This is a genomic window from Streptomyces sp. NPDC048473 (assembly GCF_043200155.1).
Classification (GTDB): Bacteria; Actinomycetota; Actinomycetes; order Streptomycetales; family Streptomycetaceae; genus Streptomyces.
The window spans coordinates 1-111,171 of sequence record NZ_JBICXE010000015.1; the positions used below are offsets into that span (position 1 = coordinate 1).

The following is a 111,171-nucleotide window of genomic DNA, read 5'->3' on the forward strand; positions in this document are numbered from 1 at the left end:
GTACTGCAGGGGGGACCCTGTGGGAGAGTAGGACGCCGCCGAACTCCTTTTACGGGAAAGCCCCGTGCCCTTGTGGCACGGGGCTTTTCTGCGTTTACCCCTCTTTGTTGTCAGGCGGCGGTGACCAGATGGGTGTCGTAGGCCAGGATGACTGCCTGGACGCGGTCCCGGGATCCCGTTTTGGCGAGGATGCGCGTGATGTGTCTTCACTGTCGATTCGGCGAGGTGGAGCCGTTCGGCGATCTCTGTGTTGGTCCAGCCCTGGCCGATGACCGTGAGGATTTCCCTTTCCCGCTCGGTGAGGGTCGCGATGCGTGCGTCGAGGGTGGCGGGGCCTCCCGGAACGGTCGGCAGGTGCTGTACATACGCGTCCAGAAGACGGCGGGTGAGGCTGGGGGCGACCACTGCGTCGCCGCTCGCCACGGCGCGGATACCGGAGAGGCGTTCCTCCGGCAGTGCGTCCTTGATGAGGAAGCCGCTGGCGCCGGCGCGGAGTCCGTCGTACTCGTATCGGTCGAGGTCGAACGTGAGCGGCATACGGATGTCCATCAGCGGACCGGGGGCGGGACCGGGGTACGACGCGGGGTGGCCGGGGTGCTCGGGGCCTTGAATGTTGTTTGCGCAGGTCGGGAGGGTGGGGCAGGATCTGCGGATGGAACATGCGATTCGAGCCGTACGCGCCGATGAATGGCCCCTGGTCAAGGAGTTGCGGCTGGCGGCCTTGCAGGACCCGGTGGCGCCGGTGGCCTTTCTGGAGTCGTACGAGCAGGGCGCGGCCCACTCCGACGAGTTCTGGCAGGACCGGGCGCTCGGCGGGTCCGAGGCCGGGAGCGGTGATGTGCGGCAGTTCGTCTCCGTCGCGCCCGACGGGCGGTGGGACGGCAGCGTCACGGTGTTGGTCGAGCGGCCGGACGCGGAGGTGCGGTTCGGGGAGGCGGCCGACGTCCACCAGGCGCATGTGGTCGGTGTGTTCGTACGGCCCGAGGCGCGGGGCGAGGGCCTGGCCGAGGAGTTGTTCCGGGCCGGGACGGACTGGGCGTGGTCGCTGGGGGAGCCGCGGATCGAGCGGGTGCGGCTGTATGTGCACGAGGACAATCCGCGGGCTGCGGCGTTTTATCGGCGGATCGGGTTTGTGGCTACCGGCGAGTCGGTGCCTGTGCCGGGCGACCCGTCCGCTCGGGAGCTGGAGTATGCGGTGGGGCGGCCTGTGTAGGTGTGTGGGTGGCGCCGAGTCCGCCCGGTCAGCGTGAGCCGGTGAGGTCTTGGGGCCAGCGGGCGCGGGCCTGTTCCTGGGAGCGGAGGAGGGCCAGGGTCGGCAGGCCCTGGGCCTGGCCGGTGGACAGCAGCTCCGGGAGCCGGGGCAGGGGCGCCACCGCGGCGACGTCGTCGAGTACGAGCGCCATTGGTGGGTCGAGCCGACCGTCGGTTGACCGTGCGGCCATGCGGCGGCCGTGCTCGACCACGTGCGAGGCGAGTGCCGTGAGCAGGGGCATTGCTCCGGGGCCCGACCGGGGATCCTCGATCGGTTCACCCACCACATAGAGGGTGCCCCCCTCACCCGCGAAAGATTCCAGCACGAGCGAATCGGACCGGTTCGGTGTGCAGGCCTCGCGGATGTGGACCGAGGAGAGCGCGGCGAAGGCCCGTACCGTCAACTCCTGGGCCATCTCCCGGCGTTCGGGGTGGGCGGTAAGTGCGGACTCCAGCACACCGGCGAGTCCGGAGGCCGCCTTGGGGTGGGTACGGAGCAGGCGCACCGGTTCGTGGGCGCTGCCGCCGAGGGCCCAGCGGTGGACCTGGCGGAAGGGGCGGCCATCGATGGCGGCGGCGTGCAACCAGCACTTCAGGAGCGTCTCCGCGGTGTCGGCCGTCGTCGCGTCGATACGGGCCTGCGGCCGGACCGGGGCGAGAAGCGCGGTGGAACGGGCGGCGGCTGTGTCGGGCTGTTCGCAGCCGGCCGTGGGGGACCAGTGGAGGCGGGCCGGGGTGTCGCAGAGGTGGCCCGGGTCGTAGACGAGGACCGGGCCGAGCTTGGCACGGGCGTCCTTCGTCTCGGCCCAGACGGTGGGGTCGGAGGTGATGACGAGCGCGGGCCCGTCGGCCTCCTGGATCGCCTGGACGACGGCGGGGCGGCGGGTGGCGGCCGGTCCGTAGACGACGAGGGGGGTGCGGGGGGAGGGGAGCGGGGAGGCGGGGAGGGCAGTGGCCTCGGACGGGGCGTGCTCCATGGGTACGGGTACTCGTACGGGCGCGGGTTCCGGGGAGTGGGCCGCCGGTTGCGGTTGCGGTTCCGGCGTCCGCTGCTGTGGGGTCTGGGTCTGAGTCTCGGGCCGGGGCTCCTGTTGCTGGGACCGTACGGGCTCGTCCTCGTCCCCGTACCGTTCGCTCCGCTGCCGTGCCCGTACCGCCCGCCAGCGGGCCACCACGCCCAGCACGAACACCGTCAGCACCAGCAGCACCATCAGTTCGCCTATGAACAGGCCCCAGAACAGCCCGTACCCGGAGAGCTCGCTCGCCGGGGTGTTCGGCCAGGCGGCCGGGAGGTCGTGCGGTGTGGTGACGAGCTGACGCATCGCCAGAGGGGTCTCGGCGAGGGTGACTCCCTCCGGCCAGGCTCCGTGCGCGAACAGTCCGGCCAGGCCGGTGGCCGTCCACGCCAGGAGCGTCAGCCCGAGCAGGAAGGCCAGGAGGCCGATCAGCAGGCCGTCCGGGATGCCTCCGCCGCCTCCGCTGCTGCCGTCGGTACGTACCTCGCCGCGCCCTGCCATGTCATGCCACCGTTGACTCGGACGACTCGTTCAGCCGTTGTTGGTGCTCGATCCGTGCCGCGCGCTGCTCCGCCTCCAGGTCGGCGGCGAGTACGTCCTCCGGGAGGAGTTCGGTCGCGGAGGACTCGGTCATCGCGCGGTCGGTGAAGACCAGGGGGCGTTCCGCCTCGGTGATCAGGTGTTTGACCACCTGGACGTTGCCGTTGACGTCCCAGACGGCGATGCCGGGGGTGAGGGTCGGGATGATCTCTACCGCCCATCGGGGCAGGCCGAGCACGCGTCCCGTCGCTCTGGCCTCGTCGGCCTTCTGGGCGTAGATCGTGCGGGTCGAGGCCATCTTGAGGATTGCCGCGGCCTCGCGGGCCGCCGCCCCGTCGACGACGTCGCTGAGGTGGTGGACGACGGCCACGAACGACAGGCCAAGACGCCGCCCGAACTTCAGCAGGCGCTGGAAGAGCTGGGCCACGAAGGGCGAGTTGATGATGTGCCAGGCCTCTTCGACCAGGAAGATGCGTTTCTTCCGGTCGGGCCTGATCCAGGTGTGCTCCAGCCAGACGCCGACGATGGCCATCAGGATCGGCATCGCGATCGAGTTCCGGTCGATGTGTGAGAGGTCGAAGACGATCAGCGGGGCGTCGAGGTCGATGTCGGCGCTCGTCGGTCCGTCGAACATGCCGCGCAGGTCACCGTCGACCAGGCGGTCCAGGACGAGGGCGACATCCAGGCCCCAGGCCCGTACGTCATCTATGTCGACGTTCATCGCCTCGGCGGACTCGGGCTCCGGGTGGCGCAGCTGGTCGACGATGTCGGTCAGGACCGGCTGCCGGTCGGTGATCGTCTCGTTGACGTAGGCGTGGGCGACCTTCAGCGCGAAGCCGGACCGCTCGTCCAGGCCGTGCCCCATCGCGACTTCGATGATCGTACGGAGCAGGGCGAGCTGGCCGGTCGTGGTGATCGCGGGGTCGAGCGGGTTGAGCCGGATGCCGCCGTTGAGCGCGGAGGTCGGGTCGAGGCGGATCGGGGTGAGGCCGAGCTCCTGCGCGATGAGGTTCCACTCGCCGACGCCGTCCTCGCCCTGGGCGTCCAGGACGACGACCTGGCGGTCGCGGAAGCGGAGCTGGCGGAGCACGTACGTCTTCTCCAGCGCGGACTTGCCGTTGCCGGACTCGCCGAGCACCAGCCAGTGCGGGGCGGGCAGCTGCTGTCCGTACAGCTGGAAGGGGTCGTAGATATAGCCCTTGCCGGAGTACACCTCGCGGCCGATGATCACGCCGGAGTCGCCGAGGCCGGGGGCCGCGGTGGGCAGATAGACGGCCTGGGCCTGTCCGGTCGACGTACGGACGGGCAGCCTCGTCGTCTCCACCTTCCCGAAGAGGAAGGCGGTGAAGGCGTCCGACAGCGCGGACAGCGGATCTCGCATGGCGTGACCGACCTCCCTCTCGTTTCTCTCGGTTCTCTCGGTTGTTTACGGCCGGCGGACCGGCGGACCGGCGGACCGGCGGGCTAGCGACGGATGCCGGTGGCGAACGGCAGGGTGTTCACGAAGGCGCGGTGGTGCTCGCGGTCGCACCACTCCAGCTTGAGATACGACTTTCCGGCCGAGGCCCGGATCGTCCGCTTGTCGCGGGCGAGGGATTCGGGTGAACGCGAAGACACGGTGATGTACCCCACCAGGTTCACTCCGGCCGCGCCGCTTGCGAGATCTTCACCCCGCTGGTCGAGCCGGCCGTACGCGGCGATGTCGCGTGGGTCGACGGTGCGGTTCATCTTGGCCTGACGGCTGGCTTCCGCCTCGTCGTTCGTCTTCTCGGTGAGCATCCGCTCGATGGCCACCTCGGTGGGTTCGAGGTCCATGCAGACCGCGACGGTACGGATCACATCGGGCGTGTGGACGAGGAGCGGGGCCAGGAAGTTGACGCCGACGGGCGTCATCGGCCACTCCTTCACCCAGGCCGTGGAGTGGCACCAGGGCGCGCGGGTGGCCGACTCGCGGGTCTTGGCCTGGAGGAACGCCGGCTCGACCGCGTCCAGTTCGGCCGGCCAGGCGTTGCGCTTGGTCATGGCCTGGATGTGGTCGATGGGGTGGTCGGGGTCGTACATGGAGTGCACGAGGGAGGCGAGCCGACTCTGGCCGAGCGGCTGGCGCACCCGGATGTCGGCCTCGGCGAGGCGGGCGCAGATGTCGGTGAGCTCACGTGCCATGACGACGGCGAGACCCGCGTCCCGGTCCAGCTTGCGGCCGGCCGTGGGGCGGGCGGCGCGGGCCATGGCGTTGGCTTCGGCGGCCAGCTCGCGGGTGTAGTGCATGCAGGCGACGAGGTAGGCGCGGTGCTGCTCGCTGGAGGTGGAGACCATGGACTGGAGCTGGTCGTACGACTCCTTCAGCCAGCCGGGAGACGTCTTGTCGCCGCGCTGGGCGACGTCCTTGGCGTGGGCATCGGGGTCGGCGGGAAGGGTGCGGGCCAGCATCTGAATGCGGGTCACGAAGCCGTCCCCGTTGGCGACATGCTTCAGCAGCGTGCCGAACCGGTCGACGAGGGCTTCCTGGTCCTCGCTGTCGCGCAGCCCGACGCCGGGGCCCTCGATCTCGATCGCGGCGGTGACGGTGCGGCGGTCGGCGTGCAGGAGTACGGCGATCTCGTCCGGGCCGAAGGGGGCGGCGAGCCAGTTGATCCGGCCGATGCCGGGGGGCGGCCCGATCTCGACCTCACGCCCGTCGGCGCCGACGCCCGCCTCCATGGCGGCGGAGCGGTAGGTCGTACCGCGGCGCAGGGAGCGCTTGTAGCTGCGGTTGATTTCGAACCATTTGTAGAAGGTGCGGTGCTTGTACGGGAGGTACACGATCGCGAGGGCGAGGAGGGGGAAGCCCACGAGCAGGATGATCCGCAGGCCCAGGTAGGGGACGGCCAGTCCGCTCACCATGCCGAGGAACGCGCCGACGATGATCAGCGCGATCTCGCCGGTCTCGCGGTTCTTGCCGACGATCGCGTTCGGCCGGGCCCGGCCGATGAGATACGTACGGCGGGGCGCGATCGTGTGGGACTGAGTCGTCAACGCCCTCCACCTCCCGTGCTGTTGTTACCTGAACTGCCTGATCCGCCACCTCGGGGGGAGCGGCTGCCGTGGGGGGTGCCGGAGGTCGGTCCCGATCCGCTGCGGGGCGGAGGTGCGGCGGAGGGGACAGATCCGCCGCCGGAGTTGCGGGAGCCGTGCGCGGCGACGCCGCCGCTGACCGGGTTGGCGGGCCGGGCTCCGCCGCTGCCGCTGTCGCCGCTGTTCTGGCCGCTGCGGCTGCTGTGGGTCTTGATGCCCTGGGAGACGAGAGCAGCGGGGGAGCTGATCATCGCGGCGGCCTGGGAGCCGTCGGTGGCCTGCTTGCGGTTGGTGCGGGCGCCCTGGATCTCGTCGCCGAAGCCGGGGACGAACCGGTAGATCATCGCGGAGGCGAAGATCGCGAGCAGGATGATGGCGAGACCGGACACGACGGCGGAGAACGCGTTCGGCCCGTCGTCCTCGGAGAGCGCGCCGGCCAGCCCGAGCACGACGACGATGACCGGCTTCACCATGATCACCGCGATCATGATGCCTGCCCAGCGGCGTACGTGGCCCCACATGTTCTTGTCGACGAGCCCCGCGTAGACGACGGTGCCGAGGAGGGCGCCGACGTAGAGCAGGGCGGCCCGGATGACGAGCTCCAGCCAGAGGATGCCCGCGGCGAGGATCGACACGAGCGAGACGACGATCAGCATGATCGGTCCGCCGCCGATGTCGGAGCCCTTCTTGAGCGCTTCGGCGAACGACCCGAAGAAGACGTCTGTCTGCCCGCCCGAGGACGTGGCGATGACTTCGGTGACGCCGTCGGTCGCGGAGACGATCGTGTAGAGGATCAGCGGAGTGAACGCCGAGGCGAGGACCGTCAGCCACAGGAACCCGATGGCCTCGGAGATCGCGGTGGTCAGCGGCACGCCACGGATCGCCCGCTTGGCCACGGCGAGCAGCCACAGGACGAGCGTCAGGACGGTGGAGGCGGCGAAGACGATCGCGTACTGCTGGAGGAACTTGGTGTTCGTGAAGTCGACGTTGGCGGTGCTCTTCACGGCCTCGCTGAGCTTGCCGACGATCCATGCGGCGGCGTCGGCGCAGCCGCGGGCGAGGGAGGAGAGGGGGTCCAGGGAGTTGTCGAGGGTGGAGGAGGGGCCGGTTTTGGGGGCGCCTGCGTCGCCGCTTTCGCAGTAGTCCTTGGCGGGGCCGCGGATCAGGTCGCACGCGTTGTTGCTTGCGCTGGGCGTCGGGCTCGGAGAGGGCTCAGCGAATGCGCGGCTGGCCAGCATGACGAGAGCGACCTGCAGGCTGGTTGCTGCCGCTGCGAGCGAAAGGGCTCGGCTAGGTCGTTTACCGGGCATACGTGAACCCTCCGAACTCTTCCACGGCGTTGGCCATCTCCTCGGCGGGGGAAGCAGCCTGGTCGCGGCCGACGGGGGTGGGGCCGTCCTTCTGCGTGAAGTCGGTGATCTTCCAGTCCCCGTCGATCCACGCCAGGTCGAAGGTGTTGGTGAACCAGCTCTCGGAGACGGGATTCTTGGAACCTTCACCGGCCAGCCCGAACAGGGCTGAGTACCAGACGGCGACGCTTGCGGTGTCGCCGTTGAACTTGACGATCTTGGTGCCGGCCGGGTTGGAGCGTGAGATGAAGGTCAGGCCGACAGGCGCAGTGCCGTCAGCGTTCAGCCCGATGCTCGTGAGGAAGTCCTGACCGGAGTACACCTTGTCGAGGTCACCCTGACGGGCAGCGGCGACCGCAGGGGCGTACACGGCGGTCACGATCGCGCGACGACGGTTCTTGTCGAACATGTCGGCTGAGCCGAGCGCTACGGAGTAGTTCGCCGCCGCGCTCTGCGCCCCCTGCTCGTCATGGGCGAACCCCGAGGGAATCGAACCGTTCTTCCCCGTCACCGGCTTCGTCCCCGTGGCCGCCGTAGGCGCCGCCCCCGCCTTGCTCCCCCCGCTCCCCGAGCCGCCGCCGCTGCCGTCTCCGCCGCCCCCACCCAGGTTCGCGAACGCGATAGCCGCGATCAGGAGGACGACCACGCCGACCACCGTGACGAGGGAGCGGGAGCTGCGGGCGGGGCGGCGGGGGGTGCCGTCGCCGCCTTCGCCGTCGGGGAGGCGGGTACGGGTCTGGCGCGTACCGCCGATGGTGCTGTATCCATCGTCCGTACGACCTGAACCGCTGCCGTAGCCGTTCTCGTCCCCGAGACTCATGCCGCGTACGCCCCCTCAACCGTTTCCTGGACCGGGTAGTACGACGGTAGCCCTGCGGGTTTCCGCGCGGGCGCGGTGTGGTGACTCGACATCAGGGAAACGCAACCTCTGCCGGTGGGCACGACGGACGGATGGTGTGGGGGTGGGCGGGACTGCCCCTGGCACGGGATGACAGCCGGTCAGACAGCCATCCCGTAGACGATGGTGAACAAGGTGCCCAGCGATCCAATGATGAACACACCGGTCAGACCGGCAACGATCAGCCCCTTGCCCTGCTCCGCACTGAACGTGTCGCGCAGTGCCGTGGCGCCGATGCGCTGCTTTGCCGCACCCCAGACCGCGATGCCGAGGCAGAGCAGGATGGCAATGGCCATCACGACCTCGATCATTACGCGAGCCTCGTTGCCCAAGGTCCCGAACGGCCCCCAGTTCGGGGCGATTCCGCCGATGATGGTGGTGATGTCGCCCTTTTCAGCTGCCAGGATCATGTAAGTCACCGCCCCTGTTGGGTAGTTCATTGCCCCTGTCACACGACACGGGTCGCTCTCTATCTTCGCTGATGAAACTGCTCTCGTACGACGGCTTGACGGCTCTCTTTACCCGGATCTCGCACGTTTGACCGGTCCGACCGCCCTGACCTGCGGATCGAATCGGTGTATGACCGAATACGTATGGTTACTCTGTGTATCACGGGGGGTGACCCCGGGCAATGACTGCCATCCCGCCACCCTGGCCGAGACTTTTGCGCAGGGCTGGTCAGCGCAGTACCTGGTCAGAGGAGGGGGTGGCGCGGGACGGGCGGCCGGGGTGGTGTCGTCCAGGTCGGCGGCGGCCGGAAATCGCACCAGGTGCCGTCGAAGGGAAACGTTCCGGCCTCGGCGAGCCGTGCGACCGAGGTGCCCTCGTTCCGGATGGCTGACGCTTCGTCGGCCGACCAGTAGGCCGGGTCACCGGTCTTCTCGGCGAAGGACTGCTCGTCCTTCCACTGCCAGCTCCGGTCCGGCGCCACATTGATGTCGAGTTCGTGGTCGGCGATGTCGATGTCGTCGCCGTGGTGGACCCGGCGCTCCAGATTTACGTACCAGCCACGGAACTTCTGTCTGCGGCCGAAGAGCCAGAGAACGGAGTGCGCGGCACCGGTCGGCTGGTAGAAGAGCGCGCTGCCCATCGGCCACCGGTCGGCGACCACCGGAAACCCGCCGACCGGGCGCTCGTGCGGGGCGATGTCCCGCAGATGCGCCCCGCGCGGAAGCTCCGTACGCCACATCGGCGTGCCGGTCTCCATCCACATCAGCTGGCCCGCCCCGGTGCGCTGGACGAGGCGTACGGGCACCGAGGCGCTCAGGTGTCCGCCGATGAAGAAGTTCCAGCGGAGTATCCGGCCCGGGTCGTCGTTCATGCCGTTGATCCTGCCCGCGGTGGAGTGGGCGGACACGTGGCCGTCGGCGGGAGCCCTCCGGGGTCGGCGCGAAGGCCGGTGAACCCCGGCTGCCGCGCCCGTCGGTGGTGTCAGACTGGATGCCGGTGTGACCGGTCGCGTGCGGCCGGGTGACGACGAGTCGTATGGGGCGAACGACGGGGGCGAGTATGACCGGGGTCGAACTGGTGGTGGCGGCGCTGGCGGCAGGTGCGTCGGCCGGGCTCACGGACACTGCGAGCAGCGCGGTCCGCGACACGTACACCGGTCTGCGCGAGGCGGTGCGCCGCCGCCTTTTCGCTCGCGGCGAGGACAGCGCGCAGGTCCTGGAGGCGAGCGACGCGCAGGTCCTGGAGGCGAGCGAGGACGAGCCCGGGGTGTGGCAGGCCCGGCTGGGCGAGCTGCTGTCGGCGTCCGGAGCTGATGAGGACCCGGAGATCCTGGCTGCCGCGCGCTCGCTGCTGCGGGAGCTGGGTGTGTCCGGTCGGCATGACCCGACCCATGTCGTGGATGCCCGGGAGGCCAGGGGCGTGCAGGTCGGTGACCACAACACGCAGACCAATACCTTCAACTGAGACGGGACCGGCAGGTGGGATCGGACGAAGCCGGGGACGGGGTCGACGCCCGCGGGGTCAGAGGACTGCAGGTCGGCGCGGGAAACGTCCAGTTCAATGTGTTCTCGCCCGCCCACCCGGTTGCCCGGTCCGCCTACCTCCACCAGGTACGGGCGATCGCCCCCGAGGCGCTCGCGGGCCGGGAGGACGAGCTGGCCGTACTCGCGGACTTCTGCACCCTGCAGGACGCCGGTGACTACCTGTGCTGGCGCGCCAGGGCGTGGGCGGGCAAGACCGCTCTGATGTCGTGGTTCGTCCTGAACCCACCGCCGGATACCCGTATCGTCTCGTTCTTCGTCACCGCCCGTCTCGCCGCCCAGAACGATCGCGAGGCATTCCTGGACGTGGCCATCGAGCAGCTGGCCACCCTCCTCGGCGAGCCCGTACCGCCGTACCTCACCGCTGCCACCCGTGCCTCGCACCTGTGGCAGATGCTCGACGCCGCGGCCGCGGCCTGCGAGCGGCAAGGACGCCGCCTCGTCCTGGTCGTGGACGGCCTCGACGAGGACAGCGGAGCCGCTGCGCACAGCATCGCCGCACTGCTCCCGCCCCGTCCTCCAGCGGGCATGCGCATCGTGACGGCGGGGCGCCACGATCCGCCGATCCCGGCCGATGTGCCCGGTGGACATCCCCTGCACGATCCGGCAGCCGTACGAATCCTGGAGCCGTCCCCGCATGCGCAGGTCGTTCGGCACGATGCCGAGCAGGAGTTGAAGCGGCTGCTGCGCGGCACCGAGGCGGAGCAGGACCTGCTGGGTCTGGTCACGGCGGCCGGGGGCGGTCTCGCGGGCGAGGACCTGGCGGAGTTGACGGGGCGCCAGGTGTGGGAGATCGAGGAGTCCCTTCATACGGTGGCCGGGCGGACGTTCGCCCGCCGGCCCTCCTCGGGACTGCCCGGGCCGGTGGCGGCGCGCGAGGTCTATGTGCTCGGCCACGAGGAGCTCCAGCAGACCGCCGCACACTTCCTGAGCGGTGCGCGTCTGGAGACGTACCGGCAGCGTCTGCACGGATGGGCGGAGCGGTACCGCGGCAAGGGCTGGCCCGCCCGGACGCCCGAGTACCTGCTGCGCGGCTACTTCCGGATGCTGTATGCCGATGGGGATCTGCCCAGGATGACCGAGTGCGCCCTGGACGGGGCCCGTCATGACCGGATGCTCGACGTGAGCGGGGGCGATGCCGCCGCGCTCGCCGAGATCGCCACCGCCCAGGACGCGATCCTCGAACGAGACTCTCCGGACCTGCGGTCCATGACCCTCCTGGCCGTTCACCGCGACGATCTCGCACTGCGCAACACCCACATCCCCACCGGCCTGCCCGCCGTATGGGCCCTGTTGGGGCATCCCCTGCGCGCCGAAGCCCTGGCCAGGTCCATCCCCGGCTCGCACGGACGGGTCCGGGCCCTGGGTGCCTTGAGCGAGGCGCTGGCCGAGTGGGCCGCCCGCGACCCGGCTCGGCCCATGGCCGACGAGGCCCGCTCCCACGCAGCAGAGCTCGCGCATGAGGCCGAGGCCGTGGCCCGGACCATCACCCACGCGTATGAGCACGCGTTGGCGTTGTTGCATGCGGCGGGGGCCATGGCGCGGGTGGCGGAAACGGACCACGCCGCGTCTCTCGTCGAGGACGCCGTGGAAGTGGCCTGGACTCTCTTGGACGCGGAGCTGCTGGCTTCGGCGTTGGGCTGTGCGGCCGAGGCGATGGCGAGGTCGGGGGACACGTCCGGCGCGGTGGACCTCGCCAGGGAGGCCGAGGACGCGGCCCGGTCCATCACCGATCCGTGGGCGCAGGCGTTGGCGTTGTCGTACCTGGCAGTGGCTGCGGCTCGGGCGGTGGACACGATCCTCGCCCTCGACCTCGCGGACGAGGCCGAGAGCGCAGCCCGGACCATCACGGACCCGGAGACGCAGGCGGCGGCATTGTCGTATGCGGCAGCGGGCATGGCCCGTGCGGGCGACGCGGACCGCGCCTTGGCCGTGGCCCGGTCCATCACTGACCCGCACGAGCGGGCGCGGGCGTTGGTGGAGGTGGCAGCGGGCATGGCCCGTGCGGGCGCGGTGGAACGTGCCTTGGCCGTGGCCCGGTCCATCACTGACCCGCACGAGCGGGCGCGGGCGTTGGTGGAGGTGGCGGGGGCCATGGCGCGTGCCGGGGACATGGGCCGTGCCGAGAGTCTCGCCCGCGAGGCCGAGACCATGGTTCGCAGCGGCACGCGATGGCCCAGGGAGAGCCACGTGGGGGTGCTGGCCGAAGCGATGGCCAGGGCGGGGGACGTGGACCGTGCCGAGGCCGTGGCCGGGATCATCACCGACCCGTACGAGCGGGCGGAGGCGTTGGTGCAGGTGGCGGGGGCCATGGCGCGTGAGGGCGCGGTGGACCGCGCCCTGGCTGTTGCCGGGTCGCTCACCGACCCGTACGAGCGATCCCAGGCACAGGTATTGGTGAAGGTGGCGGGGGTCACAGTTCGTACCGGGGACGTGGACCGTGCCGAGGATCTGGGGTGTGCGGCCGAGACCGCGGCCTGGGCCATCGGGTTCCTGGGCACCGGGGCGTTGCAGTTGAAGGCGTTGCTGGAGGCGGGGGAGGTGGATCCGGCCGAGGACCTTGTCGACGCGGCCGAGACCGAGGCCCGTTCCTCCCGCAGCCGGTATGGGCTTGTGCTGGACTTGGCGGCTTTGGCGCGCGGGGTGGCCTGGGCGGGGGACGTCGAGCGCGCTGTGCGTCTCGTCCAGGAGGCGGAGGACCTGGCCTGGACGTTCGACGACCCGTATGAACACGCGCGGTCGTTGTGGGAGGTGGCAGGGGCAATGGTCTTTGCTGGGGAGACGGACCTCGCCGAAGACCTCTTCCATGAGGCCGAGGCCGCGGCCCGGACCATCGCCGAGCTGGACCGCCGGGCCTCGGCATTGGCGGAGATGGTGGAGGTGATGGCGCTTGCGGGCGTTGTGGACCGCGCCGAGGCCGTGGCCCGGACCATCGATTTCTTCCCGGTGCGGCAGGCGGAGGCGCTGGTGAGCGTGGCCGGCCGGGTCGGGGCGGATCGCGCGGGTCCGCTGATCGCGCAGGCACTGCGCCTGGACGCCTGGCACACGGCAGCCCCCGCCCTGGCCGTGCACCGGCCCGATGTCCTGACGCTCCTCGCGGACGGGCTGCTTCGCGGCCGGTCGGGGGCCTTGGCGCGCTGATCCGTGGTCCCGGTCTCACCGCCCGCTTCGACGAGTCACCGCTGAAGGAGCGGTGTCGGCCTTCCGATGCGCTCCGTCGCGGTGGCCCAGAGCAGTACCGCGCGCAGGAACGCCGCCCCGGCGAACACCAGCGGGCGCGCAAGGGCGTCTTCCCGTGCGCCGGTCAGCAGCGCGCCGACCGCGGCGGGACAAGGGCCGGGGCCGGCAGTGCGCGGCGGCGCGGCGCGACATCCGGCGCGACACTCGGTGCTGCGCCCGGCACGGCATCCGGTCTCCGACGGGTGTGGGCGACCGGGCCCTTTGCTGCCTCGCCGTCGAGTTCGGCGAATCGAACGCGCCAGCCATGACGCCCTTGGTGAAGGCGTCCCATTTGGCCTGGGCGGTCGTGACCGGCTCACCGTCGGGAACCAACAACTGCGCACCCGGCTCAGCCCTCCAGACACCCGTGTCCGCCTGCTGCCCAGCCAACCCCGCCCGCCTCTACCCCGCTGAACGACCACCCGGCCTGGCCCGTTCAATGGCGGCGGCCGGATACGGTGTCCGCTTGCTCACAGTAAGCAGGCGGTGGTGGAACCCGTCCACCACAACGGCAGCCCGGGCGTGCCAGTCGATGATCGCGGCGATCGCGGGCGGGACCTCATCGGACCTTTCACCCGCGATCCAGTTGTGCAGAAACGCCTCGTGCTCCACCTTTCCGCGCATGCCGTCGGGTAGATGGTGGCGAAGCAGATGGTTCGCGATGTAGCAGCCGTCGTACGCGAGATGGTCGGCGAGGAAATCGGCCTCGTCCTGGGCGAGTTCGAACCCGAAGCTCAGGGCGAGACCGAAGTCCGCGAAGTAGATCAACCGGCCGTCGGTCAAGACGTTGTTGAAGTGGGCATCGAAGTGGACGAGCCCGCGGGAGCTCATGAAGGCGGCTCCGCGCGTCAGGAGTTCCTCCGCCCACGCGTACGTCTGACCGTCTTGGCCTTCCGGAGCGGCCCTCCGTTGGCCGCCCAGCCACACGGCAAGTGTGTGCGGGACGTGTTCCAGGAAGAGCACAAGACTGAAGGAGGACCGGCCGATGGCCTCCAGCCGCTCACGCACGGCTGACGAGCCCTCCCAGTGCGCGACCGCCCCGTCGATGCCCCCGAACTCGTCGACGAATCCCTGGGGAGGGGAGTCCGGCAGGACTCGCCAGTGGTACATCAGCGGAAAGCCCTCGTACTCGTTCCCGAGGACCCAATGGGTGGTCATCGTGTGCACGGCCAGCTCGCGCCAGGCCCCGAAGCCGGCTGAGCCCACCCCGTACTGGTAGAACATCGGCAGCCCGAAGAGGTTCGCCGTCGACCGTACGTTCTCCGGCCGCATCTCGATGTCCGTCAGAGGGACTCGTTTGACGAAGACTCGGGTCCCACCGACCTTGAGCTCCGCCGACCTGCCCCCGATGCCGGACCCGAGAGGGGTGGCTGCGGCCACGACTTCGCCAAGTCGATGGTCGCTCAGCAGCGACAAGTGCGTGGAAACGGATCCGTACGTGGCCAGGCGTACGACGTACTGCGGGTCCGGGTGGTTGTCAGCCATGGAGGAGTTGCCATCCTTCGACAGGAGGGGTGCTCGGGTTCCGGGTCTCGGGTCTCGGCTCTCGGGGATCGAGCGTCGGCAGTGGTTGGTTCACTCGTTAGTGGGTACGGGGGCCGGGCTGCGGCCCGAGTCTTGAGCTTCGGGATTCGGGTGTCGGGATGCGAGGTCCGGGAGTCGAGCGCTTTCAGTAACCGGTAGGGAAATAAAGGGGTTTGGGTAAACCTCCCCTCCCTCCCCGCCCCGTCACGGCCAGCAAGTACGACTAATCGTGACCAACTTGCGGCGCGCTGTCGCGGCTGCTTACGGTGCCCACAACGAAACGACCCCGACGCGGTGTTAGCAGCACCGGGCCGGGGTCTCACCCCAAGATCGACGGAGACCGATCCTGTGGCTACCGAGAACCTTAGCCCTGCCCTGCGTGCGCCCGCATTCTCGCGCCCGTATGCGAAGGCCAAGCCCGGTTACGGGAAACGATGCGCGCCGGACCAGCGCCCGCCCCGCAACGACGACTTCGCGCTCCTGCCGGAGCGGGAACGGCATATCGCCGGGTACGTCGACCATCTGCCCGACGGTGCGGCCATGGACATCAAGTCGCTGGCCAAGAACCTTCCCCTGTACGGGCAGATGGCCGTCGCCAGCGCGCTGAAGGCCCTGGGAGTGGCCGGTCACCTGCGGTACGTACGGTGCCTGGCCGACGAGGGTCACCAAGTCCGCTGGGTCACCCGCACCTTCTGGTCCCGCACCGCTCACGACAACGAGTGGTGGGACGCCTTCCTCACCGCCGAGGGCAGCTGCACCGCCACGGAGGCGGTGGCCCTTGCATCGTCGCCGCCGCCCTGGGTCCCTATGGAGCCGTCCGCCCCGTTGGCGGATGCGGAAACCCCGGCCGCGGCCCCCGCCCCGGGCGCGGTCCCGGGCGAGATCGCCCCCGTGCTCGCCGTACCGGAGCAGCGGACCCCCGCGACAGCCGAACCGCAGCAGCGGCCCCCCGCATCAGCGCCCGCATCAGCCCACGCATCGGCCCCGGGCTACCCCTCGCCCGCGTACCTCGCCCTGGCTCAACTCGGCCGCAGCGAACCACGCCTGGCACTCTCCGCTGCCGACTGCACCGTGCTCGAAGAGCTGGCCTGTGCATGGCTTGCACGCGGCGTGAACACCGACTACCTCACCCACGCCCTCACCTCCGGACTCCCCGACCGGGTCGGCTCACCCGTCGGATTCGTCAGGCGCCGACTCCTCGACAAGATCCCGCCCCACTTGCCCGCCACCCCAACCCCGCCCGCACCCGGCACCCCCGTCCGCCGCCTCATGGTGGAATGCACCGAATGCGGCGCACCCGGCCGACCCGAAGCACTCCCCGACGGCCTCTGCCTCCCCTGCCACGCACCCGCCCCGGACCCAATCCCCACACCCACCACCGACCCACCCGCCGAACGCGACATCCACGCACTCGTCGGGAACCTCCGCGACATGCTCAGGGTGCCCTGACAGCCCCGCCCGGGCTCCGGCGCGCTGGCGAGGTGGCGCAGGACGTCGCCAACAGGGGGTCTCTCGGCGGGGTTCCCGGACCGGCATGCCCCGACCAGGGCAGCGAGCTCGGACGGTTCCTCGGTCGGACGGGGCTCTTCGTGTGATGTCAGAGTTCGGCGAAGTGGTCGAACTCGCCGGCCAGGACGCCCTTGGTGAAGGCGTCCCATTTGGCCTGGGTGGTCGTGACGATGTTGGTGGGGTCGCCGGTCTCGCGGAGGTGGACGAGCTTGTCCGGGCCGAAGGCGATCTCGATCCAGGGGCCGGGGCCGTCCTCGCCCTCGGGGGCGGCGCGGATCCAGGTCAGGTCGGTGGGGATGTCAGCCATGGGGACGGCTCTCCTTGAGGGTGCGTACGAGGGCTGCCCACGCGGTGGGTGTGGTGTGGAGTATCGCTCCGGTGGGATCGCCGCTCTCGGTGAGTTCCATTGCTCCGGACCGGGCCGCGGCTACGTGCACGCAGGCTTCGCCCTGGGCACAGTAGGACGACTTCTGCCAGCTGGAGGGGCTGGCTGGGATGTCAGTCATCGGAGTGGTTCTCCTTGAGGGTGCGGACGAGGGCTGCCCAGGCGGTGGGTGTGGTGTGGAGTATCGCTCCGGTGGGATCGCCGCTCTCGGTGAGGCAGACCGTGCCGCGGGCGGGCGTGGATATGTGTACGCAGGACTCGCCCTCGCCGCAGTACGAGGACTTCTGCCACATGTGATTCGGCAATTCGGATCCCTTCATAGGTTCTGGGCGATGGCGTGTATCAGGTCGCGCGACTCGGCAACGCCCAGGGCGAGGAATTCCAGGCGGGCCAAGACTTGGCGGTATTTGTGGAGTTGGGCTTCGGCGTCCAGGAGGACGATGCCGTGTGCCTGATCCAGCTGAACGGTGTCCAGCTGCGGTACGGAGCCGTGGACGTAGTAGATGGGCTGGCCCGCCCCCGGGTACCCACCCGCCTTGAACGGGATCACTTGAATCGTGATGTGCTCACGCTCGCTCATGGTCAGCAGGTGAACCAACTGTTGTTTGGACACGCCTGGCCCGCCGAATCCCATGTGCAGGGCGGCCTCGTGGATGACCGCTCCGTAAGGGGCCGGGCTTTCCCGGAAGATGACGTTCTGACGCTTGATACGGAAAGACAGACGGTGCTCGATCTCCGGAGGCGGAAGGGCGGGAACAACCTGGCGGAAAACCTCGCGTGCGTGGTCCGTGGTCTGGAGCAGGCCGGGCAGCCCGGCTGTATGCGAGGTGCGCAGCGCGGTCCCGTGATGCTCCAGTTCCGCCAGGTCCAGCAGGCCGGTGGAGAGCATCTCCCGATACTCCTCCCACCAGCCGCGCTTCCGGCCGCCGGTCATGGCAGCCAGAGCGTTGACCAACTCGTGGTCTGCGCAGTCGTAATGGCAGGACAGAGTGCGCACCCGCTCGGCGCTGACGCCATAACGGCCGGCTTCGATATTGCTGATGCGAGCCTGGTTGCCGCCGAGAAGCTTGGCGGCCTCGGTTGCGGTGATCCCAGCACGCTCGCGCAACTTGCGGAGTTCTGCCCCCAGCCGTTGGCGGCGGGCTGTTGGTGTGGCGCTGGATGACATCACTCGCTCCCCGGCTCGGTCACCCACACGAGGGTATCTGTCAGGTAATTCATGAATCTCATGGAATGCATTCCATGCTGCGTTCTAGTGTGTGACTCAGGCCACCCGCCCGGAAGTACCCCGCTCGACGGAGCGGCCTCGTCACTGGGCAACTGGAAACCCATGATCCAACTTCCCTCCGTGAACGGAGACTTCCATGGTCAGTGCCACGGTATCGCCGCCCTGGACATACACCCTTCAACTCCCGCAGGATCCCCGCGCCCCCGGCGTGGCCCGTGCAACCCTCCGCACCATCCTGCGCGCACACGGCATGCGCGAACTCACGGAAATCGCCGAACTGTTGGCGAGCGAGCTGGTCACCAACGCCTACCTGCACTCCTCGGGGCCGTACTCCCTGCGCCTGCGCGACGCCGGGCGCAGTCGTATCCGGCTGAGCGTCTGGGACACCAACCCGCACATCCCCGCCCCGTTCCAATGGAGCGCCGAGGCCCCGGCGGAGCTGGCCGAACGAGGGCGGGGGCTGTACCTCGTCACGCTCTACGCGGAGTGCTGGGGCGCGTACCCGATGCGTGGCGGGCTGCCGGGGCAGGGCGGGAAGCTGCTCTGGGTGGAGTGCGCGGCCAAGGGGGAGGACGAGGGGGAGTCCGGGCCGGACGACAGATGCACAGGCTGGGCATAGCCTCGTTGCATGGTGCGGAGCGAGGCGAAGGACGTGGCCGGGTATCTGGCCGAGCTGCCCGAGGAGCGCAGGGACGCCCTGGCGAGACTGCGGAGCTTGTGCCGGGCGGAGCTGGCCGGGTTCGACGAGGTCATGGCGTACGGGATGCCCGCGTACGAGCGGGACGGCACGGCGGAGATCGCGTTCGCCGCGCAGAAGCAGTACATCTCCTTCTACCTGATGCGCAGCGATGTGCGTGAGGCGTTCGCGAAGCGGCTGGCCGGACAGGACATGGGCAAGGGCTGCCTGCGCTTCCGTAAGACGGAGGCCATCGACTACGACCTGGTGCGGGATCTGCTCCGGGCCACGGCGGCGGGGCCGGGCCCGGTCTGCTGAGCGGGCTCGGCGCTGCCCTGACCGGCGGAAATTCGCTGGCGATGGGCTGGGTGGCCGCGTAGGAAGGGGGCCATGAGCACCTCCACCCCCATACCCCCGGTCGCTGCCCAGAACCCCGCCGACCGGCGGACCTTCGTCCGTACGACGCTCGACCTGGGGGACGTACTGCTGCGCCCTTGGGACCGGGAGGCCGCCGAGCCGGAGGTGATGCTGGACGGCCTGGTCGCTGCCGCGGCGGATCCACTGATCGCCCGCTGGAACCCCTTCCCGGCAGCCGACCGCAGCGCGGCCATGGCGTGGCTGGAGTCTCGCGAGGGCGGCTGGGACCGTGGTGACGCCGCCTCCTTCGCCGTGCTGGGAGCCGCCGACGGCGCACTCCTGGGTGCCGTCGGCCTGCGCTGGGTCGACCGCGCGGACGGCCTCGCGATGATCGGCTACTGGACGCTGCCGGCCGCCCGTGGACGGAGCGTGGCCACCAGAGCGACCAGCGCGGTGACCAGCTGGGCCTTCCGGACGGCCGATGCCCGCCGGATCGAGATCGCCCACGCCGCCGGCAACGAGGCGTCCTGCCGGGTGGCTCATCGCTGCGGCTACCTTCCCGAGGGCACGCTGCGCGACTCCCACCGCTACGGCGACGGGGAGTACCACGACGAGCACCTGCACGCCCGCCTGGCCGCCGACCCGGAACCGACCGAGCTCGTGGGCGGGCCGACGGCCTGAGGCAACCCGGCCGCCTTCCCGCGATCAGCCCGGTGGCTCGGATGTGGTGAGCGAACGGGCCATGGCGTCCAGCCAGGCCGCGAACGAGGGGGAGTCCGGGGCCGAAGCGGCCAGGTCCTCGGGGAACTGCTCCGGGCCACGGCGGCAGGGCCCGGGGCGGTGCTGAGGGGACTCGGCAGATCCTCTTACGCACCGCGGGCGTGGCCCGGCTGAACCAACTCCACGCGGCTCGGACATCGCGCTGGCAGTCTTGGGCCGTGATGATCTCCGGATATGACGACGACCCGCTGGTGGCGGGGGAGGATCTCCTCTCCCGGCCGGGCTTCTGGGCCGCGTACCTGATGTGGATGGGCGAGACGGACGACGAGGACGGTGAGCCGGTCACGGGGTGGTTCGGTGCGGACGAGGCCGATCTCGACGCGGCGTACGAGGAACTGGTGGACCAGGAACGGTGGCCGGTCTTCCGTATCCCGTTCGGCGGTGGTCACAGCGTGGTGGTGGTGAACCGCAACTTTCCCGATGACCAGGGGACGGAGTACTTCGTCTCCCATCCCGACTGGGGGCGTCGGCACGGCCATCTCGCCACCCTGGACGGGCATCAGGCCGGGCCGGGGCTGTCCTGGCAGGAGCTGAGCCATATAGCGAACACGACTTCCGACCCGAACTCGCCCGGAGTCCACGACCCGTACGCCCGGCTGCTGCTCCTGTTGCCCGCGCTCGGTGACGAGGATCTGCCGGGCGACGCGGAGGAAGCGGTGAGCGCGGCGCTGGTCCGGGCGGCCGGTACGCCGGTGGCCGAGGCCGCGCGTGTTGCGGCTCGGCTTCTGCTGGACCATCCCCTGTGGGAGCCGGCCCGCTGGGAGATACCCGGACCGTCGCCGCTCAGCGGTGGTGAGCCGTCGTTCGACGGCATCCTTCAGTGCGACGGTTCGATGAGTCCGCGGTGTGGACTGCGCCTCGCCCGGGGGATCACCGTGGAGCAGAGCGAACGGCTTGCGCGGGCGCTGGGGACGTGGCCTGCCCGATGAGCTCCTTGGCCCGTCACCACGAGGTCGCGCTCCAGATGCTGTCGTGGAACCCCGCCGCGCCCGGCAGCGTGCTGCTGCGGCTGCTCGGCTGCGACGACCGGTACGTCAGAAGCAACGTCGCCCAGCGCAAGGACCTGCCGCCCGAGGTGGTCGACGCGATCCTCACTCACCCGGAACCGGATGTCAGGAAGGCCTTCGCCGAGAGCTGGAACGCCGACCCGGTCCAGCGCGCCCGCCTTCTCGACGATCCGTCCGCGAAGATCAGCCTCATCCTGGCCATGGGGCCGAATCCGTACCGGATGCCGGTGGAGCCGTTGCCGGACTGGGCGTACGAGCGGCTGCTCACCCATCCACGGGACTCCGTCCGCTACGAGACGGCCGCTTCCGCCAGTGTGCCGGTCCATGTGCTGGCCAGGATGGCGGACCATCCGGAGCCGTTCTTCAGGCGTATGGCTTGTCGCGTGTGGGACCAACTCAGCTATTCCGTACGGGAGTCGTTGCTCAACGATGAGGACTCGGAGGTCCGGCAGGCCGCCGCGCTGTGCGTGTGCCGCGACGACGAGGAGCGGACCGCGTGGCTCGTCGAAGCCCTCGCGGAGTCGTGGCAGCTCCAACGGCTGCTCGCGGTGGGCCGGCTCAGCCGCGAGCTCGCCGAGCGGCTGATGGCCGAGGGCGACCGGCTGTCGTCGCTCGCCGCGAACCCTTCGCTGCCCCCGGACCTGGTCGCACGACTCGCCGTCAGCCCGGACCCGCACGTACGGCTCGTCGTCTCCGCACGTCCCGAACTGACCGAGGACGAACGGGCCGCCATCGACTACACCGTCGGTTCCGAGGACCGGTTGCACCCCCTGGCGTGGGTGCGGGAGGCCCGTGAAGACATGGATGTGCTGCGGCGGTGCGCGACGTCCGCGCATCTGTGGCTGCGGCGGAGCGCCGCCGCCTGCCCCGGGCTGCCGCAGGATCTGGTGGAACTCCTGGCCAGGGACGAGGATTTCGCCGTACGGCTGCTGCTGTGCGAATGCCATCCGGAACCGCCGCCGGAGCTGATGCTCGACCTGTTCCTGAATGGGGAGCACCGCGCTGTGATGATGCTCGCCTCCAAACCCCGCTTCCCTTCGGAAGGACTCGCGGCCCGGTTCGCCGACTCCTCCGACCCGAAGCGGCGGCGGCTGGCCCTGCGTGATCCGGGGCTGGGAGCGGATGCCCTGGACAGACTCAGCCGTGATCCGGAGACGCGGGGGGCGGCAGCTCGGGATCCGCGTCTTGCGCTGTCACGGATCCGAGAGCTGCTGGCCGATACGGACACGGTCGGCTCCGTCGCGGGAAACCCTGCCCTCCCCGTGAAGGACATGCACGAACTCCTCGACCTGGCCGCTGTGCCGATGTCCGGCTAGGAGGCATGCCCCCGGGTGAAGTACGCGCACGTCGTTGCCGAAGGCGACCACGAGGTGGCCGTCGGCGTTCACCGGGGTCTCGTGTGCGGTGATGGGTTCGCCGATGGGTCGGCCGGTTGTTTGCCCATGCCGTGCGCACCTACAACTCGCGTCACTCCGGGCCCCATTCTCCGTGTGCCTGCCAACTCACGCCAGAAATACGTGACATGGGGCGATCGCTCCTGTTGGCAGGATCCGGTCGACCGGCTCAGGCGCGACATGGCGGCAGCCCGTTCGGGTGAACTGCGGGGCCTGGTGTGCCGGGCCTGCGGGGGCTTTACGCCTTGAAGCGCGTGTGGGCGCGGCGTGTCGCCCGCACGGGATTTGGCACAGTGCCGCTCCACGATCAAGTCCACGATCAGGGACGGAGCGGGGTGGCCGGAGTGGCAGTGGTGGGACAGCCGGGGGGCCGGCAGCGGCTGAGCGATCTGGCGGGCGAGGCGGGTGGCGGCGGGGACGTACTGAAGCACAGCGACGGGGTCTGGCTACGGGCCGCCGGTGGTGCGGAAGGGATGGGTACGCACCTGGGCCCGGTGAAGTCGGAACTGGAGACCGCGCACGAGGGTCTGCTCGCGGGGACCGGAGGTCTGACCGCGCTGGCGGAGCTGGGTTCGGTACGGGAGTCGTGGGTGCGACGGTTCGAGGTCGCGCGGGGGGAGTGCGGGGCGCTGGCCGGGAAGCTGAGGGCCGTCGCCCGGGCCCAGGGCGAGACGAACGAGACAGTAAAGGCGTCGTTCGCGACGGTGGCGTCGTCGGGTCGGGGTGAGGTGCGATGACCCTCACCTGGGCGCAGTTACGCGACGTGAAGTGCGGCGAACTGGAGGGCGCGGCCGACGGGTGGGGCAAGGCGAGCAACCGGGCCGACGCGGGCCGGGACCGCATCGAGACGCAACTCCTGACCGGATTGCGCGGTACGCAGCGGGGCGCGGCGGCGGACGCGGCGGTCGGTCGGCTGCAGCAGATGAGCCGGAACCTGCAATACGTCTACACGGAGTGCGGTCTGCTCCGTACGACGCTGAACAGCCTGGCCCATGAGCTGCGCGCCCAGCAACGGGCGTTGCAGGAGGCGCTGGACGATGCGGAGTCCCTGAAGTTCACCGTGCACGCGGATGGTTCGGTGACGTATCCGGAGGCGGGCGATGGCCTGATCGACGGAAAGCCGCTGCCGGGCGGGAAGGCGTCGGTGGATGCGATGCCGGGCCTCCTGCCGCCTTCGGGCCTGGTCGCGCCCAACCCGAACGTGGCGAAGGCGCAGGACATCGCGGACCGGGTGGCGAAGGCGGTGCGGACGGCGGCCGAGATCGACTGGCGGTACGCCCGCATCCTGCGCAAGCTGAGGGCCGAGGAGGGCCTGAAGGTCCCCGACGCCACATGGACCGACGCGGCGGGCGACGCGGCCGCGGTACGGGGCGCGGCACGCGGCTACCTGAAAGACGGCATCCCCCACGACGCCTCACCGGCCGAGCGGAAGGCATGGTGGGCCGGCCTGACGGACGAACAGCGCGAGGAGTACCTGGCGGTGTACCCGGACCAGATCGGCAACTTGGACGGCATTCCGGCTCTGGTGAGGGACGCGGCGAACCGGGACAACCTGCAGCTGCTGATGGGGAAGCTGGAGGGGCGGGACGACGCGAAGTCGGAGACGCAGTTGGCGGGGTTGCGGGAGATCGACCGGCAGTTGCGGGAGGGGCGGCAGCCTCCGATGTTTCTGCTCGGCATTGGGGATCAGGGGAATGGGAGGGCGATTGTCTCGTTCGGGAATCCGGACACGGCTAGGAACGTTTCTGCGTATGTGCCGGGGTTGAACACTTCCTTGGATGAGGAGTTTGCGAAGAGCGACTTGAAACGGGCAAGGGATACGGCCATCGGGGCGAAGGAAATGAACCCTGGATCCCCGAGTGCCTCGATCGTGTGGCTGGGATATGAGGCGCCGCAAACGTCAGTCAGCGATCCCTTCGGGAACTTGGACGTAATGGGGGAAGGGAATGCCAGGGCTGGTGCTGTCGCATACAACCGATTCATGGCTGGAATTTCTACGACCAATCGGTACGGGGATCCGCACGTCACGGCCATTGGTCACTCGTATGGATCCCTGACAGTCGGCCTGGCTGCCCAGGAGCGAGATGGTATTCCAGGGGCTGATGACATCATTCTGGTAGGAAGTCCGGGAACAGGGGCGCGAGACGCAGACGAGCTTGGTGTTGGAAAGGATCACGTTTTCGTGGGGGCGGCTGAAAATGATCCAGTTACCAAACTGCCCAATAGCAAGGAAGCGAGCGGCATCGGAACTGGTGTTGCTGGCGGGGCGTCGACGGGCTTTGTATTGGGAGCGAGTATGGGCCCAGCAGGTGCTGTTATCGGTGGTGCAGCGGGAGGCATCGCTGGTGGACTTGCCGGCTACTCGGCGCAGGATGCACAGACCGCTGAAAGTGAAGCCTGGTTCGGAACCGACCCGGCGCACCGAGAATTCGGGGCAAATAGGTTCGCGGTGAGTGACGGTCCACGCCCATTTGAGCGAGGTCATGATCTAGTGGAGGCACATTCCAATTATTTCAACCCATCCAAGGATCAGATGTCGGCAGACAATATTGCAAGAATCGTTTCAGGAAAGTCGGAAGACATTCAACGGGAGCGTCCTAGGTGAAAGTGCGTGCCGCTCTTCTGGTCTCGGCGTTTTTCTTGCTGTTGGGGTGTGAATCCGTGGATGACACGTCGAGTCCAGGTAATGGTAGAGGTGATGTGCATATGAATATGCAAGAAGCTGCGAATAGGGCAGATGAGATCCTCGACGATACGTTTGCAAGAATTGAGCCACCAGTTCACTGGGTTCATGGAGAATCCACGGAAGGAAGCTGCGACGTGTCTCGGCGGCGCGCGGTCTTGACCGTAATTTCTGTAGCGCGAAGAGGGAGCTTCCTTGGAATTGTGGAGCGAGGGTGGAAGGATTCTGGCTACCGTCAACTCGGGGTGAATGCCAACTCGGCGAGTCCTGCAACCTATTTTGAGACGCCGGATGGATTCCGAGTGCGGCTCCTCATCGGAGGAGGCGGCCAGGCGTTCTTCGAAGTGGCGACGCCGTGCGTTGACGAGTCCAGGGTTGCACCACCAACCCTGGCCCCTGGCGAGGAGGGGCATGTGGGGGAACCGGTGCCAGCCCCCAACGTCCGCTCCGCCTTCTGGTCCGCCGGGGCGCCCTGACGTCACGTCATCAGCCTCAACGACCCAATGACCCATAACAAGCCAGTCGGTGCGGGTAAGAGACGGGCTGTCCACCTGGGACTTTGAGTCTTGCATTGGGCCCTGGGGCCCATGCCGCGCCCGGTGTTGTTGTGGTCGCATACAGAGACCGATTGAACTGTCGCTGCGCCCACTCACAACGCTGGGAGACTCGTCGTGTCTGGCATACGAGAATTAGCGGTTCCGGGTGGCGCCGACATAAGCGCTGCCGAGGCCCGTCCGGGCAGGCAGTCGTTGTCGCGCCCTCTGCAGGCGGTGCTGATTCTCGTCCGACTGCTCTTCGCCGCCACCGTCGTGGGTGCGATCGACGCGCTGGCCGTGGCCTCATCCGTCGATGCGGTGGACGGTCACCTCCTGGGCATGGTGCTGTACGCCGCACTGCCCGGCGTCACCGGATTCGTACTGTCGCTGTACATGCGGACCGGCGGCGTCTGGATCTGGCGCGGGCTCCTCGCCGTGCACGCCTGGCTCATCCTCGGCGCCCTGGCGGCACTGAGTGAGGACACCGGCGGGCAAGGTGTGACGCAACTGGTGATGCCGGTTGTCGTCGTCGTCCTGCTGTTCCGGACCGGATCGCGCGAATGGTTCGGGCTCAGTCCTGAACAGCGCGCCGAGCACCGGCCGTTCAGCATCGCGCGGATGATCAAGTGGCGTCGGGACGCCGGTCAGACCGCGATGGAGTACCTGGGCATGATCCTCGTGGTCGTGGCCCTCATCGGCGGGCTCGTGGCGACGGGCATCGGCGGGCAGCTGACCGGGGAGATCCGGAACGCCATCTGCCAGCTGACCGGAAGTGCCTGCCCGGCACCCGATGTCGATGTGGTCGCCGGCAAGGGCGGTAACAGCGGCGGCACTTCGACCGGGGGCGGATCCGATTCCGCCGGCGGTGCGGGCTCCGAGGGCTCGACCGTGACCGGGGGCACGGGGTCCGGCGGCTCGGACACATCCGGTGGGTCCACCGCATCCGGAGGATCTGACACCTCCGGTGGGTCCACCGCATCCGGTGGCTCCGCCTCATCCGGTGGCTCCGGTGGCGCAGACAGCACCGGCGGCACCGGCGGCACCGGCGGCGCCGACAGTACCGGCGGCACGGACAGCACCGGCGGCTCCGACGCCTCCGGCGGTTCCTCCGGCTCGACCAACGGCGATTCTTCTACGCAGGTCGACGCGGGTAGACAAAGCCCGGACACCAACTCCTCCCACCCCTCGGACGGCAACTTCTTCACCGGTGTCGTCGGCGACGACGGCCTGTGGGGCGACGTCAGCGGTGTCGTCGACACGGTCGTCCACCCCGGCGACACCGCCAAGGGCATCGCCGACCAGTACGCCCAGGCCGCACGGGGCGCCGGCGACAAGTGGAGCAAGGGCGACCATGCAGGCGCCGCCTGGGACATGACCAAGGCGTCCGGCGGAGGCGGCGGCGCGGTTGCCGGGCTGCCCGGCTCCGGTACGCGTGTCGAGGAGGCGGTACGGGACGCGGAGCGCGGCTACCTCAACGACCGCATCCCGCGCAATGCCACCGCAGCCCAGCGCAAGGACTGGTGGAACGGGCTGACGCAGCAACAGCGCGATCAGTACCTCGACCTTTCCCCGGACCAGATCGGCAATCTGGACGGCATCCCGGTGGCGGACAGGGACGCGGCCAACCGGAAGAACCTCCCGGACCTGATCTCGAAACTGGAGGGGAAGACCGACTCCACGTCGAAGGACCAGCTGGCGGGGTTGAAGGAAATCGACCGGCAGCTGAAGGAGGGGAGCCAGCCGCCGATGTACCTGATCGGTATCGGCGACGAGGGGAACGGGCGGGCCATCGTCTCCTACGGGAATCCCGATACTTCGAAGAATGTGTCGGCCTATGTGCCGGGGCTGAATACGTCCCTCGACGAGGAATTCGCCAAGAACGACCTCAAGCGTGCCCGTGACACGGCCATCGGCTCCCAGGGGTACGACCAGTCCACCGCGTCGATCGTCTGGCTCGGATACGACGCACCGCAGACGCCGGACGGGCTGCACAGCCTGGCGGTCGCGGGCACCGGCCGGGCGGAGAAGGGCGGCGTGGCCTACAGCGACTTCATGGGCGGCATCGTGGCCACCAACCAGAACAAGGACCCGCACATCACAGCCATCGGGCACTCCTACGGTTCACGCACCGTGGGGGCCGCGACGCAGCGCGACGGGGGTATTCCGGGGGTGGACGACATCATCCTGGTCGGCAGTCCGGGGGTGGGCGTGGACCGTGCCGTGGACCTCGGCGTCGGCAGCGGGCACGTCTTCGTCGGCGCCGCGGCCAATGACCCGGTGACCAAGCTCCCGTCCAAGACACAGGTTGTCGTGGGCGCGGTGGGGATGCTTCTGGGAGGGCCCGCCGGTGCATACTTCGGCGGAGACCTGGCCGACCCGGGGGACGACGACCTCTGGTTCGGCAAGGACCCGGCGAGCAAGGCCTTCGGGGCCAGTCGATTCCCGGTGGCCCCCGGCCAGCCTCTGATCAGCACGGACGGCGTGAGCTTCGACGCGCACTCCAACTACTTCGATCCGGTACGAGACGCTATGTCGGCGGACAGCATCGCTCTGATCGTGTCGGGACACTCCGACAGGCTCAAGATGGAGGAACAGCGATGAAGCGAAGGTTCCAGATCGTTGCGGTGGCGCTGGCTTTCGGCTTCGCACTGTCCGGCTGCGGCAACGACAACGGGCAGTCGAGCGGCAGCGAGAGCGTCGGCAGCAGCAAGAGCACCAAGGGCAGCAGGAGCACCGAGGAGAGCGGCATGAACATGCAGGAGGCCGCCGAGCGGTCCGACGGCATGCTCGACGCCGTGCTCAAGGAGATCGACCCCGAGGTGCAGTGGGCGCACGGCCCGACGACGACGGGCAGCTGCGATGTGACGCGCAGGCGCACCGTGATGACCATCGTGTCGGCGGAGCGCCGGCAGAGCTTCCTGGACCAGGTCGAGAAGTTCTGGCGCACGAGCGACTACCGCATCAAGGCGAAGAACAACGACAAGGAGTTCCCGGCGGTCTACGCGCAGACGAAGGCCGGCTTCGGCATCAGTGTGAGTTTCCGCGGCAAGGGGCAGGCGTTCTTCGAAGCGGACAGCCCGTGTGTGAAGGAGTCGAAGGTCGCCGACTCCGCCTCCAAGCCGAACGGACCTGCCTACGAAGGGGTCTACCCCCTCCCGCGGCCCAATGTGCACTCCGACTACTGGTCCACCGGAGCATCCTGATGGCCGGTCAGCGTGCCGGAGTGGCCGGTCAACGACCCCGATGACCCGGATGATTCGTACACAGCCGCGAAATCGCTCATGAACCCTCCCCCGATGGGGGATGGTTGAGGGGTGCGGAAATTCTGGGTGGTCGGTGGCATCGGCGTCGGCATGGCCATGTGCTTCGTGGCGCTGCTCGTCGTCGGTACGTACTCCGCCGCTGCCGGACTCGTCAGCTCCGGCAGCAGCGGAGCCGTCGGGCTGGCGAAGGGGGCCGTGCCCGCGAAGTTCCAGCCCCTGGTGCAGAAGTGGGGCAACCTCTGCCCCGCCATCAACCCGGCCCTGCTGGCCGCTCAGCTGTACCAGGAGAGCGGGTGGAACCCCCGGGCCGAGAGTCCCGCCGCCGCCCAGGGCATCGCCCAGTTCATCCCGGGCACCTGGGCCGGACACGGGATCGACGGGGACAAGGACGGCGATCGGGACGTATGGGATCCGGCCGACGCGATTCCGTCCGCCGCCTCGTACGACTGCGAGCTGGCCGGGTACGTGAAGAAGGTGCCGGGCGATCCGACGGACAACATGCTGGCCGCGTACAACGCCGGTGCGTACCGGGTGATCCGGTCGGGCGGGGTTCCGGACATTGCGGAGACGCAGAACTACGTCACCATCATCCGGTCCCTGGAGAAGAGCTTCGCCCGGCCCGTCGGACGGGTGCAGCCCTCGCAGCAGGCGGCCGGGGCGATCTACTTCGCGCAGAAGAAGCTCGGTACGAAGTACCTGTGGGGCGGCAACGGCACGGCCGAGCAGGGCGGGCGGTTCGACTGTTCGGGGCTGACCCAGGCCGCGTACCGCACCGTGGACATCGAGCTGCCCAGGGTGGCGAACGATCAGTACAACGCCGGGCCGCACCCCTCGCGGGACGAGCTGCTCCCCGGTGACCTGGTGTTCTTCTCGGACGATCTGGCCAACTCGCGGGCCATCCACCACGTGGGGCTGTACGTCGGGGGCGGGTACATGATCAACGCTCCGTACACCGGGGCCGTGATCCGGTTCGACAAGATCGATACGCCCGACTACTTCGGCGCGACGCGTGTGACCAAGGACGGGGCCGCGGCCCTTCCGACCACCCTTCCCGCCGACCGCCCGGCGGCATGATGCAGGGACGGCGGTGGCCGGAACTCTCCGTGAAGCCTGGGCCCTGAGCTGCGACGATGAGTCACTCTTCGATAACGTCATGGTGATCATTCGGTGGAGAGTGGAACGTACGCACGGGGGGCGTCGTTCCCTGGGGGGACTGACAGTGGTGCACTGACCATGCGGCGCTGATCGGGGAAGTCCTCACGGACAGAGCAGCGACGCAGTACCGATCCACGCAGTGATCGAACCGACACGGGGGTTCGTCAAAGCGGTGCACATGGGTGTGGACCGCGGCAGCAGACAAGGCAAGGGGCCGCAGCAGATGGCTGGACTCGCACTGGATGGGTCGAACCCCGACGTCAGCCTGCTCTACGACATCAACGGACTCGCGAAGTCCGCTCCCACCTGGTTCGACCGGGTCATGGAGTTCGTCGGCGAGTACGGGATCATGCTCGGCATGGTCCTGGTGGTCCTGTGGTGCTGGTGGAGCGTGCGCCGGCGCGGCACGGCCGATGATTCGGTGACGGCGGTCGCCGGGATCGTCTGGGCGCCCCTCGCCGCCGGGATCGCGCTGCTCATCAACATCCCGATCCGCGGATTCGTGGAGCGGCCGCGCCCGTTCCGGGACCACCAGGGACTGGATGTCCTGGTGGACGGGAAGAACGACTTCTCCTTCGTGAGCGACCACGCCACGATGGCGATGGCTCTGGCCGTCGGGCTCTTCGTGGCCAACCGGAAGTTCGGCATCGCCGCGATCGCTCTCGCCCTGCTGGAAGGCTTCTGCCGGATCTATATGGGTGTCCACTACCCGACCGATGTCATCGGCGGCTTCGCGCTCGGCACGGCAGCCGCTCTGCTGCTCGCCCCGCTGGCGATGATGCTGCTGACCCCGTTGGTGGCGGCCGTCTCCCGTTCGGACCGGCTCGGGTGGCTCGTGCGCTCGCGCCGGCCGGTGCCGTCGGCAACGGCCGACGGGCGCGCCGGGGCGTTCGGGATTCCCGAGCCGCGGCCGGGGACGGGCGGCGGGGACGGCGAGAAGGACCTCGCCGCGTAGCAGGCGCGCAGAGACAGGACCCATCTGTGGCGCGGTGACCGTGAGCGTGACCGCGCGTCAGAGAGCCTGCGGGAAAGCGAAGAGGCGGCCGGGGTCGTACTGCTTCTTCAGCTGGGTGAGACGGTCGGTCGCCGTGCCGTAGTAGGCGCGGCGCCAGCCGGTCAGCGTCGGGTCGGTGTAGTTCTGGTACGCCGCTCCGGACGCGTACCGGCGCATCGCCGCGTGGGTGTTTTTCAGCCAGTCCTGTTGGGCGCTGCCCGCCGTGCGGGGGCTCCAGGCACCGATGTACTGGGCGAGTACGCGTGAGCGGCGGTGGACGAACGCCGTCGCCTGAGGGGAGACCCGGTTGATCGCCCCGCCGAGTGCGGTGAGCGCGATGGAGCCGCCGCCTCCGCCCTGTGCCACGGGGATCCGGGTGAACGCCTCGGCCCGGTCGAGCAGGGCCCTCACGCCTACCGGGGACAGGGAGCGGTCGTAGAAGTCGGACGCGGCGGCGTACGTCTCGCGCCGGAGCGTGCCCTGTGGGGTGCGGCCGGGCGTCGTACCCGGCAGATGGCACTGGGCGTCGGTGATGCCCGAGCAGCCCGCGTACACGAGCATCGACTGCTGGTAGCTGCGGCGGCGCAGCGAGACGGAGGAGGCCGGGGCGCCGATCCGGTCGGCGAGGCGGTCGACGGCGTTCTGCAGGTCGCCGTATGTACCGAGGCTGAACGCGGCCACCGAAACGGTCGGGTGGCCGCCGCCGGGGCCCGCGTCGAGATGCGCGGAGGACCAGATCTCGTCGGGCTGGGACGGCCCCCACTCCTGCCAGGCCGTGATGACGGCCCGGGCGCGCGACCACGGCCAGGACATGTACGCGGTGACGGTCTGCGGGGCCGGGCGGGTACGGAACGTCAGCTCGGTGACCACGCCGAAGTTGCCGTTGCCCGCGCCGCGCAGCGCCCAGAAGAGGTCCGGGTGGTGCTTGGCGTCCGCGGTGAGGGTCTTGCCGTCGGCCGTGACGACGGTCGCCGAGGTGAGACTGTCGCAGGTCAGGCCGTACGCGCGGGACGCGACGCCGTGGCCGCCGCCGAGGGTGAGGCCGGAGATGCCGACCGTGGGGCAGGAGCCGCCGGGGATCGTCAGACCGTGACGGGCGAGGCCCTGGTAGACGTCGATGAGCTTGGCGCCCGCACCGATCGTGCCGTTCCTCTCGACGCGGGACAGTGACGAGACGTCAAGGACGAGGCGCCCGTTGCCGCTCGACCAGCCGGCGTAGGAGTGGCCGCCGCTGCGGATGGACACGGGGGTGGCGGTGCGGCGGGCGAAGGCCAGGCACTCGCGGATGTCCGCCTCGTGCTTGACGTAGGCGACCGCGGCGGGCTTCAGGCCGTCGAAGCGGGTGTTGTAGAGCTGACGGGCGGTCGGGTAGGCCGCGTCCTGGGGGCGTACGAGGGTGCCGTCGAGGCTCTTGGCCAGGGCGGACCAGTTCGCTGGGCCGGAGGGGGAGGGCTTCGACGCGACCGATGAGGCCGGTGAGGCGGGAGTGGTGCCGCCCGTGGTGCCCGAGGTACCGGAAGAGTTGCCGCCGGAGCGGGAGCCGGAGCTTGAATCGGAGCCGGACGCGGTGCTGCAGGCGGTCGAGGTGATGCCGGTGAGTGCTGCTGCGGCGCCCGCGGTGAGCAGGGCGCGCCGGTCGGGCAGGGTCGGCAGGTTCATCGGACCTCCAGGTCATGGCGCTCAGGGCCGGTCGGTGGGGAGAGGTCAGGGGGGAGAGGTCAGGAGGGTGGGAGAGGGCTCAGGGCACCGCGCTGTGTTCCGCGGCGTCCGTGCGGGCCCGGTCCCGGGAGCGGCGGGCCGGCCCGGACCAGCCGCAGCTGCAGCGGGCGGTGCAGAACGAGCCGCGTTCCACGGTTGTGGGTTCGTGCCCGGAGGACTTGGGGGTGGGGGGAGTCTGCGGGACCTCTTCAGTGTGTCGGACATACACCCGTCCACGGTACTGGGCACGGCCACCCGGCGGTGTGGCGCACGGGAGCGGCGTGACGGGGGACACGGGCTGTCGTTATGCGAAACGGATGGGGGGCTCGGGCAAGCGGTACGTCGTTGGGGGTTGGCAGGCGATGGTGGTGCAGCAGCACAGGTCCGGAGGCGGGGCGCGCGCTGTCTGCGCCCTTGCCGTGGTGGGCGTGATGGCGGCGACCGCCGGATGCGCGGGCGGTGGCGGCGGCGGCCGTGCCATGGCCGATGAACGGGGCGGGGCCGACTCCCTCGACGCGGTCCACCGCGCGGCGGCGGTGCTCGCGGGGACGGCGAGCGGGACGGGAACGGGGACGGTGACCGGAACCGGGGCCACCCCGAGTGCCGGAGCCCGGTCCGTGGCCGGAAGCGCCGAGGTGCGTACGTCGATGGAGACCGCGGCGGGTGGGACGCGGGTGACGATCAGGGGCCGGGGGACGTACGACTTCCGCAACCAGGTGGGCCGGCTCAAGGTCGTGCTGCCCAAGGACGCCGCCGGCGAGGACGAGCACCGTCCCATCACCGAACTGCTGGCCCCCGGCGCGCTCTACATGATGAACCGCGGCGCCGGAGTGCCCGCGGACAAGTGGGTCAGGATCGACACGACGACCCTGGAGGACGGCAATCTGGTCACCGGCGGGGTGACCGATCCGATGGCCGCCGCCGAACTGCTGCGTGGGGCGCTGCAGGTGACGTACGTAGGAAGGACGGAGCTCGCCGGGGTGGCCGTGCGGCACTACCGGGGGACCTCGGACATCGGCCGGGCGGCGCGCGAGGCCTCGCCGAAATCGCGTGGGGCGCTGGCCGCGGCGGCGAAAGGGTTCCACACGGACACGGTGCCGTTCGACGCGTATCTGGACGAACAGGGGCGGCTGCGCAAGGTGCGCCACCGGTTCAGCTTCGCCAATGAGGGGCCGGTGGTGGAGGTGGTGTCGACGACACTGCTGTACGGATTCGGGGTGCCGGTCACGGTACGGCTGCCGGACGATCGCGACATCTACACCGGGAAGATCCAACAGAGATAGCCGGGCGGCACATGGGCGTGGGCACGGACGAAGGCGGGGGCGTAGGCATGCCGGCGGGCGCGAAATGGTCCGTCCGTGCCATGCGCGGCGTGTGGTCCGCTCCCTACGCTAGGAAGTCGGCGACGGCAGTGAGAGGTGAGTGACGTGGTGACGCTCAGCACGCGGACCGTATCTGACCATGTGGCCCTCGCCGAGATCGAGCTCTGTGGTGAGCTGATGATCGCCGCGTCGGCCGCTATCGGGGAACGGCTCAGTGCGGACCGTATCGACGAGGTGCTGAACGTCCGGGTGATCGCCGAACGAACCGCCGTCCCCCGGCAGGCCGACCACCGGGGGTGACCGCTTGGCCCCGCATCAGGTACGGAGCAGACGGGCGATGGCCTTCGTGGCCTCCTCGACCTTCGCGTCGATCTCCTCGCCTCCCTTGACCGCCGCGTCGGCGACGCAGTGCCGCAGGTGCTCCTCCAGCAGCTGGAGCGCGAAGGACTGGAGTGCCTTCGTGGACGCCGAGACCTGGGTGAGTATGTCGATGCAGTAGACGTCCTCGTCGACCATGCGCTGCAGACCGCGGATCTGGCCCTCGATCCGGCGCAGCCGCTTGAGGTGCTCGGCCTTCTGGTGGTGATAGCCGTGTATACCCCGGTCGTGGTCGGTGACGACCGGTTCCGTCTCCGCTTCCGTCTCCGCGGTGGCGGTGGTGGTCCCGGTGGCCTCGGTGGTGGTCATTACTGCCTCCCGTTTTCCCTTTACCCTGCCGTCTATATACCCCTGGTGGGTATATCCTAACGAATTCTGCCGAAACGTGACCGGGGGCCCGTGCTGATCACCGTGCCCGATGCGCGACACTGAAGAATGCCGGTTAGCCGTGGCCGGATGATGCGCCTAGCATCAGCCTGACCGAATCCAAAGCATCCCGAGGACCCCACGTGCGCTTTCGTCTGACCCCCAGGGAGACGAGCTTCTATGACATGTTCTCCGCATCCGCGGACAACATCGTCACGGGCTCGAAACTCCTGATGGAACTGCTCGGGGCGGACTCTGCCTCCCGAGTCGAGATCGCGGAGCGCATGCGGGCAGCGGAGCACGCGGGGGACGATGCCACCCACGCGATCTTCCACCAGCTGAACTCCTCTTTCATCACGCCGTTCGACCGCGAGGACATTTACAACCTCGCATCGTCGCTCGACGACATCATGGACTTCATGGAGGAGGCCGTCGACCTGGTCGTGCTGTACCAGGTCGAGGAACTCCCCAAGGGTGTCGCGCAGCAGATCGAGGTGCTGGCCCGGGCTGCCGAGCTGACCGCCGAGGCGATGCCGGGTCTGCGGACGATGGACAACCTCACCGAGTACTGGATCGAGGTCAACCGTCTGGAGAACCAGGCCGACCAGATCCACCGCAAGCTGCTGGCCCACCTCTTCAATGGCAAGTACGACGCCATGGAGGTGCTGAAGCTCAAGCAGATCGTGGATGTGCTGGAAGAGGCCGCCGACGCGTTCGAGCATGTTGCCAACACGGTGGAGACCATCGCGGTCAAGGAGTCCTGAACCACGTGGACACCTTTGCGCTGATCGTGACCATCGGTGTCGCGCTCGGCTTCACGTATACGAACGGCTTCCACGACTCGGCGAATGCCATCGCCACGTCCGTCTCCACCCGTGCACTGACACCACGTGCGGCGCTGGCGATGGCCGCGGTGATGAACCTTGCCGGTGCATTCCTCGGCAGCGGTGTCGCCAAGACCGTCAGTGAGGGTCTGATCGCGACCCCCGAGGGGGACAAGGGGATGGGAATCCTCTTCGCCGCGCTCGTCGGTGCGATCATCTGGAACCTCGTCACCTGGTACTTCGGGCTGCCGTCCTCGTCCTCGCACGCGCTGTTCGGCGGCATGGTCGGTGCGGCGCTCGCCGGCGGGACGCTGGTGCACTGGGACGGGGTGCTCGACAAGGTCGTCATCCCGATGTTCCTCTCGCCGGTCATCGGCCTGGTCGTCGGCTATCTGGTGATGGTCGCGATCATGTGGATGTTCCGGAAGTCCAACCCGCACAAGGCCAAGCGCGGCTTCCGGATCGCCCAGACGGTCTCGGCCGCGGGCATGGCGCTCGGCCACGGTCTGCAGGACGCGCAGAAGACGATGGGTGTCGTCGTGATGGCCCTGGTCATCGCCGATGTCGAGAGCCCGAGCGACCCGATTCCGGTCTGGGTGAAGCTCGTCTGCGCACTGATGCTCTCGCTGGGTACGTACGCGGGTGGCTGGCGCATCATGCGGACGCTCGGCCGGAAGATCATCGAGCTGGACCCGCCGCAGGGGTTCGCCGCGGAGACGACGGGGGCGTCGATCATGTTCGGCTCGGCGTTCCTGTTTCACGCGCCGATCTCCACGACGCATGTGATCACCTCGGCGATCATGGGTGTGGGCGCCACGAAGCGGGTGAACGCGGTGCGGTGGGGTGTTGCCAAGAACATCATCCTGGGGTGGTTCATCACGATGCCGGCCGCGGGGCTTGTCGCTGCCGCGAGTTACGGGATTGTCGTGCTGCTGTTCGGGTGACGGGCGGTGGGGCTACCGGGTCGTCCGGTGGCCGCTTTGTCCTCAATCGCCGGACGGGCTTGATTGTGGCCGGCCGTCCTTGATTTTGCTTGTGTTGTGCGGAAATGGGGTCGCCCCCACTCCCTCTGCGGGGAGTGGGGGCGACCCCTTCGCCTTGGGGTGGCACCGCCATGCAGCACCTCAAGGCCATCCTGGGGGTTATCCGAAGCGGCCCGAGATGTAGTCCTCGGTTGCCTGGACGGACGGGTTGGAGAAGATGCGTTCCGTCTCGTCGATCTCCACGAGCTTGCCGGGCTTGCCGACCGCCGCGAGGTTGAAGAACGCCGTGCGGTCCGAGACGCGCGCCGCCTGCTGCATGTTGTGCGTCACGATGACGATCGTGAAGCGCTCCTTCAGCTCGCCGATCAGGTCCTCGATGGCGAGGGTGGAGATCGGGTCCAGTGCGGAGCACGGCTCGTCCATCAGCAGTACGTCCGGCTCGACCGCGATCGCGCGGGCGATGCACAGGCGCTGCTGCTGGCCGCCGGAGAGACCTGAGCCGGGCTTGTTCAGCCGGTCCTTGACCTCGTTCCAGAGGTTGGCGCCGCGCAGGGACTTCTCGACGACGTCCGACAGCCGGCTCTTCTTGTACGAGCCGTTCAGCTTGAGGCCCGCCGCGACATTGTCGAAGATCGACATGGTCGGGAACGGGTTCGGACGCTGGAAGACCATGCCGACCGTGCGGCGCACGGTGACCGGGTCGACGTTCGCCCCGTACAGATTCTCGTCGTCCAGCAGCACCTTGCCCTCGACGCGGCCACCGGGGGTGACCTCGTGCATGCGGTTCAGGGTGCGCAGGAAGGTGGACTTGCCGCAGCCGGACGGGCCGATGAAGGCGGTCACGGAGCGGGGCTCCACGGTCATCGAGATGTCCTCGATGGCGAGGTGGGAGCCGTAGTAGGCGGACAGGCCGCTGACGTCGATGCGCTTGGCCATCTGAATCACTGCTTCTTTCGTGCCGCGGTCAGCGGCCGGTCTTCGGGGCCTTCCAGCGGGCGATGCCGCGGGCCACCAGGTTGAGGATCATGACGAAGGCGATCAGGACCAGAGCGGCGGCCCAGGCACGGTCGTACGACGGCTCGCTGCCGATCTTGTACTGCTCCCAGATGTAGAAGGGGAGCGAGGACTGTGCACCTTGGAAGGGATTGGAGTTGATCAGCTGGCTGCCGAAGACCAGCAGCATGATCGGCGCGGTCTCGCCGGCGATCCGGGCGATCGCGAGCATCACACCGGTGGTGATGCCGCCGATCGCGGTGGGGATGACCACCTTCAGGATGGTGCGCCACTTCGGGATGCCGAGGGCGAGCGATGCCTCGCGGAGCTCGTTCGGGACGAGCTTGAGCATCTCCTCGGTGGAGCGGACCACGACCGGGATCATCAGGATCGACAGGGCCAGCGAACCCATCACGCCGGACGGCTGGAGCTGCGTCATCAGCATGATCGACAGGATGAAGAGACCGGCGACGATGGACGGGATACCTGTCATCACATCGACGAAGAACGTGACGGCCTTGGCGAGCGCGCCCTTGCCGTACTCCACCAGATAGACGGCGGTCAGCAGTCCGATCGGGGCGGAAATCAGGGTGGCGAGGCCGACCTGCTCCAGAGTGCCGATCAGCGCGTGGTAGACGCCGCCGCCCGGCTCGATGCCGGGGACACCGGCCATGGAGTGGGTCAGGAAGTAACCGTCGAGGACCTTGGCGCCACGGCTGACCGTGGTCCAGATCAGCGAGAACAGCGGGACGACGGCAAGGAGGAAGCACACCCAGACGATGCTGGTGGCGAGGCGGTCCTTGGCCTGGCGCTGGTTCTCGACGACCGTCGTCGTGACGTACGAGATGACGAGGAAGAGCAGGGCGGAGAACAGTCCCCACTGGGTGTGGCTGCGCCAGCCCGCCGCCGCGCCGGTGCCCACGCCCAGTGCGATCGCGATGGCCGCGAAGGCGAGGGGGGCCCAGCGGGGCAGGGCTCGGCTGCTGAGGCTGGTCCTGCGTGCGGGCGCCATCGGGGTGGGGCGTTCCTGGATGCCGGTGTTGGCTGCCTGGCTCATGCGTTGGCCCCCGAGTATTCCTTGCGGCGGGCGATGATCAGCCGGGCCGCGCCGTTGACCAGCAGGGTGAGGATGAAGAGCACGAGGCCGGAGGCGATCAGGGCGTCGCGCCCGAGCTCATTGGCTTCGTCGAACTTCGCGGCGATGTTCTGGGCGAAGGTTCCGCCACCCGGATTGAGCAGATGCCCGGAGATGATGAAGCTCGGCGACAGGACCGTGGCGACGGCCATCGTCTCGCCGAGCGCACGGCCCAGGCCCAGCATCGAGGCGGAGATCACGCCGGAGCGGCCGAAGGGGAGCACCGAGAGGCGGATGACTTCCCAGCGGGTGGCGCCGAGGGCGAGGGCGGCTTCCTCGTTCATCTTCGGGACCTGGAGGAAGACTTCGCGGCTGATGCTGGTCACGATCGGCAGGATCATGATCGCGAGCAGAATGCCGACGGTGAAGAGCGACCGGGCGACGCCGACCTCGGTCTTCTCGAAGAGGTACGTCCAGCTGAAGAACTGGTCGAGCCAGAGGTTCAGGCCCTCCAGGTACGGGACCAGGACGAGGGCGCCCCAGATGCCGTACACGATGCTCGGCACTGCGGCGAGCAGGTCGACGACGTACGCGAGGGGCGCGGCCAGCTTGCGCGGCGCGTAGTGCGAGATGAACAGGGCGATACCGACAGCGACCGGGACGGCGATGGCCATCGCGATGACCGAGCTGACGATCGTGCCGAAGAGGAGGACCGCGATGCCGAAGACCGGCGGGTCACCGGCCGGGTTCCAGTCGAAGGTGGTGAAGAAGTTGCCTTCGTCCTTGGACACGGCGAGCGCGGCGCGGTAGGTGAGGAACACGGCGATCGACGCCATGATCACGAGCAGCAGGATGCCCGAGCCCCTGGAGAGGCCCAGGAAGACCTTGTCGCCCGCGCGCCCGGTCTTGGGCCTGGCGCGCTTGCGCGCCACCGGCGGTGCCGGCGGCGTGTCTATCGGTGTGGTGGAAGCCATGGTCTTTCCGGTCTGTGTGGGGGAGCGGTGGGCTCCCCTGGCGGCGGTGCACCGGATGGGTGGTGGCGGGCCGGTCCGGAAGGGTGCACCGGACCGGCCTTGCCGGGTGTTGCTGGTGTTGCTGACGGTGTTACTGGTGGTGCTTGCGCGCCTCGGCTTGCGTGCTTTCGGCCGCGTGCCTCGGCTTGCGTGCCTCGGTTACGAGAGGGAGGCGATGGTCTCGCGGACCTTCGCGTTGATCTCGGTCGGGATCGGCGCGTAACCGGCGTCGGTGAGGAGCTTCTGGCCGTCGTCACCGGCGGTGTAGTTCAGGAAGGACTTGACCGTGGACAGGGTCTCGGCCTTGTTGCCCTTGTCGCAGACGACCTCGTACGTCACCAGGACGATCGGGTACGCACCCTCGGCCTTGGTGGTGTAGTCGAGGTCGAGCGCCAGGTCCTTGCCGGTGCCCTTGATCTTGGCGGCGGCGATGGCCTTGGAGGCGTTCTCCGGGGTCGCCTTGACCGGGGCGGAGCCACCGGTGTTGATGTCGACGGTGGAGATCGACTGCGAGGTGGCGTAGCTGAGCTCGAAGTAGCCGATCGCGCCGTCGACCTGCTTCACCTGGGCGGCGACACCGGCCGAGCCGGACGCGGCCTGGCCACCGGGGGCCGGCCACTTCTTCTCGGCCTCGTACTTCCAGTCGCTCGGGGCGGTTGCGCCCAGGTACTTGCCGAGGTTCTGGGTGGTGCCGGAGTCCTCGGTGCGGTGGAAGGCCTGGATGGCCTTGTCCGGGAGCTTCGCGCCGCTGTTGAGCTTGGCGATCGCCGGGTCGTTCCACTTCTTGATCTTGCCGTCGAAGATCTTGGCGAGGGTGGGGGCGTCCAGCGTGAGGCTGTCGACACCCTCCAGGTGGAAGCCGATGGCGATCGGGCCGCCGACCATCGGGAGGTTGATGCCCTGGCCGCCCTTGCAGATCTTCTTCGAGTCGGCCACCTCTTCGGGCTTCAGCGCCGAGTCGGAACCGGCGAAGCCGACCGTGCCCTGGTTGAAGGCGATGATGCCGTCACCGGAGGAGGACCCCTTGTAGTTGACCTCGACGCCCGAGCAGCCGGCCATGTAGTTCTTGACCCAGAGGTCCATGGCGTTCTTCTGCGCACTGGAGCCGGAGGCGAGCAGCTGGCCCTTGGCGTCGTCGCACTTGATGTTCGACGCGGCGTTCGTCTTGCCGCCGTTGCCGCCGGTGGACCCGTCGCTGTTGTTGTCCGAACCGCACGCCGTGAGGACCAGGGCGCCGGAGACGGCGAGGGCACCGAGCGCGGTGGCACGAAGCCGGTTCTTGCGCTGAAGCTTCACTTTTCGGGTGTTCCTTCCAGGAGCCGCCGAGGTCTTTTTCGTTCTACGACGGCGTGCGATGTGGTGGGTGCTGCGGCGTTGCGCCGCGCACCGTGCACAGCCGAAGTTAGGCAGAACAGGTGAAGCGGTTTACGGGAGAGAGTGAACGGGAGGTGAACCGTGTCGGACGGTGCGGTTCTGGGGCCCGGTCAGGTGCTCGGCAGGCCGGCGAGCAAGGCGTCCAGCACATCCCGGTCGTGGGGCTGGGTGAGGCGGGTCCGGGCCGCCGCCGGGGAGAGCCAGCTCACCCGGTCGACCTCTGCGTTCGGTACGAAGGAGCCGCCGGTCGCCTCGGCCGCCCAGTAGGTGACCTCCTTGGGGCGCCCGTTCACGGCGTACCGGACCGTGGGCAGCGGGGCACCCGGTGCGCAGTGGTGGCCCGTCTCCTCCAGGACCTCGCGCCGGGCGGCGTCCAGCGCGGACTCGCCGCGCTTCAGCTTGCCCTTCGGATGCGACCAGTCGTCGTAACGAGGTCTGTGGACCAGGCAGACCTCCAGCTCGCCCGAGCGCTCCGGCCGGCGCCACAGCACGCACCCCGCGGCGAGCACGGGCTCGCTCACGGCGCGTTTGCCACCGCGGTCGCGTACCGGCCCGCTCACGGTGCGATCACCACCGCGGTCGCGTACCGGCCCGCTCACGGTGCGATCACCACCGCGGTCGCGTACCGGCCCGCTCACGGTGCGATCACCGCCGCGGTCGCGTACGGCCAGCTCTCCCGGAACACGCTGCGCGCCGCCTCCACCTCGTGCCGCTGATCGGCGTGGAGCACCCCCAGGGCGTACGCGGTCGCGGGCGCGATCCGGGGCGTGCGGGCCGCCGATGCCGCCGCCGCGGCCGCCTCCGCCGCATCCCGGTGCAGATCGAGCGCGAGCCCCGGCGCGGCCAGGACCGGGTCGGGGGCGCCCCGTACCACCTCGTGGGCGTACCGGTGCAGCCGCAGCAGCAGCCGGGTCCGGTGCCAGGGCGCGTCCTGCGCCTCGTTGTACGGCTCGACCGCCTCGTCCGACGGGAGCGCGGCCACCGCACCGAGCAGCTGCTGTTCGGCCCGGTCGGCGGGCCCGTGCAGCATCTCCTCGGCCGGAGCCGTGGCCGCCGCGGCGAGCGGCACCTCGGAGGCGAGCAGCGCGACGGCGTCGGCCACCGCGTGGAAGCGGGAGGAGCCGAGCGCCTGGAGCGCCGCGGAGTGGGCGCGGGTCCGGGCGAGGGTCAGCTGCCGTTCGAGCAGCGCCCCGGCCCGGGCCGCGCCGACGCCGAGGGCGGCGCGCTCCTTGGCACCGGCGGCATCGGAGCCGGAGCCCGTACGGGCGGCGGGCAGCGAGGTGCCGGACAGGGCGTGCAGCGCTTCGAGGAGCCGGTTCAGCCGGGTCGCGTAGGCGTGCTCCCGGGCCAGGGTGCCCGACAGCCAGGCCAGTTCCGTACGGAGCTGCTCGGCCCAGGCCGCGTCCAGCGCCGCCCGGAAGGTGTGCAGCGTGCCGCCGATCCGGCGGGAAGAGCGGCGCAGCGCACCGGAGGCTTCCTCGGCGGCGTGGGTTCCGGCGTCCGTGGGGGCGCTGTTCTCGCGGTGCAGGCGCAGGCTGCGCAGGAATTCGGCGGCCTGCTCCTGCAGGTAGGGCGCGAGCACCGCCCCTGCCGTAAGGTCCGCCTGCGTCGTCTGGTGGTCATGGCGTCGCACGCCGGCGCCTCCGGGCGTCAATGAGCATTTCCTGTACGTGCCGCAGCGGCTGGCCGTCCGCGTCCGTGGCGTGCCGGGTCCAGTTCCCGTCGGAACCGAGGTGCCAGGAGGAGGTGGTGTCGGCCATGCCGGTCTCCAGGAGCCGGCTGAGCGCGGCGCGGTGGGCGGGGTCGGTGACCCGGACCAGTGCTTCGATCCGGCGGTCGAGGTTGCGGTGCATCATGTCGGCGCTGCCGAACCACACTTCGGGTTCGCCGCCGTTGCCGAACGAGAAGACCCGGGAGTGTTCGAGGAAGCGGCCCAGTATCGAGCGGACCCGGATGTTCTCGGAGAGGCCGGCGACGCCGGGGCGGATCGCGCAGATGCCGCGTACCCAGATGTCCACCGGTACGCCCGCCATCGCGGCCCGGTAGCAGGCATCGATGATCGCCTCGTCGACCATCGAGTTGACCTTGATGCGGACGTAGGCGCTGCGCCCGGCCCGATGGTGCGTGATCTCCTTGTTTATACGGGCGATCAGCCCGTCGCGCAGAGACTTCGGGGCGACCAGGAGGCGGCGGTAGGTCTCGCGGCGGGAGTAGCCGGAGAGCCGGTTGAAGAGGTCGGAGAGGTCCGCGCCGACCTGCGGGTCGGCGGTCAGCAGGCCGAGGTCCTCGTACAGCCTGGCTGTCTTGGGGTGGTAGTTGCCGGTGCCGACGTGCGAGTAGCGGCGCAGTGTGTCGCCCTCCTGGCGGACGACGAGCGAGAGCTTGCAGTGGGTCTTGAGGCCGACGAGCCCGTAGACCACATGGCAGCCGGACTCCTCCAGCTTGCGCGCCCACTTGATGTTGGCCTGCTCGTCGAAGCGGGCCTTGATCTCGACGAGTACGAGGACCTGCTTGCCGGATTCGGCGGCGTCGATGAGGGCGTCCACTATCGGTGAGTCGCCCGAAGTCCGGTACAGGGTCTGCTTGATGGCGAGGACGTCGGGGTCGCTCGCGGCCTGCTCCAGGAACGCCTGGACGGAGGTGGAGAACGAGTCGTACGGGTGGTGCAGGAGTACGTCGCGCTCGCGCAGGGCGCCGAAGATGTCGGGCGCGGAGGCGGACTCGACCTCGGCGAGATCGCGGTGGGTGCCCGCGATGAACTTGGGGAACTTCAGCTCGGGCCGGTCCAGGGACGCTATGCCGAAGAGTCCGGTGAGGTCGAGCGGTCCGGGCAGCGGGTAGACCTCGGCGTCGGACACCTTCAGCTCGCGTACCAGCAGGTCCAGCACGTACGGGTCGATGGACTCCTCGACCTCCAGGCGGACCGGCGGGCCGAAGCGGCGCCGCATGAGCTCCTTCTCCAGGGCCTTGAGGAGGTTCTCGGCGTCGTCCTCCTCGACCTCCAGGTCCTCGTTCCTGGTGACCCGGAACATGTGGTGGGCGAGGACCTCCATGCCCGGGAAGAGCTCTTCGAGGTGGGCGGCGATGACGTCCTCTATGGGCACGTACCGCTGCGGCGACGCCTCCAGGAAGCGGGTCAGCAGCGGCGGCACCTTGACCCGGGCGAAGTGGCGGTGGCCGCTGACCGGGTTGCGTACGACGACGGCGAGGTTGAGCGAGAGACCCGAGATGTAGGGGAAGGGGTGCGCCGGGTCGACGGCCAGTGGCGTCAGCACGGGGAAGACGCGCTGCCGGAAGAAGGTGAACAGGCGGGCCTGTTCCTTCTCGGTCAGCTCGGGCCAGCGGATCAGCTGAATGCCCTCGTCGGACAGGGCGGGGGCGATGTCCTGCTGGTAGCAGGCGGCGTGCCGGGCCATGAGTTCGCGCGAGCGGGTCCAGATCTGGTCGAGGACCTCGCGGGGCTGGAGTCCGGAGGCGGAGCGGGTGGCGACGCCGGTGGCGATACGGCGCTTCAGCCCGGCCACCCGGACCATGACGAACTCGTCCAGGTTGGAGGCGAAGATGGCGAGGAAATTAGCCCGTTCGAGGAGGGGCGTCGCCGGGTCCTCGGCCAGTTCGAGCACCCGTTCGTTGAACGCGAGCCAACTGCGTTCGCGGTCCAGGAAACGGCCGTGGGGCAGCTCGTTGCCGTCGACATCGGGTTCGTACGCGTCGACGTCGGCGTCGATGTCGGGATCGAGGTCGGCGCGGGTCGACAGCGTGGCGCCGTTGGACGCCGACGAGGCGACGGCGTGCGGCCGGTGCGCGGCGAGCGAGCCGACCGACGGCTGCACGGTGGGCTGGACCGGGACCTCGGAGCTGGGCTGCTGGCTCATGGCCCCATTCTTCCGCGTCGGGGGCTCCGAGGGCGCGCCGGAGGGTGCGGAGATCGCGGGGAACTCACGGTTTGTGTGGTTCGCACGGTCTCCGCCGGGATTTCTCCCGTTGCGGGGGGTCGGCACAGCTGGCTGCATCCTGAGAGGGTCGCAAGCCTCTCTGAATGGCCGGTAACGGCGACATGACGTGCAGGAAGCGGTGTGCGGGTGCGCGGATACGCCGCACGAACCGTTCCGGGCCCCGCGCAGGGGCCCGGAACGGAACCTGGAGCGGGTTTCAGCCGTGACGGCGGCGCAGCACCCGGAAGGCGACGGCGACGGCGAGCGCGGCCAGGGCGAGCAGGATGCCGGTCTCGACGAGCTGGAGCGGCCAGAAGTGCGAGGCGGGGTGGTAGTCGACGTAGGCGCGGGTGATGCCGTGGTCGACCAGGCACTTGTCGAGGTCGGCGGGCGAGTTCAGGCACACATCGGAGGGGGCGGGCAGCCTTTTGCCGCCGCTGGTCAGCCAGCCCCGTCCGGCTTCTGCGGCCCCGTCGGGGAGGGGGCCGACGCTCCCTGCCGGGAACGTGCGCGTCAGGGCCGGCCACAGATCGTCGCGCACGGTGTTCAGGGCGGGCATCAGCGCGCCGTATCCGATCACGGTCGCGACCATCGCGGCGACGGTGCGCCGTAGCACCAGCCCGGCGAGCGCGCCGAGAGCCAGCATGCACAGTGCGTATCCGACGGGGACGGTGCCCATCGAGCCGTACACCGTACGGTCGTACCGCTCCAGCGGGTGGTGTATCGCGTTCTCCCGTGTCCCGGCCCAGGCGCAGGCGGCCGACAGCACGGAGACGGAGGCCAGTGTCACGACGGCGGGCACGGCGAGCTTGGCGGCGAGCCAGCGGGCGGGTGCCACGGACTGGGACAGCGCCAGCCTGTACGTGCCGCTCTCCATCTCGCGGCCGATCACCGGGCCCGCCACGAAGATCCCGATGAACGCGGGGAGAACCATCATCAGCAGGCCGGACCAGTTGAGGACCTCTCTCATCCACGACTGGCGGTCGAGGAAGTCGTTCACCGTGTCACCGCAGCTGGGCACGGTGTGCTGGACCGAGCAGCCCGTCGCGGCGAAGGCGTCCGCGACATGGTCGGTCCACAGCCAGGCGCCGACCAGAGCGACGACGACCAGGACGGGGAGTGCGCCCAGGAGCTGAAGGGCCCGCCGGTGCTGGGCGAGGACGACGCGGGCCGGGCCGCGCAAGGCGATCGTGCTCATACGGCCGCCACCTCCCTGCCGGCCTCGGCACTCGGCGTCAGCAGAGCGGGCGCTTGCGGCGACCGCAGATGCGCCAGCAGCAGCTCCTCCAGCGAGGGCTCCGCGGCCTCCCAGACGGTGGCGTCCACGGGGCCCTGCCTCCGTACCAGTGCGGTCTGCAGACGCCCCGCCGTGCGGGACTCGACGACGGTGTGCGGGGCGGTGTCCCGTACAGGGCCCGTGAGCAGGGTGTGCGCGGCGAGGAGGTCGTCCGTCTCGCCGCCGAGGCGGACCCGGCCGCCGTCGACGAGCAGGAGGTAGTCGCAGGCGCCCTCCAGCTCGGTGAGGATGTGGGAGGACATCACGATGGTGGTGGAGCGCTCGGCGGCCTCGGCCATCAGCGCGCCCATCAGCTGGTGGCGGGCGAGGGGGTCGAGGTCGGCCATCGGTTCGTCCAGCAGGAGCAGTTCGGGCCGCTTGCCGAGGGCGAGGGCCAGTGCGAGCCGGGTGCGCTGGCCGCCGGAGAGGCTGCGGACCGCGGCGTCGCGCGGGAGCTCCCCGGCGATGCGCTCGGCGGTGTCCTGGTCCCAGGTGGCGGGATTCAGCTCGGCGCCCGCCCAGAGCGTCGCGGCGACCGTCAACTGCGGGTACAGCGGCTTGTCCTGGGCCACGAAGGCCATCCGGGCCCGCGCCTGGCCGGGCGCCCCGCCCAGCACCCGTACCGTGCCCTCCGCCGGCCGCAGGAAGCCCGCCGCGAGGGCGAGCAGAGTGGACTTGCCCGCACCGTTGGGGCCGACGAGGGCGCACACGCGCCCGGTGGGCAGCCGGAACGAACAGTCGCGCAGCGCCCAGCCCCCGCCCCTGCTCCGGTACTTCATGCCGAGGCCGATGGCCTCGATCGCAGCGCCTGTCATCCGGCCTGATCCCCCTCGAAAGTCTTGTCCAGTACGGCGGTGAAGAGCGCGCTCACGTCGTCCTTCTCCAGTCCGGCCGCGCGGGCCCGGCGGGCCCAGTCGGCGAGCTCGGCGCGCAGCGGCGCGTCGTCGGCGGCGGCAGCGCCGCCGAGGGTCCGTGTGACGAAGGTGCCGAGCCCGCGCCGGGCCTCGACGAGGCCCTCGCGCTCCAGCTCCCGGTAGGCCTTGAGCACGGTGTTCGGGTTGATGGCGGTGGCCTCGACGACCTCGCGTGCGGTGGGCAGCCGGTCACCGGGCTCCAGCAGGCCGAGGCGCAGGGCCTGTTTGGTCTGCTGGACGATCTGGAGGTACGTGGCGACGCCGCTGCGCCGGTCGATGCGGTATTCGACCGCTGCGGACTCTGCCATGTTCACCCCTTTCACTAATGAAGTAGTGGAAGGGTGGCGTAAAGAAGGGGCGGCGTCAAGCGACACCGCCCCCGGGTGAGCCGCGTGCCTGCTCAGGACTCCGTGCGGTACATCAGGTCCACCTCGTGCGTGGCGAAGCCCATCCGCTCGTAGACGGTCAGGGCCGCCTTGTTGTCCGCGTCGACGTAGAGCATCGCGGTCGGCAGCCCCTCGGCGGCCAGGTGGCGCAGCCCGATCGCGGTGAGCGCCTTGCCGAGCCCGCCGCCCTGCGCGTCGGGCCGGATGCCGACGACGTACACCTCGCCGAGGTGCTCATCGGCGTGCACCTTCGTCCAGTGGAAGCCGATCAGCTCGCCGTCGCGCTCGGCCAGGAAGAACCCCTTCGGGTCGAACCAGGGCTCCGCCTTGCGGTCGTCCAGGTCGCGCTGGGTCAGCGAACCCTGTTCGGGGTGGTGGGCGAAGGCGGCACGGTTCACCACGAGCCAGGCGGCGTCGTCCTCGCCGGGCACGAACGTGCGGACGGTGACGCCGGGCGGCAGTACCGGCTCCGCGATGTCCAGCGGGCTCAACGGGCGCCGCAGCTGCCGCAGTTCGCGGAAGAGGGAGAGGCCGAGGACCTGCGCGAGATGCCGGGCCGCGGACTTCCCGCCGTGCGCCCACACCCGCAGCCGCTTCCCGGTCACGGCGAGCAGCGCCGCACCCAGCGCCCGCCCGTGCCCCTGCCCGCGGTGCGCCGGATGCACGACCAGCTCGGCGGCCGGCGCCTCGACGGGGTCGGTGTCCTCCAGCTGCGCATACCCGACCAGGGTCGGCCCACTGGTGAGCAGCAGATGCCGCACTCCCTCACGCCGCCCGCCCCGCAACTGCAGCCGCCCCTGCTCGGACACGGCCTGCCTGCCGTCGGACCGGCCCGCCTCGGCGAGCAGATCGGATACGGCTCCGGCCTGTTCGGGGGAGAGCGCGTCGAGCGTCTGGATCTCGCGTCCGGGGGCGGGGAGAGGTACGTCAGTCGTCATGTGTACGAGCGTACGGGGGGTGAGGGGTGTTGTGGGGGCGCCCGATTGTCCAACGGCCCGCTGGACAATCGGGCAACAAGCTGTCGCCCCATTTGTTCGAGCGGCGTTCGGACCGCGCTCAGTCGCTACCCGGGGTGGGGTGGAGCGCCTCGCGGGCAATGCGGGACAGGTCGTCCGAGCTGGGCATCAGCTCCCGTACCCCCGATGGAAGGGCCGCGTAGGTGCTGACCGCGAGTGGCTGGTTCTGCAGCTGAAGGGCGAACTCGACGGTCGTCTCGTCCCGGCTCTCCGCGATGAGATTGCCAAGAGTCCGGGCATCACGCTCCGGGTCGCGAAGGAAGCGATCCACCGTACCGACACAGAAGCCGAGCTGTCCGAGGTGTGAGGGGTGAGCCTCGGTGGTCTTCAGCTCGATCACCACGAAGCGGTGCAGTTTGAAGTGGTGGAAGAGCAGGTCGATACGGAACTTCTTCGTTCCCACGGTGATGGGGTACTGGCGGCCGACGAAGGCGAACCCGAAGCCGAGCCCGGTGAGCACGCTTCCGGCAGCCATGCATGCCGTGACGTTCCTGCCTGCATATGTACTCCATGCGGGTGATGTATGGGAGTTGGCCCCGATACCGACCGCATGGCAACCAGTTCGTAACCCCGAACACCTGTCGCGCTACGCGCGTTGACTCTAGGCTGCCGCACGAAGTCTCCAGACTCGCCACCACTCTCAGACCTCCCGCTGAACTCACAAGGGGACCGATGTCAGCGACACCGCAGAAGAACCGTGCGTCCCGGCGGATGCTCGCCACCGCGGCCGGGCTGGCCACCGTCGGCGCGCTCGTCGCCGCGATGCCGGCAGACGCCCATGACCGCGGCCATGGGCACGGGCACGGCCACCACAAGCCGGCCCGTACCGTCGACGTACAGCTGCTGTCCTTCAACGACCTGCACGGGAACCTGGAGCCGCCGGCCGGCTCGGCGGGCACGGTCACCGAGACGCAGGCCGACGGCACGACCAAGGCGATTCCGGCCGGTGGTGTCGAGTACCTCGCGTCCTCGCTGCGTACCGCGCGCAAGGGCCACCCGTACTCGATCACCGCGGCCGGTGGCGACATGGTGGGCGCGAGCCCGCTGCTGTCCGGTCTCTTCCACGACGAGCCGACCATCGAGGCGCTCAACAAGATCGACCTCGATGTGACGGCCGTCGGCAACCACGAGTTCGACGAGGGCGCCACCGAGCTGGCCCGCCTCCAGAACGGCGGCTGCCACCCGGTCGAGGGGTGCTACGAGAAGGACAAGAAGTTCGAGGGCGCCGACTTCCCCTACCTCGCCGCCAATGTGACGAGCGAGAAGACCGGCAAGCCGATCCTCAAGCCGTACACGGTGTGGAAGAAGAACGGCGTCAAGATCGGCTTCATCGGGGTGACCCTGGAGGGCACGCCGAACATCGTCACGGCCAACGGCGTCAAGGGCCTGAAGTTCCACGACGAGATCGAGACGGTCAACAAGTACGCCAAGGAGCTGGACCGGCAGGGCGTCAAGTCCATCGTCGCGCTGATCCACGAGGGCGGGGTGCCGGCCTCCGGCTCGTACAACTACGACTGCGACAGCCCCGGCGCCGGTGACGGCATCTCCGGGCCGATCGTCGACATCGCCAAGGGCATCACTCCGAAGGTCGACGCGCTGGTCACGGGCCACACCCACCAGGCGTACGTGTGCACGATCCCGGACCCGGCGGGCAACCCGCGCATGGTCACCTCGGCGGCGTCGTTCGGCAAGCTCTACACCGACACGACCCTCACGTACGACCGCCGCACCAAGGACATCGTCCGTACGTCGGTGAAGTCGGCCGGTGCTTCGAACCCGAAGTCGGCGAACCACATCGTCAGCCGGGACCAGCCCAAGGCCACCGACATGACGGCCCTGATCGCCCGCTGGAACACCCTCGCGGCACCCATCTCGAACAAGCCGCAGGGCTACATCACCGCCGACATCAACGGCCGCGGCTCCACGGCCCCGGAGAAGCCGCTCGGCAACCTGATCGCGGACGCCCAGCTGGAGGGCCTGGCCCCGGCGGACAAGGGCGGGGCGGTCGTCGCCTTCATGAACCCGGGCGGTATCCGCGCGGACCTGGTGTACAAGACGACCGGCAGTGAGGGCGACGGGGTCGTGACGTACGGGGAGTCGTTCACCGTGCAGCCCTTCACCAACATGATGAACGTCGTCGACCTGACCGGCGCCCAGCTGGTCACCGCGCTCCAGCAGCAGGTCAGCGGCTCCAACGAGGCCAGCCCGAAGATCCTTCAGGTGTCCAAGGGCCTCACGTACACCCTGGACATGACGAAGACGGGCGCGGGCCGCGTGGTCACCGACACCATCGAGCTGAACGGTGCGGCGATCGACCCGGCGAAGACCTACCGCGTCGCGATGAACGAGTTCCTGGCAGGCGGCGGCGACGGCTTCGCGGCGCTCGGCCAGGGCACCAACAAGCTGGTCGGCGCGTCCGACCTGGACCTCTTCAACGCCTACCTGGCGGCCCACTCGACGGCCGCCGCGCCGCTGGCCCCGCCGGCGACGGACCGGATCACGGTCATCCAGTAACTCCCGTACGCGGGTGAGCGAGTGGGGCGGTGGGCCGGCGGGCCCACCGCCCCACTCGCGTTTCCGCCGGCCCGCGAGTGCCCCTACCGAACCGCGGCGACCCGCTCCAGGACCTGTTCGAGCTCCTGGCCCGGGGCCGGCCGGGAATTCCACATCGGGTGCAGGTCGTCGCCGTGCCGGCGCGGCACCACATGGGCGTGGAAGTGGAAGACCTCCTGCGAGGCGGCCGCACCGGTGGAGTGGACTATGTTCACGCCGTCGGGGGCGAGTGCCGTGTTCAGCAGAGCGGCGACTCGGTGCACCATGCGGGCGACATGCCCGTGCGTGGCCTCGGAGATCTCCCAGATGTCCCGGGCGTGCTCGCGCGGGACGACCAGGGTGTGGCCCGGAGAGGCCGGCGCGATGTCGAGGAACGCCACGGTGTGATCGTCCTCCAGGACACGGTGGGAGGGCAGTCGGCCGGAAACGATCTGGCAGAAGACGCAGGTTCTCATCCGGCCGATGATCGCACCGGCCCACCTCCGAAGCTGTCCTTTTCCCGTTCTGCCGCCCTGTTCCGGTAGTGACGTGCACCCGTCATAATCCCAGGGCTGACCCCCCACGGCAGACGGAGGCACTCCCGCATGAGCCCGTACACCGCTACCCGCCGGAACTTCCTCACCGGCGCCCTCGCCGCCACCGCCACCATCCTCGTCGGTGCGGCGCCCGCCACCGCCGTGTCCCGCCAAGTCCTCACCACCCAGGACTGGATGGGCGCCATTCCCGACGCCACCGCGCTGCAACGCCTCACGATCCCCGGATCGCACGACTCCGGCGCCCGCTACGGCGGCCCCTGGACCGAGTGCCAGAACACCACCATCGCCGAGCAGCTGAACAGCGGGCTGCGCTTCCTCGACGTACGGTGCCGGGTCACCGGTGACTCGTTCGCCATCCACCACGGGGCCTCGTACCAGAACCTGATGTTCGGCGATGTGCTCGGCGCCTGTTGGGACTTCCTGGCCGAGCGGCCCACCGAGACCGTGCTGATGCGGGTCAAGCAGGAGTACTCCGAGGAGAGCGACGCCGAGTTCCGGCGGATCTTCGACCTCTACCTCGACAGCAAGGGGTGGCGGCCGCTGTTCCGCATCGATTCGGCGCTGCCCTCGCTGGGCGAGGCGCGGGGCAAGGTCGTGCTGCTCGCCGACAACGGCGGGCTGCCCGGCGTCCGGTACGCCGACTCCGCGCTCTTCGACATCCAGGACGACTACATGGCGGAGCCGTTCGCCAAGTACCCCAAGATCGAGGCCCAGTTCCGCAAGGCCGCCCAGCAGCCCGGGAAGCTGTACATGAACTACGTCAGCACCGCGGCCCTGATGCCGCCGCGCTGGAACGCGGACCGCCTCAACCCGCAGGTGCAGTCGTTCCTGGACGGATCCGAGGCGGCCGGCTGGACCGGGCTCGGCATCGTCCCGCTGGACTTCCCCGCCACCCGGTCAGGCCTGGTGGAGTCGCTGATCCGGCACAACCCCGGGGCCTGAGCGCCCCTGGCTCACAGCCCCGGCGGCGGCTGCGGCGCCCCCGGCAGTCTGATCGACGCCACGGTGCCGTCGCCCTCCGCCGGGCGCAGGGTGACCTCGCCGCCCGACTGCTGGACCGTGCGGGCGACGATCGACAGGCCCAGGCCCGAGCCGGGGAGCTGGCGGGCGGACGGAGAGCGCCAGAAGCGTTCGAAGACGTGGGGGAGTTCCTCGGCGGGGATGCCGGGTCCGTGGTCCCGTACCGTCAGTTCGCCGTCGCGCAGTGCGACCTCGATCGTGCCGCGGGACGGGCTGAACTTGACCGCGTTGTCCAGGACGTTGACCACCGCCCGTTCCAGCGCGGCCGGCTCGGCCCGTACGTACCAGGGCGTCAGGTCCGCCCTGATCGTCAGCTCGGGGCCGCGCAGACGGGCGCGTTCCAGGGCCGTGTCCGCGATGTCGTGCAGGGCGACGACCTGGAGCGGGCCGGGGTCCGCCGCGTCGGGGCGGGCCAGTTCCTGGAGGTCGCCGATGAGCGAGGCCAGCTCGGTCATCTGTGCCTTGACCGACTTCATCAGGGCCCTGCGGTCGTCCGGCGGGATGGCCCGGCCGGTGTCGTCGCTGCGGGCGAGGAGTTCGATGTTGGTACGGAGTGAGGTGAGGGGCGTTCGCAGTTCGTGGCCCGCGTCCGCGATCAGCTGGGCCTGGCGGTCGCGGGAGCTGGCGAGGGAAGCGGTCATCGAGTTGAAGGAGCGGGAAAGCCGGGCGATCTCGTCCTCGCCCTCGACCGGGATGCGTACGGTGAGGTCCTCGGTGCGGGCGACATGCTCCACCGCCTCGGTGAGCTCGTCGACGGGGCGCAGACCGGTGCGGGCGACCCAGAGACCGGCCGCGCCCGCACCGACGACACCGACGCCGGAGACGGCCAGGAGGACCCAGGCGAGGGTGGAGAGCGGGGCGTCGATCTCGCTCATCGGGCGGGCGAGGGAGACGGCGATGTTGCCCGTCGTCCCACCGGGAGCAGGGGCACTCTGCAGCAGCGGCGAGGTGTAGACGCGCACCTTCTTCCCGTCGTCGGTCCTCGTCGAGTGCAGGGCGTAGGGCTGGTGCCCTTCGGCCACCGCGATATCGGCGGGGCTTACGGAGAGCGCCTCCGCTTTGGGGGAGATGCACACCGTGCCCTGGGAGTCGACGAGCTGGACGGTGTACCCGGTGAAAGACGGGGGTGGCAGCGGGTTGGTGCCCCGGCAGTAGGCGTACAGGGACGTCAGGTACTTTCCGTCGACCTTGGAACTGCGCAGCGAGGCGTCCAGCTGATGCTCCAGCTGCGCCCGCGTCACGATCCAGCAGGCCGCCGCGACCGCCGCCACCGCGACCGCCACCGCCGTCGCCACCAGCAGCGCGAGCCGGGTCCGCAGCGGCAGGGCGCGGAGCCGGTGCAGGGTCTCGGTCATCCGTCACCGCCGCCGGAGCGGAGTGCGTAACCGACCCCCCGCACCGTGTGCACGAGGCGCGGTTCGCCGTCCGCCTCCGTCTTACGGCGCAGGTACATCACGTACACGTCCAGGGAGTTGGAGCTCGGTTCGAAGTCGAAGCCCCACACCGCCTTGAGGATCTGTTCACGGGTCAGCACCTGGCGCGGGTGTGCCAGGAACATTTCCAGCAGGGTGAACTCGGTACGGGTCAGCTCGACCCGGCGCGTGCCCCGGGTGACCTCGCGGGTGGCCAGGTTCATCCGCAGATCGGCGAAGGCCAGCACATTGTCGTCGGGGACGCCGCCACCCGCCGCGGCCGCGTACGAGCTGCGGCGCAGCAGGGCCCGGATGCGGGCGAAGAGCTCGTCCAGTTCGAAGGGCTTGACCAGGTAGTCGTCGGCGCCCGCGTCGAGGCCGGTGACCCGGTCGCCGACGGTGTCGCGGGCGGTGAGCATCAGGATGGGTGTGGTGGTGCCCGCGGAGCGGAGCCGGCGGGCCGCCGTCAGCCCGTCCATCCGCGGCATCTGGATGTCGAGGACGATGAGGTCGGGGGCGTACGACTCGGCCCTGGCGAGGGCGTCGAGGCCGTCGACGGCGACCTCGGTGCCGTACCCCTCGAACGCGAGGCTGCGCTGCAGGGCCTCACGCACGGCGGGCTCGTCGTCGACGATCAGGATGCGCTGCGGATCGTCTTCGCCGGGGCTCATCGCTCGTTGTCCTCTTCTCGTTCCGGGCGTTTCGGGCTGCTCTCAGCCTCGCACGGCCGCGGCACGTCGTCGCGCGGCCCGGCGCTTGCGGCTTGCGGCGGTACGCACCTCCGGGGCGCGGGGCGGCTCGGCAGTTCCGCGCGCAGCCAGTTCCGTTACGACGGCGAGGGGCAGGGCCAGGTCGGCCGGGCCGGTGGGCGTGTGTGTGGGGTGGTGCATGGCTGTCTCCTCAGGAGCTGTTGCCGGCCCGCAGGGTGTCGAGGTCGGCCTTGAGTGTGTTCACCGGGATCGCGAAGCCGAGGCCCACGCTGCCCGCGCCGGCGCTGCTGGATCCGTCGGACGAACTCGCCGAGTACATAGCGGAGTTGATACCGATGATCTCGCCGTTCATATTGATGAGCGCGCCACCGGAGTTACCGGGGTTGAGCGAGGCGTCGGTCTGGATGGCCTTGTACGTGGTGGTCGAGTTGCCGGTGTCGCCGTTGAACTGCTGACCGCCGAACTCGAACGGCCACTGCTCGCCGCCGCCCTGCCCGCCCTGTCCTTGGCCCTGTCCCTGGTCCTGGCCGCTGCCGTCCTCCTTGGCGACCGTGACATCGCGGTCGAGGGCGGAGACGATGCCGCTGGTGACGGTGCCGGTGAGGCCCTCCGGCGAGCCGATCGCGACGACCTGGTCGCCGACCGCGACCGCCGAGGAGTCGCCCAGCGTGGCCGTCTTCAGCCCGCTCGCACCCTGGAGCTTGATGAGCGCGAGGTCCTTGTCGGCGTCGGTGCCGACAACCTTCGCGGTGTACGTCCTGCCCGTGCTGAGCGTCACCTTGACCGACGAGGCGCCGGAGATGACGTGGTTGTTGGTGACGACCTCGCCGTCGGACGTGATGACCACGCCGGAGCCGGTGGACTCGCCCGCGGTCGAGGTCGCGTTGATCTCGACGATCATCGGCGAGACGGCCTGGGCGACACCGGCGACGGTGCCCTTGCTGCTCTGCGAGACAGTGGTGCCGGGGACGACGCCGCTGCCCGTGCTGTTCGCATCGTTGCCGGTGAGCTGGCTGATGAAGGTGGCGGTGCCGCCGCCGACGACCGCTGCCGCGATCGCCACAGCCGCCAGCAGGGCGACCGGCCGCCCGGCCCGGCGCCGGGGCGCGGCCGGCTCGGGGGCGGGCTGCGGGAGGCCGGAGCCGTGGCCGCCGTCCCCGCCGCCGTGTCCGTCGGCGCCGCCCTGGCCGGGCCACACGGTGGTTCCGGGGCCCGTCGCGATCGGCTGCGCGGGCTGGTAGGACGGCGGCGGCGGGTAGGACGCGTCACCGTTGCCGTACGAGGGGTACATCGGGTACTCGCCGCTCGGGCGCTGGCTCTCTGTCATGCCTAAGAGCGTGTCCGGCGAAGATGAGAGAAGCCTGAGCACGCGCTGAGAAGCCCGGCAGAACCTCGTATGCCCGATATAAGGGAGTACAGCCCGCCGGGTGAGGGAGTACGGCCCGCCGGGGAGTACGCGGCTACGGCCCGCCTCGGATCACGGGGCCTGGCGCACCCCGGCCGTGGGCTCCCCGCAACCGCACGACCGCCGCACCACCAGCGCCGACGGGAACTGCTTCAGCCGCTCCCGCCGCGACCCCGAAACCCGCAACGAGTCGTCGAGCACCAGGTCCACGGCCGCCCGTGCCATCGCCGGGCGGTCCGAGAAGACCGTCGTCAGCGGCGGATCGGTCAGACCGGCTTCCTTCACGTCGTCGAAGCCCGCCACCGCGAGCTCCCCGGGCACATCGATCCTCAACTCGCGCGCGGCCCGCAGCACACCGATGGCCTGGTCGTCCGTCGAGCAGAAGATCGCCGGCGGCCTGTCCGGCCCCGCGAGCAGCTTCAGCGCCACCTGATAGGCGTCGTAGCGGTTGTACGGGGCCTGGAAGAGCCGGCCCTCCGTCGAGCGCCCCGACTCGTGCATCGCGCGCCGCCAGCCCTCGACATGGTCGGCGACCGGGTCGCCGACCGCGGGGGTCGACTCCATGCCGCCGAGGCACGCCACGTACTCGTTGCCGTGCTCCAGCAGGTGCCGGGTGGCGAGCTGGGCGCCGCCGATGTCGTCCGTGACGACCGCGACGTCGTCGATCGCCTCGGGCCGCTCGTGCAGCAGCACGACCCGCGCGTCCCATGCCTCCACCTCGGCCGCCGCCCGCTCGCTGGGGCCCTGGCTGACCAGGATCAGCCCGGAGACCCGCATGCCGAGGAAGGCCCGCAGATAGTGGACCTCACGCTCGTCGCGGTAGTCGGAGTTGCCGACGAGCACCATTTTTCCGCGCTCGGCGGCGGCCTGTTCGACCGCGTGCGCCATCTCCGCGAAGAACGGCTGCCGGGCGTCCGGCACGATCATCCCTATGAGGTCGGTCCGCCGCGAGGCCATCGCCTGGGCAACCCGGTCGGGCCGGTAGCCCAGCTCCTTGATCGCGGCGAGTACCCGCTCGCGCGTGGCCGGGGCGACCGGCCTGGGTCCGTTGTTGATGACGTAGCTGACGACCGCGGTCGACGTACCCGCCAGTCTCGCCACATCGTCCCGCGTCACCTTGGCCACGCGCGGCAGTCTACGCGGATGGACCAAGCGGGTGACAGGTGGACCGGGCCGGGCTCGCGGAGCCCGGCACGCACATCTGCGGCGTTGTCGTCACTCACCAACTCCTCCAAGGCCTCAAGGGCCAGGGGCCCCTCGCGTTGCCTCGATCCTCCGCCGTGCAGCTGCACGCACCAGACCCCGCTCCCTGATCCGGCCTGATCCACCTGTCACTGCTACCGGTTGGCAGGCCGGACCGGGGCTTCTTCCCTGACCTCGGCCACGGCCCCCTGCTCCGAACGGGTTACGGGTTCGGCGGCCGCCTTCGCCGAGGCCTGCGCCTTGGCCTCCTCGGCGGCACGCTCCACCTTCTCCGGTGCGACGAAGCGGTAGCCGACGTTGCGGACCGTACCGATCAGCGACTCGTGTTCGGGGCCGAGCTTGGCGCGCAGCCGCCGCACATGGACGTCGACCGTCCGCGTACCGCCGAAGTAGTCGTAACCCCAGACCTCCTGGAGCAGCTGGGCGCGGGTGAAGACCCGGCCCGGGTGCTGCGCCAGATATTTGAGCAGTTCGAACTCCTTGAAGGTCAGGTCCAGGACCCGGCCCTTCAGCTTCGCGCTGTACGTCGCCTCGTCGACCGACAGATCGCCGTTGCGGATCTCCATGGGGGAGTCGTCGGAGCTGATCTGCTGCCGGCCGGTGGCCAGCCGCAGCCGGGCCTCGACCTCGGCCGGTCCCGCCGTGTCCAGCAGTACGTCGTCGATGCCCCAGTCGGCGGTGACGGCCGCGAGACCGCCCTCTGTCACGACGAGGATCAGCGGACAGCCCGGTCCGGTGGACCGCAGCAGCTGGCACAGCGACCGCACCTGCGGCAGATCGCGGCGGCCGTCGATCAGGATGACGTCGGCACCGGGGGTGTCGACGAGTGCAGGGCCTTCGGCCGGTGCCACCCGCACGCTGTGCAGCAGGAGACCGAGGGCCGGAAGCACCTCCGTCGACGGTTGAAGGGCATTCGTCAGGAGCAGCAGTGAACTCATCGCCGCCCACCTGCCTGGGTCGTCGGTCGATGATCGTGCACGGTTCGCTCGCCCATTACGTCGGTCCTCCTCGTTCCCTGCGAGAGGGGCACTCCCGGGCTTGGGCCCGGGGGAGTATGCGGCACTTCTTCGTACGTTTCGTGCTGGCTTTCGCACTGTTTGCCGTACGACATCTGTCATACGGGTTTTACGGGTGCGATCCCGCGCCCTGGGACCGCTGAGCTTGTGGAAACGTCGTCGTAACAACGCCTGGAAAGCACAAAAGGACCCGGGGGCTGCTTTGCCCGGATCCTCTTCCCAGCAGAATAGCCCACATGAGTTCAGTGTCCGAGGGGCGATTTCCGAGTTCTTCTGTTCCCTTGATCACGCCCGGTCCCCTGCGCACCACATTGCGGACCGATGACGGGGTCCGTATCGAGGCGGTGTACGAGCCGTGTACGGCAGATGCCGGGGCCGCTGCGGAAACATCCTTCGACGGTACTGCGATCGTGGTCGCGCACGGATTCACCGGATCGGTGGACCGGCCCGCGGTGCGGCGTGCTGCCAGGGTGTTCGCCCAGCGTGCGGCCGTGATCACGTTCTCCTTCCGGGGGCACGGCGGGTCCGGCGGGCGGTCGACGGTGGGGGACCGCGAGGTGCTGGATCTGGCGGCTGCGGTGGAGTGGGCGCGGGCGCTCGGACACCGTCGGGTCGTGACCGTCGGGTTTTCGATGGGCGGTTCCGTGGTGCTGCGGCACGGGGCGCTGTATACGGGACGATCAACGGCCGGCGCGGAAGCCGGTGGCGTTGCAGAGCGCGTGGGGCGCATCGAGGCGCACACAGGGGCGCACGCGGATGCGGTGGTGGCCGTGAGCGCCCCCGCCCGCTGGTACTACCGGGGCACGGCTCCGATGCGCCGACTGCACTGGCTGGTCACCCGGCCCGCCGGCCGGCTGGTCGGGCGCTACGGATTCCGCACCCGGATCGATCGCAACGACTGGAATCCGGTGCCGCTCCCGCCGGTCGAGGCGGCCGGGCTGATCGCCCCGGCCCCGCTGCTGATCGTGCACGGCGACCAGGACCCGTACTTCCCGCTGGACCATCCCCGGATGCTGGCGGACGCGGCGGGCGACGGCGGCGAGCTGTGGCTGGAGCGCGGCATGGGTCATGCCGAGAACGCCGCGGACGAGAGCTTGCTCACCCGCATCGGCGACTGGTCGGTGGCGTCGTGATTCATGATGGACAGCTGATGCGAGACGAGAGGAGCGCCGCCATGCCTGCGGGAACGATCCGCTACTGGGCCGCCGCCAAGGCCGCCGCCGGGACCGCGGAGGAGCCGTACACAGCTGCGACCCTCGCCGAGGCGCTCGACGCGGTGCGCCAACGGCACCCCGGTGAGCTCACCCGAGTGCTGCAAAGGTGCTCGTTCCTCATCGATGGTGACCCCGTGGGAACCCGGAGTCATGAGACCGTACGCCTTGCCGAGGGCGGCACGGTCGAGGTGCTCCCGCCGTTCGCAGGAGGGTGAACCGCAGAACATGAGCAGCAACGATCAGCAGCATCCGTACGGACAGGACCCGGGCTACGGGTACGGCCCCGGGTGCGACCCGCTGAACGGCCAGGAGCCGCAGCCCGCGCAGCCGTACGGACAGCAGCAGCCCTCGCAGCCGTACGGGGAGCAGGCGTACGGCGACCAGCCCTACGGCGCGCAGTCGTACGGAGAGCAGTCCTACGGTCAGCAGTCGTACGGGGGCGAGTCCTACGGCGCGCAGTCGTACGGGCAGCAGGCCCCGTACGGAGCCCAGCAGCAGGCGCACGGCCCGTACGACCCGAACCAGGCCCCCCGGACGCCCCAGGCGAACCCCGGGCCCGTGTGGCCGGCCGAAGGACACACGCAGGGGCCCGCCGCACCTGCGGCACACGGCCCGCAGGATCCCGGTGTCGCACAGACCTGGGAGGGCCAGACCTGGGACACCCAGTACCAGCCGACCATCCAGCCTGCCCAGCCCGTGCAGCAGCCCGTCCCGGCCGCCGCCGAGACCGCTTATCTGCCGCCCCATCCGCAGCCGCAGGGCGCCTCCGGCTCCTACCCGCTGCCTCCCGAGGCCCCGGCCGCGCCCGTCGCCGCAGAGCCGGCCCGGGCGGCCGTACCCGCCGACGCGGCTCCGGGCGCCACCGCATCCGCGCACGACGCCACCGGGTACAGCGCACCCACCACCCTGGGCAACAGCCGCATCACCGACGCCCAGCGCGCCCGCGCCGAGGGCCGCTCGCCGATCATCGCGCCGGGCATGCAGCCCGCCGGGATCACCGCGGGACTCGGGCTGCTGCTCGCCCTCGGTGCCGCGATCGGGCCGTACGCCCTGGCCGTACCGCTGGTGCTGCTCCAGGCCGTGACCGCGGCCGGCTGGTTCCGGCTCAACGGCATGTGGCCGGCCCGGCAGGGCATCGCGCTCGCGTTCGCCGGTGGCTTCGTCGCCGACATCGCGCTGCTCGCCGCGGGCCGCGAGAACGGACCGGCCGCCATCCTCGGCACCCTCGGCATCTGGGTGCTGCTCACCGTGGTCCTCCAGCTGCGCAGCCACGCGAGCGCCGACGAGCGGATGCAAGGGCTGATGGCCACTGTCGCGTCGGCAGCCCTCTCCGTCCTGGCCGCCGGACACCTCGCGGCGGTCCCGGACGCGGTGACGGTGGGCGGGGTGGCCGTCGCGGTCGCCGTGCTCGTCCGCGCGCTGCCGCTGCCCGGACCTGTCTCGGTCGTGGTGGCGCTGCTCGCCGCCGCGGGCGCCGGTGCGGCGGCGGGGGCGTTCACCGACTTCGGTACGAAGGGTGCGCTGCTCGGCCTCGCGGCAGGCGGTTGCGCACTGATCGGGCTGCGGGTGGCGAGCTACGACTACCCGTCACGGTTCGTCCACATGACGGCCGGTGTGGCACTGCCGCTCACCGCCGCGGCCCCCGCCGTCTATCTGATCGGCCGCGCGATCTCGTAGCGCGGACCGGTATCGCCCCCCGGGAACCGAAGGGGGGTTCCCGCTCGTCGATCACCTCGGGCGTGCTGTGCATCCGGAGTGGACGCACGGGCGCCAGGGGTCCGGCCGGATGCAGGGTGGGGGAAGAGCGGGCATGCGTGCACTGCGAATACTGCTGGTCATAGTGGTGGTTCTGGGCGGGATCTTCGTCGCCGTCGACCGGGTGGCGGTGTACTTCGCCGAGTCCGAGGTCGAGGGGCGGGTCCAGGTCACCGGCGCCACGATCGGCTCGACGGACGTCTCCATCAAGGGATTTCCCTTCCTGACGCAGGTCGCCGGGTCACAGCTCGACGAGGTCGACGTCAAGATCACCGGCATCGAGACCGACGCCAACGGCCGCCGGCTCCGGATCAGCCGGATGAACGCCGCGCTGCACGAGGTGAAGCTGGCCGACGGCTACTCCAGCGCCACCGCAGCCCGGGCCACCGGCACCGCCGTCATCTCGTACGAGGACCTGACCAGGGCCGCCAGCGACGGCGTCGTCGTCGAGTACGGCGGCGACGGCAAGGTGAAGGTGACCGGCACGGTCGACGTACTCGGCAACCCGCTCTCGCGCAGTGTCCTGTCCACCGTCACCCTGGTCGACGGGCACACCCTCAAGGTGCACGCGGACAAGGTGCCGGGTGAGGGCATCCCCGGACTGGAGGGTCTGGTGCGCAAGAAGACCGACTTCGAGCGGGAGGTCGGCGGTCTGCCCAGCGGTCTGAAGCTGCAGAAGATCCAGCCGACCGCCGACGGCCTGGAGATCTCGGTCGTGGGCACGGACGTACGGCTCGCCGGATAAGTCCCGCCGAGCCGGGGTAGGTGCTTCAACCACCCGGTGCGCCACATATTGAGACGGACGCGTCCGATCCGCAGATGACCGACGGGCGCCGACGGCGGGGGACCGGCGCGAGGGCACCGTAACGCCACTCGTGTCTCACATCACGGACGATCGTGTCTCAGGATACGACACGGCGGTGACATGCCCGCCCGTACCTCCCTACGATCGGTCCCATGCAGTGCTCTATTGGCGGTCTCCCACAGCGGGGACGGGCGGATCTCACGAAGCGGCGGGCAGTGGACCTGTGCCGCGTCGCCGCCATGCTCTGTCGCACTGTCTGAGCGGGAGCCTTCGGCACCCCGCACTCCCCCGGCCCTTCGACCGATGTCGGGGCCCATCCCGCTCGCCTGTGCACGTGCGCCGCATCCTGCGCCGCCGCACATCCGCATCACGCACCGTCTCGCACCATCTCGCCGCAGACTGCCCCGGAGGAGAACAGAATGAGCCGCAGTGACGTCCTGGTAGACGCCGACTGGGTCGAGGCCCACATCGACGACCCGAAGATCGCTCTCGTCGAGGTCGACGAGGACACCTCGGCGTACGAGAAGAACCACATCAAGAACGCGATCCGGATCGACTGGACCAAGGACCTCCAGGACCCGGTCCGCCGTGACTTCATCGACCAGGCCGGCTTCGAGAAGCTGCTGTCCGAGAAGGGCATCGGCAACGACACCACGGTCGTCCTGTACGGCGGCAACAACAACTGGTTCGCGTCCTACGCGTTCTGGTACTTCAAGCTCTACGGTCACCAGGACGTCCGCCTGCTCGACGGCGGCCGCAAGAAGTGGGAGCTCGACTCCCGCGACCTGGTCGACGGCGACCAGATCCCGTCCCGCCCGGCCACCGAGTACAAGGCCAAGGCGCAGGACGAGTCGATCCGCGCCTACCGCGACGACGTCGTGAAGGCGATCGGCAGCCAGAACCTGGTCGACGTGCGTTCGCCCGACGAGTTCAGCGGCAAGCTGCTCGCCCCGGCGCACCTCCCGCAGGAGCAGTCCCAGCGCCCCGGCCACGTGCCGAGCGCCCGCAACATCCCGTGGTCGAAGAACGCCAACGACGACGGCACCTTCAAGTCGGACGACGAGCTCAAGGCCCTCTACGAGGACGAGCAGGTCGACCTGGCGAAGGACACCATCGCGTACTGCCGTATCGGCGAGCGCTCCGCGCTCACCTGGTTCGTGCTGCACGAGCTGCTCGGCCAGGAGAACGTCAAGAACTACGACGGTTCGTGGACCGAGTACGGCTCCCTCGTGGGTGTGCCGATCGAGCTCGGCGCCAACAAGTAACTCCGCACGACCCGGACCGGCACGACCCCCGACCCAGAAGGACAGAACACCATGTGTGGAGCAAAGGCCGGCGGCCCCGACGCTTCGACCATCAAGCCCGGTGAGACCACCATCCAGGGCAGCGTGACCCGCGACGGCGAGCCCGTCACCGGTTACGTGCGCCTGCTGGACTCGACGGGCGAGTTCACCGCGGAGGTCCCGACCTCGGCGACCGGACAGTTCCGCTTCTACGCGGCCGAGGGCACGTGGACGCTGCGCGCCCTCGTTCCGGGCGGCAGCGCCGACCGCACGGTCGTGGCGCAGACCGGTGGCCTCTCCGAGGTCGCGATCGCCGTCTAGTTCCGAACGCGGGACTCCGCCGGCCGGACCGGCCCGGAGCGCTCGCGACGCATTGCCGGCCGGAGGGCCGTACCCCGGGGGTTGGACGCCTTCTGAAGCGGGGTACGGCCCTTCGCGCCGTTCGCGTGGGCGGGAACGGGCCTACGCTTGAGTCATGTACGCCCGACGCCGTCGCGGCTATTTCCTCATGATGGGCGGCTGCATCGTCCTCTTCGTATCGGCCTGGGCCTTTGTCAGGCTGTGGTCGATGCCCGCCGCGATAGCGATGTGTGTTGTCGCCATGGTCATCCCGCCCATCGCGGCCATGGTCGCCAACCGCCGGGGCCCGGAGGACCGCTGGTGGGACGATCCGTCGGGCGACCCGAAGTCGGACGAGTGGTGGGACGAGCTCGACGGCAAGAAGCGGCGGTAGCGGGTACGGCGCGGGCGCGTCAGTAGACGAGGGCCTGGACGTCGTCGGCCATGATCTCGCTGACGAAGACCTGGGCGCCCGCGATCCGTACGCCCTCCAGGACGTCCTGCTCGGTGATGTCGCGACGGGCCGCGCACTGCGTGCACAGGGTGATCTGTCCACCCGCCTGGATCGACTCGATCAGATCCGGCAGCGGCGCGGCATGCGGCAGTTCGAACTCCGCGGCGCGCCCCGGCAGAGCGAACCATGAGGATTCCCCGGTCAGCCAGAGCGAGACCTCCACGCCGCTGGCGACGGCGACCGCGGCCACCGTGAACGCCTGCGAGCAGCGCTCGGCTGAGTCGGCACCGGCAGTCACCTTGATCACGAGCTTCTTCGGCATATGCCGAACTGTAATCGTCGGGCGGGCAACCTCATCTCTTCGGTGGCAGTCAGGTGTGTGCGCGGATAACGGAATTCGCGCCTCAGGTCTCGTGGGGGGACCTTTTTTGGAACCGAAAGACACCATTCCTGACGGGCAGGCCGCGCCGCTCGCCGGGGAAGAGGCGCCGGCCGGCGCCGCCGAGCCACCCGCGCCGGTGGCAGCGCCCGCGGCCGAGTCCGGGCCGGTGGTGGAGTCCGGGCCGGCCGTCGCGCCCGAGTCCGCGCCAGCGCTGGAGTCCGCGCCGGCGTTCCGTTCCACCAGACGCTGATCCTGCAGAACCAGCTGCTGGGCTGACCTGCCCCTCGGCAGCCCCCGGGCAAACCCCGAACCGGCGGGCCGGACCCCAACCCATTAGGCTGGGGCCCGGCCCCGTACTGCTGCCATACCGCTCGTTCCAAGGAGTTCCCGTGCTTGAGGCATTCTTCTCCGCCCTGCTGGTCCTGGTCTGCGTCGGCGTTATCGCCTTCGCCGGCGTGACCGTGAAGAAGCTGTACCAGGGTCAGCGCTGACCCTCCCCGCCCTTGCCTCCGTCCGCGCGGGTACCCCCGTCACGACAGCGTGACACTCACGCCCGATGTGTCACGTTCGCAGTCACCCCCACCTCACAGATCGTCTGAGCCGCTCATGATCGAGATCCCGTCCGACCTCCACCCGGACCTCGTCCCGCTGGCCTTCCTCCTCGGCAACTGGACAGGCGCGGGTGTCTCCGACTTCCCCGGCGCCGACCAGTGCAACTTCGGCCAGGAAGTCTCCTTCAGCCACGACGGCCGGGACTTCCTGGAGTACGTCTCGCACACCTGGGTGCTCGACTCCGAGGGCGAGAAGGTCAGGCCGCTGGAGTCCGAGTCCGGCTTCTGGCGCATCGACAAGCACCGCAAGGTCGAGGTCGTCATGGTCCGCGACCAGGGCGTCATCGAGATCTGGTACGGCGAGCTGGCCGACCAGAAGCCGCAGATCGACCTGGTCACCGACGCGGTGGCCCGGACCGCGGCCTCCGGCCCGTACAACGGTGGCAAGCGTCTGTACGGCTATGTGAAGAGCGACCTGATGTGGGTCGGCGAGAAGGCCACCCCCGAGGTCGAGCTGCGTCCGTACATGTCGGCGCATCTGAAGAAGGTCGTCACCCCGGAAGAGGTCGAGGCGATGGCGAAGGGCCTCGGCGACCTGCCGGACGACGGCATCGCCTTCTTCAAGTAACCCGGCCCGTTCACGGGGTCCTCTCGCACAAAGCTGCGGACAGGTGCTCACCCGGTCCTACACTGGGCCTGTGGTGAGCACCGACTGGAAGACCGATCTCCGGCAGCGCGGCTATCGGCTGACGCCGCAGCGGCAGCTTGTCCTGGAAGCCGTCGACACGCTGGAACACGCGACACCCGACGACATCCTCTCCGAGGTGCGCAGGACCGCGTCCGGCGTGAACATCTCCACCGTCTACCGGACGCTGGAGCTCCTGGAGGAGCTGGAGCTGGTCAGCCACGCCCATCTGGGGCACGGGGCACCGACGTACCATCTGGCCGACCGCCACCACCACATCCATCTGGTCTGCCGCGACTGTACGAACGTCATCGAGGCCGATGTCGATGTCGTCGCCGAGTTCACCGCGAAGCTGCAGGGCAGTTTCGGTTTCGAGACGGACATGAAGCACTTCGCGATCTTCGGCCGCTGTGCCGACTGCACGGCGAAGGCAGCGTCCAAGGGTGCGGCCCGGACGGCCGACGCGGCCGACCCCAAGTCTTAGGCCGACCGGCAGCTGGAGAGCGGCGTCGCAGGGGCCGGCACGCGCATCTACGCGTTGTCGTCCATCGCCATGGCTCCTTCCCCAAGCTCTCGGCTGCGCTCGAGCAGGGGAGACCCCATCTGTCTCAGTCCTCCGCCTTGCAGCTGCGCGTGCCGGCCCCCGCTCCTTCTCCCACCCTCCAACTGCCGGTCGGTCTTAAATCGCGTCGTACGCTGGTCGCATGAAGAGCCCCTTGCTGTCCCTGCCCGGCGCCGTCCCCGCCGAAGGCCGCGACGAAGGCGTCGCCGCGCACTACGGCGACCTGTTCCGTGAGCAGCGCGCCCTCGCCGAGGGCTCCGGCCTCGTCGACCTCTCGCACCGCGCCGTCGTCACCGTCACCGGCAGCGACCGGCTGGCCTGGCTGCATCTCCTGCTCACCCAACATGTCAGCGAACTCGCCCCGGGACAGGCCACCGAGGCCCTGATCCTCACCGCGAACGGGCACATCGAGCACGCCCTCTATCTCGTCGACGACGGCGAGACCGTGTGGATGCATGCCGAACCGGGCACGCAGGGCGACCTCATCGCCTATCTGGAGTCCATGAAGTTCTTCTACCGGGTCGAAGTCGCCGACCGGACCGAGGACTTCGCCGTGGTGCATCTGCCGGCCGGCTCCATCGCGGAGGTCCCGGACGGCGTGACGGTACGGGAGACGGCGTACGGCCGCGATCTGTTCCTGCCCCGCGCCGACCTGGAGAAGTACGCGGCCGGGCACGGACCCGTGGCCGGCATCCTGGCGTACGAGGCGCTGCGCGTCGAGGCACACCGCCCGCGCCTCGGCTTCGAGACCGACCACCGCACCATCCCGCACGAGCTGGGCTGGATCGGCACCGCCGTCCACCTCCAGAAGGGCTGCTACCGCGGTCAGGAGACCGTGGCCCGGGTGCAGAACCTGGGCAAGCCGCCGCGGCGGCTGGTCTTCCTGCACCTCGACGGCAGCGAGGTGCTCCTGCCCGGACACGGCACACCGGTGCGGCTCGCCGCGGACGGCGCCGAGGGCCGGCAGCTGGGCTTCATCACGACGTCCGCCCGCCACCACGAGCTGGGGCCGATCGCACTGGCCCTGGTCAAGCGGAACGTCGCGGTGGACGCGGAGCTGCTCGCGGGGGACACGGCCGCCGCCCAGGAAACGGTCGTGGAGCCGTAGCTCTGCGCAGATTCTCTACGCGCGACCGTCTGCACCGGCTGCTCGACCTGACTCAGACCTGACTCAGACCTGACTCAGGTCGGGCTCGGGTCCTCGGACCCGGCCCGGACCCGGCTCAGACCTCGACGATGACGGTGAACGGGCCGTGATTCGTGAGCGAGACACGCATGTCCGCCCCGAACCGGCCCGTCTCCACCTGCGCCCCCAGCGCCCGCAGCTGTGCCACCACCTCGTCGACCAGCGGTTCGGCGATCTCGCCGGGCGCCGCGGCGTTCCAGGTGGGCCTGCGCCCCTTCCGGGCGTCCCCGTAGAGAGTGAACTGCGAAATCACCAGAAGCGGTGCATTCACGTCGGAGCAGGACTTCTCGCCCTCCAGAATGCGGACCGACCAGAGCTTGCGGGCGAGCTGTGCCGCCTTCTCCGCGGTGTCCCCGTGGGTGACTCCCACCAGCACACACAGCCCTTCGCCGACGATTTCGCCGACCACCTCGGGCCCGCCCGACGCGCCCGCGCCGTCGGCCACCGTGACGCTCGCACCGTCCACCCTCTGCACCACTGCACGCATACGGACCAACCTATCTTGGCCAACCCATCTTGGGCTGAACGGGTACAGAGCATCCACACAGGCCCCATGGGAGTGGCACCATGCTCGGAAGGCGGTGTGCCGACGCACCGGTCGAGGGGATGGACACAGGCATGAGTACCTATGGAACCGGGCAGTCCCCCGGCGCCGTGCCGGGCACGTGCACCGGTACCAGTACCAGCACCAGCACCATGCGCCCACCCGTGCAGCGAACCGGTCACAGTCCCGTGGACGGGCCGTCCGCAGGACCGCAGCCCGAGCTGGACGGCCTGCGACTGCCGGAGCTGCGCACATTGCGCCGCGACTCGCAGCGCGACGAGGCCGACCTCAGCTATGTGCGGCGGCTGGTCCAGGGGCGGATCGACATCCTGCGGGCCGAGCTGGCCCGGCGACGGGACCCCGAGTCGCCGGTGGTGGACCGGCTCTCGGAGATCCTCGCCGACACCCCGTCCCAGCACCGCTCCTCCGCCAGACATGTCACGCTCACCACACCGCGCAGCGACGAGTACCGCCGGCTGGCGGCGGAGACGCTCGCCGAGGTCGAACTCTCCGACCTCGACGCCCGTACGGACGAAGAGCTGCACGCCGCGATGGGGCGCCTGGTCCGCTACGAACAGCAGGTCTCCCGGCGCCGTCACCAGCTGCAACGCACTGCTGACGATTGCAGTGCGGAGATTGCCCGCAGGTACCGTGAAGGGGAAGCACAAGTAGACGACCTGCTCGCCTGAAGCGACCCTTCCGGGGGGCGGGTCCGTCCGTCCCCCGGAAGGCCACCATGACCTCCAGCGCCGCCCCCGCTGCCCCCTCCGCCATATCCCCCGCCCACCCCGTCCTGGCCGAGGTCGTACGGTCCGGTTTCGTGGAGGGCCGGCACCGGGGCTCGCTGGTCGTCCTGGCCGCCGACGGCAGCGTGGAGCGGGTCCTGGGCGACCCGGCGGCACCGGTCTTCCCGCGCTCCTCCAACAAGCCGATGCAGGCTGCGGCCGTGCTGCGGGCCGGGCTCGATCTGTCCGGGGAGCGGCTGGCACTGGCCGCCGCGAGCCACTCGGGCGAGGGCTTCCACCTCGAACTCGTACGCACGATGCTCGCCGAGCACGGACTGACGCCCGGCGATCTGCAGACCCCGCCCGATCTGCCGCTGGACCCGGCGGAGGCGGAGGCGTATCTCGCCGCGGGCCACGTGCGGGACCGGGTCACCATGAACTGCTCCGGCAAGCACGCGGCGATGCTCGCGGTGTGCGCGCTGAACGGCTGGGACCGGGCGTCCTACCTCGACCCGGCGCACCCGCTCCAGCACCTGGTGCACCAGGTGGTCGAGGAGGCGGCCGGCGAGCCGGTCGCGGCGGTCGGTACGGACGGGTGCGGGGCGCCGCTGATGGCGATCAGCCTGGTGGGTCTGGCGCGGGCCTTCCGTTCGTTCGTGCTGGCGGAGCCGGGGACGGCGGAGCGCCGGGTCGGGGACGCGATGCGGGCCCATCCCGAGTACGTCGCCGGAACGCGTCGCCCCGACACCTGGCTGATGCGGGAGGTGCCGGGCACGCTCTCCAAGATGGGCGCGGAGGCGGTGCAGGCGGTGGCGCTGGCGGACGGCCGGGCACTGGCCTTCAAGATCGACGACGGTGCGACGCGGGCACTCGGCCCGGTGCTGGCACAGTCGCTGCGCCTGCTCGGCATCGACGCCCCGGTGGTCGCCCGGATCGGACGCGCGCCTCTGCCGGGCGGCAGCGGTGAGGTCGGCGAGATCCGGGCAGCGTTCTGACCGGATTCTGCGCCCGCATTCCGGCGGCGGAAAACCGCGCGACATTCCGTGAACCGGTTGCCTAGCGTGGGGTGCATGCGCCCTGATGTCCGTACGATCACCGAATCCGATTTCCCCGGCTGGCTGCAGGCCCTGAACACCGGCTTTCTGCGCCCGCCGGTGGTGACGGAAAGGGAGGTCGCCTCCCGCCTCCCGCACACCGAACTGACCCGTACGCAGGGTGCGTTCGACGGCGGGCGGTGCGTGGCCACGTTCCGTTCGTTCGCGCAGGAGCTCACGGTCGTCGGCGGCGCCACGGTGCCGGCCGACGCGGTCTCCAACGTCACGGTGTCGCCCACGCACCGCCGTCGCGGGCTGCTCAGCCGGATGATGGCCACGGACCTGGCGGCGGCGAAGGAGCGCGGCGACGTGGTCGCCACACTGATCGCCGCCGAGTACCCGATCTACGGGCGGTACGGCTTCGGCCCGGCGGCGTGGACCACCGAGTGGGAGATCGACGTACCGAGGACGGGCCTCGACCCGCGCTGGTCGGGCCCCTCCTCGCAGGACGGCGGCCGGATCGACCTGGTGAGCGGCGCGGACGTACGCAAACTGGGCCCGGCCCTCCATGACCGGCTGCGGGCCCGGCAGCACGGCGTGGTCAGCCGCGACGCCCGCTGGTGGGAACTGAACACCGGCGAGAACCTGCCCGGCCCCGGGACCTGGACGGAGCCCTTCTACGCGGTCTACAGCAATGCGGGCGGCGAGCCCGACGGCCTGATCGTCTACCGCGCCGACGACAACTGGGGCGACGCCAAGCAGCCGCTGAACCGGGCCATGGTGCTCGGCCAGATCGCCGTCACCCCCGCCGCGGAGCGCGCGCTGTGGCATTTCGTCTGCTCGATCGACTGGATCGCCACGGTCCGCACCGGTCACCGCGCCCCCGACGACCTGCTGCCCCTCCTCCTGCCGGACCCGCGCGCGGCCCGCATCGTGACCCAGGCGGACTGGCTGTGGGTACGCGTCCTGGACGTCGTACGCGCCCTGGAGGCCCGCACCTACGCGGTACCCGGCGCACTGACCCTGGACATCCACGACACCACAGGTCTGACCACCGGCCGCTACCACCTCGACGCCTCCCCGTCCGGCGCGACCTGCACCCCCACCACGGCCGCCGCGGATCTCGCCCTGGACGTACGGGAGTTGGGAACGCTCTACCTGGGTGACGAGTCCCCGGCCCGACTGGCGGCCCTGGGCCGCATCGAGGAACTCGCGCCGGGTGCGGTGACGCTGGCGGAGGGGATGTTCAGGGAGGCGCGGCGGGCTTGGTGCCCGGATGTGTTCTGAGGCGAACCGGGCCGATGAGCTGCTGAAGGCCTACCTGGACGAGGCTTCCTGGACCGGCAGCTCTCTCTGTGGGGCGATCCCGTCCATGACCTGGCCGATCACGTACACAGGATGGGCTGCACCCCTGAGGACGAACAACGTTGCGTCAGGGGCTGGTCGAGCGTGGCTCCCGAAGACTGCCGGCGGTGCTGGAGGGAGGATCTGAAGTCCTGTCCCGTCCCTGCGCGTTATTGCGTAAGTGGTACGCATAACTAGGATGGGTGCCAGGGAAGGTGGGGTTTCAGGTGACTGAAGAGAAGGGCTCGTCGGGCGGTACGGGCCTGCCGGCCAGCATTGAGGCCGCCTGGGGGTTGCGGGAGCGTCCGGTCAAGGGGCCGAAGCCCGGGCTGAGCCTGGCCCGCATTGTGGACGCCGCGGTGGCGGTGGCGGCGTCCGAGGGGCTGGGCGGGGTGTCGATGGGGCGGGTCGCCAAGGATCTGGGTGCCTCGACGATGTCGCTGTACCGGTATGTGTCCGCCAAGGGCGAGCTCTACGTCCTGATGCAGGAGGCGGCGATGGGTCCGCCGCCCCCGCTGCCCGCACTGGAGAGCGGCGCCGGCTGGCGGGAGGCGCTCGCGCAGTGGGCGTGGGCGCAGCGTCGGGTGTTCCACCGCAATCTGTGGATGCTCCGCGTCCCGATCTCGGGCCCGCCCGCCAGCCCGAACTCCGTCGCCTGGTGGGAGCAGGGTCTCCAGGCTCTCGAAGGCGCCGGCCTGAGTCCGGGCGAGGAGGTCTCCGTCATCCTCCTGGTCAGCGGGTTCGTACGGAACGAGGCGCTGCTGACGGGTGATCTCGCCGCCGCCGTGGAGGCGCGCGGCATCCCGGCGCAGGAGGTGATGGACGGGTACGCCCGCACCTTGAACCGGCTCGTCGACCCGGGGCGGCATCCGTCGCTCTCCCGTCTGCTGGAGTCGGGGGTTCTGGGGGCGCAGGGCGAGCCCGGCCATGAGTTCAGGTTCGGGCTCGAACGGGTGCTGGACGGGGTCGAGGCCCTGGTGGAGGCGCGGGAGCGGGCTTGAGGGGGCGCGGGCGAGGTCCTGCGCGCCCCGGCGTCAGGCTTCCGCGCTGAGCAGCACCTTGCCGACCGGGCTGCGCGCCTCGATCGCCGTATGTGCCTGCGCGGCCTGCGTCGGCGGGTACACGTGGCCGATCGCAGCCGCCCGGCCGCCGCCTCGGCCAGTGCCTGCCCGGCCGGTCGTACGTGTTCCGTGTCCGTCAGCTGGACGTCCGCGATGCCGGACAGCGAGATGGAACGCCGTGCCGCCCCCTGCGGGTCCGAACGGATCCGGGTCTCCACGAAGCCGATGTCAACGTGGCTCACCCCGATCACCACCTCACCCGGACCCGCCACCGGTTCGGGCAGCTCCGCCGCCACCGGCACCTGCGGACCGTCCACCTCCCCGACCAGCACCGCACGCATGCGGACCACACCCTTTTGACTGTCGGCGGTCGGCTCGTCCGGCGCCCGTGCGACCACGCTCGGACGTCAAGTCCGGTTGAGGTCAAGGCGTACGCTTCATGGTCATGAGTGGAGAGAAACCCGGGCCCGGGACGGCGGAGCGTGCGGCTCCCGCAGCCACTGCGGGCCCCGCGGCCCCTGCGTCGATGAGCCTGCGTGAGCGGAAGAAGCAGCTGACGTACCAGGCGGTCTCCGATGCCGCGATCGCGATGTTTCTGGAGCGGGGCTTCGACAAGGTCTCGGTGGCGGAGGTGGCGGCCGCCGCAGACATCTCCAAGCCGACACTGTTCCGGTACTTCCCGGCCAAGGAGGACCTGGCCCTGCACCGGTTCGCCGACCACGAGGACGAGGCGGCCCGCGTCGTCGCCGCCCGCGCGGAGACCGAATCCCCCCTGGACGCCCTGCGCCGCCACTTCCTGGACGGCCTGGAGCGACGCGACCCGGTGACCGGGCTCTGCGATACGCCGGAAGTGCTGGCGTTCATGCGGCTGCTGTACGGGACGCCATCCCTGGTGGCCCGCATGTACGCCTACCAGGGCCGCTCGGAGGCGGCGCTCGCCCGTGCGCTGGGCGACCGCGTACGGGACAAGCTGGCCGCGGGCCAGATCATCGCCGTACAGCGCATCCTGGCCCTGGAGAACTTGCGGCGGATCGACGCGGGGGAGAGCGCGGACCAGGCGTACAAAAGCGCGGTCGAGGCCGCCGAACTCGCCTTCGTACAGCTGCGGTCGGGGCTCGGGGAGGAGTAGCGGTGTCCGGGCCGGTGTACGGGCCTGTTCGGCCGGGCGCACCTGGAGGTGGCGCTCAGGCATGGACGTCCTCGGCCGGCACGTCCAGTGCCGTTCCGTACAGCCTGGCGACCCGGAGCCGGATCACCACGCGCCGGTCCGCGACGACCTGCTTCAGGAACGCCGTCTCTTCCGCGGGGGTCTCGAAGCCGGGGGTCAGGGAGAGCAGTTCGCGGCCGGTCGCGTCGCCGGGCACGGTGGTCGGCTCCGACACCTCCGCCTCTCCCTCGGCGACCGCGAACGACCAGACGTCCGGGCCCTGTACGTGCAGGGCGGCGTGCGGGTCGCTGCGCAGCTGACGCACCTTGAGCCGGTCGGCGGTGGTGGAGACGCGTACGACGCGTTCCTCGGCGTTCCAGTCGTACAGGACGGTCGACAGATGCGGGTGACCGGTGCGCCGCACGCTCGCGAGGATCCCGAACTGCTGCTCCCGGAGCAGCCGCGACAGCTCTTGGTCGGTGAGTACGCGGGGAGCGGGGCCGGTGCCGGGCTGCTGCTCGGTGGTGTTCTGCGCGTTCATGGTTCGGCCTTTCAGAGGATGGTTCGTGCGGGTGGGGCGTACGGATGGTTCGTACAGGCGAGGCGTACGGGGTGGGCTCAGGCAGCGGGCTTGTGCTCGGGGCGTCGCAGCACCGCGAACGCGACGAGGAACGCGGCCACGAGAAGCCCCGTACCGACGGCGAAGGCCAGGTGGTAGCCCCCGGTCAGCGCCTCGGCGCGGCCGAGGCCGTCCGCGAGCAGGGTGTCGGTACGGGCGGCCGCCAGCGTGGACAGCACCGCGACGCCGATGGCCATGCCGATCTGCTGCGTGGTGTTGAACAGTCCGGAGGCGAGCCCGGCATCGCCGTCCCCCGCCCCCGACATGCCGAGCGCGGTCAGTGCGGGAAGGGCGAGCCCGAAGCCCGCGGCGAGCAGCATCACGGGGAGCAGATCGGTGACGTAGTGCGCATGTACGGGTACGCGGGTGAGCAGGCCGAGGACCCCGATCAGCAGGACGAGCCCGGCCAGCAGCACGTTCCGGTCGCCGAACCGTGCGCTCAGCCGGGCCGAGACGCCCAGTGACACGGCCCCGATGACGGCCGCCGCCGGGAGCATGGCGAGACCGGTCGCGGCGGCACCGTAACCGAGCACGTTCTGGAGGTAGAGGGCGACCAGGATCTGGAACGAGAACAGCGCGGCCACCATGAGGACCTGGACCAGGTTGGCGCCCCGGACGCTGCGCGAGCGGAGGATCCGCAGCGGCATGAGCGGGGTGCGGGCGGTGGCCTGGCGGGCGACGAACGCGGTGAGCAGTACGAGGGTGAGCGCGCCGAGTCCGAGCGTGGGCGCAGACAGCCAGCCGTACTCCTCGACCCGGACGACGGTGTAGATGCCGAGCATCAGCCCGGCGGTTACGAGGAGCGCGCCGATGACGTCCGCTCCGGCGGCCCGGCCGAGGCCGCGGTCGGCGGGCAGCACACGCAGGGCGACGACGAGGGCCGCGAGCCCGATCGGCAGGTTGATGAAGAAGATCCAGTGCCAGTCGAGGGCGTCGGTGAGAACCCCGCCGAGCACCTGCCCGATCGACGCCCCTGCCGCACCCGTGAAGCTGAACACGGCGATGGCTCTGGCGCGTTCACCGGGCTCGGTGAACAGGGTGACGAGGATGCCGAGGCCCACGGCGGAGGCCATGGCACTGCCGACGCCCTGCAGGAAGCGGGCGGCGATCAGGACGCCGGGGGAGGCGGCGACGCCGGCGAGGAGCGAGGCCGCGGTGAAGACGACGGTGCCCGCCACGAACATGCGCTTGCGGCCGATGAGATCGCCGAGCCGGCCGGCGAGCAGCAGCAGGCTGCCGAACGCGATCAGGTACGCGTTGACGACCCAGCTGAGGCCGGCGGGCGAGAAGCCCAGGTCGTCCTGGATGGCGGGCATCGCCACCGTCACGATCGAGCCGTCGAGGACGGTCATCAGCAGGCCGGTGGCGATGACGCCGAGGGCGAGCCGGCGTGCGGCGTGCGGGGCGGGGGCGGAAACGGGTGCGGAATCTGGTGCGGGAGGGGCGGACGTAGCAGAGGCAGACATCGGGCTCTCCTGTCGGATGGGTCGACAAGAGAGAATGTAGCAGATGGTTTTGTTGCAGACTATTTATTTCGGATCTGGTTGCTGTGGACTACTTCTTGCTCTGGCGTGCGCGGCGGACGGTCCCGGGGCTCTGTGCCGGGGTGGCCAGGTGGTCGCCGACCAGCTGATTCAGGACCCGCAGGAGAGCTTCCCGGTCGCCGGAGGGGAGGGTCTGCAGCGCGTCCCTGTGCACCCGGTCGACGATCTGCTGGCTCCGTTCGGCGAGTTGGGCGCCCTTCTCGGTGACCGCGATGATCCGGGCCCGCCGGTCCCGCCCGGACGGCCGGCGTTCGGCGAGGCCCGCGCTCTCCAGGGCGTCCACGGTCACCACCATCGTGGTCTTGTCCATGTCGCCGATCTCGGCGAGCTGGATCTGGGTGCGCTCCTCCTCCAGGGCGTGGACCAGTACGCAGTGCATGCGTGCGGTGAGTCCGATCTCGGCGAGCGCCGCCGCCATCTGGGTCCGCAGGACGTGGCTCGTGTGGTCCAGGAGGTAAGAGAGGTCCGGTGCGGTGCGGGTGGGTGCCATGGCGGTCATGTGTACCAGCGTAACAATTCGGACTGTGGTGGATAGTCCGCAAGCGGATGTTCCGGCCTCGGCCCGTATGGCGGGAACGCGCCGGCGCCCCGGCCCACGCCCGGGCCGGGGTCGGGGCCAGGGCGGGGCAGGGGGTCGGGGCCGGGTGGCCCTTCCCGATGCGCCTACTCGCGGCGCCCGAGCAGTGCCATGTCATCCTCGTCGAGAGCCAGTCGGCCGGCGGCCATGTTCTCCTCAAGGTGGGCGAGCGAAGCGGTGCCGGGGATCTGCACGATGGAGGGCGAGCGGGCCAGCCCCCATGCGATGGCGACCTGGTACTCCGTCGCACCGTGCCGTTCCGCGACCTTCCGGAGGTTCTCGCCGCCGAGCTCGGTGTGCCCGCCGCCGAGCGCGAAGAACGGCATGTACGCGATACCGGCGTCCGCGCACTCGTCGACGAGCGCGGCGTCCGCCTGGTCGAGCACACCGAACCGGTTCTGTACGGCGGCGACGGGCGCGATCGACCGGGCCTCCGCGAGCTGCCCGGCCGTCACATTGCTGACGCCGAGCTGCCGGATCAGCCCTTCCTCGCGCAGCGCGGCCAACACGGCGAACCGCTCGCCGAGCGACTCGGCGACCCCCGAACCCAGCCGCCCCACGCGCAGATGCACCAGATCGAGGACATCGACCCCGAGGTCCTCCAGATTCCGCTCCACCTCCCCGCGCAGCTGATCGGGACGTGCCTCGGCATACATCTCACCGGTCTCGTTCCGCAGGGGGCCGATCTTGGTGGCGATGGTGACGTCCGCGGGGTACGGGTACAGGGCCTCGCGCAGGAGGTCGTTGGCGCGGTGGGTGGCGGAGAAGTAGAAGGCGGCGGTGTCGATGTGCCGCGCCCCGAGCTCGACGGCGCGCCGCGCCACGGCCACGGCGGTCGCGGTGTCACCGGCGGGCCCGCTCCACCGCCCCGGCAACTGCATCGCGCCGAAGCCGAGCCGCGGGACAGTGACGGTGCCGCCCAGCTCGAAGGTGCCGGGGACAGGGGCGGAGTCTGAGGCTGAATCGATCGGTGTGGAGGTCATGGGGGGCAGCATGGCTGCCGGAGGACCGGATCACCACATTCATTATTTCCGGCCACGGCCACGGCATCCTGAGACCGGCCGGCCTGGCTACCGTGGCGTGATGACCTCCGAACCGCCCTCCGGAACGAGAGCCTTCCCGCCCCACCCGCTCCGCGGCGTCCAGGCGTCGTACGTCCGTCAGACCAGCTGCCCCTCCGACTACGCGCACGTCGTCGCGGACTTCGAACCCTGGGAGGAAGGGGTCGCGTTCGAGGCCGCCGACACCGCGTCGGTCAGGGGCTGGCCGGCGGACGAACTCGCTTCGTTCCACGAGGGTTTCATCCAGGGCGTGCACGAGGAGTTGGCCGGCCTTGCCGACCGCGAGCCCAAAACCCTCGTCGCGGTGGCGGTCGTCCTGCAGCGCATCAGGGTGCACGAAGCCGACTCCCACCCGGGGGCGTTCCGGGCGGCCGGACGCGTTGCCGTGCGCAACGCCCTCGTACAGGCGTACGGCCCGCCGCCCAGGCCCAAGCGCCGCCGCGGATGAGGCCGGGGCGTGGTAAGCCCCGGTCCGGGACTCAGGATTCCGCGGCCGACCGGTGCAGGATCCCTGCCGGCACCGGGTGGGTGCCGTGCCCGGCCGTACGCAGCTCCGGCACCACCTCGTCCCACGCCCACGATCCGAGCCACGCACCCGCCACCCATACGAATTCAGCTGTGGTCGCAACCCAGCGCGGCGGGGCGCATCCGGGGCCGTGTCAGCCGAGCGGGGACGCGTGGCCCGGCCTGCACCCGGAAGGGACGCTGTTGCCGCTGATGTCGAAGTCCCCACAGGTGAGAAAGACATCGTTGAACTTGCCGAGAGCGAAGGCGAGTCCGCCGACGACCGCGACGACGCCGATGACCGTCCTTCGCTGGCGTACGGAGAGCTCCGATTCCCCGAACAGCAGGAGTTGCAGGAGCACCCAGGTCAGCAGCGGGGTGCCGATGATGCTGATGACACCGCCCACCAGGAAGAGCGCCTCGCCCTGCCAGTTGCCACTGCGCGGCACGATGGCGGCGAGGCCGAGCCACACGCTGGGCAGGGCCAGGCAGGCCCAGTACACCCAGCCGTGCCGCGGCCCGCGTTCGCGCATCAGCAGGCCGGCCAGCAGTACGGCCGTCGACACTGCCCAGAGGGTGAGCATCTGGTAGTAGAAGATGACGCTGTAGGCGCCGAGCGTGAAAGCGGGCTCCCAGACCGCCAGCGCTCCGCCGCCCGCGATCACGGCGGTCCTCGGTACCACGGAGGCCCCGCGGCCGCCGCGCGTGCGGCTGGGGGCGGGGGCTGTGCCGTCGCCGTCGCCATCGTCTGCGCTTGCGTCTGCGGCGCGGGCGCCGTCGTCATCAGCCATGGGGATCAGTCTCCGGCATGGGGATATTTCCGCATACATTACCCAGAGTTGAGATCCTGCCGGGCCGTCCGTGGGAGCGCGAGGGCCGCCCCCGGGCCGACCCACCTCCCGCCACCCCATGACGCACAGTCAGCTGAAGCCGGCACGCCGAGCAAGCAACGCCCTCCGGCGTACTCGTCAGCTCACCCGCTCCGCCAGGAAGTCCTCCCAGGTCCGCTCGCCCACAGCGGCACCCTCCAGCGTCAGGTTCTCGCCGGCCCGGTACGCGCGACCGGCCTTTCCCGGCATCCGGACCGGCATCATCAGCCGGCGCCTGCCGCGCGCCTCCAGGTATCCGTGGGCCAGATCGGCCATCCCGTACACCTTCGGCCCGGCCAGGTCGGGCACCAGCCCGGCCGGCTCGGCGAGCGTGAGTTCCACGAGCCGGGCCGCCACCTCGCGCGAATCGACCGGCTGGAACCGGAGTCCGCCCGGCACCGGTACGACCGGCAGCTTGGCCATCTTCTCCACCGCGGTCAGGACCAGCTCATGGAACTGGGCGGCACGCAGCGTCGTCCACGGCACGCCGGAGCCGGCCACGGCCTGCTCCGCGCCCAGCTTGGAGTTGAACCAGCCCAGCGGCACCCTGCCCGTCCCGATGACGGATATGTACACCAGATGCCGTACCCCGGCTCGCGACGCGGCCCGCACCAGGTTGCGGGTCGCCTCGTCATCGCCCTTGGGGCCGCCCGCGAGATGCAGGACGGTCTCGACCCCGTCCATCGCCGCCTCGATCCCCTCGTCCCCGAGCAGGTCGCAGGTCACGTACTCGATGCCGTCGTCCGCGGACTCGTGGTTGTGCCGGCTGAGCACCCGGACGCTGCGACCGGCGTCCCGGAGGAGCGGTACGACGAGACGCCCGAGCGTGCCCGTGCCGCCGGTGACCAGAATGGGTGACGTCATGGCTTCTCCAAATATTCGGTCCGGGAGTCGGTCGCCCGGACCCTTCGGTTAGGTTTCGTTGGCCTACTGCTTTGACCCCCGGTGGGGAAGGAATGTGACACGGTGGACGAGCGCGCATCGCCGGCCGGGCGTTTCGAGGAGCACCGGACTCGTCTGCGAGCGGTGGCCTACCGGATGCTCGGGTCGGTGAGCGAGGCCGATGACGCCGTTCAGGAGGCATGGCTGCGACTGAGCCGTGCGGACGCCGGCAGCGTGGAGAACCTCGGTGCGTGGCTGACGACGGTGGTGGCGCGCCTGTGTCTGAACATGCTGCGCTCGCGCGAGTACCGGCGCGAGGAACCGCTCGACGTGCTCATGCCCGACCCGGTGATCAGCCACGAGAACGGGGTCGAGCCCGAGCAGGAAGCGTTGCTGGCCGACTCGGTCGGGCTGGCGCTGCTGGTGGTGCTGGAGACGCTGACACCGGCCGAGCGGCTCGCGTTCGTACTGCACGACATGTTTGCCGTGCCGTTCGACGAGATCGCCCCGATGATCGAGCGGACCCCGGCCGCGACGAGGCAGCTCGCAAGCCGTGCGCGCCGCCGGGTGCAGGGGCAGGCGCCGGTTCCCGACCCCGACCTCACTCGCCAACGCAAGGCCGTGGACGCGTTCTTCGCCGCCGCTCGCGACGGAGAGTTCGATGCGCTCGTCGCCGTACTCGACCCCGATGTCGTGCTGCGGTCCGACGGTGGCGTCGCACGTGCCCGCCATACGGCCGTGATCTCCGGCGCCCGGACCGTGGCCGGACAGGCGCTCACGTTCGGACGGCTCTCGCCGTTCGCGCGGCCGGCGCTGATCAACGGGACCGCGGGGGTCGTCGTCGTTGCGAACGGTCAGCCGTTGTCCGTCATGGCCTTCACCGTCACGGACGGGAAGATCGTCGCCATCGACGTACTGGCCGACCCGGGGCGGCTGAAGCGGCTCGACCTGACGGCCCTCGACCACTGAGGGACGCCGCGCATCCAAGTCGACGCGTACCGCACCGCGCCGCATCGCACCGAGGGGCCGAGTTGATCACGGAGTATCAACAGCAGCTGCGGGAGCGTCTGTTACGGCGATTCGGGTTTGCGGGCCAGGAGGTAGGCGTGCGGTCTCTTCACCGGTGGCTCGGGAATCTGCTCCAACCGTGCGGTGACGACGAGACCTGCTCGGCCCAGTAGCTCGGCGATGCGGTCCAGGGGCAGGAAGTACGAAGCGTAGGACACCGGGTGGCCGTACGCCTGTGCCGGCCGCCGGTGCTCGTCCCCGACGTACCCGCCCAGCAACAGATGACCGCCGGGCGCGAGCGTGCGATGGAACTCGGCGAACACCGTCGGCAGCCACTCCGGCGGTGTGTGATGCGTGGAGTACCAGGCGAGAATGCCGCCGAGCGCGCCGTCCCCGAAGCCCATCGCAGTCATGGAGCCCACGGCGAACGGCAGGGCGGGAGAGGCGTGCTGTGCCAGCTCGGTCATCTTCGGTGACAGATCGACGCCGATCATGGACAGCCCCAGTCCGGCCATGTACGCCGTCACCAGGCCGGGTCCACACCCCAGATCCGCTGTCCGGTCCGTGGCCGGCAGCGCCTACGACGGCCACCACGTGGACCTCGGAATGCCGGCCTTCACGCAGATCGCCGGCCGGAATTCGAGGGCAGCAGGCCCGGATGCGGTTTCGTAAGGGCATCCGCCGGACGGGCGGACAGCCGCGGGCTGATCGTCGGCCGCCGGTGGCTCGTGAAGAGGATGAAGAACTTCTCGTTCCGCGGCTGCATCCGTAGGCCCATGGGAGGTCCTCCTGGACCGCCGGCATCGCCGTACGCGGCGCGTCACCGCTTCGGGAGGAGGTTGTCCGTCCACAGCGGACGATAAAGAGGAAAGGGGAGTACCCACTCCTTTCCACTCTCAACATATAGCGCATGGGGGGCCTTGCGGCAAGACCCGGGTCGTGCCGCAGAATCGTCGGCCGAGGCCAGAACCTGCGGAAATGGGAGAGTCGCGAAGTGCGTGTGTTGTTGTCGACGTATGGGTCGCGCGGGGACGTCGAACCGATGGCGGGACTCGCGGTGCAGTTGCGGGCACTCGGCGCGGAGGTGCGGGTGTGCGCGCCGCCGGACGAGGAGTTCGCGGAGCTGCCGGCCGGTGTCGGCGTGCCGCCGGTGCAGGCCGGCCGGCCGGTGCGCGCGATGGTGACCGGGGCGACGCCGCCGCCGGTTGCGGGCCTGCCCCGGCGTGCGGCCGAGATGATCGCCGCGTACTTCGACACGCTCGCCGCGGTGGCCGAGGGATGTGATGCGCTGGTGGCGACCGGCCTGTTTCCGTCCGCGGCCGGCGCGCGGTCGGTGGCCGAGAAACTGGAACATCCGCTACGTGTACGCGAGCCTCCAGCCGACCACCCTGCCGTCGCCGCACCACTCGTCGCGTGCGTACCCGGCCCGGCCATTGCCGCCGGACGTGACCGACAACCGGGTGCTGTGGGACCTGAACGCCCGGAGCATGAACGCGCTGTTCGGCGCGGCGTTCAACACCCACCGGGCGTCGACTGGCCTGCCACCGGTGGACAACGTCCGCGACCATGTCTTCACCGACCACCCGCGGCCGGCGACGGACCCGACCCTGACAGGCGGAGCGCTGCTCGTCATGGCCACCTGGTTCGTCACGCCGGTCCGGACGCCTTGCTGCGCGCAAGGGTTGCAAGCTGCCTCAGATCGGAGCTGATGACGTGAACCCGCTGACTACCAGCGCGTTCGACCTTCCCGACCGCCTCTCTCCCAAGGCCGACCCGACGCTGATCGCCGGCGATGAACAGCACCTCGCGGCCATCGCGGAGTGCCTCGAGCAGTCGATCGCCGAGCTGTCCGAGCGCCTCGATGCCGAGCTCAAGGCGCCCGGCGGCGTAGGCCGGCAGGCGATGGACCGGGACAGGGAGATCCACCGGCTGACCGCTCGCCTGCGCGTACTGCGTCGCTTCGGTCTGGACCTGTGCCTCGGACGCATGGTCGGCGCAGACGACTCCGAGCCTGTGTACGTCGGACGACTTGGCCTCACCGACAGCGCGGGTCGTCGGCTGCTGCTCGACTGGCGTTCCCCCGCGGCTGAGCCGTTCTTCGGAGCCACCCACGCCAACCCGATGGGTCTGGCAAGCCGCCGCAGGTATCGCTGGACCCGCGGCCGGGTCAGCGACTACTGGGACGAGGTGTTCACCTCGGACGGGTTTGTCGGGCACGCCGCGCTCGACGACCAGTCCGCTTTCATCGCCGGCCTGGGCAGCAACCGGTCGCCCCGGATGCGAGACGTGCTCGGCACCATCCAGGCCGACCAGGATGCCATCATCCGCGCGGGATCCCGCGGCGCTCTCGTCGTCGACGGCGGTCCGGGTACGGGGAAGACCGTCGTCGCTCTGCACCGCTCCGCCTACCTCCTCCACTCCGACCCTCGCCTCGGTCACCGCCGGGGCGGCGTGCTGTTCGTCGGTCCGCACCAGCCCTACCTGGGCTACGTCGCCGACGTCCTGCCCAGCCTCGGAGAGGAGGGCGTGCAGACCTGCACCCTGCGGGACCTCGTCGCCGAGGGAGCCGCAGCAGCGATCGAGGCCGACCCGAACGTGGCCCTCCTGAAGTCGTCCGCGAACCTGGTGAAGGCGATCGAGACGGCCGTCAGGTTCTACGAGGAGCCGCCCACCAAGGGGATGACGGTCACGACCCACTGGTCCGACATCTGGCTGAGCGCCGACGATTGGGCCGTGGCGTTCGAAGCAGCAGGACCCGGTACTCCGCACAACGAGGCGCGCGACCAGATCTGGGAGGAACTGCTCACGATCCTGGTGGACAAGCACGACGGCGACGCCTCGGCCCACCTGCTCCGCAAGTCGCTGCTGCAGAACAGGGAGCTGTTCACGACCTTCGACCGCGCGTGGCCGCTGCTCGAAGCGGCTGACCTCGTCGCAGATCTGTGGTCGGTACCCGCCTACCTGCGCAAGTGCGCTCCCTGGCTCAGCCCCGATGACGTCCAGCAGCTGCGGCGCGGGGACGCCCGGGCCTGGACGGTGTCCGACCTGCCGCTCCTGGACGCAGCACGGCAGCGGCTCGGCGACCCGGAGGCATCGCGACGTAAGCGTCGGCACGACGCCGCTGTCGCCGCCGAACGCACGCGCAGGGTCGACGTCATCGACGGCCTGCTGCAGAACATCCTGATCGACGAGAGCGAAGGCGCTGTGGGGATGCTGCGCGGACGGGACCTGCAGGACACCCTGGTCGACGAGACCGCACTGCCCAGCGTCGAACCGGACCTGCTCGCCGGCCCGTTCGCGCACATCGTCGTGGACGAGGCTCAGGAACTGACCGACGCGCAGTGGCAGATGTTGCTGCTCCGGTGCCCGTCCCGGAGCTTCACCATCGTCGGGGACCGTGCCCAGGCCAGGCACGGGTTCACGGAGTCGTGGCAGGAACGGCTGAAACGGATCGGGCTCGACCGGATCAACCTGGCCTCCCTGAGCATCAACTACCGGACGCCGGAAGAAATCATGACGGAAGCCGAGCCGGTCATCCGGGCCGTGCTCCCGGACGCCAACGTGCCGACCTCCATCCGCAGCAGCGACGTCCCCGTCGTACACGGATCTGCTTCGGATCTGAGCTCGATCCTCGACACCTGGCTCGCCGCACATGCCGACGGGATCGCCTGCGTCATCGGCGATCCCACATTCCGGACGACGTCCCGCGTCCGGTCGCTGACCCCGGAGCTGTCGAAGGGGCTCGAGTTCGACCTGGTCGTCCTCATCGACCCGGAGGCGTTCGGCGAGGGCGTCGAAGGAGCGGTCGACCGCTACGTCGCGATGACCCGGGCGACCCAGCAACTCGTCATCCTCACGAGCTCCTGACGTCGGCCGGACGAACGCCCGCTCCCGGCCGAGCCGGTGGCGTTCCTGGACGCCGGCGCACCACCGGTGTACGTGGGCTTCGGCAGCGGGCGCGTCCCGAAGGACGTCGCGCGGGTAGGCATCGAGGCGATCCGCGCGCAGGGCCGCCGCGCACTCGTCTCCCACGGCTGGGCCGACCTGGCCCTGATCGACGACCGGTTCAGCGCTTCAGCCGGCCCCGCTGAGCATCGTGGTCGGTCCGGCCCGGTGGGGCGGCACTCAGCGGGAGGTACGGCACCGGACCGCGCCGAACTCGGCCGGAGGCAGGTCCCATCCTTTCGAACCGCAACCGCGTGCTCAGCTGACGGCAGCGCCGAACCACTTGGGCAGCCGGCTGAGCAGATCCTGCTGATTTTCACCGACCCACGCCACGTGGCCGTCCGGCCGCAGCAGCGCCGCGGGCGCGTCCAGTTCCTCGCTGACGTCGACGACGTGGTCGACCCGGTCCGCCCAGCCCGCCACCGAGAGCCGGCCGGTCCGGTCGAGCAGCAGCCCGCGGCCGCCGTGCATCAGCTCGTAGAGGCGCCCCCGCTTCAGCCCCACGTCCCGCATCCGCCGGCCGAGCCGTGGCGGCCACGAGACGGGCGATGACCGGGACGGTGTTGCCGCCCGCAGAGGCCAGCAGGATCATCGCCCGCCGGTAGCGCACGCTGTTCGTGCTGCCCCGCCGGACGATCTGCTGCAGCTTCTTCCCCTCGTAGTCGGCGATCCTGCGGACTTGAACCCGTGGTGTCACCACGCCTCCTGACGCTGGATCGGGTCGATCGATCCCACCCGATCGCTCCGGCAGCCAGACAGGACACCCGTGAACCGGTGAACCTTCCCGGTCGCAGCACAATCGTGTTGACCGCCCCCGGCAGGCAGTGCTTGAGTCGGCGCGTGGACAGCATTTCTGCCAACCGGCGGTTCTGGAATCAGATCAGCAGCGCCTACCAGCACGAGCATGACCCGCAGATCGGCGCAACGCCCCGGCTGTGGGGCACGTACGCCATCCCCGACGCGCACCTGCACGCCCTGGGCGACGTCACCGGCAAGCGCGTCCTCGAACTCGGCTGCGGCGCCGGCCAGTGGTCCAGGGCGCTCGCCGCTGAGGGCGCCACCGTGGTCGGGCTCGACCTGTCCGAAGCCCAGCTCGCCGCGGCAGCTCGCGCGATGGGAGCGGCCCGCTACCCGCTGGTGCAAGGCTCCGCCGAACACCTCCCGTTCGCCGCCGACAGCTTCGACCTGGTGTTCTGTGACTACGGCGGGCTTAGCTGGGCGCCCCCGCACCTGGCCGTCCCGCAGGCCGCACGCATCCTGCGCCGCGGTGGGCGCCTGGTGTTCAACGTCGCCAGCCCATGGTTCGAAGCCTGCTACGACGAAGCCGCCAGCCGCGTAACCACGACGCTGCACCAGGACTACTTCGGGCTGGACGCCATCGCCGAAGGCCAGGGCGCGGTCAGCTATCAGCTCACCTACGGCGACTGGATCAAGGTCCTGCGTGGCGCAGGTCTCGTCATCGACGACCTCATCGAGCCGCGGCCCGAACCCGGAACAGCCAACGGCTACAACCAAACCGACCCGCCTGACTGGGCATACCGCTGGCCGGCAGAAATGCTCTGGGTAACCCACAAACCGTAAGCACCGCCGCACCGGGACGTGAAGGTATCCCCTCCCCGGTTGGCCCTAGAAGGTCCTGTCCCACGTGCCATCCGCCGACCAGCGCTGGTGCCGCTCATACACGGTCTTCCACGGACCGAAACGCGCAGGCAGATCCCGCCAGGGCACACCCGTGCGCTGCCGGTACAGGATCCCGTTGATGATCCTGCGATGACTGGCCCACCGGCCGCCGCGCAGCCCTGACTTCGGCAGGTGCGGCTTCAGCCGGACCCACTCCTCATTCGCGAGAGGGCGTTTAGCTCCTATTAATGGTTGTTTCGGCTGATATCTACGTCAGAAAGAGAGGGGCAGCTGAGGTCAAGGGGACTCTTGGTGGCTAGGTCATGCTTTCGTGGGCGTCTTGGCCTTGCTGCTCCTGTTTCATCCCAACACGTCGTGTTGTGCGCCGTGCGCTTCGGGCGCTGGTCTGCGCGCCCGGGGACGCCGGGTAGCCCCAGAGGGTGTCTGAACGTCGGCGTTATCCGAGCGATCTGTCCGATGCCCGGTGGGAGTTGGTCGAGCCGGTCCTGACGGCCTGGCGGGCCGAGCGCCGCGGCCGCGGACTGGACATCGGGAGGCCGCCTGACCACGACCTGCGCGCCCTGCCGGACGCGGTCCTCTGCGTGAACCGGACCGGGATCCCGCGGCGGTATCTTCCGCACGACTGCCCGCACTGGAACACTGTCTACGCCTACTTCGCCCGCTGGCAGGAAGAAGGCGTCTTCGACCAGCTCAACAGTCTCCTCCGCCGTCAAGTCCGCAGGCAGGAAGGCCGCGAGGAAGAACCGACCGCCTGCGTTATCGACTCCCAGAGCATCAAGACCTCCACCAACGTCCCCGCCACCGGGCAGGGCATCGACGCCGGCAAAAGGATCGTCGGACGCAAACGGAGCATCGTCATCGACACCGTCGGACTCCTCCTCGGAGTGCTGGTCACCGCGGCGAGCGTGCAGGACTCCATCGCCGGCCAGACCTTGATCGAGAAGATCGCGGCCGAACATCCGAGCATCCGCAAAACCTGGGTCGACGGCGGATACCGCCAGCACCTCGTCGAGCACGCCGCCGCCCTCGGCATCGACATGCACATCGTCCGACGCGACCCCGCCACCAGGGGATTCACCGTCCTGCCCCGACGTTGGACCGTCGAGAGAACACTCGGCTGGCTCATGAACCACCGCCGTCTGGCCCGCGACTACGAAGCCAAACCCCACCGCTCCGAAGCCGTGATCCACCTCGCAATGATCAACCTCATGCCCCGCAGAATCACCGCCGAATCCACCCCGACTCGGCGTGGCCTATGAATCACACTCAACCCGGCAATCCGGGATGAAACAACAGGAGGAAACGCCCCCTCTGAGCGGGCCTGCCGCGCTCAGGCCGCTGATCCCGGTGGTCCACGAGCCCGTTCCAGGGCCGCGCGTCCGGAATCCGGCCTCGGTGGCCTTGCGCTGCCCGTACGCCCAGTCCGAGGCCGAGCATCCAGTTCAGCGCGAGCCTCGCGGTCTGCAGGAGGAACAGCACCAGGTGTCCCTCCCCTAACCCCTAGGGGCCGGGAGACCCGCGCGCTGGTCCGACAAAGCCGTAAGACAGGAAGGCCGCGCCGAGTGGGCCGACGGGCCGGACCGGTCCGCCACTGTCGCTCCCGAGGAGCTCGCCGCCGACAAGAACTTGGCCACCGGTCGGGCGCTCGACCCGCGCCGGTCCACCCGCACCGCCGCCCGCGACACGGCCGAATCGATGCAGGCGATCTGGGTCGATCGCACCGGAGCGCTGCTGTCTGCGGGTGGGTGCGGACGGTGGCGAGGTGTCAACTGATCGACACTGCATTGTTGTTGGCCTCCGTCCGTCGGTTTGCGTGGCTGCGAAGAACGGCAGCCCGGTCGGGTCGGTGCGCAACGAGGTCGGCGTCGTCACCCACCCCGGCGGGTGCCGGTACACGGCAACCGTGTTGAGCCGTTCCCGCCCGGGCGTCGACGACACGGCGATGGGCCGCGCCGTCGGCGCTGCGGCCTCCCGTGCCGTCGCAGCGCTGCGGGTCGGGGTGTCGATGGCACGACTGTCGGCAGACGGCCGATCGGCCGCCCACCCTGATTGATGAACGACACGGAGCAGGACTCCAGCAGGACGTCGGTGTGCCGTCCTACACCGCTAGTTGGATCACGAGTCCATCCCCGCGTCGTACGAGGTACGAGTGGGGCGGAACAGAGACTGGAGGCAATTCGAGACACTGATTCTGCACAGAGGACTGGCATGGCTCTACGAGGCGCCCGAACGATTTCCGTGCTCACGGTCGGCACGGTGACGACGGTGATGGCAGCGCTCACCCCCGTGACGGCGTTCGGGGCGGGGGATCCGCTCCAGCAGTACGCGCAGCAGGAACTCCGTTGGGAGCGCTGCGATCCGGGCCGTCCGGCGACGTTCGAGTGCGCGAAGGTCAAGGTGCCGCTGGACTACAGCGACCCCGGGGGCCGGAAGATCGACCTCGCGATATCGCGGGTAAAGGCGAGCGGTGCGAAGGAGCGGCACGGCGTGCTGCTGATGAATCCCGGGGGACCGGGCGTTCCGGGGCTGACCATGCCCGTGGAGATGGAGTCGCTGCTGTCGGCGGAGGTGCGAGAGCGGTTCGACCTGGTCGGCTTCGACCCGCGCGGGGTCGGGCAGAGCGCGCCGATCAGCTGCGGTCTGACGGCCGACGAACAGGCCGTCCAGCACCCCTACACCGCACGGACGTTCGCGAAGGACGTGGCCCTGGCCCGGACGGTGGCCGACAAGTGCTGGGCCAAGGCGGGCGACATGCTGCCGCACCTCACCACCCGCAACACGGCACGGGACATGGACGTCGTCCGGGCGGCACTGGGGGAAAAGAAGATCTCCTACTTCGGGTACTCGTACGGCACCTACCTGGGCGCCGTCTACACGCAGATGTTCCCCCGGCGCTCGGACCGGTTCGTGCTCGACAGCGCCCTCGATCCGACGCTCGCGTGGCGAGGGACGTTCCGGGGGTGGTCGGCGGGGGCCGAACTCGCCTTCACCCGCTGGACCGAGTGGGCCGCCGCCCGCAACGCCACCTACGGTCTGGGTCCGACTCCGGCGAAGGTCCGGAAGACGTACTGGGAGCTCATCGCCCGCGCCGACCGCACACCCGTCCCGACGAACGGCGGGGCGCTCAGCGGCGGCGCCATCCGTTCCCAGTACGGTGCGTTCGTCGGCGTCAAGACCGTCACCCCGTGGATCGTCGCGTTGAAGGCTTCGGCCGCAGGCGGACCGCCCGCGCCGGCCACGCCGACCGCGTCGGCGGTGACGGCAGCGTCGGCCGAACCGGCTGTCCCCGGCTCCGCCCCGGTCCGGTCCGCCGACGCGGGGGCGTTCGGTGCGGACGTTCCTGCCGACAACCAGTCCGCCGTCACCTGGGCCGCCTTCTGCGGCGACACCCGCAGCTGGCCGCGCAACCCCGAGCAGTACCGCCGGGACGTGATCCGAGACCGGGCCAAGTACCCGCTGGCCGGAGACCTGGGGGCCACCATTCAGCCGTGCGCGTTCTGGAAGTCGGCGGCAAGGGAGCCGGCCACCGTGGTGAGCAACGACGTCAACGCGCTGATCGTGCAGAACCAGTGGGACCCGCAGGCGACGCTCCCCATGGCGCAGGGCATGCGGCGGGCGCTGCACGGTGCGCGGATGGTCACCGTGGCCGGCGGTGAGGGCCACGGCGTGGTGGTGGCCGGACCGTCCTGCGCGGACGCCGGCGTCACGCGGTACCTGACCACGGGCCGACTGCCCGCGAAGGACCTGACCTGCGGTGGCCAGTGACCTGAGTCGGAGACTCATGGGCGGTTCGCCCGGCTCCCCGAACTCGGCCGGGAGGCCGGCCGGCGCGCCGCAACGGGCGGAATCATTTTCGGAAATGCGTTGGCAAGGGAAAGGTAAAGCAATGGCTGTGCAAAGAACCTTGAGGTTGCTGATGTGATGCGCGTGGACATGGCGCGACCTGCAACGACCGTCGTCGTTCTGCCATGTCGGAGACGCTGGCGGCGGTGACCAGGACGGTCAGCAGCAGGCCCAGGGTGTCGCAGCCGAGGTGGCGTTTGCGGCCGATGATGCGTTTGCCGGCGTCGGTGCCCTGGTCCGCAAGGTGCACGTCGGCGGAGGTTTTGATGGTCTGGGAGTCCAGGGCGCAGGCCGACGGTTCGTTGCCGCGGCCGTCGCTCTGGCGGACCAGCGTCCGCAGCAGTCCGGTGAGCTGCTCGAACACGGCGTCCTGTTGCCAGTGGGGGGAGCGGGAAAGTTCCACCACTTCCACGCCCTGGCCAGCCCATCTGTCGACGCCAAGGCCTACGTCGCGGCGACCGCCATCGCCCACCAGATCTTGAAGGGGACCGACAGCGGCGCCTTGATGGCGCTCGCCCCGGCCCATGCACACCTACAGGAAGTCCAAGGGCCCATGAAGACCACGGGCGACAGGATGCGTAACTTTCCGAGGAACTCCCCGCCGCTGAGATTTCTCCTCACCCACAGGACTCCCATCACGATCGAGGGAATCCGCCAGTACGCGACAGCGCGCGACCGCGAGTGGCGACCTGCACCGTGAGCTGGGACGCGATAGTCGACGCTGAATCGCTACTTGATCAAGTGGAAGTCGGGATGTCGCAGCCGGGCTTCCAGAAACTCCACGTCTCCGACATGTCGAAGCCACCGGCCTCCACCGCCGGTGTCATAGGAGACCTCCGCGAGCCTTCCCGGGAGGGGTCTGACGCCAGTGCTCTCGCCCGGGCCAGGACTGCCTCGTTGCTCGTGTCGTCTCCCGTGGTGGGGTGACCACTCAGGAGGCCGTCGAAATCGACCAGAGCATCGAGACGGCGGGCGAGAGCGAGCGTCAGGTGGCCGAGCAGCACGTGGTTCACCGACCCCGAGCAGCCGGCGCCGACTATCAGCCCCTGCACTGGTGGTCGCGAGAAAGCCGAGTAGTCCTCGTCTTCGGCAGGGATCTCCTCGTCCTCCGACAGGAAGAACACGCCGACGTCGGCCGGGTCGAAGGCCTGCAGGCCCAGGGGCGAACCGTCTCGCACCCAGAAATCCACGTCACCGCTGGCCTTGGCCTCCACCGGCTCGCAGAAGGTCTCCAACCACGGGACCACATCGGCCAGGATGTCCGCGAACCCGCGTGGTTCGAAGAGCCACAGTCCAATTGCGGGTCCCGGCATACCGCCCCCAGAGCCTCGTGGCCCAAGCGCCACCGGGACCCGGTTCTACCAGGTCCCGGCGCCAGACGTCTGAATCATTGTGGGCCACAGCCCAAGCTCAAGATCGATTCCAGTGCTGGAGCGCTCCGGTGATGAGGATCTCGGAAAACGGCCAAGGCTACTCGTCGCCTCATTTGGTCCGGAGTTCAACGGAGTGGGGTAGCTTCAGCCAGCGTCGCGCGTGTTGTCGGCTGGGGTCGCCCGCTCGTGGAGCGTGCGGGCCGAGTCGGCCGGCGCAGGCCTGAGCAGCATTCGATCGGTCAGTGGCGTCGGCGTCGGGGCTTGCCTTCGTTCACAAGGACTCGCCTCGGTCGGAAGTCTCGGCAAGCGCGACCACAGTCAGTACCTGGTCGAGCACATGTCTGATCGCGGCGGCCTGGGCTGGCGGAGCTTCTAGGATCTGCGGGCATGGCAACACGACTCGTGCAGATCAACATGAAGGCCCATGACGACGCCGCGCTCGGCCGGTTCTGGGCGGAGGCACTCGGTTGGGGTGTCGACAGCGAGGGACCCGGCGTGACCAACCTCGAACCCGTGGGCTTCGCCTACCCCGACCCCGTGGCCGTTTGCATCGACATCGTCGCCCGCCCGGAACCCAAAACGGTCAAGAACCGCGTGCACCTTGATCTGGCCACCACCTCGACTGTCCATCAAGCGGAGTTGGTCGCGCGCTTGAAGGATCTCGGCGCGACGCTCGCCGACGTGGGGCAGGGCGACGTCCCCTGGACGGTCATGGCCGACCCGGAAGGCAACGAGTTCTGCGTCCTGGAGCCCCGTCCGATCCACCAGGACACCGGGCCGATCGCCGCGGTGGTGGTCGACTGCACCGACCCACGAGGGATGGCCCGGTTCTGGGGCGAGGCGATGGACTGGACGCTGCACGAGGTCACTGACGACCATGCGACCATGCGCTCCGCCAAAGGCGTCGGGCCCTACCTGGAGTTCCTCCGCGCTCCCGGCGCCAAGAGCGTGTGGAACCGCGTCCACCTCGACGTCTGCCCCTACCCCGGTGACGACCTGGCCGCAGAGGCAGCCCGACTGCGCGCCCTGGGCGCCACCGACCCTGATATTGATCAGTCCGCAATCTCCTGGACGGTTCTGGCCGACCCGGAAGGCAACGAGTTCTGCCTCCTCACGCCTCGCTGACCTTGAGCAACGACTCCGGCTGGTTCCGGGGCAGCGGCGAAGACCGCGTGGCCATCACCGGTTCCAGCAAGCGTGACCAGGTTCCAGCTGGCCCGTCACGGCTCACCGCTCGACGGCTACGGACGGCTGGTGACAGAAACCCCTGCGAGTGACAGTTGTCCGGTCTCGCTCAAGGTGAGGCAGCTTGAGGTCCTGACCTGGGGTGCCTCAGCTTGAGCGAGACGGGGGCGGGCTGGACAGTCTCGCTCAATCCGAGGCGTCACGCTGAGTGCCCGAGGTCATCCGCATTGGGGCAGCGGCGATTAGCAGTGCAGCGAACATGATGGGGGCGGCTGTCTGATACCCCATCCAGACTTCACCCCCGGCGCTGCTGCGCTGCCGCGCCATCAGGAGGCCGGTCAGAGCAGCCAGCACCCAGCCACTGTCGTAGGCAATCATCAGCTGCGTGTAGGTGCGCATCGACCGGCTGCGCGTGTATCTGATCTCGATGCCGCCGCTGATCAGCAGGGCCACGCCCGAGACGACCATCAGCCAGGCCGGGGTGCCGAGTAACCGGCCGAGCGGGGCGGCGCCGGCGATGTAGAGAGTGGCGAGTAACACCTTGAAAGCGCCATCGGCGATGGCGCCCACCGTCTGGCGGGTCACCCGCGGTGCCACGACCTGGGCCATGTGCGTCCTCCTTGAAGCTCGTCTTGATTGGTTCCGTAACGAGATTACGGTAATAATCAAACTATGAGAATGACGAGAGCAGAGGCCAAGGAACGCAACCGCCGTGCCTTGCTGGACGCCGCGTTCCAGGTCGTGTCCCGGGATGGATACCGGGCCAAACTCGATGAGATCGCCGAACGCGCCGACCTGACCACCGGCGCCATCTACTCACTGTTCGGGAGCAAGAACGGCCTGGTGGTCGCCCTGGTCGCCGACTACCTGCGGCCGCACTACGAGGAGATCGAGCAGGCGGTTCCCGCTGGACTTGATCTGCTGGAAGCGGTCGACGCCTTTGCCCGGTACTGCCGGCGCAGTTGTGACGCCCCGGACGCGCTGTCTGGCCTGTCGCTCCAGATCACCTTGCTGGACATGGCCCTGCATGACCCAGAACTGGGGTCCCAGCTCGCCGCGTCCATCCGGTCGCAGGAGGACCACCTGGTTGCGCTGTTCACTGGAAGGTCGCACAACGGAAGCGTCGTGACGTCGCACCAGGCGCAACGCCTGACCACCGCGCTCAGGGCAGTTTTCGTCGGCCTCGGCCAGGGCGTCCCCCTCGGTCTTGCCCCTGGTGCCGACGAGCAGTACTTCGCCGACGTTGCCCGCGCTCTGGCATCCGGGATGTCCCTCATCGATCACGATGCGGATGCTTCGTGATGGTCAGTCAAGTTGAGGGGTCTTCGGGTTCACCGTCGTGAGTCAGATCTGCGACGACTTCCACCAAGCCGACAAGGCCGTTGCGGAGCCAGGGGAGCGTTATGCCTCGGGGGCGGTGGTCCAGGTGGAAGGCTTGCTCGAACTCGAACTGGGTGGTGCCGGAGAGGTGTCCGACTCTGCGTTCGATCTCCGGCCGCTGTGCCAGGGAAATGATCAGCTTCGTGAACCTGGCGGCTTGGGGATAGTTGGCGGCTCGTTTGAGCCGTGGTGTTCGATGGACGGCGAAGCGGTCCGGGAGAGCCCCGTTGCTGGGTCGGTAGATGCGCTGGAGCACGGCGTCTCTGTCTCGGTGCACCAGTGCCCGATTGTCTACTTCCGTCCAGAACTTTTCGCACCGGCGGTAACACTCAAAGAGAACGGAGGCGCCGTGCCGACGTTCGAGCTGGTCCAGAAGAATCTGGGCCTGAACGATTTCGGGAGCCTGGGACAGGTCGATCTGCTTGGATTCGTTCACGTGTCCGTAGCTCAGCCAGCGCTGATGGCGGATGCAGACGTTGTCGTGGAACCCTCGGATGTAGACCTGGATGGGCTGGCCATTGCTGCCGGAGCGCCAGGCGCAGAGGTCGCAGGCGGGCCGGTGGTTGACGATGAAGGTCTCGGGTGGCGGGACGATGTCGGGTGCGTGGTGCCGCAGTTCTGGCAGTGCCCAGAGCAGGGTCGTGCGGGGCTGGCCGCTGATGAGTTCCAGCCGTTCCAGTTCGTTGAGCGGGCACTGGAGCCAGTGTGACGGGTTGCGCATGGTGCGGAACTCGGTCTGGTTCGCGGCAGCGAGGCGTCGGCGGTAGGAGTTGAGCGTCTCGTTCGCGAACGGGGTGACCGTATGTGGCAGCGGACGGAGCAGGACGGGAGTGAACGGCAGTGAGGTGACGGGAGCAGGGCCTCTCTGGCGGCCGTTCATCCGGCGTCCCTGCCGCGTCGGGCTTCGCCCCGGAAGGCCCTTTCACTGGCGTGGTCGACGTGGATGCTGTCGAGCCGGCGGCGGGTGATGCGTTCGCTGCCGTCGAGGATTGCGGAGATCGCGGCGGCCCGGATCAGATGGGAGAGACTTCCGATCATGCCTCCGGTGCGCTGGTGGAGGTAGGGGTGCAGGCCGGCGAGGATGTCGGCCGTGTGGTGGTGGAGCCGGAGCGTGGCCTCCATCGTCACCACTAGCGCTTCCCATTGGGAGTTGAGCGGGAAGGGTGCGGTGTGCAGGAGTGTGCAGCGGCCCGCGATCTGGTCGCCGCGGATGCCGGTGAACAGTCCGGAGTGCTCGACGTCGATGCCCGCATAGACGAAGGTCGCGGGCAGGTGCTCCGTGAAGTACTTCAGGTGGTCGGACAGTTCTTCACCGGCGGTGGTCGCCAGGTTCATCAGGTGGATCTCGTCGACCAGGACCAGGTCGGTGCGGGCCTCGATGAGGACCTGGCAGACGGCGCTGGTGATATCGACGGTGTTGTGCCGGGGAGAGATCGCAGGCAGCCCGAGGAACCGGGCGAACTCGATGGCGAGTTTGCGGGGTGACCCCTTGGGCGGGGCGGTGACGTAGACGACCGGGACCCGCCTGCTGTCCGGGTAGCGCTGCCGGGTTCGCAACTCGTGCAGTCTGCCGAGCTGCCGCAGAGCGGTGGTCTTCCCGGTGGTGCGTTCACCCGAGATGATCAGGCCCCTCCGGGCACCGTGCTCCCGGCGGTTGAGCAGGGTCAGCAGTCTTCCCTGGTGGGCGACTTCGTTGACCGTGGACGTCCGCACGACTTGCAGTTCGGAGTGGTAGTCGATGCGCCGCTCGTTGTAGGAGTTGCGGACCCGGTCGTCCATCACCTCCCAGCTTCGGGCGGAGGCGAGTTGGAAGGTGGCCGCGTCCCTGTCGATGAAGTGCCGCCACCCGGCCAGTGTCGTCGGCGGCTCGATGCGCTCCTCGTCTGTGGGTGTCATGCCGTCGTCGGAAGGGTTCACCACCATCGCTTCGCCTCCTCGCGTGCGTCGAAGATGCCCAGCGGCAATACCTTGGCCAACTTCTCGGTCTCCTCGGCTTCTTCGGAATCGCGGACCGTTTCGTCCGGCGGCGGCTCCTCGCGTCCGGACGGTTCGGGCCGGGGCCAGGCAGCGGTGCTGGTTGCCCGGGTGCGGGCTGCCGCTTTGCGGTCGCGCCGCTCGTCCGCTCGGGTTTTCCCCTTCTGCCGCCGGACGGGATGGTCGTCGGGGCCGTCGGTTGCCCGGTTCAGCAGCTCGACCGCGGCGCGGGCGACGGCTTCCTCGTCCGGCCTGCGCTGTTCACGTTCGGCCAGTATCTGGTGGGCCCGGTCGAAGATCAGCTCTCCCATGGGGACGGGCGAGGTGCGCAGGTGGCGCCAGGTCGCGGTGATCCAGCCGTCTTCGCGGTGGTTGCGTACCCAGACACGGGAGATGTCGTAGGGGTCGTAGTGGACCTCCCAGAGCCTGCCGTCCGGACCGGCCCCCGAGGACTGGCGCCGGTAGGGGCCGAGTGCGCGGGCGTCGTAGGTGCGGTTGTTGATCCGCACCCCGCCAGGTCCGATGACCCGCCGCTCGCGGGGCATGAGCTGGATGTACTCCTCCTGAGCCAGGGCGACCGGCACGTATCCGGCCGCCGCAACCAGCGCGGTGTACTTCTCGTTCGGGCTCAGCGGACGGTCCGGCATCAGCGGGTCCCGCAGACCGTCGTGCGGTCTCGTCTGCCAGACGGCGACGGCCCACTCCTGTAAGAGGTCCTGGAGTTCGTGGATGGACCAGGCCGCTTGCGCGGCAGGGTCCTTGCCGCGCATCTCGGCGCTGCGGCCGGTGTAACCGGCCACGTACTGGGCGAACATCGTTGAAACCGAGCCCAGCGTCCGCTCGATGTGCGGCTTGTCGGTCGGGGTATCGGGGTGCGCGGGCTGGAACGAGATCCCCAGGTGACGGCAGGCGTTGCGGAAGTTGTCCGAGATGTATGCTTTCCCGCGGTCGCTCACCACTGTCTCCGGGACGATCACCGGCTTCGCGGCGGCCTTGGCGAGCCGCTCGTCCAGCGGCAGCAGCGAGGCGTAGGGCAGCACCGACCTGGACATGCGCAGTGCGTCCGACCAGCCTGGCCGCACCGGTTCCGGTGTCATCGCCCGTGCCAGCAGCAGCGCGGCGTCGACCGCTTTCGTGGACGGTCGCAGCACCACTGCCGCGAGGGTTCTCGTCGCCAGGTCCACGAGCCCGGTCAGTTCGCAGCGGTCCACCGTCCCGTCGTCATGGACGACCAGCACGTCCAGCGGTGTGGAGTCGATCTCCATCACCTCGCCCGGCCGCGCTGCCGCCAGCTGCCCGAACATCCGCTTCGGCTGCTTGCCCAGCGAGCGGCGGGTGCGGGCCGAGCCCAGCAGATGCCGTCCCGTCGAGACCGCCTGAAGCAGCCGGTAGAACGCGGCTCGCGACGGCATCGTCACCGCCCCGACGCCGTGCTCGTCCGCCAGGAGTCGTTCGACCTGGCGCCGCAGCACCTGCGCGGACACGGTCGCCTCGTCGGTCCGGCTGTTCACGACCTTCTCGATCGCCGCCACCACCCGCGGATCGGCTCGGCCCGTCCCCGTGGAGGGCTTGACCAGCCGCCGGTCCACAAGCCCCGCCACCCCCTCGCGCTCGAAACGGGCGCGCAGTCGCTGGAGCGTGCTCAAGGCCACCTCCTCGCCGGTCTCCCGGAGTTCGGCGACTTTGGCCAGCTCCCGCTGGCGCACCGAGCGCACGTTTGGGTCGTACTCGGCTCTCACCGGCGTGCCGTGATCGGCATCTGGATGGCCCGTCATCAGCTCGGTCAGATGCCGCTGCCACCACCGGACCCGCTCCGCCTCCTCCTCGGGCAGGCCATCCAGCACCCCCTCCTGCGGCAACGGCGGGCGGGATGGACCCGTACCGAGCACGGCAAACCCCTCGGAGGCCAGCAGATGACCCAGCAACACCACGCTCGCCGCCTGGGCATCGTCGACCAGCCGCACCGCCGTTCCATGCAAGGCCACAACACTCTGCTCGCGCCCCTCATAGCGGACCCGGTCACCCAGCGACAGAAGCCGCGGACGCGCCGGCACCGCTCTCCACATCCCTCGCAGCGACGGGTGCCGGATGCACCACTGTCGCCGCCGACAACCGCTCGCCCACCAGATCCACGGCCAGCGCCCGGTGCCAGAGCAGATGGAAGAGCACTGGCAGCACGGCGATCGGATCTCCGACCGCCTGGACCCCGGCAAGCAAGCCCTGCGGCTGGGCGAACACCGCCCGCAGACACTCCGCCACCGGCTCACGCCGCACCCTCGGATGCCGGTAGCCCGACAGCCAGCGCAGATTCGTCGCCAGTACCGGATCGATCACCCCGATCCGCTCGTAGCCCCAGCCCACCCGGGCGCAGGCCACCGCCGTAGCCGCGAACTTCGCCGCGTCCTCCGGCTCGACCAACTCGTCCGGACGCACGTCCAGCACCACGGCCCTGCCGTCCCGACGACGTACGAAATAGTCCGGCGTGTGCCTGATCCGTCGGTGCCCGCCGCCATAACGCCACGACAGCCGAAACGGCTGGGAAGCCACCCCGACCACCTCCGGCTCGGCATCCAGACGCATCAGGTGGCTGAGCTCCACCCATGACTCGTAACCCACCAACTCGGCGCTGGTCGAAGCCCAGTACCAGCCGGGGAAATTGCGCTGCCCCCGGTACGACGGGAACACCCGAACCTGCCCGACCGCTTCGAAGCACACAGGCCACACCACCTCAAGCGGCCCACCTTGTGACTCGCCGCGGCTGTCGACGTACTCCAGCCAGAAGTCCCCTGCCTCCACCAGCCACCTCCACTTGGCGCGCTGACCAGCCATAACGACCGTAGAAGACAGAGCGAACCGCTGCCTCAGATTGACCGAGACACCGCACCGAATGCCCGAGATTGAGCGAGACGTGTGACCAGATGCCTCACAAAGACCGGGATTGCCTCAACTGCACGGAGACGGGACAACAGTTATCGCTGCGAGTCACAAAGGGCCATGCGAGTGGTGTGGCGCACTTTTGCAAGCAAGTGCTTGCAAAAGTTAGCAAGGGTGGCGCACCATCGGGGTATGGCATCACTCAACGTCGGCAATCTCGGTGAGTACCTGCGCGAGCAGCGGCGCAATGCGCAGCTGTCGCTGCGGCAGCTCGCCGATGCCGCCGGGGTGTCCAATCCCTATCTCAGCCAGATCGAGCGCGGGCTGCGCAAGCCGAGCGCCGAGGTGTTGCAGCAGGTCGCCAAGGCGCTGCGGATCTCCGCCGAGACCCTTTACGTACGGGCCGGGATTCTGGATGAGCGGGAGCGGGAGGAGCTGGAGACGCGGGCGGTGATCTTGGCCGATCCGTCCATGAACGAGCGGCAGAAGAATGTTCTGCTGCAGATCTACGACTCCTTCCGCAAGGAGAACGGGTTCGAGCCCGGACCGGAATCCGGCGCCGAAGCCGGATCGGAGACCGGCGGCGAGTCCGGACCGGGGGCCGGTGCGGACGGCCGCCCCGGTGCCGACGGTCCCCGCACGGCCGGCGGCAGCGATGCCGGCACAGCTTCAAAGCGTTCAAAACCCTCACACTGAGTCTGATGATCCGGGAGGACCACAGTCATGGCCATCACCGATGACCTGCGTAAGACCCTCACCGACCCGACCCCCCTCTACTTCGCCGCCGGTACGGCCGATATCGCCGTCGAGCAGGCACGCAAGGTGCCGTCGCTGATCGAGCAGCTGCGTACCGAGGCGCCGGAGCGCATCGAGGCCGTGCGCAACGCCGACCCCAAGGCCGTGCAGGAGAAGGTGACCTCGCAGGCCAAGGAGGCGCAGGCCACCGTGCAGGCCAAGGTCACCGAGGTGATCGGGTCGTTCGACAGCGATCTGCGGAAGCTGGGCGAGAGCGCCCAGGACCTGGCGCTGCGCAGTCTGGGCGTGGCCGCGGAGTACGCGGTGCGGGCCCGGGAGACGTACGAGAAGGTCGCCGAGCGCGGCGAGCAGACCGTGAAGAACTGGCGTGGCGAGACGGCCGACGAGATCGTCGAGATCGCCGTCGTCGTCGAGCCGCGCAAGGAGTCCAAGCCGACGGGCACCGTGAAGACGGCGCCGGCCGCCAAGCCGGGCCCGGTAAAGCCTTCGCCCGCCCCGAAGCCCGTCAAGCCGGAGAGCAAGGCCCCGGCCGCGCCCGTCAAGAAGGCGCCCGCGCGCAAGCCCGCTGCGAAGAAGACCACTCCGCCGACCGCGAAGTAGGGCCTCGGCGCCACAGCCGGAGTGTGTACCCGGGCGCGAGCCGGGCACCTTTCGGGGTGCCCGGCTCGTTGTCCCGGTACCTTGGCCGCGAGGAGCTCATCCACTTATTAGGCGGTGCACACCATGTTGCTCACAGGATTCAGCACACTCATCTGGCTGCTCTACATGGTCATGCTCGTCCTGGCCGTGGTCGCACTGTTCATGGCCGCGACGGCCCGTGAGGACGCCTACCGGGCCGCGGACAAGCAGAAGAAGTCCTTCTGGCTGATCATCCTCGGCATCACCGTCGCCGTGAATCTCTTCGTGCCGATGCTGTTCCTGCAGCTCGCGGGCGCGGTCGCGTCCATCGTCTTCCTGGTGGACGTACGGCCGGCGCTGAGGGCGGTCTCGGGTGGCGGCGGCCGGCGCGGCGGTTCCAGCAGTGACGGGCCGTACGGGCCCTACAACGGCGGGCGTTGAGCGTCCGCGGCGTTTGCGGGGGCCGTGGGTGAGGCCTGTTCGGGGCGGGGGCGCGGGATGCTCCGGCCCCGGTCGCCGTTCGGGCCCCGTCGGCGGGTGTGTGCCTGGTCGCGGTCGAGCAGCAGGACCGCGACGTCGTCGGTCAGTTCGCCGCCGTTCAGCTCCCGTACCTGGGCGACCGCGGCCTCCAGGAGATCCTCGCCGGTGAGCCCCTCCGCCAGCTGGCGGTTGATCATCGCGACCATGCCGTCCTGGCCGAGCCGCTGAGTGCCCTCCGGCCCCACGCGTCCCTCGATCAGCCCGTCCGTGTACATCATCAGGCTCCAGGAGCCGCCGAGATCGACATGCCGGCGCGGCCAGCGGGCGCGCGGCAGCAGGCCCAGGGCCGGGCCGCCGTCCTCGTACGGGAGAAGGCGCGCGGCCTGTCCTTGCCGGGTGATCAGCGGGGCGGGGTGGCCCGCCAGGCAGAGGCCGGCGCGCCGGCCGTCGGGGGCGATGTCGACGGTGCAGAGCGTCGCGAAGATCTCCTCGCTCTCCCGCTCGTGCTCCAGGACCTGCTGGAGCGTGGAGAGCAGTTCGTCGCCGCAGAGCCCGGCCAGGGTCAACGCCCGCCACGCTATGCGCAGTTCGACGCCGAGCGCCGCCTCGTCCGGGCCGTGCCCGCAGACGTCGCCGATCATCGCGTGGACGGTGCCGTCGGGCGTACGGACCGTGTCGTAGAAGTCCCCGCCGAGCAGCGCACGGCTGCGGCCGGGGCGGTAGCGGGCCGCGAAGCGCAGATCGGAGCCTTCGAGCAGCGGGGTGGGGAGCAGGCCGCGTTCGAGGCGGGCGTTCTCCTGGGCGCGCAGCCGGGACTCGGTGAGCTGGTGCTGGGCGACGTCGGCGCGCTTGCGCTCGACGGCGTAACGGATGGCGCGGCTGAGCAGCCGTCCGTCGAGTTCGCCGCGGAAGAGGTAGTCCTGGGCGCCGACCCGTACCGCCTCGGCGGCCAGCTCGGCGTCGTCCTCCGCCGTGAGGGCGAGGACGGCATGGCGCGGGGCGATCCGCAGGACGTGCTTGAGGGTGGCGAGCTCGTCGGCTCCCTCGGCGGGGGCGGAGCGGGCTTCGCTGCCGGTGGGCAGGGCCAGGTCCAGCAGGATGCAGTCCACGTCGTCCGTGAGGAGCCGGCCCGCCTCGGTCAGGTTGCGGGCGGTGCGGATACGGACCCGCGTGCCGGCCGCGGCCGGGAGCTCGGGGACGGTGAAGGTGCCCGCCGGGTCGTCCTCGATCACCAGGAGGGTGAGGTCGGCGCCGTGGGAGGCCTCCGCAGCGGGAACGGCGCGCTGCTGCGGTACGGGTTCGGGCATCGGTTCGGGTTTCCTTCCCTCCCCCCGAGGGCGCGGCGGAACGACGATCGACGACCCGCCAGACGGGGACCATAGCGGTCCGCGGTGGGGGAACGGAATGGCGTACCGCGATCGGCCACTGTCATATGCACCGCCATAAGCCGCGTCAGGTCACGGATCCGGCGAGATGCGTGGGGGTGGGGGCGGGTGCCGGGGCATGACAAAGGTCACGCGGGGCGGTGGGGGGCGGGTGGTGCGGGTCACTCCCGTGGGGGTGACCCGGGGCTCCGCGGGGGTGCGGGTCACTCCGGTGGGCGCGTGGGGGTGCCGTGGGGTGTCCCCGGCGGGTGCTTTGTCCTCAATCGCCGGACGGGCTTGAGGGGGCGCCCGTGATGGGCGGGGAGGCTTCCGGGGGCGTCCGGGGAACGCCTTGTCCTCAATCGCCGGACGGGCTTGATGCGGCCGTCAGGGCTTGATCTGCCCGGACGGGCAGCGCCCCCTGCCTGTCCGGGCAGCGCCCCCTACTTGTCCGGGCGGACCACTCCGAGGATCTGCATCGAGCCCGCGCCCGCCAGCGTGACGTTCCGGCCGGGGCGGGGGGCGTGGACTATGGCGCCGTCGCCGATGTACATGCCCACGTGGCTGGCGTCGCCGTGGTAGATGATCAGGTCGCCGGGGCGCAGGTCCTTGACGGCGATGTGCGGCAGCAGCCGCCACTGCTCCTGCGAGGTGCGCGGGATCGGCCGGCCCGCCGCCGCCCAGGCCTGTGACGTCAGCCCCGAGCAGTCGTACGAATCGGGGCCCTCGGCCCCCCAGTCGTACGGCTTGCCGATCTGCGCGGTCGCGAAAGCCACCGCCTTCTTGCCGTTCGCGCTCGCGTCGCGGTTGATGTCCTTCAGCGCGCCGGAGCTCAGCCAGGCCGTCTGCAGCTTGTACTCGGCCTCCTGCTCCAGCTTGAGCAGGCGGGCCCGCTCCTTCTTCTTCAGCTGGGATTCCAGCTTCTTCGCCGCGGCGATCTGCGCGTTGATCTTCTTCTTGGCCTCGGCCTGCTTGAGACGGTTGGCTTCGAGCTTCTCCCAGTTGGTGCTCGCGTCCTGGGTGTACGTCTCCAGGTCCTGCTGGGTCCTGGTCAGTTCACCGAGGGCGCCCTGGGCGGCCTGCTGGCCCTCCCTGACCCGGTTCACCCCGTCGAGGAACAGCTGCGGGTCGTCGCTGAGCATCAGCTGGGCGCCGGGCGGCAGTCCTCCGGTGCGGTACTGCTCGCGGGCCTGGGCTCCCGCCTGGGCCTTGAGCTCGGCGATCTTCGACTGACCCTCGACGATGGCCCGGGCCAGCTTCACGATCTCGCCGGACTGCTTCTTGGCCTGCTCCTCGGCGAGGTTGTACGCGTCGGTGGCCGTCCCCGCCTTGCGGTAGAGGGCGTCGATCTCCTCGCGTACCTCTTCGAGGCTCTTCTTCGGCGCCTTTGACCCGGATTGGGGCTGTGCCGCGGAGGGGGAAGGGGGTGCGGGCGCGGCGAAAGCCTGGACCGGCGCGGTGAGTACGGTCAGCGCACAGACCAGAGTGATCGCGGCTGCGGCAATGTGACGTCGGTTCACGAGATCCCCCTCCGAATGAACCCGATGAATCTGATCAATCCAATGAATCTGATTTACCGTCAGTAACTTTTCGCCGATGACGAGATCGTGCCATGCCGTACCGAAAAGCAACAGAGGCACACACCTGCTGTCCTGACGGTCACACGGGTCGACCGATGCCCCGGGAATCGCTCCCCGTGTCCCGGGAATCGCTTCCCATCTGTCTGGACGAACGATGCCCCGTCCGCGTTCCCGCCCGCTTCCCCGGACACGGGTCCGACGGGTCTGTTCAGCGCGTGTTGGGCTATCGGTTGGGCTGGAGGGCGGTCCACTTCACCGTGACTTCGCCCTGGCGCCACCGCCGTACGCCGTCCGCCAGCGGCCAGTCGCCCGACAGTGCCCGCACCGCCGTGATCCAGCGCTGCCGGGCACCCAGCGAGGCGTACGGGGCGGCCGCGGCCCACGCCCGGTCGAAGTCCCGCAGGAACGCATGGACCGGTTCGCCCGGCACATTGCGGTGGATCAGCGCCTTGGGGAGGCGCTCCGCGAGGTCGGAGGGGCGGTCCAGGGAGGCGAGCCGGGTCGCGAACGTCACCGTGCGCGGGCCCTCCGGGCCGAGCGCCACCCATACGTGCCGGCGCCCGATCTCGTCGCAGGTGCCCTCCACCAGCAGCCCGCCCGGCGCGAGACGGGCGCACAGCCGCTGCCAGACCGCGGCGACCTCGGCCTCGTCGTACTGGCGCAGCACATTCGCCGCCCTGATGAGGTCGGGGTGCTCGGGGAGCGGGATCTCGAAGCCGCCGTGCAGGAAGGTGAGGCCCTCGCGTTCGTACGGTTTCGCCGCCGCGACCCGCTCCGGGTCGATCTCGATGCCGACCACCGCCGTGCGCGGCTCGGCGGTGCGCAGGCGCTGCAGCAGCTCGACGGCGGTCCAGGGGGCGGCGCCGTACCCGAGGTCCACGGCGACGGGGGTGTCGGCGCGGCGCAGGGCCGGGCCGTGGGTGGCGGCGATCCAGCGGTCCATGCGGCGGAGCCGGTTCGGGTTGGTGGTCCCGCGGGTCGCGGTGCCGATGGGGCGCATGACAGCGAGCGTAACGAGCTCGCGGGAGGCGGAAGGCGGCGGGCGCAAGGCGGGGCAGGGTGCCGGGAACCCTGGCCCGGCATGCGACCCCCTCATCGTAATGATTTGGTAAAGCGGAAATGAAAGGCGAGATTCCGCTGTTGCAGCCCTCGAAGGGGCTCAGGTCCCTTCGGTGTTGTGCCCTGAGTGGAGGAGGACCGGACGACGTGAGTCAGTACGTCTCCCGGCTCGGCAGCAGCCGTGTCGCGCCGCGCCTCAGGTTCCCCGCCGCCTTCCCCGGCGGCCACCGCAAACCCCGCCGCGTCGCGATGCTCTCCGTACACACTTCGCCCCTGCATCAGCCGGGCACGGGTGACGCGGGCGGCATGAACGTCTACATAGTGGAGCTGGCCAGGCGCCTCGCCGCGATCAACGTCGAGGTCGAGATCTTCACCCGGTCCACCACCGGCGGGCTGCCCCCGGTGGTCGAGCTGGCGCCCGGTGTCCTGGTCCGGCATGTCGACGCGGGGCCGTACGAAGGTCTGGCCAAGGAGGAGCTGCCCGCACAGCTCTGCGCCTTCACGCACGGCGTCATGCAGGCATGGGCCGGCCAGCGCCCCGGCTACTACGACCTGGTCCACTCGCACTACTGGCTTTCCGGCCATGTTGGCTGGCTCGCCGCCCAGCGCTGGGGCGTCCCGCTCGTCCATGCCATGCACACCATGGCGAAGGTCAAGAACGCGGCGCTCGCGGAGGGCGACACCCCCGAGCCCGCCGCCCGCGTCATCGGCGAGACCCAGATCGTCAGCGCGGCCGACCGGCTGATCGCGAACACCGCCGAGGAAGCGGACGAACTCGTCCGCTTCTACGACGCCGATCCCAGGTCCGTCGCCGTCGTCCACCCCGGGGTCAACCTCGACCGCTTCCGTCCCGCCGACGGGCGCGCCGCGGCCCGGGCGCGCCTCGGACTGCCGAAGGACGCCCTGATTCCGCTCTTTGCCGGCCGCATCCAGCCGCTGAAGGCCCCGGACGTGCTGCTGCGGGCCGTCGCCGCCCTGCTGGACCGCGATCCCTCGCTGCGTTGCCGGATGGTCGTACCGGTCGTCGGCGGCCCGAGCGGCAGTGGGCTCGCCAAGCCGGAGGGGCTGCAGAAGCTGGCGGCGCGGCTGGGCATCGGCGATGTCGTACGGTTCCAGCCGCCGGTCGGGCAGGACCAGCTCGCCGACTGGTTCCGGGCCGCGTCCGTGCTGGTCATGCCCTCGTACAGCGAGTCCTTCGGCCTGGTCGCCATCGAGGCCCAGGCGGCCGGCACCCCGGTCGTCGCGGCGGCCGTGGGCGGTCTCCCGGTGGCGGTACGGGACGGGGTCAGCGGCTTCCTGATACCCGGGCACGATCCGCAGGCGTACGCACAGGCGCTGGGCCGGTTCGCCGAGGCGCCGGAACTGGTCGACCGAATGGGCGCGGCGGCCGCCGCGCACGCCCAGGGCTTCGGCTGGGACACCGCCGCGTCCGCGACCGCCGACGTGTACACGGCCGCGATGCAGGAACACCGCCGTCGCGTACGCTCGCACCATGGCTGACGTACCCGATGAAGCGGTGACGACGCAGGTCGCGCAGATCATCGAGGCGACCCTGAAGGACGCCGAGCTCGAATGGGAGAGCCCCGAATCCGGCAGTTATGTCGTCAAGCTGCCCGGCACGCGCAAGCTGTCCACCACCTGCTCGCTGCTCGTCGGCAAGCACTCGCTCTCCCTCAACGCCTTCGTCGTCCGCCACCCGGACGAGAACGACGCGGCGGTGCACCGCTGGCTGCTGGAGCGCAACCTCCGCCTCTTCGGCGTGAGTTACGCGATCGACCAGCTCGGCGACATCTACCTGGTCGGCAAGCTGCCGCTCTCCGTGGTCACCCCGCAGGAGCTGGACCGGCTGCTCGGTACGGTCCTCGAAGCGGCCGACGGCTCGTTCAACACCCTGCTGGAGCTGGGTTTCGCGCGTGCGATCCGCAAGGAGTACGAGTGGCGGGTGTCGCGCGGCGAGTCCACGCGGAACCTGGATGCGTTCACGCATCTGACCCAACGCCCCGCCCACTGACCTTCGTGCCGAGTCCCGGCCGGCTCGGCCAAGGCTTGATCGACCGGCTCAGCTGACCTGCCCCCTGAAGATTTCCCCGGTGCACGACTCTTTCGCCGTGCCCGGGCGCCGTGGCATGCTCGCCGCCGACGCAGATATGAACGTCGTTCACATGCATGAAAGGCGGCTCGGATTCATGGCGACCATGGGGAACATCAGCAGACGCGGACTGCTCGGCAGCGCGGTGGCCGTCGCCGCGGCGACGGCCACCGGCATCATCGGCGGCGCCACGGCATCCGCCGCGAGCCGGGTGACTGCGGCCGGCGCCGCCACCGCGACCGGGCAGGCATCCGCGGCCGGCGGCCCGCGCGCGACCCCCATCTGGCGGGAGTTCGCCGCCGCCCCCCTCACCCACCCGCAGGTTCCCTTCATCGGGCGGGCCGGCTACCGCGGCGGCTCCGACCTGCCCCGCCGCACGGGCCGCGGTTTCGTCGCCGACGTCCTGCACTACGGCGCGAAGCCGGACAACTCCGCCGACGCCGCCCCCGCGATCAACCGTGCCATCGCCGCTGCCGGAGAGCGTGGCGGTGGCACGGTGCTCATCCCCGCAGGTACGTACCGCATCGACGACATCATCCGGATCGGCCACAGCAATGTGGTGGTGCGCGGTGCGGGCAGCGGACGCACCAAGCTGTACGCGACCAAGAACCTCACCGAGCTGATCGGCGTGTACGGCAGCCGCTACGGCGGCGACAAGTCCAGCTGGTCCTGGGCCGGCGGCCTCATCTGGCTCTGCCCGAAGGACCGTTGGGCCTCGCTCACCGACGCGATCAGGGCCAAGGCCTGGCCCTTCGAGGGCTGGACCGGCAACAGGCGCGACGAGTGGCAGACCCTGACCACCGTCGCCCCCGCCGCCCGGGGCGACCGGTCCCTCACCGTCGAGTCCACGAAGAACCTGAAGCGCGGCCAACTCGTCCTGCTCCGCCTCGCCGACGACGCCGACCGCACGCTCCTGGAGCACATGGCGGGCGGCGGCCCCGGCCCCGAGGCGTACTACTGGGACGACAAGACCAAGCTGACCTCGTACGTCCCCTACGAGTGGCCGGTCCGCGTCACCTCCGTACACGGCCGCAGGGTCACGCTGGAGCGTCCGCTTCCGCTCGACATCCGCCCCGAGTGGGATCCGCGTCTGACCACCCTCGCCGCCCCGCTCACCGGTTCCGGCGTCGAGGGCCTCACGCTCGAAGCGGTCGAGACCCCGCAGTCGCAGCATCTGCTCGACAAGGGGTACAACGGGGTCGCGTTCCAGTGCGCGTACGACTGCTGGGCCGACGACATCACCGTCCGCCATGTCGACAACGGCTTCGGGCTGATCGGCGCGTCCGCCTGCACCCTGCGACGTACGCGGGTCGAGGGCCGCGGCTCCCACCACCCGTACTACTGCCGCGAGGGCTCGCACGACAACCTGATCGAGGACTTCACCATCGCTCAGCGGACCGTCCCGGCGCCCGCCGGAACGCAGCTGCACGGCATCAATGTCGAGGGCCTGTCCAGTCACAACGTCTGGTCGCGCGGCGTGATGGAGATGGGGACGTTCGACTCCCACCGGGGCATGCCGTTCGCCAACGTCCGTACCGACATCACCGTGAACAACAACGGGCGCCACGGCGGCGACGCGAGCGCGGGGCCGCTCTTCGGCGCCCGCTTCACGCACTGGAACATCCGGGTCACCAACGGCCGGGCCGGCCTGATGCGGATCGACGGGCTCGCCCCGTACAGCGCGACGGTCGGCGTCAGCGAGGTGACGGAGTTCGACCAGATCGACGTCCCCGACTTCACCGGCGATCTGCACACCCGGCTGGAGGCGTACGGCACGCCGGAAGCGGTCTGGCCGCCCAACCTCCACGCGGCGCAGCGGGCGCTGGCCGGCTGACGGGGCGGGCACTGCGGGTGAGGGGTCAGTTCCTTGCCCGCAGCGCCGACTCCACGTCCTCCAGCGCCGATTCGAGCTGCGGACCGACTTCCTTCCACGTCCGGTCCAGGTGCTCCTGGGGAACGCGGCGCGGGACGGTCTCCACCAGCATGATCAGGTAGAGGTAGCAGCGGTAGAGCGCGAGCCGCAGCCGTACGGACGCGTCGAACACCACCGGCTGCCCGCTGCCGTCCCCGTACCCGGCGAGGAAGTCCTCGTCCTCCTCCATGTTCGCGAACAGGGCGAGCGATACGAAGTCGGCGACCGGGTCGCCCCAGAACATCCGCTCGCCGTCGACGATCCCGCCGATGGTGCGCGCGCCGGGCTCCCCGTCGACGAGCAGGTTGCCCTGCCACAGGTCGAAGTGGACCAGGGCGGGCCGGGTGACGTCGTCGAGTACGGGTGACGCGGCGGCGAGCAGCGTGCGGATTCCGGCCGTCGGGCGCGGCAGCCGGGCGCGGTAGGTGTCCGCGTCGCCGAGGACGGCTTCGGTCATCGCCGTGAACGCCTGTCGCCAGGTCGGGGACAGCGGGCCCAACGCCCGGGCCGGATAGCCGAATCCGCCGGGGCCCGTGATGGAGTGCAGCCGGGCGACGATCCGCCCCAGCTCGTTCCTGAGCCGGCGCTCCTCGGTGTCGGACATGACGCGGTCGGCCGCGCCGCCGGCGATGTCGCACCAGGGCTGACCCGGGCAGGCCGACATGATCACGTACGGGCCGGTCGGGGCAGCCGGGTCGAGTTCGCTGTGCAGGACGCGGGGGACTGCCGCCGACTCGCCCGCGCAGGTGTAGAACTCGACCTCGTTGACCAGCAGATCGCGCTCGTAACTCATCAGGGCTCCGTCGGTCGTGGGCGGAGGTATCTTCACCACCCAGTCGCTGCCGTCGGTGAGAGTCACCCGGGTGACGGCGTTGAACGTGCCTCCGGCGAGGGGTGCGACTGTGGCGATCCGGTCTTCGGCCACGCCAACGGACCCGAGAACGGCCGAGGTTGCGTCATCTGACTGCATGGGCTGATTTCCCTCTGTGTCGGTATTCGATCCGGGTTACGGCGACGGACAGCGTCTTCACGGGATGATCACGGCGCCATCACGATCACATCCCGTGCCCTGGTTGATTGATCGTCAAACCAACTGCCGCTCATAGAGTGAGCAAAACCCGAAGACCCAGCTCAGAGAGACGGACCGGACCATGCGATCCACCGCCATACGCCGTACCGCTGTTGCCGCCACCGCGGTGTCCCTGGCCCTGCTCGCCACCGCCTGCGGCGGCTCGGACTCCGGTTCCGGTTCCGGCGGCAAGGGCGCGGATGCCAAGGGCAAGGAGTCCGCCGCCGCGAAGCCGGCCGCCAAGGCGCTGACCGCCGCCGAGCTGGAGAAGGCGGCGCTGGCCCAGGGCGACGTCAAGGGCCACAAGATTGCCAAGGCCGCGGCCAAGGACGTGATCTCCGGCGACGACATCAAGGTCGAGAAGGAGGTCTGCGCCCCGTTCGCCGACGCGCTGATGGGGGCGCAGGTCGGTGAGCCCGCGGCGTTCACCAAGCGGACGGTCGTCAGCGAGCCCAAGAAGGGCAGCATGGACGAGCAGGACGGCGCGGATGCCGAAGACGCGTTCAAGGCGGCGTTCGACATCACGACGACGCAGCTGGCCCTCGGCTCGTACGACGGCAAGGGCGCGGAGGAGTCGGTCGCCTCGCTGCGCACCGCCGCCACCGACTGCGCGGGCGGGTTCGACTTCACGGCTGCCGGTGAGAAGCAGAAGGTCAGCAAGATCACCGAGGAGCAGGTCAAGGGCGGGGAGGACGCGGCCGCCTGGACGGTGCAGGTGGAGCAGGGTGGCGAGAAGGTCCGGTTCAAGCTCGTGGCCATGCGCCAGGGCCCCTCGTTCGCCTCGTTCTCCTCGATGAACCTGGCCGCGATGGGCGGGGGCGAGGACTTCGAGCTGCCGACCGCGGTGGTCGAGGCCCAGGCCGCGAAGCTGGCGTAAGGGGCCGGCCGCAGTGCCGAGCGTCCCTCTTGGCGGCGGTCCTGCGCCGGTTGGCCGGCGCCGTGTCCGTGGAACAGGTACGCAAGCCGACGCGTGTGAGTACTCGTACTCATGATCGGTGCCTCATCCTCCGGGCAGGCTGGCCGTACCGACCACCCAGAGGGAGCCAACCGTGCACAGGATCAGCCGACTTGACCGATGGGAGCCCGCGAGAAGTAGGCGTCGCCCGAGCCGGTCCGCGGTGGGCCTCGCCCTGGCCTCCGTGACCGTGGCGCTGCTGACCGCGGGCTGCTCCATGCAGGACGCGACTTGCGGCGGCGGCGAATATCCGGTCCTGGTCGTCGGGGACGCCGGATCGGCGTGCGTGCCCGACGGCGAGGCACCACCGAAGGGATACGCCCGGTATCCGAAGGGCAAGGTTCCCGAGCATGTGGGCGACAAGTGGGACAAGTACTGGGAGACCCACACAGTGGACAAGAGCGGCAAGGTCATCGACATCCCCGCCGAATCCGGGGAGTGAGGCAGGCCCGCTCGGGCGCCCGCGGTATCCCCTCGGGTCGGTGCCGGTTCAGGGCAGCGGGACGAGCCTCACCACGGTGACGATCAGGACGGACCCGGAGACGTAATAGAGCACGATCGCCCCCGCGACCGTCGCCTCGCGGCGGTCGCGCTCGCTCTTGACGGCCGACGACCCGTGCCCGTACGGGTCGAGGCCCAGGGTGCGCGCCATCTCGTCCCGGAAGACCTCGCCGTCGCGCATCTTGGCCAGGGTGTCGTCGGCGGGCGGGGCGTAGGAGATG

General features: G+C 69.8%; 107 protein-coding genes and 8 pseudogenes (1 of these 115 only partly in view). 56 read left to right on the forward strand and 59 right to left on the reverse strand.

Annotated elements, in window-relative coordinates; all coding sequences use genetic code 11:
• Window positions 1-110: 110 nt before the first annotated feature.
• Window positions 111-534: pseudogene (locus ACGFU7_RS23375) on the reverse strand (LuxR C-terminal-related transcriptional regulator); the annotation flags it as partial.
• 118 nt (window positions 535-652) lie between these two features.
• Here ACGFU7_RS23375 and ACGFU7_RS23380 point away from each other — a divergent pair.
• Window positions 653-1,213 (forward strand): GNAT family N-acetyltransferase, encoded by a 561-nt coding sequence (locus tag ACGFU7_RS23380; protein ID WP_393697934.1) that lies wholly within the window; start codon window positions 653-655, stop codon window positions 1,211-1,213.
• Window positions 1,214-1,241: 28 nt separating this feature from the next.
• Here ACGFU7_RS23380 and ACGFU7_RS23385 read toward each other — a convergent pair whose 3' ends face one another.
• From ACGFU7_RS23385 to ACGFU7_RS23415, 7 genes are all read right to left on the reverse strand, one after another.
• Window positions 1,242-2,768: a type IV secretory system conjugative DNA transfer family protein gene (locus tag ACGFU7_RS23385; protein ID WP_393697935.1), complete on the reverse strand. Its 1,527-nt coding sequence runs from the start codon at window positions 2,766-2,768 to the stop codon at window positions 1,242-1,244.
• 1 nt (window position 2,769) lies between these two features.
• Window positions 2,770-4,188: an ATP-binding protein gene (locus ACGFU7_RS23390; protein ID WP_393697936.1), complete on the reverse strand. Its 1,419-nt coding sequence runs from the start codon at window positions 4,186-4,188 to the stop codon at window positions 2,770-2,772.
• Between the two features lie 83 nt (window positions 4,189-4,271).
• Window positions 4,272-5,822, reverse strand: a complete 1,551-nt coding sequence (locus ACGFU7_RS23395; protein ID WP_393697937.1) for an SCO6880 family protein — start codon at window positions 5,820-5,822, stop codon at window positions 4,272-4,274.
• The gene (locus tag ACGFU7_RS23400; protein ID WP_393697938.1) at window positions 5,819-7,099 is read right to left on the reverse strand and encodes a hypothetical protein; all 1,281 of its coding nucleotides are present in this window, start codon (window positions 7,097-7,099) and stop codon (window positions 5,819-5,821) included. Before ACGFU7_RS23400 ends, ACGFU7_RS23395 begins: the two co-directional genes overlap by 4 nt.
• Window positions 7,100-7,160: 61 nt before the next feature.
• Window positions 7,161-8,030 (reverse strand): hypothetical protein, encoded by an 870-nt coding sequence (locus tag ACGFU7_RS23405; protein WP_393697939.1) that lies wholly within the window; start codon window positions 8,028-8,030, stop codon window positions 7,161-7,163.
• Window positions 8,031-8,209: 179 nt separating this feature from the next.
• A complete protein-coding gene (locus tag ACGFU7_RS23410; RefSeq protein ID WP_018101695.1) occupies window positions 8,210-8,518 on the reverse strand; it encodes a hypothetical protein in 309 nt (102 codons plus the stop codon).
• Between the two features lie 284 nt (window positions 8,519-8,802).
• Window positions 8,803-9,429 (reverse strand): DUF402 domain-containing protein, encoded by a 627-nt coding sequence (locus tag ACGFU7_RS23415; RefSeq protein ID WP_393697940.1) that lies wholly within the window; start codon window positions 9,427-9,429, stop codon window positions 8,803-8,805.
• A 188-nt stretch (window positions 9,430-9,617) separates the two neighbouring features.
• Here ACGFU7_RS23415 and ACGFU7_RS23420 point away from each other — a divergent pair, with 188 nt between their 5' ends.
• Together ACGFU7_RS23420 and ACGFU7_RS23425 are read left to right on the forward strand one after the other, a co-directional pair.
• A complete protein-coding gene (locus tag ACGFU7_RS23420; RefSeq protein ID WP_393697941.1) occupies window positions 9,618-10,022 on the forward strand; it encodes a hypothetical protein in 405 nt (134 codons plus the stop codon).
• 14 nt (window positions 10,023-10,036) lie between these two features.
• Complete coding sequence (locus ACGFU7_RS23425; protein ID WP_393697942.1) at window positions 10,037-13,240, forward strand: hypothetical protein; 3,204 nt, start codon at window positions 10,037-10,039, stop codon at window positions 13,238-13,240.
• 480 nt (window positions 13,241-13,720) lie between these two features.
• On the opposite strand, the gene ACGFU7_RS23430 is transcribed toward ACGFU7_RS23425, so the two are convergent.
• Window positions 13,721-14,803 (reverse strand): protein kinase family protein, encoded by a 1,083-nt coding sequence (locus ACGFU7_RS23430; protein ID WP_393697943.1) that lies wholly within the window; start codon window positions 14,801-14,803, stop codon window positions 13,721-13,723.
• Window positions 14,804-15,190: 387 nt separating this feature from the next.
• On the opposite strand from ACGFU7_RS23430, the gene ACGFU7_RS23435 reads away from it, so the two are divergent.
• Window positions 15,191-16,291 (forward strand): MarR family transcriptional regulator, encoded by a 1,101-nt coding sequence (locus ACGFU7_RS23435; protein WP_393697944.1) that lies wholly within the window; start codon window positions 15,191-15,193, stop codon window positions 16,289-16,291.
• Between the two features lie 148 nt (window positions 16,292-16,439).
• Here ACGFU7_RS23435 and ACGFU7_RS23440 read toward each other — a convergent pair whose 3' ends face one another.
• Genes ACGFU7_RS23440 through ACGFU7_RS23455 form a run of 4 tightly spaced genes read right to left on the reverse strand, consistent with a single transcriptional unit; the run spans window position 16,440 to window position 17,904 of the window.
• On the reverse strand, window positions 16,440-16,658 hold the full coding sequence (locus ACGFU7_RS23440; RefSeq protein ID WP_393697945.1) for a DUF397 domain-containing protein: 219 nt from the start codon (window positions 16,656-16,658) through the stop codon (window positions 16,440-16,442).
• The gene (locus ACGFU7_RS23445) at window positions 16,651-16,857 is read right to left on the reverse strand and encodes a DUF397 domain-containing protein (protein WP_393697946.1); all 207 of its coding nucleotides are present in this window, start codon (window positions 16,855-16,857) and stop codon (window positions 16,651-16,653) included. The genes ACGFU7_RS23440 and ACGFU7_RS23445 overlap by 8 nt, the downstream gene beginning before the upstream one ends.
• Window positions 16,850-17,041: a DUF397 domain-containing protein gene (locus ACGFU7_RS23450; protein WP_393697947.1), complete on the reverse strand. Its 192-nt coding sequence runs from the start codon at window positions 17,039-17,041 to the stop codon at window positions 16,850-16,852. The genes ACGFU7_RS23445 and ACGFU7_RS23450 overlap by 8 nt, the downstream gene beginning before the upstream one ends.
• Before the next feature lie 11 nt (window positions 17,042-17,052).
• Window positions 17,053-17,904, reverse strand: coding sequence for a helix-turn-helix domain-containing protein (locus tag ACGFU7_RS23455; protein WP_393697948.1), 852 nt, complete (start codon window positions 17,902-17,904; stop codon window positions 17,053-17,055).
• 196 nt (window positions 17,905-18,100) lie between these two features.
• Here ACGFU7_RS23455 and ACGFU7_RS23460 point away from each other — a divergent pair, with 196 nt between their 5' ends.
• The 11 genes from ACGFU7_RS23460 (at window position 18,101) to ACGFU7_RS23510 (ending at window position 30,770) form a co-directional block, all read left to right on the forward strand.
• Entirely contained in the window at window positions 18,101-18,583 is a 483-nt protein-coding gene (locus ACGFU7_RS23460) for an ATP-binding protein (protein WP_393697949.1), read from the forward strand.
• 9 nt (window positions 18,584-18,592) lie between these two features.
• Window positions 18,593-18,958: an iron chaperone gene (locus ACGFU7_RS23465; RefSeq protein WP_393697950.1), complete on the forward strand. Its 366-nt coding sequence runs from the start codon at window positions 18,593-18,595 to the stop codon at window positions 18,956-18,958.
• Window positions 18,959-19,030: 72 nt separating this feature from the next.
• Window positions 19,031-19,678 (forward strand): GNAT family N-acetyltransferase, encoded by a 648-nt coding sequence (locus ACGFU7_RS23470; protein WP_393697951.1) that lies wholly within the window; start codon window positions 19,031-19,033, stop codon window positions 19,676-19,678.
• A 260-nt stretch (window positions 19,679-19,938) separates the two neighbouring features.
• Window positions 19,939-20,706 (forward strand): hypothetical protein, encoded by a 768-nt coding sequence (locus ACGFU7_RS23475; RefSeq protein ID WP_393698223.1) that lies wholly within the window; start codon window positions 19,939-19,941, stop codon window positions 20,704-20,706.
• A complete protein-coding gene (locus ACGFU7_RS23480; RefSeq protein ID WP_393697952.1) occupies window positions 20,703-22,100 on the forward strand; it encodes a hypothetical protein in 1,398 nt (465 codons plus the stop codon). The genes ACGFU7_RS23475 and ACGFU7_RS23480 overlap by 4 nt, the downstream gene beginning before the upstream one ends.
• A gap of 413 nt (window positions 22,101-22,513) precedes the next feature.
• Window positions 22,514-22,915, forward strand: coding sequence for a hypothetical protein (locus tag ACGFU7_RS23485; protein ID WP_393697953.1), 402 nt, complete (start codon window positions 22,514-22,516; stop codon window positions 22,913-22,915).
• On the forward strand, window positions 22,912-24,783 hold the full coding sequence (locus ACGFU7_RS23490; protein ID WP_393697954.1) for an alpha/beta hydrolase: 1,872 nt from the start codon (window positions 22,912-22,914) through the stop codon (window positions 24,781-24,783). The genes ACGFU7_RS23485 and ACGFU7_RS23490 overlap by 4 nt, the downstream gene beginning before the upstream one ends.
• A gap of 848 nt (window positions 24,784-25,631) precedes the next feature.
• Complete coding sequence (locus ACGFU7_RS23495) at window positions 25,632-27,998, forward strand: alpha/beta hydrolase (protein WP_393697955.1); 2,367 nt, start codon at window positions 25,632-25,634, stop codon at window positions 27,996-27,998.
• Window positions 27,995-28,600, forward strand: a complete 606-nt coding sequence (locus tag ACGFU7_RS23500) for a hypothetical protein (protein ID WP_393697956.1) — start codon at window positions 27,995-27,997, stop codon at window positions 28,598-28,600. Before ACGFU7_RS23495 ends, ACGFU7_RS23500 begins: the two co-directional genes overlap by 4 nt.
• Window positions 28,601-28,711: 111 nt before the next feature.
• Window positions 28,712-29,734, forward strand: coding sequence for an NlpC/P60 family protein (locus ACGFU7_RS23505; protein ID WP_393697957.1), 1,023 nt, complete (start codon window positions 28,712-28,714; stop codon window positions 29,732-29,734).
• 304 nt (window positions 29,735-30,038) lie between these two features.
• On the forward strand, window positions 30,039-30,770 hold the full coding sequence (locus tag ACGFU7_RS23510; RefSeq protein WP_393697958.1) for a phosphatase PAP2 family protein: 732 nt from the start codon (window positions 30,039-30,041) through the stop codon (window positions 30,768-30,770).
• 57 nt (window positions 30,771-30,827) lie between these two features.
• Here ACGFU7_RS23510 and ACGFU7_RS23515 read toward each other — a convergent pair whose 3' ends face one another.
• Window positions 30,828-32,468 (reverse strand): FAD-binding oxidoreductase, encoded by a 1,641-nt coding sequence (locus ACGFU7_RS23515; RefSeq protein ID WP_393697959.1) that lies wholly within the window; start codon window positions 32,466-32,468, stop codon window positions 30,828-30,830.
• Window positions 32,469-32,869: 401 nt separating this feature from the next.
• Here ACGFU7_RS23515 and ACGFU7_RS23520 point away from each other — a divergent pair, with 401 nt between their 5' ends.
• Window positions 32,870-33,790, forward strand: coding sequence for a hypothetical protein (locus ACGFU7_RS23520; RefSeq protein ID WP_393697960.1), 921 nt, complete (start codon window positions 32,870-32,872; stop codon window positions 33,788-33,790).
• A 144-nt stretch (window positions 33,791-33,934) separates the two neighbouring features.
• The gene (locus ACGFU7_RS23525) at window positions 33,935-34,129 is read left to right on the forward strand and encodes a hypothetical protein (protein ID WP_393697961.1); all 195 of its coding nucleotides are present in this window, start codon (window positions 33,935-33,937) and stop codon (window positions 34,127-34,129) included.
• 15 nt (window positions 34,130-34,144) lie between these two features.
• Here ACGFU7_RS23525 and ACGFU7_RS23530 read toward each other — a convergent pair whose 3' ends face one another.
• Window positions 34,145-34,516, reverse strand: coding sequence for a metal-sensitive transcriptional regulator (locus ACGFU7_RS23530; protein ID WP_393697962.1), 372 nt, complete (start codon window positions 34,514-34,516; stop codon window positions 34,145-34,147).
• A 200-nt stretch (window positions 34,517-34,716) separates the two neighbouring features.
• Here ACGFU7_RS23530 and ACGFU7_RS23535 point away from each other — a divergent pair, with 200 nt between their 5' ends.
• Both ACGFU7_RS23535 and ACGFU7_RS23540 read left to right on the forward strand, forming a co-directional pair.
• Entirely contained in the window at window positions 34,717-35,337 is a 621-nt protein-coding gene (locus ACGFU7_RS23535) for a DUF47 domain-containing protein (RefSeq protein WP_114245730.1), read from the forward strand.
• A 5-nt stretch (window positions 35,338-35,342) separates the two neighbouring features.
• Window positions 35,343-36,341, forward strand: a complete 999-nt coding sequence (locus ACGFU7_RS23540; protein ID WP_393697963.1) for an anion permease — start codon at window positions 35,343-35,345, stop codon at window positions 36,339-36,341.
• Between the two features lie 198 nt (window positions 36,342-36,539).
• Here the strand turns inward: ACGFU7_RS23540 and pstB are convergent, their stop codons facing one another.
• The 12 genes from pstB to ACGFU7_RS23600 all read right to left on the reverse strand — a co-directional run bounded on the left by pstB (window position 36,540) and on the right by ACGFU7_RS23600 (window position 48,837).
• Window positions 36,540-37,316, reverse strand: coding sequence for a phosphate ABC transporter ATP-binding protein PstB (gene pstB / locus ACGFU7_RS23545; RefSeq protein ID WP_393697964.1), 777 nt, complete (start codon window positions 37,314-37,316; stop codon window positions 36,540-36,542).
• 28 nt (window positions 37,317-37,344) lie between these two features.
• Window positions 37,345-38,430 carry a phosphate ABC transporter permease PstA gene (pstA, locus tag ACGFU7_RS23550; RefSeq protein ID WP_393697965.1) on the reverse strand — a complete coding sequence of 362 codons (1,086 nt, stop codon included), beginning with the start codon at window positions 38,428-38,430 and terminating at the stop codon, window positions 37,345-37,347.
• A complete protein-coding gene (pstC, locus tag ACGFU7_RS23555; RefSeq protein WP_393697966.1) occupies window positions 38,427-39,422 on the reverse strand; it encodes a phosphate ABC transporter permease subunit PstC in 996 nt (331 codons plus the stop codon). The genes pstA and pstC overlap by 4 nt, the downstream gene beginning before the upstream one ends.
• 198 nt (window positions 39,423-39,620) lie before the next feature.
• Window positions 39,621-40,757 carry a phosphate ABC transporter substrate-binding protein PstS gene (gene pstS, locus ACGFU7_RS23560; RefSeq protein ID WP_393697967.1) on the reverse strand — a complete coding sequence of 379 codons (1,137 nt, stop codon included), beginning with the start codon at window positions 40,755-40,757 and terminating at the stop codon, window positions 39,621-39,623.
• Window positions 40,758-40,945: 188 nt separating this feature from the next.
• Entirely contained in the window at window positions 40,946-41,356 is a 411-nt protein-coding gene (locus tag ACGFU7_RS23565) for an NUDIX hydrolase (protein WP_393697968.1), read from the reverse strand.
• Between the two features lie 113 nt (window positions 41,357-41,469).
• Entirely contained in the window at window positions 41,470-42,468 is a 999-nt protein-coding gene (locus ACGFU7_RS23570) for a CHAD domain-containing protein (RefSeq protein WP_393697969.1), read from the reverse strand.
• Complete coding sequence (locus ACGFU7_RS23575; RefSeq protein ID WP_393697970.1) at window positions 42,455-44,710, reverse strand: RNA degradosome polyphosphate kinase; 2,256 nt, start codon at window positions 44,708-44,710, stop codon at window positions 42,455-42,457. The genes ACGFU7_RS23570 and ACGFU7_RS23575 overlap by 14 nt, the downstream gene beginning before the upstream one ends.
• A 277-nt stretch (window positions 44,711-44,987) precedes the next feature.
• Complete coding sequence (locus ACGFU7_RS23580) at window positions 44,988-45,968, reverse strand: ABC transporter permease subunit (protein WP_393697971.1); 981 nt, start codon at window positions 45,966-45,968, stop codon at window positions 44,988-44,990.
• The gene (locus ACGFU7_RS23585) at window positions 45,965-46,861 is read right to left on the reverse strand and encodes an ABC transporter ATP-binding protein (RefSeq protein ID WP_393697972.1); all 897 of its coding nucleotides are present in this window, start codon (window positions 46,859-46,861) and stop codon (window positions 45,965-45,967) included. The genes ACGFU7_RS23580 and ACGFU7_RS23585 overlap by 4 nt, the downstream gene beginning before the upstream one ends.
• Window positions 46,858-47,268, reverse strand: coding sequence for a GntR family transcriptional regulator (locus tag ACGFU7_RS23590; RefSeq protein ID WP_114245740.1), 411 nt, complete (start codon window positions 47,266-47,268; stop codon window positions 46,858-46,860). Before ACGFU7_RS23590 ends, ACGFU7_RS23585 begins: the two co-directional genes overlap by 4 nt.
• 92 nt (window positions 47,269-47,360) lie before the next feature.
• Window positions 47,361-48,284: a mycothiol synthase gene (gene mshD, locus ACGFU7_RS23595; protein WP_393697974.1), complete on the reverse strand. Its 924-nt coding sequence runs from the start codon at window positions 48,282-48,284 to the stop codon at window positions 47,361-47,363.
• Between the two features lie 118 nt (window positions 48,285-48,402).
• Window positions 48,403-48,837 (reverse strand): PDDEXK nuclease domain-containing protein, encoded by a 435-nt coding sequence (locus ACGFU7_RS23600; RefSeq protein ID WP_393697976.1) that lies wholly within the window; start codon window positions 48,835-48,837, stop codon window positions 48,403-48,405.
• Between the two features lie 197 nt (window positions 48,838-49,034).
• On the opposite strand from ACGFU7_RS23600, the gene ACGFU7_RS23605 reads away from it, so the two are divergent.
• Complete coding sequence (locus ACGFU7_RS23605; protein ID WP_393697977.1) at window positions 49,035-50,876, forward strand: bifunctional metallophosphatase/5'-nucleotidase; 1,842 nt, start codon at window positions 49,035-49,037, stop codon at window positions 50,874-50,876.
• An 83-nt stretch (window positions 50,877-50,959) separates the two neighbouring features.
• On the opposite strand, the gene ACGFU7_RS23610 is transcribed toward ACGFU7_RS23605, so the two are convergent.
• On the reverse strand, window positions 50,960-51,370 hold the full coding sequence (locus ACGFU7_RS23610; RefSeq protein WP_393697979.1) for an HIT family protein: 411 nt from the start codon (window positions 51,368-51,370) through the stop codon (window positions 50,960-50,962).
• 129 nt (window positions 51,371-51,499) lie between these two features.
• Here ACGFU7_RS23610 and ACGFU7_RS23615 point away from each other — a divergent pair, with 129 nt between their 5' ends.
• A complete protein-coding gene (locus tag ACGFU7_RS23615) occupies window positions 51,500-52,393 on the forward strand; it encodes a phosphatidylinositol-specific phospholipase C (protein WP_393697980.1) in 894 nt (297 codons plus the stop codon).
• 11 nt (window positions 52,394-52,404) lie between these two features.
• On the opposite strand, the gene ACGFU7_RS23620 is transcribed toward ACGFU7_RS23615, so the two are convergent.
• From ACGFU7_RS23620 to ACGFU7_RS23645, 6 genes are all read right to left on the reverse strand, one after another.
• On the reverse strand, window positions 52,405-53,826 hold the full coding sequence (locus ACGFU7_RS23620; protein WP_393697982.1) for a sensor histidine kinase: 1,422 nt from the start codon (window positions 53,824-53,826) through the stop codon (window positions 52,405-52,407).
• Window positions 53,823-54,554 (reverse strand): response regulator transcription factor, encoded by a 732-nt coding sequence (locus tag ACGFU7_RS23625; RefSeq protein WP_393697983.1) that lies wholly within the window; start codon window positions 54,552-54,554, stop codon window positions 53,823-53,825. The genes ACGFU7_RS23620 and ACGFU7_RS23625 overlap by 4 nt, the downstream gene beginning before the upstream one ends.
• A gap of 42 nt (window positions 54,555-54,596) precedes the next feature.
• The gene (locus ACGFU7_RS23630; protein ID WP_393697985.1) at window positions 54,597-54,773 is read right to left on the reverse strand and encodes a hypothetical protein; all 177 of its coding nucleotides are present in this window, start codon (window positions 54,771-54,773) and stop codon (window positions 54,597-54,599) included.
• A 10-nt stretch (window positions 54,774-54,783) separates the two neighbouring features.
• Window positions 54,784-55,920 (reverse strand): S1C family serine protease, encoded by a 1,137-nt coding sequence (locus ACGFU7_RS23635; protein ID WP_393697987.1) that lies wholly within the window; start codon window positions 55,918-55,920, stop codon window positions 54,784-54,786.
• Window positions 55,921-56,070: 150 nt separating this feature from the next.
• Window positions 56,071-57,123, reverse strand: a complete 1,053-nt coding sequence (locus tag ACGFU7_RS23640; protein ID WP_393697989.1) for a LacI family DNA-binding transcriptional regulator — start codon at window positions 57,121-57,123, stop codon at window positions 56,071-56,073.
• 212 nt (window positions 57,124-57,335) lie between these two features.
• Window positions 57,336-58,139, reverse strand: coding sequence for a response regulator transcription factor (locus ACGFU7_RS23645; protein WP_393697991.1), 804 nt, complete (start codon window positions 58,137-58,139; stop codon window positions 57,336-57,338).
• Between the two features lie 314 nt (window positions 58,140-58,453).
• Between ACGFU7_RS23645 and ACGFU7_RS23650 the strand changes: the two genes are divergently transcribed.
• From ACGFU7_RS23650 to ACGFU7_RS23685, 8 genes are all read left to right on the forward strand, one after another.
• Window positions 58,454-59,350: an alpha/beta hydrolase gene (locus ACGFU7_RS23650; RefSeq protein ID WP_393697992.1), complete on the forward strand. Its 897-nt coding sequence runs from the start codon at window positions 58,454-58,456 to the stop codon at window positions 59,348-59,350.
• 41 nt (window positions 59,351-59,391) lie between these two features.
• Complete coding sequence (locus ACGFU7_RS23655) at window positions 59,392-59,646, forward strand: MoaD/ThiS family protein (RefSeq protein WP_393697994.1); 255 nt, start codon at window positions 59,392-59,394, stop codon at window positions 59,644-59,646.
• Between the two features lie 10 nt (window positions 59,647-59,656).
• Window positions 59,657-61,108, forward strand: coding sequence for a hypothetical protein (locus ACGFU7_RS23660; RefSeq protein WP_393697995.1), 1,452 nt, complete (start codon window positions 59,657-59,659; stop codon window positions 61,106-61,108).
• 133 nt (window positions 61,109-61,241) lie between these two features.
• Window positions 61,242-61,931 (forward strand): DUF2993 domain-containing protein, encoded by a 690-nt coding sequence (locus ACGFU7_RS23665; RefSeq protein WP_393697996.1) that lies wholly within the window; start codon window positions 61,242-61,244, stop codon window positions 61,929-61,931.
• A gap of 212 nt (window positions 61,932-62,143) precedes the next feature.
• Window positions 62,144-62,251 (forward strand): putative leader peptide, encoded by a 108-nt coding sequence (locus ACGFU7_RS23670; RefSeq protein ID WP_350983699.1) that lies wholly within the window; start codon window positions 62,144-62,146, stop codon window positions 62,249-62,251.
• 159 nt (window positions 62,252-62,410) lie between these two features.
• The gene (locus tag ACGFU7_RS23675) at window positions 62,411-63,256 is read left to right on the forward strand and encodes a sulfurtransferase (protein ID WP_393697998.1); all 846 of its coding nucleotides are present in this window, start codon (window positions 62,411-62,413) and stop codon (window positions 63,254-63,256) included.
• A gap of 51 nt (window positions 63,257-63,307) precedes the next feature.
• The gene (locus tag ACGFU7_RS23680; RefSeq protein WP_018490348.1) at window positions 63,308-63,595 is read left to right on the forward strand and encodes a DUF1416 domain-containing protein; all 288 of its coding nucleotides are present in this window, start codon (window positions 63,308-63,310) and stop codon (window positions 63,593-63,595) included.
• Window positions 63,596-63,749: 154 nt separating this feature from the next.
• The gene (locus tag ACGFU7_RS23685; protein ID WP_393698000.1) at window positions 63,750-64,007 is read left to right on the forward strand and encodes a DUF3099 domain-containing protein; all 258 of its coding nucleotides are present in this window, start codon (window positions 63,750-63,752) and stop codon (window positions 64,005-64,007) included.
• A gap of 19 nt (window positions 64,008-64,026) precedes the next feature.
• On the opposite strand, the gene ACGFU7_RS23690 is transcribed toward ACGFU7_RS23685, so the two are convergent.
• Window positions 64,027-64,389, reverse strand: a complete 363-nt coding sequence (locus ACGFU7_RS23690; RefSeq protein WP_329836972.1) for a DsrE family protein — start codon at window positions 64,387-64,389, stop codon at window positions 64,027-64,029.
• A 106-nt stretch (window positions 64,390-64,495) separates the two neighbouring features.
• Here ACGFU7_RS23690 and ACGFU7_RS23695 point away from each other — a divergent pair, with 106 nt between their 5' ends.
• The 4 genes from ACGFU7_RS23695 to ACGFU7_RS23710 all read left to right on the forward strand — a co-directional run bounded on the left by ACGFU7_RS23695 (window position 64,496) and on the right by ACGFU7_RS23710 (window position 67,355).
• Entirely contained in the window at window positions 64,496-64,699 is a 204-nt protein-coding gene (locus tag ACGFU7_RS23695) for a hypothetical protein (protein ID WP_393698002.1), read from the forward strand.
• Window positions 64,700-65,055: 356 nt separating this feature from the next.
• Window positions 65,056-65,628, forward strand: coding sequence for an FABP family protein (locus tag ACGFU7_RS23700; RefSeq protein ID WP_393698004.1), 573 nt, complete (start codon window positions 65,056-65,058; stop codon window positions 65,626-65,628).
• Window positions 65,629-65,698: 70 nt separating this feature from the next.
• A complete protein-coding gene (locus ACGFU7_RS23705; protein WP_393698006.1) occupies window positions 65,699-66,169 on the forward strand; it encodes a Fur family transcriptional regulator in 471 nt (156 codons plus the stop codon).
• A 220-nt stretch (window positions 66,170-66,389) separates the two neighbouring features.
• On the forward strand, window positions 66,390-67,355 hold the full coding sequence (locus ACGFU7_RS23710) for a YgfZ/GcvT domain-containing protein (protein ID WP_393698007.1): 966 nt from the start codon (window positions 66,390-66,392) through the stop codon (window positions 67,353-67,355).
• A 115-nt stretch (window positions 67,356-67,470) separates the two neighbouring features.
• Here the strand turns inward: ACGFU7_RS23710 and dtd are convergent, their stop codons facing one another.
• Window positions 67,471-67,920, reverse strand: a complete 450-nt coding sequence (dtd, locus tag ACGFU7_RS23715; RefSeq protein WP_393698009.1) for a D-aminoacyl-tRNA deacylase — start codon at window positions 67,918-67,920, stop codon at window positions 67,471-67,473.
• Between the two features lie 131 nt (window positions 67,921-68,051).
• Here dtd and ACGFU7_RS23720 point away from each other — a divergent pair, with 131 nt between their 5' ends.
• The 5 genes from ACGFU7_RS23720 to ACGFU7_RS23740 all read left to right on the forward strand — a co-directional run bounded on the left by ACGFU7_RS23720 (window position 68,052) and on the right by ACGFU7_RS23740 (window position 73,270).
• Window positions 68,052-68,666 carry an ABC transporter substrate-binding protein gene (locus ACGFU7_RS23720; RefSeq protein WP_393698011.1) on the forward strand — a complete coding sequence of 205 codons (615 nt, stop codon included), beginning with the start codon at window positions 68,052-68,054 and terminating at the stop codon, window positions 68,664-68,666.
• 47 nt (window positions 68,667-68,713) lie between these two features.
• Window positions 68,714-69,697, forward strand: a complete 984-nt coding sequence (locus ACGFU7_RS23725; protein ID WP_393698012.1) for an asparaginase — start codon at window positions 68,714-68,716, stop codon at window positions 69,695-69,697.
• 75 nt (window positions 69,698-69,772) lie between these two features.
• Entirely contained in the window at window positions 69,773-71,023 is a 1,251-nt protein-coding gene (locus ACGFU7_RS23730) for a GNAT family N-acetyltransferase (protein ID WP_393698014.1), read from the forward strand.
• A gap of 284 nt (window positions 71,024-71,307) precedes the next feature.
• The gene (locus ACGFU7_RS23735; protein ID WP_393698015.1) at window positions 71,308-72,081 is read left to right on the forward strand and encodes a TetR/AcrR family transcriptional regulator; all 774 of its coding nucleotides are present in this window, start codon (window positions 71,308-71,310) and stop codon (window positions 72,079-72,081) included.
• Window positions 72,082-72,580: 499 nt separating this feature from the next.
• Entirely contained in the window at window positions 72,581-73,270 is a 690-nt protein-coding gene (locus ACGFU7_RS23740) for a TetR family transcriptional regulator (protein ID WP_393698017.1), read from the forward strand.
• Between the two features lie 55 nt (window positions 73,271-73,325).
• On the opposite strand, the gene ACGFU7_RS23745 is transcribed toward ACGFU7_RS23740, so the two are convergent.
• The 4 genes from ACGFU7_RS23745 to ACGFU7_RS23760 all read right to left on the reverse strand — a co-directional run bounded on the left by ACGFU7_RS23745 (window position 73,326) and on the right by ACGFU7_RS23760 (window position 77,011).
• Window positions 73,326-73,829 (reverse strand): pyridoxamine 5'-phosphate oxidase family protein, encoded by a 504-nt coding sequence (locus tag ACGFU7_RS23745; protein WP_393698018.1) that lies wholly within the window; start codon window positions 73,827-73,829, stop codon window positions 73,326-73,328.
• A 77-nt stretch (window positions 73,830-73,906) separates the two neighbouring features.
• Complete coding sequence (locus tag ACGFU7_RS23750; RefSeq protein ID WP_393698020.1) at window positions 73,907-75,373, reverse strand: MFS transporter; 1,467 nt, start codon at window positions 75,371-75,373, stop codon at window positions 73,907-73,909.
• A gap of 88 nt (window positions 75,374-75,461) precedes the next feature.
• Window positions 75,462-75,950, reverse strand: a complete 489-nt coding sequence (locus tag ACGFU7_RS23755) for a MarR family winged helix-turn-helix transcriptional regulator (protein ID WP_393698022.1) — start codon at window positions 75,948-75,950, stop codon at window positions 75,462-75,464.
• Window positions 75,951-76,114: 164 nt separating this feature from the next.
• Complete coding sequence (locus ACGFU7_RS23760; RefSeq protein ID WP_393698023.1) at window positions 76,115-77,011, reverse strand: oxidoreductase; 897 nt, start codon at window positions 77,009-77,011, stop codon at window positions 76,115-76,117.
• 100 nt (window positions 77,012-77,111) lie between these two features.
• Between ACGFU7_RS23760 and ACGFU7_RS23765 the strand changes: the two genes are divergently transcribed.
• Entirely contained in the window at window positions 77,112-77,537 is a 426-nt protein-coding gene (locus ACGFU7_RS23765; protein WP_393698025.1) for a hypothetical protein, read from the forward strand.
• 70 nt (window positions 77,538-77,607) lie between these two features.
• On the opposite strand, the pseudogene ACGFU7_RS23770 reads toward ACGFU7_RS23765, so the two are convergent.
• The 3 genes and pseudogenes from ACGFU7_RS23770 to ACGFU7_RS23780 all read right to left on the reverse strand — a co-directional run.
• Window positions 77,608-77,691: pseudogene (locus tag ACGFU7_RS23770) on the reverse strand (alpha/beta hydrolase); the annotation flags it as partial.
• A gap of 57 nt (window positions 77,692-77,748) precedes the next feature.
• Window positions 77,749-78,384: a hypothetical protein gene (locus ACGFU7_RS23775; protein WP_393698027.1), complete on the reverse strand. Its 636-nt coding sequence runs from the start codon at window positions 78,382-78,384 to the stop codon at window positions 77,749-77,751.
• 177 nt (window positions 78,385-78,561) lie between these two features.
• Window positions 78,562-79,326, reverse strand: coding sequence for an SDR family oxidoreductase (locus tag ACGFU7_RS23780; RefSeq protein ID WP_393698028.1), 765 nt, complete (start codon window positions 79,324-79,326; stop codon window positions 78,562-78,564).
• A gap of 102 nt (window positions 79,327-79,428) precedes the next feature.
• On the opposite strand from ACGFU7_RS23780, the gene sigJ reads away from it, so the two are divergent.
• Entirely contained in the window at window positions 79,429-80,313 is an 885-nt protein-coding gene (gene sigJ / locus ACGFU7_RS23785; protein ID WP_393698030.1) for an RNA polymerase sigma factor SigJ, read from the forward strand.
• Between the two features lie 101 nt (window positions 80,314-80,414).
• Here sigJ and ACGFU7_RS23790 read toward each other — a convergent pair whose 3' ends face one another.
• Entirely contained in the window at window positions 80,415-80,879 is a 465-nt protein-coding gene (locus ACGFU7_RS23790) for a class I SAM-dependent methyltransferase (protein WP_393698032.1), read from the reverse strand.
• A gap of 515 nt (window positions 80,880-81,394) precedes the next feature.
• Between ACGFU7_RS23790 and ACGFU7_RS23795 the strand changes: the two are divergent.
• Both ACGFU7_RS23795 and helR read left to right on the forward strand, forming a co-directional pair.
• Window positions 81,395-81,962, forward strand: a pseudogene (locus ACGFU7_RS23795) (glycosyltransferase); the annotation flags it as partial.
• 103 nt (window positions 81,963-82,065) lie between these two features.
• Window positions 82,066-84,219 carry an RNA polymerase recycling motor ATPase HelR gene (gene helR, locus ACGFU7_RS23800; RefSeq protein ID WP_393698034.1) on the forward strand — a complete coding sequence of 718 codons (2,154 nt, stop codon included), beginning with the start codon at window positions 82,066-82,068 and terminating at the stop codon, window positions 84,217-84,219.
• Window positions 84,220-84,555: 336 nt separating this feature from the next.
• On the opposite strand, the pseudogene ACGFU7_RS23805 reads toward helR, so the two are convergent.
• A pseudogene (locus ACGFU7_RS23805) lies at window positions 84,556-84,822 on the reverse strand (FAD-dependent oxidoreductase); the annotation flags it as partial.
• Between the two features lie 4 nt (window positions 84,823-84,826).
• Window positions 84,827-84,994: pseudogene (locus tag ACGFU7_RS23810) on the reverse strand (IS630 family transposase); the annotation flags it as partial.
• A gap of 143 nt (window positions 84,995-85,137) precedes the next feature.
• On the opposite strand from ACGFU7_RS23810, the gene ACGFU7_RS23815 reads away from it, so the two are divergent.
• Window positions 85,138-85,878, forward strand: a complete 741-nt coding sequence (locus ACGFU7_RS23815) for a class I SAM-dependent methyltransferase (RefSeq protein WP_393698035.1) — start codon at window positions 85,138-85,140, stop codon at window positions 85,876-85,878.
• Between the two features lie 54 nt (window positions 85,879-85,932).
• Here the strand turns inward: ACGFU7_RS23815 and ACGFU7_RS23820 are convergent.
• Window positions 85,933-86,163: pseudogene (locus tag ACGFU7_RS23820) on the reverse strand (transposase); the annotation flags it as partial.
• Window positions 86,164-86,357: 194 nt separating this feature from the next.
• Here ACGFU7_RS23820 and ACGFU7_RS23825 point away from each other — a divergent pair.
• From ACGFU7_RS23825 to ACGFU7_RS23835, 3 genes are all read left to right on the forward strand, one after another.
• Window positions 86,358-87,197, forward strand: a complete 840-nt coding sequence (locus ACGFU7_RS23825; protein ID WP_393698037.1) for an IS5 family transposase — start codon at window positions 86,358-86,360, stop codon at window positions 87,195-87,197.
• 554 nt (window positions 87,198-87,751) lie between these two features.
• Window positions 87,752-87,991 carry a hypothetical protein gene (locus ACGFU7_RS23830; protein WP_393698038.1) on the forward strand — a complete coding sequence of 80 codons (240 nt, stop codon included), beginning with the start codon at window positions 87,752-87,754 and terminating at the stop codon, window positions 87,989-87,991.
• Window positions 87,992-88,146: 155 nt separating this feature from the next.
• Window positions 88,147-89,703 (forward strand): alpha/beta hydrolase, encoded by a 1,557-nt coding sequence (locus ACGFU7_RS23835; protein ID WP_393698039.1) that lies wholly within the window; start codon window positions 88,147-88,149, stop codon window positions 89,701-89,703.
• Window positions 89,704-89,908: 205 nt separating this feature from the next.
• On the opposite strand, the pseudogene ACGFU7_RS23840 reads toward ACGFU7_RS23835, so the two are convergent.
• Together ACGFU7_RS23840 and ACGFU7_RS23845 are read right to left on the reverse strand one after the other, a co-directional pair.
• A pseudogene (locus ACGFU7_RS23840) lies at window positions 89,909-90,160 on the reverse strand (transposase); the annotation flags it as partial.
• A 350-nt stretch (window positions 90,161-90,510) separates the two neighbouring features.
• Window positions 90,511-91,094: pseudogene (locus tag ACGFU7_RS23845) on the reverse strand (DUF6368 family protein).
• A gap of 447 nt (window positions 91,095-91,541) precedes the next feature.
• Here ACGFU7_RS23845 and ACGFU7_RS23850 point away from each other — a divergent pair.
• Window positions 91,542-92,279: a VOC family protein gene (locus tag ACGFU7_RS23850; protein WP_393698041.1), complete on the forward strand. Its 738-nt coding sequence runs from the start codon at window positions 91,542-91,544 to the stop codon at window positions 92,277-92,279.
• Between the two features lie 246 nt (window positions 92,280-92,525).
• Here ACGFU7_RS23850 and ACGFU7_RS23855 read toward each other — a convergent pair whose 3' ends face one another.
• Window positions 92,526-92,948 (reverse strand): hypothetical protein, encoded by a 423-nt coding sequence (locus tag ACGFU7_RS23855; protein WP_393698042.1) that lies wholly within the window; start codon window positions 92,946-92,948, stop codon window positions 92,526-92,528.
• Between the two features lie 69 nt (window positions 92,949-93,017).
• Between ACGFU7_RS23855 and ACGFU7_RS23860 the strand changes: the two genes are divergently transcribed.
• A complete protein-coding gene (locus tag ACGFU7_RS23860) occupies window positions 93,018-93,641 on the forward strand; it encodes a TetR/AcrR family transcriptional regulator (RefSeq protein ID WP_393698044.1) in 624 nt (207 codons plus the stop codon).
• Window positions 93,642-93,648: 7 nt separating this feature from the next.
• Here the strand turns inward: ACGFU7_RS23860 and ACGFU7_RS23865 are convergent, their stop codons facing one another.
• Genes ACGFU7_RS23865 through ACGFU7_RS23880 form a run of 4 tightly spaced genes read right to left on the reverse strand, consistent with a single transcriptional unit; the run spans window position 93,649 to window position 98,522 of the window.
• Window positions 93,649-94,599, reverse strand: coding sequence for a hypothetical protein (locus ACGFU7_RS23865; RefSeq protein ID WP_393335800.1), 951 nt, complete (start codon window positions 94,597-94,599; stop codon window positions 93,649-93,651).
• Window positions 94,596-95,642, reverse strand: coding sequence for a TniB family NTP-binding protein (locus tag ACGFU7_RS23870; protein WP_393335801.1), 1,047 nt, complete (start codon window positions 95,640-95,642; stop codon window positions 94,596-94,598). The genes ACGFU7_RS23865 and ACGFU7_RS23870 overlap by 4 nt, the downstream gene beginning before the upstream one ends.
• Window positions 95,633-97,657 carry a Mu transposase C-terminal domain-containing protein gene (locus ACGFU7_RS23875; protein ID WP_393698046.1) on the reverse strand — a complete coding sequence of 675 codons (2,025 nt, stop codon included), beginning with the start codon at window positions 97,655-97,657 and terminating at the stop codon, window positions 95,633-95,635. The genes ACGFU7_RS23870 and ACGFU7_RS23875 overlap by 10 nt, the downstream gene beginning before the upstream one ends.
• Before the next feature lie 55 nt (window positions 97,658-97,712).
• Window positions 97,713-98,522, reverse strand: a complete 810-nt coding sequence (locus tag ACGFU7_RS23880; protein ID WP_393698048.1) for a TnsA-like heteromeric transposase endonuclease subunit — start codon at window positions 98,520-98,522, stop codon at window positions 97,713-97,715.
• A gap of 237 nt (window positions 98,523-98,759) precedes the next feature.
• Here ACGFU7_RS23880 and ACGFU7_RS23885 point away from each other — a divergent pair, with 237 nt between their 5' ends.
• The 3 genes from ACGFU7_RS23885 to ACGFU7_RS23895 all read left to right on the forward strand — a co-directional run bounded on the left by ACGFU7_RS23885 (window position 98,760) and on the right by ACGFU7_RS23895 (window position 100,382).
• A complete protein-coding gene (locus ACGFU7_RS23885; RefSeq protein ID WP_393698050.1) occupies window positions 98,760-99,263 on the forward strand; it encodes a helix-turn-helix domain-containing protein in 504 nt (167 codons plus the stop codon).
• Window positions 99,264-99,290: 27 nt separating this feature from the next.
• Window positions 99,291-99,923 carry a hypothetical protein gene (locus tag ACGFU7_RS23890; protein WP_393698052.1) on the forward strand — a complete coding sequence of 211 codons (633 nt, stop codon included), beginning with the start codon at window positions 99,291-99,293 and terminating at the stop codon, window positions 99,921-99,923.
• A gap of 123 nt (window positions 99,924-100,046) precedes the next feature.
• Complete coding sequence (locus tag ACGFU7_RS23895) at window positions 100,047-100,382, forward strand: DUF2516 family protein (RefSeq protein ID WP_393698054.1); 336 nt, start codon at window positions 100,047-100,049, stop codon at window positions 100,380-100,382.
• On the opposite strand, the gene ACGFU7_RS23900 is transcribed toward ACGFU7_RS23895, so the two are convergent.
• The 3 genes from ACGFU7_RS23900 to ACGFU7_RS23910 all read right to left on the reverse strand — a co-directional run bounded on the left by ACGFU7_RS23900 (window position 100,364) and on the right by ACGFU7_RS23910 (window position 104,365).
• Window positions 100,364-101,728 (reverse strand): PP2C family protein-serine/threonine phosphatase, encoded by a 1,365-nt coding sequence (locus tag ACGFU7_RS23900; RefSeq protein ID WP_393698055.1) that lies wholly within the window; start codon window positions 101,726-101,728, stop codon window positions 100,364-100,366. The two genes, ACGFU7_RS23895 and ACGFU7_RS23900, sit on opposite strands and share 19 nt — an antisense overlap.
• Window positions 101,729-102,228: 500 nt before the next feature.
• Window positions 102,229-103,305 carry an NlpC/P60 family protein gene (locus ACGFU7_RS23905; RefSeq protein ID WP_393698056.1) on the reverse strand — a complete coding sequence of 359 codons (1,077 nt, stop codon included), beginning with the start codon at window positions 103,303-103,305 and terminating at the stop codon, window positions 102,229-102,231.
• A 283-nt stretch (window positions 103,306-103,588) separates the two neighbouring features.
• Entirely contained in the window at window positions 103,589-104,365 is a 777-nt protein-coding gene (locus ACGFU7_RS23910) for a class I SAM-dependent methyltransferase (RefSeq protein WP_393698058.1), read from the reverse strand.
• 206 nt (window positions 104,366-104,571) lie between these two features.
• Between ACGFU7_RS23910 and mshA the strand changes: the two genes are divergently transcribed.
• The 3 genes from mshA (at window position 104,572) to ACGFU7_RS23925 (ending at window position 108,347) form a co-directional block, all read left to right on the forward strand.
• Window positions 104,572-105,924 carry a D-inositol-3-phosphate glycosyltransferase gene (gene mshA, locus ACGFU7_RS23915; RefSeq protein ID WP_393698059.1) on the forward strand — a complete coding sequence of 451 codons (1,353 nt, stop codon included), beginning with the start codon at window positions 104,572-104,574 and terminating at the stop codon, window positions 105,922-105,924.
• Window positions 105,917-106,435, forward strand: coding sequence for a YbjN domain-containing protein (locus ACGFU7_RS23920; RefSeq protein ID WP_393698061.1), 519 nt, complete (start codon window positions 105,917-105,919; stop codon window positions 106,433-106,435). Before mshA ends, ACGFU7_RS23920 begins: the two co-directional genes overlap by 8 nt.
• A 151-nt stretch (window positions 106,436-106,586) precedes the next feature.
• Complete coding sequence (locus ACGFU7_RS23925; RefSeq protein WP_393698062.1) at window positions 106,587-108,347, forward strand: glycosyl hydrolase family 28-related protein; 1,761 nt, start codon at window positions 106,587-106,589, stop codon at window positions 108,345-108,347.
• 25 nt (window positions 108,348-108,372) lie between these two features.
• Here ACGFU7_RS23925 and ACGFU7_RS23930 read toward each other — a convergent pair whose 3' ends face one another.
• Window positions 108,373-109,395 carry a phosphotransferase family protein gene (locus ACGFU7_RS23930; RefSeq protein ID WP_393698063.1) on the reverse strand — a complete coding sequence of 341 codons (1,023 nt, stop codon included), beginning with the start codon at window positions 109,393-109,395 and terminating at the stop codon, window positions 108,373-108,375.
• Window positions 109,396-109,576: 181 nt separating this feature from the next.
• Between ACGFU7_RS23930 and ACGFU7_RS23935 the strand changes: the two genes are divergently transcribed.
• Window positions 109,577-110,371: a hypothetical protein gene (locus ACGFU7_RS23935; protein ID WP_393698065.1), complete on the forward strand. Its 795-nt coding sequence runs from the start codon at window positions 109,577-109,579 to the stop codon at window positions 110,369-110,371.
• 241 nt (window positions 110,372-110,612) lie between these two features.
• A complete protein-coding gene (locus tag ACGFU7_RS23940; protein WP_393698067.1) occupies window positions 110,613-110,891 on the forward strand; it encodes an SCO0607 family lipoprotein in 279 nt (92 codons plus the stop codon).
• Between the two features lie 48 nt (window positions 110,892-110,939).
• Here ACGFU7_RS23940 and ACGFU7_RS23945 read toward each other — a convergent pair whose 3' ends face one another.
• On the reverse strand, window positions 110,940-111,171 hold the 3' portion of the coding sequence (locus ACGFU7_RS23945) for a hypothetical protein (RefSeq protein WP_393698068.1). 11 nt of this gene lie beyond the right edge of the window; 232 of the gene's 243 nt are visible here — the last part of the coding sequence; the start codon falls outside the window, past its right edge; the stop codon is at window positions 110,940-110,942.

Bases quoted from the DNA above. Each gene is read 5' to 3' on its own strand.
- ACGFU7_RS23690 (WP_329836972.1), bottom strand. From the start codon at position 64,389: ATGCCGAAGAAGCTCGTGATCAAGGTGACTGCCGGTGCCGACTCAGCC.
- ACGFU7_RS23410 (WP_018101695.1), bottom strand. From the start codon at position 8,518: ATGATCCTGGCAGCTGAAAAGGGCGACATCACCACCATCATCGGCGGA.
- ACGFU7_RS23760 (WP_393698023.1), bottom strand. From the start codon at position 77,011: ATGACCTCCACACCGATCGATTCAGCCTCAGACTCCGCCCCTGTCCCC.
- ACGFU7_RS23740 (WP_393698017.1), top strand. From the start codon at position 72,581: ATGGTCATGAGTGGAGAGAAACCCGGGCCCGGGACGGCGGAGCGTGCG.
- ACGFU7_RS23420 (WP_393697941.1), top strand. From the start codon at position 9,618: ATGACCGGGGTCGAACTGGTGGTGGCGGCGCTGGCGGCAGGTGCGTCG.
- ACGFU7_RS23750 (WP_393698020.1), bottom strand. From the start codon at position 75,373: ATGTCTGCCTCTGCTACGTCCGCCCCTCCCGCACCAGATTCCGCACCC.
- ACGFU7_RS23635 (WP_393697987.1), bottom strand. From the start codon at position 55,920: ATGACAGAGAGCCAGCGCCCGAGCGGCGAGTACCCGATGTACCCCTCG.
- ACGFU7_RS23515 (WP_393697959.1), bottom strand. From the start codon at position 32,468: ATGAACCTGCCGACCCTGCCCGACCGGCGCGCCCTGCTCACCGCGGGC.
- ACGFU7_RS23665 (WP_393697996.1), top strand. From the start codon at position 61,242: ATGCGTGCACTGCGAATACTGCTGGTCATAGTGGTGGTTCTGGGCGGG.
- ACGFU7_RS23775 (WP_393698027.1), bottom strand. From the start codon at position 78,384: ATGGCTGATGACGACGGCGCCCGCGCCGCAGACGCAAGCGCAGACGAT.
- ACGFU7_RS23935 (WP_393698065.1), top strand. From the start codon at position 109,577: ATGCGATCCACCGCCATACGCCGTACCGCTGTTGCCGCCACCGCGGTG.
- ACGFU7_RS23580 (WP_393697971.1), bottom strand. From the start codon at position 45,968: ATGAGCACGATCGCCTTGCGCGGCCCGGCCCGCGTCGTCCTCGCCCAG.
- ACGFU7_RS23910 (WP_393698058.1), bottom strand. From the start codon at position 104,365: ATGCGCCCCATCGGCACCGCGACCCGCGGGACCACCAACCCGAACCGG.
- ACGFU7_RS23430 (WP_393697943.1), bottom strand. From the start codon at position 14,803: ATGGCTGACAACCACCCGGACCCGCAGTACGTCGTACGCCTGGCCACG.
- ACGFU7_RS23765 (WP_393698025.1), top strand. From the start codon at position 77,112: ATGACCTCCGAACCGCCCTCCGGAACGAGAGCCTTCCCGCCCCACCCG.
- ACGFU7_RS23530 (WP_393697962.1), bottom strand. From the start codon at position 34,516: ATGACCACCACCGAGGCCACCGGGACCACCACCGCCACCGCGGAGACG.
- ACGFU7_RS23720 (WP_393698011.1), top strand. From the start codon at position 68,052: ATGAGTACCTATGGAACCGGGCAGTCCCCCGGCGCCGTGCCGGGCACG.
- ACGFU7_RS23605 (WP_393697977.1), top strand. From the start codon at position 49,035: ATGTCAGCGACACCGCAGAAGAACCGTGCGTCCCGGCGGATGCTCGCC.
- mshD (WP_393697974.1), bottom strand. From the start codon at position 48,284: ATGACGACTGACGTACCTCTCCCCGCCCCCGGACGCGAGATCCAGACG.
- ACGFU7_RS23620 (WP_393697982.1), bottom strand. From the start codon at position 53,826: ATGACCGAGACCCTGCACCGGCTCCGCGCCCTGCCGCTGCGGACCCGG.
- ACGFU7_RS23780 (WP_393698028.1), bottom strand. From the start codon at position 79,326: ATGACGTCACCCATTCTGGTCACCGGCGGCACGGGCACGCTCGGGCGT.
- ACGFU7_RS23920 (WP_393698061.1), top strand. From the start codon at position 105,917: ATGGCTGACGTACCCGATGAAGCGGTGACGACGCAGGTCGCGCAGATC.
- pstB (WP_393697964.1), bottom strand. From the start codon at position 37,316: ATGGCCAAGCGCATCGACGTCAGCGGCCTGTCCGCCTACTACGGCTCC.
- ACGFU7_RS23400 (WP_393697938.1), bottom strand. From the start codon at position 7,099: ATGCTGGCCAGCCGCGCATTCGCTGAGCCCTCTCCGAGCCCGACGCCC.
- ACGFU7_RS23860 (WP_393698044.1), top strand. From the start codon at position 93,018: ATGACGAGAGCAGAGGCCAAGGAACGCAACCGCCGTGCCTTGCTGGAC.
- ACGFU7_RS23510 (WP_393697958.1), top strand. From the start codon at position 30,039: ATGGCTGGACTCGCACTGGATGGGTCGAACCCCGACGTCAGCCTGCTC.
- pstC (WP_393697966.1), bottom strand. From the start codon at position 39,422: ATGGCTTCCACCACACCGATAGACACGCCGCCGGCACCGCCGGTGGCG.
- ACGFU7_RS23900 (WP_393698055.1), bottom strand. From the start codon at position 101,728: ATGCCCGAACCCGTACCGCAGCAGCGCGCCGTTCCCGCTGCGGAGGCC.
- ACGFU7_RS23895 (WP_393698054.1), top strand. From the start codon at position 100,047: ATGTTGCTCACAGGATTCAGCACACTCATCTGGCTGCTCTACATGGTC.
- ACGFU7_RS23460 (WP_393697949.1), top strand. From the start codon at position 18,101: ATGGTCAGTGCCACGGTATCGCCGCCCTGGACATACACCCTTCAACTC.
- ACGFU7_RS23380 (WP_393697934.1), top strand. From the start codon at position 653: ATGGAACATGCGATTCGAGCCGTACGCGCCGATGAATGGCCCCTGGTC.
- ACGFU7_RS23630 (WP_393697985.1), bottom strand. From the start codon at position 54,773: ATGCACCACCCCACACACACGCCCACCGGCCCGGCCGACCTGGCCCTG.
- ACGFU7_RS23930 (WP_393698063.1), bottom strand. From the start codon at position 109,395: ATGCAGTCAGATGACGCAACCTCGGCCGTTCTCGGGTCCGTTGGCGTG.
- ACGFU7_RS23660 (WP_393697995.1), top strand. From the start codon at position 59,657: ATGAGCAGCAACGATCAGCAGCATCCGTACGGACAGGACCCGGGCTAC.
- ACGFU7_RS23585 (WP_393697972.1), bottom strand. From the start codon at position 46,861: ATGACAGGCGCTGCGATCGAGGCCATCGGCCTCGGCATGAAGTACCGG.
- ACGFU7_RS23440 (WP_393697945.1), bottom strand. From the start codon at position 16,658: ATGGCTGACATCCCCACCGACCTGACCTGGATCCGCGCCGCCCCCGAG.
- ACGFU7_RS23730 (WP_393698014.1), top strand. From the start codon at position 69,773: ATGCGCCCTGATGTCCGTACGATCACCGAATCCGATTTCCCCGGCTGG.
- ACGFU7_RS23500 (WP_393697956.1), top strand. From the start codon at position 27,995: ATGAAGCGAAGGTTCCAGATCGTTGCGGTGGCGCTGGCTTTCGGCTTC.
- ACGFU7_RS23415 (WP_393697940.1), bottom strand. From the start codon at position 9,429: ATGAACGACGACCCGGGCCGGATACTCCGCTGGAACTTCTTCATCGGC.
- ACGFU7_RS23645 (WP_393697991.1), bottom strand. From the start codon at position 58,139: ATGAGTTCACTGCTGCTCCTGACGAATGCCCTTCAACCGTCGACGGAG.
- ACGFU7_RS23650 (WP_393697992.1), top strand. From the start codon at position 58,454: ATGAGTTCAGTGTCCGAGGGGCGATTTCCGAGTTCTTCTGTTCCCTTG.
- ACGFU7_RS23725 (WP_393698012.1), top strand. From the start codon at position 68,714: ATGACCTCCAGCGCCGCCCCCGCTGCCCCCTCCGCCATATCCCCCGCC.
- ACGFU7_RS23520 (WP_393697960.1), top strand. From the start codon at position 32,870: ATGGTGGTGCAGCAGCACAGGTCCGGAGGCGGGGCGCGCGCTGTCTGC.
- ACGFU7_RS23685 (WP_393698000.1), top strand. From the start codon at position 63,750: ATGTACGCCCGACGCCGTCGCGGCTATTTCCTCATGATGGGCGGCTGC.
- ACGFU7_RS23470 (WP_393697951.1), top strand. From the start codon at position 19,031: ATGAGCACCTCCACCCCCATACCCCCGGTCGCTGCCCAGAACCCCGCC.
- ACGFU7_RS23890 (WP_393698052.1), top strand. From the start codon at position 99,291: ATGGCCATCACCGATGACCTGCGTAAGACCCTCACCGACCCGACCCCC.
- ACGFU7_RS23755 (WP_393698022.1), bottom strand. From the start codon at position 75,950: ATGACCGCCATGGCACCCACCCGCACCGCACCGGACCTCTCTTACCTC.
- ACGFU7_RS23490 (WP_393697954.1), top strand. From the start codon at position 22,912: ATGACCCTCACCTGGGCGCAGTTACGCGACGTGAAGTGCGGCGAACTG.
- ACGFU7_RS23590 (WP_114245740.1), bottom strand. From the start codon at position 47,268: ATGGCAGAGTCCGCAGCGGTCGAATACCGCATCGACCGGCGCAGCGGC.
- ACGFU7_RS23745 (WP_393698018.1), bottom strand. From the start codon at position 73,829: ATGAACGCGCAGAACACCACCGAGCAGCAGCCCGGCACCGGCCCCGCT.
- ACGFU7_RS23455 (WP_393697948.1), bottom strand. From the start codon at position 17,904: ATGTCATCCAGCGCCACACCAACAGCCCGCCGCCAACGGCTGGGGGCA.
- ACGFU7_RS23390 (WP_393697936.1), bottom strand. From the start codon at position 4,188: ATGCGAGATCCGCTGTCCGCGCTGTCGGACGCCTTCACCGCCTTCCTC.
- ACGFU7_RS23615 (WP_393697980.1), top strand. From the start codon at position 51,500: ATGAGCCCGTACACCGCTACCCGCCGGAACTTCCTCACCGGCGCCCTC.
- ACGFU7_RS23575 (WP_393697970.1), bottom strand. From the start codon at position 44,710: ATGAGCCAGCAGCCCAGCTCCGAGGTCCCGGTCCAGCCCACCGTGCAG.
- ACGFU7_RS23600 (WP_393697976.1), bottom strand. From the start codon at position 48,837: ATGGCTGCCGGAAGCGTGCTCACCGGGCTCGGCTTCGGGTTCGCCTTC.
- ACGFU7_RS23405 (WP_393697939.1), bottom strand. From the start codon at position 8,030: ATGAGTCTCGGGGACGAGAACGGCTACGGCAGCGGTTCAGGTCGTACG.
- ACGFU7_RS23870 (WP_393335801.1), bottom strand. From the start codon at position 95,642: ATGGTGGTGAACCCTTCCGACGACGGCATGACACCCACAGACGAGGAG.
- ACGFU7_RS23480 (WP_393697952.1), top strand. From the start codon at position 20,703: ATGAGCTCCTTGGCCCGTCACCACGAGGTCGCGCTCCAGATGCTGTCG.
- pstA (WP_393697965.1), bottom strand. From the start codon at position 38,430: ATGAGCCAGGCAGCCAACACCGGCATCCAGGAACGCCCCACCCCGATG.
- ACGFU7_RS23865 (WP_393335800.1), bottom strand. From the start codon at position 94,599: ATGAACGGCCGCCAGAGAGGCCCTGCTCCCGTCACCTCACTGCCGTTC.
- ACGFU7_RS23655 (WP_393697994.1), top strand. From the start codon at position 59,392: ATGCCTGCGGGAACGATCCGCTACTGGGCCGCCGCCAAGGCCGCCGCC.
- ACGFU7_RS23710 (WP_393698007.1), top strand. From the start codon at position 66,390: ATGAAGAGCCCCTTGCTGTCCCTGCCCGGCGCCGTCCCCGCCGAAGGC.
- ACGFU7_RS23835 (WP_393698039.1), top strand. From the start codon at position 88,147: ATGGCTCTACGAGGCGCCCGAACGATTTCCGTGCTCACGGTCGGCACG.
- ACGFU7_RS23680 (WP_018490348.1), top strand. From the start codon at position 63,308: ATGTGTGGAGCAAAGGCCGGCGGCCCCGACGCTTCGACCATCAAGCCC.
- dtd (WP_393698009.1), bottom strand. From the start codon at position 67,920: ATGCGTGCAGTGGTGCAGAGGGTGGACGGTGCGAGCGTCACGGTGGCC.
- ACGFU7_RS23850 (WP_393698041.1), top strand. From the start codon at position 91,542: ATGGCAACACGACTCGTGCAGATCAACATGAAGGCCCATGACGACGCC.
- ACGFU7_RS23675 (WP_393697998.1), top strand. From the start codon at position 62,411: ATGAGCCGCAGTGACGTCCTGGTAGACGCCGACTGGGTCGAGGCCCAC.
- ACGFU7_RS23385 (WP_393697935.1), bottom strand. From the start codon at position 2,768: ATGGCAGGGCGCGGCGAGGTACGTACCGACGGCAGCAGCGGAGGCGGC.
- ACGFU7_RS23885 (WP_393698050.1), top strand. From the start codon at position 98,760: ATGGCATCACTCAACGTCGGCAATCTCGGTGAGTACCTGCGCGAGCAG.
- ACGFU7_RS23670 (WP_350983699.1), top strand. From the start codon at position 62,144: ATGCAGTGCTCTATTGGCGGTCTCCCACAGCGGGGACGGGCGGATCTC.
- ACGFU7_RS23925 (WP_393698062.1), top strand. From the start codon at position 106,587: ATGCATGAAAGGCGGCTCGGATTCATGGCGACCATGGGGAACATCAGC.
- ACGFU7_RS23855 (WP_393698042.1), bottom strand. From the start codon at position 92,948: ATGGCCCAGGTCGTGGCACCGCGGGTGACCCGCCAGACGGTGGGCGCC.
- ACGFU7_RS23445 (WP_393697946.1), bottom strand. From the start codon at position 16,857: ATGACTGACATCCCAGCCAGCCCCTCCAGCTGGCAGAAGTCGTCCTAC.
- ACGFU7_RS23700 (WP_393698004.1), top strand. From the start codon at position 65,056: ATGATCGAGATCCCGTCCGACCTCCACCCGGACCTCGTCCCGCTGGCC.
- ACGFU7_RS23475 (WP_393698223.1), top strand. From the start codon at position 19,939: ATGATCTCCGGATATGACGACGACCCGCTGGTGGCGGGGGAGGATCTC.
- ACGFU7_RS23610 (WP_393697979.1), bottom strand. From the start codon at position 51,370: ATGAGAACCTGCGTCTTCTGCCAGATCGTTTCCGGCCGACTGCCCTCC.
- ACGFU7_RS23880 (WP_393698048.1), bottom strand. From the start codon at position 98,522: ATGGCTGGTCAGCGCGCCAAGTGGAGGTGGCTGGTGGAGGCAGGGGAC.
- ACGFU7_RS23625 (WP_393697983.1), bottom strand. From the start codon at position 54,554: ATGAGCCCCGGCGAAGACGATCCGCAGCGCATCCTGATCGTCGACGAC.
- ACGFU7_RS23465 (WP_393697950.1), top strand. From the start codon at position 18,593: ATGGTGCGGAGCGAGGCGAAGGACGTGGCCGGGTATCTGGCCGAGCTG.